Source organism: Xanthomonas prunicola (assembly GCF_025266575.1).
Classification (GTDB): Bacteria; Pseudomonadota; Gammaproteobacteria; order Xanthomonadales; family Xanthomonadaceae; genus Xanthomonas; species Xanthomonas prunicola.
Map to the genome: position 1 here is coordinate 518211 of NZ_CP096142.1, position 115343 is coordinate 633553.

The following is a 115343-nucleotide window of genomic DNA, read 5'->3' on the forward strand; positions in this document are numbered from 1 at the left end:
GAACGACCTCTCCTGCCCGTTCATGGGGTCGGTCTTGACGGTGGATCAGATGCCGGCAATGGGCAGCGACCCGAAACGCGTGCAAGTGCGCGAATATCCGGGCGGCCACATGTTCTACAACCGTGCAGACAGCCAGAGCGCGTTCCGCACCGACGTCAAGGCGATGTACGAAACACGCTGAGCGCATCCAGCGCCGGGCGTATCAACGTCCGGCGCTGGATTAGCGAGATACCGTTGCGCTCACACTGCGCCAGGCACGGTCGCTTTGACGTTCCAGCCCATCCATTGGTAGAGCTGATAGCGCGCAATGCCCAGGTATTCGTGCAGGGCGACATCGGCCAGGGTGAAGTTGTAGCTCTGCGGCAGGATCGACCAGCTAGCGGTCAACCAATCCGCGCGCACCGGCGTGGCGTCGATGCCGAAATGGCGGAAATACAATTCGGCGCGGCGCAGATGCGTTGCCGATGACACCAGCACGATGCGATCAGGCCGGTATGCGCGCAGCAGGGGCTGGCTGAATTGCGCGTTCTGCCACGTGTTCATGCTCGAAGGCTCCATGATCAAGTCCGCCCCCGGAATACCCACGCCAACCAACACGCGCTGATACACCACCGCTTCGGACAGACCCAGGCCGCGCGCGTCGCCGCCACTGATCTCGATCTTGCAGTCGCCACCACTGTGCCGGCATTGCTGATACAGCCGCGCCGACTCGACGATGCGGCCGTAGGCAAACAGATTGGCTTCGGCTACCGCGTCACGGCCTTCCGGGCGCACGGTGCCGGCGCCCAGCAACACGATGACGTTGCGCGCGCCCCAGGCGTTGAAATCGTTGACCCCGGTGTGCTGCAGGTGTTGCAGCATCCACGAAGGCAACGGGCCGCAGCCGACAGCAAACACCAGCAACACGCTGGCGAGACCCAACACGCGGGAAAAGCGCCGCAATCCGCGGCGATCGATCAACCAGGCGAACCCGAACAACACGCACACCAAGGCCAGCATCATCGCGGAAGGGTCTCACTCATCACATGCGGGCAGACCCACCGGGAGCGGATCTACGCGGTAACGGCATCGTAGCGTGCCCACGGTGCGTGACCGCACCGCGACACGGCTCAGGTCCAGCCGAACAGTTCGAACAGCATCAGGATCAGGTACGCCACGCCGCCAGCCGCCGGGATGGTCAGAATCCAGGCCCAGACGATGCGCTCGATCACGCCCAAGCGCAGCGAACGCGGGTTCTTGGCAAAACCCACGCCCATGATGGCGGTGGAAATGCTGTGCGTCGTGGACACCGGCATGCCGAAATGCGCCGCCACGGTGAGCACCGTCGCCGAGCTGGTTTCTGCGGCAAAGCCATGGATGGGATGCAGCTTGACCATCTTGTGGCCGAGCGTCTTGATGATCTTCCAACCGCCCGAGGCGGTACCAGCGGCCATCACCACTGCGCAGGTCAGCACGATCCACATGGGGATGCCGGCGCCAGCGGCCAGGCCGGTGCCCGGATGCAGGAACGACAGCCAGCTCGGCAGATCGTCCAACGCACCGGCCGACTGTGCGCCGATCAAGGTCATCGCAATGATGCCCATGGTCTTCTGCGCGTCGTTGTGACCGTGCGCGTAGCCCATGTAGGCGGCCGAGGCGATCTGCGCCTTGCCGAAGAACGCATTGACCCAGCGCGGCCGCGCCAGCCGCCCGATCCGGCCGCCGAGCTTGGCCATGCCGGCGATGATCGCCCACAGCAGCACCATCACCACGATACCGAGCAGAAAACCGGCGATCGGCGAGGTAATCATCGGCACGAACACCTTCCACAACAGGCCCTTGTTCTTGGCCCAGCTGCCGACGCTTTCCGACCAGATCAACGCGTCCCAGTTATTGTGCGCCGCGGCCAGGCCAGCGCCGCACAGGCCACCGATCAGGGCATGCGAAGACGACGACGGCAGACCCTTCCACCAGGTGATCAGGTTCCAGATGATGCCGCCCAGCAGCGCGCACAGAATCACCTGCGGTGTGACTTCGACCACGTTGGTGTTGAGCAGGCCCGAGGCGATCGTCAGCGCCACGGCAGTGCCGGTCAGCGCGCCGATGAGGTTCATGCCGGCCGCCAGCATCACCGCCCAACCGGGCGAAAGCACCTTGGTGGCGACCACGGTGGCGATGGAATTGGCGGTGTCGTGGAAGCCGTTGATGAATTCGAACACCAACGCAGCCAGGATCACCACCAGAACTAAGGTAAGCACGCGGCGACCTCAGCTGTTCTTCAGCACGATCTGGTAGACCACCACCCCTGCCTCGCGGCAACGGTCGATGGCTTTTTCCAGGATCTCGAAGAACTCCTTGAGCAGGAACATCTGCAGCGTGTCCAGGCGACCGGAATAGATGTCGCGGTACAGCTCCAGCATCAGCCGGTCGGCTTCGTTTTCGAGCATGCGCAGCTTGTCGTTGAGCGCGGTCATGCGGTCGATGTTCATGTGCGGCAGGTCGGTCACCATCTCCACCACCACCCCGGCAGCCTGCTCCAGCATCGCTGCGCGCGGAGCGAAGTCGATGTGTTCCAGGTGCTTGGTCGCCAGCGAATAGCGGTCGGCGAATTTTTCGACTTGCTTGGGGATCTTGTACAGCGCAGAGCCCAGCGCTTCGATGTCTTCGCGCTCGATTGGGGTCATGAAGCTGTCCACCAGCGCCTGGCCGATCTTGTCGGAGGCAGCGCGTTCGCGCAGGCGGGCCAGCTTGAAGGCGTCCAGCGCGGGTTGGCGGTCGGACTCGCGCATCATGGCGTGCAACGCCTTGGTGCTGTCGTAGGCGGCCTGCGCCGCTTCGTTCAGAAGCGCATAGAACTGCTTGCCGGAACCGAAGATGGTCTGCAACGAGAACATGGGTGGACAACTTCCTGCCGTCGAGGGAGAGACGGCGCCAGGCGCGAATTATGACCGTTCCATGACCTTCCTGGGTATCTCGGGACGGGAACCGGCCTTCACATCGGCATTTCCCAACTCGAACCACTCTGGGGTTTGGTAACATGCCCCCGCGCCTTCGGGTGCACCCTATGGAAGACGACCCTATCCCCCCGTGTTGCCGCCCGGCCCATGCGCCCGCCGGCAGACCCAGTGCTCCCCCGCCCTCCCCTTCACTGACCGGGGAAGACGCCCGTGGTTGAGTTTTTAATCGTCATCGCCCTGATTGTGTTGAACGGCTTCTTCGCCATGTCGGAGATGTCGTTGATGACCTCGCGCAAGAGCCGCCTGAAGCAGATGGCCGGCTCCAGCAAGCGTGCCGCGCGGGCGCTGGCATTGGCGGAAAGTCCGGAAAACTTCCTGTCCACGGTCCAGATCGGTATCACCCTGATCGGCATCCTGACCGGCGTGTTCGGCGGCGAAGCGATCGGTGAGGCCATCGCCAGCTGGCTGCAGGGTGTGTTCCCGGCCTTGGCCGCCTCGTTCGAACTGGTCGGCAAGCCGCGTCCTTACTCGGTTGTCATCGGCAGCACCCTGGCGGTGGCGCTGATCACCTTCCTGACGCTGATCTTCGGCGAGCTGGTGCCCAAGCGGCTGGCGCTGCGCAATTCCGAAGACATCGCCGGCTTCGTTGCGGTGCCGATGGCCTGGCTGGCCAAGATTGCCGCGCCCGGGGTGTGGGTGCTGGCGCGCTCCACCCGGCTGGTCCTGCGCATGTTGGGCATGGGCAAGAACGAGTCGGCCTCGGTCACCGAAGAAGAGATCCGCATGCTGGTGGCCGAAAGCCACGAAGCCGGGGTGATCGATACGCACGAGCGCGACATGATGAATCGCGTGATGCGGCTGGGCGACCGCACCGCCGACAGCCTGATGACCCCGCGCAACCGCATCGCCTGGCTGGATGCCAACGCCGAGCCGGAACGCAATCTGCAGGTGATGCGCGAGCACGAATTTTCGCGTTACCCGGTCTACCGCGGCAGCGACCAGGACATTGCCGGCGTGCTGGAAGTCAAATCGCTGGTTACGCGCATGGGCGGGCACGGCGAGAACCTGTTCCAGGCACTGCGCGATACCTTGTTCGTCTCCGAATCCACGCATGCGATGAAGCTGCTGGAAATCTTCCGCGAAGAACAGCAGTCGATGGCGCTGGTAGTGGACGAATACGGCGAAATCCGCGGATTGGTGACCATCAGCGACCTGATGGGCGCGGTGGTCGGCCGTCTGCAGGCGGTGGAAAACACCGACGAAGACGCACTGGTGATCACGCGTGCCGACGGCTCGCTGCTGATCGACGGCTCGCTGCCGGTGGAAGAACTCCGCGAAGTGCTCGGCGCCGACTTGCCGGACGCTGATGAAGGCGACTACCACACGCTTGCGGGCCTGTGCATTTATTACTTCGGACGCATTCCGCAGGCCGGCGAATTCTTCGATTGGGCCGGCTGGCGCATCGAGATCGTGGACCTGGATGGTGCGCGCGTGGATAAGCTGCTGTTGCGCCGGCTAGGCGACGAGGACAGCGATGACATCGTCGGGTGACGGCAGCGCGCCGCGCGACGACACCAGCGAGCAGATGCGTTACCGCAACGAAGGCATCCGCAGCTTGTTGGCGGCCTTCAGCGAAGGCGACCCGGACCAGGTGTTACGTGTCCGCGAGATCTTGGCCGATCTGCAGCAAAGCGCCTTCGGCGTGTTCCTGTTTCTGGCGATCCTGCCCTCGTTCATCCCGATTCCCGGGGTTGCCGGTGGCATCAGCGGGCCGCTGACGATCCTGATCGGCCTGCAAATGATGTGCTGCCTACGCAAGCCGTGGGTACCGCGCTTCATCGGCAAACGTGGGCCGCGCCGTCGCACCAGCCAGCGTTTCGTCTCCAAATTGGGGCCGACGCTGCAACGCCTGGATCGCCTGCTCAAACCGCGTCTGCGCGGCATGCTGGACCGAATGCCGGCGCAAGTATTTACCGGCTTGCTGCTGGTGCTGGTGGGCATTTTGCTGACGCTGCCGATCCCGTTCACCAACTATCTTTTCGGCTTGATCCTGCTGCTATTTGCGCTGGCCCTGCTCGAGCGCGACGGCGCACTGATGCTGGTGGGCTGGGCAGCTGCGCTGATCTCGGTGGCCGTCTTCGGGGTCACCTCCGACCAGTTGGTGGACCTGATCCGCGATTGGTGGCCGGACGCCTGGCGCTGAGCGCAAGGCGTCCGGCGCCTTTCTAACGGCGTTACTTCAGATCGACCACGCGGTTGTCCGACAGGCTGCCGGTATCGTCAGTCACCGCTGTCATCACGAAATACAGTGCCTTGCCGAGCAACCCGCTGGGGCCATCCCAGTATTCGGCCGATTCGGCGCGCACGTGGATCAAACGTAGGTTCGGGTCGTCCTTGCCACCCGGGAAAAACACCTTCATCGCCGGCGACCACAGTTCTTCGATCTTGGCACGGTCATGGACCACACGCGCAGTGCCGGCCACCGAGACATAGGTGTTTTTCGAGGCCGAGGCATAGGCCACGTTGACGCGCGGATCGGCGGCAATTTCCGCTACTTTCGGGCTGTCGGCGGCGGTGGCGAACCACAGGTCGCCGTCGAACTCGACTTCCTGGGTGCCCAGCGGGCGGCTCACCAGTTTGCCGTCGGCCGACACGGTCGTGAACATCGCGATGTCCACGCCGCGGATCAATTCGGCCAACTGCTTGATACTCTCGCTGCGTTCCTGGAATTGCATGCTGGTCTTCCCAATGAATGTGCACGCATCACAGCGGATCGCCGCGCAAAGCGACGTGAATCACGCCAAAGTCACATCCAGCTCGCGGCATGCTGCAGCGGCAATTTCGAAAGAGCGCAAGCGCGCGGCGTGATCGTAGATGTTGGCAGTGAACAACAGTTCGTCCGGCGTGTGGCGCTCAATGAAATCGGCCACGCCTTGTGTGATCTGCTCGCCATCGCCGAGTACCGTGCAGGCCAGTGCACGCTCTACGCCCACGCGCTCATGTGGCTGCCAGAAGCTGTCGATGTCGTCGATGGGCGCGGGGATCTTGCCCGGCTTGCCCCGACGCAGATTGACGAAGCTCTGCTGCTGAGTCGTGAACAGACGCCGTGCCTGCGCTTGGGTGTCGGCCGCCACTACATTCAAGGCCAGCATGACGTGCGGCTTGGCGAGCTGTGCGGATGGGCGGAATTCGCGGCGATAGATCGCCACCGCTTCGTCCATCGCGTCGGGTGCAAAGTGTGAGGCGAACGCAAACGACAAGCCCATCGCTGCCGCCAGGCGTGCACTGAACAGGCTCGATCCCAGCAGCCACACCGGCACCTCCAGCCCGGCGCCGGGAACGGCTTGGACCAGTTGCCCCGGTACTGCCGGCGCGAAATAGCGCAGCAATTCGGCCACGTCCTGCGGAAAGTGATCGGCGCTGTCGAAATAGCGCCGCAGGGCGCGTGCGGTGGGCTGGTCGGTACCGGGCGCGCGGCCCAGGCCCAGGTCGATGCGCTGCGGATACAGCGAGGCCAGCGTGCCGAATTGTTCGGCCACCTGTAGCGGTGCGTGGTTGGGCAACATGATACCGCCGGCACCGACACGGATGGTCTTGGTGCCGCCAGCGACATGACCAATCAACACGGCAGTAGCAGCGCTGGCGATGCCCGGCATGTTGTGGTGCTCTGCCAGCCAATAGCGTTGATAGCCCCAAGCCTCGGCATGCTGGGCCAGATCGAGCATATTGGCGAAGGCCTGGGTGGTCTCGCTGCCTTCGCAAACTGGCGCCAGATCGAGCACGGAAATGGGGGTCATCGGATGACTCCGGAGAGAGTGATGAGCAAGAGATGGGGCTGGCCTGGCGGCTTTGCCAGCGGCTTGGCGGGTGCTGAGGGGGATTACAGCATTCCAGCAGTCGGACAACGGATGGGGTGTGGGCTCTGACAAGAAGTCGCTGCGGTGTTGAGCGTGCTGCTGGCGGAGCGCGTTGTGTCTGCGGGCTGGGGGAGCGCTTCGGTGACGATGCGGTCGCGGTCGCTCCGTTTCCGCGAGCGCCTCATTTCGACACAAGTGTCAGCGCATGCGTGCCTCGCGCCGGCTGCGATCGGAGCGGAGTGGTGCGCGGCCTGCTGAACGATTTGCACCGAACCCTCGACCCCCGCGGCGCGCTCCGGGGACGAGCTTGCAGCACGGTCGCGCCAATGGCGCGCAAGCCGTGCCTCTTCGCCCCGAGGGGCGAGGGGCTCTAGCTGGGCACGCTGGTGGTTAGTGCAGACTGCTCGCCTTCTGCCTTCTGCCTTCTGCTTGATCGCCTGCTGGCTGCTGCTGATGTTGCTGGTGCAGGGTGCGAATTGCTCTCCCCTCGCCGCCTGCTCCGTGCTGAATGCCTGGCGCCCTCTCGCCCGCAGACGAACGCATTGACTGCGCGACGAAGCTAGACCGCAACCGGATCCGGACGCTGGCTATGATGGGCGCGCCCTGCCTGCGGTTGTTCGCCCATGTCTCTGACTGCCTCGCCTGCCCTTGCACAGCCCTCGCTTTCCGCGCAGATCGCGGCGCGGATCGATCGGTTGCCGGTCAGCGCGACGCTGTGGCGGTTGGTGGGGTTGCTGGCGCTGGGCGGGTTTTTCGAGTTGTACGACCTGTTCCAGACCGCCTACATCAGCCCCGGGCTGATGCGTGACGGCATTTTTGCCGGCGGCGCGGACGGAGCGTTCGGCATGTCCGATCAAGCCGCATTTGCGGCCGCCACCTTCCTTGGGCTGTTTGTGGGTGCCGCACTCTTGAGCCCGTTTGCCGACCGGTTCGGGCGTCGGCCGGTGTTCACCTTCGCCCTGATCTGGTACACCGCCGCAACCGTGGCGATGGGCCTGCAGAGCACCGCCACCGGTGTGATCGTGCTGCGCTTTGTGGTCGGCATCGGGTTGGGGATCGAGCTGGTGACCATCGACACCTATCTGTCCGAATTGGTGCCGCGGCACATGCGAAGTGCGGCGTTCGCATTCGCATTTTTCGTGCAATTTCTGGCGGTGCCCACGGTCGCGCTGACCGCGTGGATGTTGGTGCCGTATGCGCCATTGGGTGTGAGCGGCTGGCGCTGGGTGGTGTTGCTCAGCGGCGTGTTTGCGCTGGCGATCTGGTGGCTGCGCAGCCGCTTACCTGAATCGGCGCGCTGGCTGGCCGCGCATGGCCGACATGCGGAAGCGGATGCAGTGGTGACCGAGCTGGAGGCGCGCTGCATGCGCGATGTGGGGGCGCCATTACCCGAGCCGCAGTGGGTCGTGCCCTCGCCTGCCGGCGTCATGCCGACATCGCTGCTATGGCAGGCGCCGTATCGCGGGCGCATCGGAATGTTGGTGGTGTTCCATGTGTTTCAGGCAATCGGCTTTTTCGGTTTCGGTAACTGGCTGCCGGCGCTGATCTCGGCGCAGGGCACTGGAGCCGGGGTGACCAAGACCCTGGCGTATTCGTTTGCGATCTCGCTGGCCTACCCGCTAGCGCCGTTGCTGTTGCTGCGGTTTGCGCAGCGCTGGGAAAACAAATGGCAGATCACCGCATCGGCGTTGGGCGCGGTGCTGTTCGGTGGGCTGTTCGCGTTACAGCATCAGGCAGTGGGCATGGTGATGTGCGGGGCCATGGTCGCGTTCTGCAATGCCTGGATGAGCTTTGCCTATCATGGCTATCAGGCCGAGCTGTTCCCCACCGGTTTGCGTGCGCGTGCGGTGGGCTTGTGCTATTCGTTCAGCCGCTTGTCCACGGCAGTGAGCAGCGTGCTGATCGGTTGGCTGCTGGCGCAGGTCGGCAGCCATGGCGTCCTGGCCTTCATCGCGCTCAGCATGTCGATCGTGGCGAGCGTGATTGCAGTGTTCGGGCCGCGCACGCGCAATCGTGCGCTGGAAGAGATTGCGGGTTGATTGCGGCGAATGAACCGCTGCGCGATCGCCTGGCGTCTGCGGCCGATGGGCAGCGCAGCTTACCCACACGGGCCCTGCACACCAAAGACGCAGACCTCACGAGTAAAACACCATGTTTTGTCAGCCACTGGCGGAGCAAGCGACCCGACAGCGTGTGACGCGCCTAGCGCATGTCGTACTGTGTGGCAATTTCCGGGGAGCTGATATGCACCTGTCCAACAGGCGCACCACCCAATGTCACGGTGCGATCGGCCACTGCGGCCAAGCTGGTGCGATGCGAAACGACAATCAGCACGGTGTATGGCAGGCGCGCGCGCAAGGTGCTTAGCACCTGATGTTCGGCATCGGCGTCCAGCGCGCTAGTTGCTTCGTCCAGCACCGCCAGGGTCGGCCGCCGCAGTAGGACCTGCGCCAGCAGCAGGCGTTGCGATTCGCCGCCAGACAGTCGCCCGTCCTTTGCATGAATCGGCGCATCCAGGCCTTGCGCATCGAGCTGCAGCCGCGCACCCAGGCCGACATCATCCAGCACCTCCCACATGCGTGCATCGGAAACACCGGGCAGCGCCCACTGCAGGCACTCGCGTACCGTGCGCTGCCACGGCCGTACGCCTTGGCCGATATACGCGCTATGTCGCACAAGATGTCGATACGTGGAAAACGTCAGCCGGCGCCCGCCCGTGTGCGCCACGAATTGCGCCGGGGGCGTCTGGCCGGAAAGCACATCCATCAGGCTACTCTTGCCCACGCCGGAGATGCCCACCACCAGCGTCATCTGACCTGGCACCAACACCATCGATTCGAGCGCGAGCCGGGGCAGCGGTGGCGCCAGCCCGATGTGTTCGATATGCAGCGCGGCCGCCAGCGGCTCGGCCGTTTCTTCCGGTGCATGTGCACGCGCAGCGCCCAGGTCCACGTAGCGGCGCCACAACTGCAGCGCCGGCCATGCCGAACGCAACTGCTGCACGCTCTGCCGCGTGGTGACCAGGTACGGCAGCAAACGGCCAAGCAACAGACTGACGGTGATCAGCGCAGCGCGATCGCCCCCCTGCCATCGATTGGCCAACACCAGAATGCCGGCGATGGCGATCACCGCAGTGAGCTCGAGCAGCAGTCGGCTGCCGGCAACCAGCTCTTGCTGTTGCGCATAGCCATATCCCAATCGCGCCGAAATGCGCTCGTAATGACTGGTTTCGAGGTCTTCGCGCTGAAACGAACGCACGTGGCGCAAACGACGCGGAAAATCTTCGCTCAGCCAGAATAACCGGGTCATATCCGCCACATAGATACGGCTGATGCGCGCCTGTGCATCGCTGCTGGAGATACGCAAGCCCAACCAAGCCAGCACCGCCAGCAACGGTGTGGCGATCAACAGCGCAGGTGCGATCAGTACCGCGATGCACACGCTCACCAGGGCAGTGATCGCCGCGACCAAGAGCTGCAGTACGGCGCTGAAGCCTTGCGTTGCGATCTCGATGTTGTAGGTGAGCACATTGGCGATTTCTGCCGAGCTGGCACCGGACAAAGCGTTCAATGGCGCGTCGATTAATGCCGCATGCACGCGTGTGCGCAGGCCGATGGCATAGCGGCTGGTCAAGCGCGCGGCCAGCCGAGCGCTCTGCCAGCGCAATGCGGCAAACAGCAGGCTCACCGCCACGAACAAGCCCGCCTGCATCGTCAATCCACCCGGCAATGCCAGGCGATAGCCAACCAGTTGCACGCTGTGGCCGGGCTGCACCAGCGGCAGCAGGCATACGGCCACGATGCTGCCAGCCAGCGCGGCGGCCAGTGATAACGCGACGTACAGCGCAATCGTCGGCATGTCCGCCGGCAACAAGGTATTGGCGAACTGGTGCAGCATGGTGCGCATGCGTTGCTGCGCAGTCATTGCCTGCAGCTCAGCCGCGCGCAACATGCAGTCCGCCGATACGCCACGACGGTCTGTGGGCCATTCGCGCCGCGGCACGCTTGCAGGCGAGCGCTCATTGCAACAGCTGCAGCAGCGCATCCACCGACGCCTGCGGATGCGTGCCACGGTACAATGTAAACATGCCGATGCGCTGCACCTGTTCGACAAACCGCTGCCAGCCGGGCTGACCGGCAGCATAGGGTTGATCGTGGGTCAGGCAGGCAGCGACTTGCTTGGCCGGTACCGCGACCAGGCGCTGCGCCGAGACGCTGGCCGGTGCCCTGGACACCATGACCACCGCATGCAACTGCATGGGATTGGGCGCGAGATGCCCATGACCATGGCGGATATCAACCTCGAATTTCTCCACGCCGCTGCGGCGCCGGATCACCGGCGATGCGCTGATCCATGCGCACGTCTGCGCATCGACCAGCGCTAGCGCTTCGGCACGCAGATGCAGGAAATTGGCGACGCCGGTGGTCAGCAAGCTCTCCGGCGCCACGAACACGCCGTCTTCGGCGATGAACTCCAGGCCATGCAACAGGCTGTGCAAGGCCAATGTCGACTTTCCCGCACCACTTGCACCGAGCAGCAACACGCTACGGCCGCGTCGACCGACGCAGGCGCCATGTAACGGCACCAGCCCGATGCCACGCGCGGCCAGCAGGAACACGGCAAATTCGATCAACTCGTAACGCACGTGATACGCATGGGCGAGCATGTCCTCCGATACCACCAGCATTGCGCGGCGCTGTGGCACCGACAGCATCAGGTAATTGCAGGCATCCATGACGCCGCACAACAGGCCACCACTGGCGTGCGTGCGTACCGCCGCCGGTTCTGCACCGATGCTGCCCGGCGCACGCGGCAGCAGGTCCAATGTGACATGAAATTCTGGCGCGCCCGGCAAGCGATGCGCGGGCAAGCCGGCATAGGCGGCATCGACCAGTGCCAGCAGCGCTTGGCTATCGCTTTGGAAATGGAACAGCGCGCCGAGAATCTGCCGGCGCACGGTTAAGCGCCGCGGACGATGTTCGCCGAACGGATCTGCCGCCACTGCAGCCCCTGTTGCACTAGCGGTGGTGACATCACTCAGCGGCGTGTGTTGCGCCCATGCAGCCGATTGCGGCATGCGTTTATCCAATGCTCGGAAATCAGCCGGTGTGTGCTGATTTTCTACAGAAAGGTTGCATCGCCCAAGGCCATGCCTGCGCACAACGCTACGCAACCAAAGGCGCCTGCATGCGCACCTACTGCTGAGCCGAATGCCGGTGTCTGCGCACGCCGCCGCTGCGCCCACCTAGCGACAGAACGAGAGCCTTGTGCAGATGCTAAAGATTCAGGTCAGTCATTCGTATTTCCTGCGTTACGACCCCAAGCAATGGGAGCGCGGCAAGCCCTACCCCCCACTGGCGACGTTGCAGATCGCTGCGCTGCTGCGCGAGCGCGGGCATGCGTTGAGTCTGTTCGATGCGATGCTGGCCGACGATGTAGAGGACTACACCCCTGCACTGCATGCGGCGCAGCCGGATCTGGTGGTGTTCTACGAAGACAACTTCAACTTCCTCACCAAGATGTGCCTGAGCCGGATGCGCGAGGCTGCCTGCAGCATGATCGGGCAAGCCCGCGCCGCCGGCTGCCGCGTGCTGGTGGCAGGCTCGGATGCGTCCGATAACCCGGATGCATTCCTGGCTGCAGGCGCGCACGCCGTGTTGATCGGCGAAGGCATCGCCCCGCTGATCACCCTGCTTGAGCGCGTCGAAGCACAGCCGGACATCGCCATCGACCAATGGCTGACAGGCGTAGCGCAGATTGCCACCAGCCCACCTGCAGGTGCGCACGTGCATCCCGGCGCGCAACCGCCGGACGCACGCCTGAGTGGCCTTCCGGCATGGGATCTGGTCGACATGCCGCGCTACCAGCGTTTCTGGCGCCAGCGGCATGGCTATTTCAGCTTGAACATGGCGGCTTCGCGTGGCTGCCCGTTCCGTTGCAACTGGTGCGCCAAGCCGATCTGGGGCAATCACTACAAGCGACGCGGCGCCGAAGAGGTGGCCGCAGAAATGATTCACCTCAAACGGAGCTTTGCGCCCGACCACATCTGGATGGCCGATGACATCTTCGGCTTCCACATCGATTGGGTGGAGACCTTTGCGCAGCAGTTGAGCGATGCCGATGGTGTGATCCCCTTCACCATCCAGACCCGGGCCGACCTTGCCAGCGAGCGCATGGCCGCAGCGCTGGCGCGCGCCGGTTGCGCAGAAGCCTGGATCGGTGCCGAAAGCGGCAGCCAACGCATTCTCGACAAGATGACCAAGGGCACGCAGGTTGGCGAAGTGATCGCCGCGCGTGAGCGCCTGGGTGCGCAGGGTATCCGCGTGGGCTTCTTTATCCAGCTCGGCTATCTGGGCGAAGAGCTCGACGACATTCTGGCCACGCGCGCGCTGGTGACGCAGGCCAACCCGGACATCATCGGGGTCAGTGTGTCGTACCCCCTGCCCGGCACAAAATTCTACGAAGAAGTGAAAAATCAGCTCGGCAGCAAAACCCATTGGCAGGACAGCGACGACCTGGCGATGATGTTCCGTGGCGCGTATGACTCGGAGTTTTATCGCAGCGTGCGCGATCTGTTACACACGCAGGTTGACCTGCAACAGGCGCGCGCCACGATGACGGATGATGCGTTTGCACAGGCATCGGACCAGCTGGAAGCGCGCTGGTCGGCCTTGATCGCCTGCGAAGGCCAGCACCGCACCGCACCGCTGACCCACAGTGCTGCGCGTGAGCCACGGCAGTTGGCCACCGTGCTGGTGAGCTAACACTGGCCCGCTCTCACTCTGTCTCCTCCATCGTTTCGCCTGACCCGGACCACGCGCATGCAGCCATCCCTTCGCACCATCAAGCACCGCCTGCACACGGCGACCGAGCGACTGGCTCAGGAGCTGGCCCAGCCGAGCGACGCCTTGCCGCAGTGGGACCGGCTGCAATGGCAGTTGGCGGCGGCAGCAGCGGCAGCACATGGCGTGTCGCCACTGCTGCAGCGCCGCTCGTTGTGGCAGAACGCCGAATGGAACGCCTTCCTGAGCGAACAGCGTGGCCATGTCGAAGACCGCCATCGGCGTATCGCGCTGCTGTTGACCCGCATCGACGCCGCTGCGCGCAGTGCCGGCATTGCGCTGGTGGGCCTGAAAGGCACCGCCTTGCATCGGCTGGGCGTGTATCTGCCCGGCGATCGCCCAATGGCCGATATCGACCTGCTGGTGGAACCGGAAGATGCGCCTGCAACGGCCGCGTTGTTGTGCGAACTCGGCTATGTCGCCTCTTTCGAACAGTGGAAGCACCAGGTCTTCAAGCCGGTGCAGGGCGAGGCCGTGGTTGGGTTGGGCGAACACCGCGATGCGCCGATCAATATCGAATTGCATACGCGCATCCAGGAACGTTTGCCGGTGAGCCGCGTGGAGATCACTGCGCTGATCCGGCCGGAGCACCCGCAACCGGGTTTGAACCCCTACCCGTCCATCGGTGCATTGATGTGTCACTTGCTGCTACACGCGGCAGGCGGCATCTGCCATCGCAATCTTCGCCTGATGCATTTGCATGATCTTGCCATGCTGGCAACGCGCATGGGGACGCGCGATTGGGAAGCATTGTGGGAAGACAGCTCCATGCCGCCATGGTGGGCGCTGCCGCCATTGCTGTTGCTGCAGCGCTATTACCGCGCAGTGGTACCGGCTGCGGTGATGGCACGCCTGCGTGGGGTCTGTCCTGCACTGCTACGGCTGCGCGCGGCACGACAAACGCTCACCGCCGCATCGTGCTCCAACCTGTGGCTGTCGGCGTTGCCGGGGATTGAATGGTCGCGCTCGCTTGGCGAGACGCGGCAGTATCTGCGCAACCGTGTGGTGCCTTCGGCAGAAAGCCGCAAGGAACGCGCGGACATGCTGCAGACGCAGTTATGGCTGCAGGATCAGCCGTGGGTGCGGCAGACCCAGGCGCGTCGCTTGATGACACGCCTGACTCGGCCGGTACCCCGCACCGACATGTTGTACGTGGTGCGTGCCGCGCTGGATGGGTATCTGCAGCCGGCGTGAAGCTGCACTAAGAGGTTTTGTGTCCAGCACGCTCCTCACTCAAGACACGAGCACACAAGATCGCCGAAGACAGTTCCCTGCGTTGCCGCGCGCATCTGTGCACTCAACGCAGTGGCCGCTGCCCACACAACTGGCGATACAGCTGCTCGAACAACCGCGTCGTCAATGCAGCATCTTCGCGGATGGCGCGGCACTGCGCCGCCCAGGCCAGACGCAAGCGCAGTTCGTCGTCGCCGAGCACCTGGCGAATGGCCTCTGCCATGCCGGCCCAGTCGCCGGGCGGCACTGCCAGTGCCGAGATCGGCGCCCATTCGACCAGGTGTCCCACGGCAGTGCCCACGGTCGGTACACCGGCAACTGCGGCTTCCAGCAGCACCAACGGTCCGGCTTCGTGCAGCGAGGACAGCACCAGCAGATCGGCCGACAGCATGATCGGGCGCAACTCGCGTTGGGTCTTGAAGCCGAGAAAACGTATCTGTTGCTGCAAGCCGAGTTGCTGCACCAGGCCTTGCATGGCGCCGTCCAATGTGTCGACGCCCACCATGTCCAGGGTGAAGGCGACGCCGGCACGCGTGAGTGCGGCCATCGCCCGCAACAAGGTGGTCTGATCCTTGACCGGGTTGAGGCTTGCCACATGCAGCAGGCGTGCGGTTGCTCTCGTTCGGGCGCGCGGCGCCGCAGGTGGCCAGGCGCGCAGATCCACGCCCAGCGGCACACGTTGCGCAGCGATGCCCAGCGCCTGCAACGCATCGATGATGGGCGTGCTGGCAGCCGTCACCTGATCGGCAAGCCGCAGGATCACCGCCTCGCGCAGACGCCCGCGCCATTTGCGGCGGCCGCCGTAGCCGATGCGATGCAAGGCGACCAGCTCGCCGCCAGCGATATGCACCACGCTGGGACGGCGTAATAACTTGGCAGCGATCACCGCGATCAAACTGCAATAGCCTGAAAAAATGGCCTGGATCACATCGAACGGCGCGCGCCGGTGTTCGTCGGCAATGGCCGCGATCGCGCGCAGCCTTGTGCGGCGCGCGCCAATGTTATGCACGGTCGCGCCGCGCAGGCTCCAGGTGCCTGGCTGCGGTTCTTGATGCAGCACGAACACGTGCACCTCATGGCTGCGTGCCAGCCAATCGATCAAGCTCAGGAACACCGGGATCACGCGGACTTCCCCGCTGCGATCCACACCACCCGGGACCACCAGTGCCAGTTTCATGTGGTGTGCTCTGGTGTGGTCGTGAGTAATTGGGTGTATGCCTGCATCCAGCGCTGGCCCACTGCAGCAAATGACAGGCGTGCATCGAAATGTGCGCGCACCTGAGCGCGTGAGGGACGCTGCCGGGACACGCGTAACAACAGGTCCGACAATGCCGATGCATCGCCCACCGGCCACAACTCGCCCACTGCCCCGTCATCGCTAAGCGCACGGAACGAGGGGATTGCGGTGAGCAGCGGCAGGCAGCCGCAGGCGTAGGCTTCCAGCGCGGCATAACCGCAGCTTTCCGTATGGCTGGCAGAGACGAACAGGTCGGCCGCGCGCAACAGCTCTTGCACGCGTGCATGCTCGACCTTGCCCAGCAACTGCACGCATCTCGCCAACTGCGGGTCGTCGCGCAGACGCTGTTGCACCTGCTCCAACAGCGGAGCCTTGTCGAAGACGCACCACAATCGCAACCCGGGCACCATGCGCGCAACCATGGCAACCGCATCGAGCATGCAGAGCGGGTCCTTGGCCGGGCTTAAATGCCCGATCCACAGCACACACGGATCGCCGTGCAAGCGTGTCTGCTCGCGTGCCTGCAATCGATCACCTGGGGTAAAGCGGCTGCTCGATTCGGGGATCGCAAACAACTGCGCGCTGCGGCGGAACAAGCGCGCACGCGTGAACGGCTGCGCCAGCGCCAGCGAGGTGAACGCGATGCCGTTCGCGGCGGCATAACGTGCGCGCCACAGGCTTCGATTCCACCAGCGCGGCGGTCGGTTGGCGTGATCCTGCAGCAGGATCGGCAGCTGCGGCAGCAGGCGCGCCAGACGCCGCGCATCACCGGCGAATTCCAGACCGTGCACATGCAGTACATCTGCATCGATCTCGCGCACCAAAGCGGCAAGCGTGCGCGCACGGCCTGCGCTGCCACGCTGTTGCAGATCGGCAAAGCGGTAGTGGACACCCTGGCGGCACAGCTGGATGTTCAAGGCAGATGCCTGGATCACCGACACGCGCACGCCCGCGCTGGCAACAGCCTCGGCGATGTCGGCCAGCGATGGCCAGTGTGCGAACACCTGCTCCGCGCTCAGGCCATCGGGCGTGGGAACCAGGTTCAGCTGTGCGACGTGCAGGCTCATGGAGTCGATAGCGCTTGCACGTCGACCAACGTGACGATGACGCCGTGCGCTGCGCTCGTCGCGTGCCACTGATGGGCAGCCCCTACCTCACAGGCAGCCACTGCCGCGTGCAACTTCTTGCTCACGCGACGCGTCGCAGCCGCAGCACCAGCGCTACCGGCACCTGCAAGGCCGCCTGATCGAAACGCGCGCCGGCCGGAATATCCGCAGGGTCCAGCATCGGCTCGGCAACGGCTTCGATTGCAAAGCCGAGTGCGGTGCACGCCGAATGCCAGTGGCTGTAGAGATGCTGGGTATGCCGCACCGCGTAATGCTGCCCGTTCGCCTTGAAATCGCGGCGCCAACCCAGCGCGTGGCCGATCGGATGCACGTCGCTGCATAGCACGATGCCACCGACGCGGGTAACGCGATGAAGTTCTTCCAACGCCGGCCACAGCCATTGCAGATGCCCCACGACCAGGCCGCATACGCTGAGATCGGCCACAGCATCGGGCATCGGCAATTGATCCACACTGCCTTGTTGCAAGCCAATCCGTCCGACCGGCCACGCCTGTGCCAGTTCGGCGCCGGCGCGTTGCAGCATCTGCGGCGACAGATCGACACCGGTCACGTGCCGCGCGCCGCGGCGCAATGCGTGCAGCATGTAGCGGCCGCTGCCGCAGCCAGCGTCCAGTACGTGCTGGCCCTGCAGGTTGGCCGGCATCAATGCGAGCATGGCGCGTTCTTCAGCCAACATCACCGGGTTGTGCGCGTGCGGCGGATAGGCATGGGCCCACAGTGCGTACGCGGCGGCGGGTTCGAGCACCGGCACTACGCTCACGAACGCGCTCCGTTGGCAGCCAGCGCATGCGCCACCTGCGCGGCGGCCTGCGCCGGTTGCTCCAGCGACACGCGCTGCAGGCCAGGCTCGAGCGCTAGCACCGCCGGGTCGGCCAGTGTGGCGTCGAGTAATTTGGGCCGCCCATCCAGCAGCACCGGCACCGTCTGGATACCTGCCGCGTCGAACCACGGCGCAACATCTGGATCGGCAATGCGTGGTTTGCCATCGCGGATCACTGCACGCAAGTCGCTACGGTCGCACCCGATGATGCTGCTGGCCGGCTCGCCACCACGGTCGCGCACGATCAGCAAATCTGCAGCGGCACCGGGTGCGATACGCCCACGGTTTGCCATGCGCAGGATGCGTGCGGAATCACTGGTGACCATGCCAAACAGAAGATCCGGCGCCAATCCGGTCTCGCTGGCGATGCGCAGTTCTTCCAGCAGGTCGCGTGCGCCGCTGATGCGCGAATCGCTGCCCAGCGCCAGCCGGCCCGCCGTGCACAAGCGCCACGGATCCAGCGTGCGACCGAGCAGCGCTTTATTGCTGGACGGACACCACACCACGGCGGCGCCACGCGCGATCACTCGCTCGATATCCTGCTCACCCATGCCCACGCCGTGGATCAACACCGTGTTGGCGGCCAGGCAGCCGAGCCGGTCGAGTTCGTCGAGCTCGGCACGCGCCACCGCGTCGGTGCCTTCGGCCAGATGGATCATCCAGGGATACGCGGCTGGAGTTGCGGCGAAGCTGCCTTGGACTGGCGGACCGTAGCCGGTCCAACCCAACGCGTAGCTCCAGCCGAATTCACGCAGCACGCTCACCGGGAAATTCGCTTCGTCCAGCGTGGCGTGCCATGGGTCGTGCTGGGCCACGCAGGTGACACCCGCCAACAGGTTCTTCAAGCCACCATGGCGCAGCCGCACCGCCTTGGGCACGCGCAATGCGGCGGCGACATCTGGGTGCTGAAAATGCGCCTGAAATGCCTCGATCCATGCATAGCTATTGACGAACGGCGCGGTCTGCGGCAGCGGCGGCACGCCGTTGACCTGCAGATGCTCGTGCGCATTGATCAGGCCCGGTGCGAGCACATGCCCTTGCAGATCCAGGCGCAAGGTGCCGGTGCCGAGCGTGCCGCCGAAGCGGCCAGCGTGGATTGTCACTGCGGTGCGCGACGGACCCGCTGGTGTCATCGCGCGCGCGCCTTGCAGGCAGACATCAGCCATGGCCATCGGCATCTCCACTCAGCGCTTGCGCATCACGATCAGAAAGTGATCGCCCATGTCGCGCAGCAGCGGCAACCCGCCCAGCCGATCGTCACAGCGCCCCAGGCGCGCGGCCAGGCGCGGGTTGCGCTCGCAGAAATCGACCAGATATGGCGGCGGCAGGAACAGGCTCAAGGCGCGGTAACTCTCCAGCACGAAATGCGTTTCGAATGCGCGGTAGAACTCGCGCGGCAGGTGGTACCAGGTCCAGATGGTGTGGCCGTTCATGCCCACCGCAATTGCCCCCTTGGCTGCACGCACCGCGGCGCGCTTGAAGCGCCCGCGCAAGGCGTAATGGCCGATTTCCCATGGGCAGATCCGCCCGATCACCGAAAACACCAGGCAGCCATCGGCGCGCAGCAGACGCGCGCATTCGGCGGCGACGGCTGGCAGATCCGGCGCGCAATTGAGCGGGCCGAAATTGGAGTACATGCCATCGAAGCTGCCTTCCAGCCGATCGAGTTGCTGGATGCCGACATGTGCAGCGCTGAGGCGTTCTTCCAAACCTTGCGTTGCCGCGCGGTGGCGGGTGCGCTCGACCATTGCCGGTGACCAGTCGGTGGCCAGCACGGAATACCCGCGGCGTGCGAATTCGCCGGCATCCAGGCCGGTACCGCAGCCCAGATCGATCAGCCGCGAACCCACCGGCAGCTCCGCAGCCACCGTGTCCCACAGCGTGGTGCGCATGCGCTGGATCAGCGCGTTGTTGCCGCGTGGGCCATCGTAGTCGGGAGCCACGCTGTCGAACGCACGTTGCGTCTCCAGCAGCTGCTCCGGCGCAACCTTGCCGCCCCGCGCCGCATGCTCATTGATTGACGACATGCGCAGCCTCCCACACCAGTCCCGCTATTCTCACGACGCTCTCCGGACGCAACGCCGCCAACGTGGCATCGCTTGATAGACCCGTGAGTGCCAGGTGCTGTCGGTTTGGTTGCAGCGTGGTGGCTGATGGTCAAGCCGGCTCAGGCGATCACGCTCGACACGAGTGGGCTGGCTCGACGCGCCGTCATGCGAGGTGCGGTCTACCTGCCGCGCGCATCGCACTTTGCACTTGCGTAAAGCGCGAATTTCAACCCATCGCCATTGTGCCGATGGTCAACTGCAACGATTAAGCGCCAGCGTGTGCACGGCGACGTACCGCATTGCGCAGCACCGCAACCAGCACGCCCAGCCCTGCCCCGGCCAGCAGGCCGGCTGCCCAGGCGGTGATCGCATTCGGATACGCCTGGCGGTCGGGGACGTATAACGGCCACGCCAGCGAGGTCTGGTAGGTGTAGCGCGCGGTTAGACGTGCGACCAGATCATCGCGTTCAGTCTTCAAAGCGCGGATGGTGGTGTTGCTATCGGTCAACAACACACCGGCGAGTACTTGCGCAGGAGTGGCAGTGGAACTGCCCTGCGCGACTTGCAACTGCTTCTGCAGCTGCTCGCGGTTAGTGGTTGCCGCGCGCAGATCGTCGCTCAAGCCTTGCAGCCGGGTGCGCGCGAGCGCGAGCGCGGCCGCATTGGTGTCGCCATGCAATGTCTGCAGTTGCGTCACGGTGGCCATGGCCAGCATGCGCGCCTGCTGGGGCGACTCGGCCCGGACGGTCACACCGATCAGGTTGGCGTAGGGGTCCGGGTCCGGCTTCAGGCTGCCGCGATAGAGCTGCGCAGCGCGGCTAGTCAGCGGCACCTTCGCCTGGCGCAACACCGCATCCTGAAACTGCCGCGTTTTCATCCGATCGATCACGCGCTGGAACGGTTCGACCTTGGGGTCACGGCCAGCAGGTGTTGGACCAATCTCGCCGACCTGGATCCACGCGTTGGCTTCCCATTGCGGTTTGGCCAGGCGGGTAAAGGCGAAGGTCAGGCCCAGCACCACGACCAGCGCTGCCGCTGCCCAGCGCCATTCGCGGCGCAGGATGCGCCACAGGTCGATCAGATAGATTTCGTCGTGTTGATTCATGGGATGCGGCTCGGCAACGGGGCGATGGATGGCGTGCTGCGCGCTTACGCGGCAACCGGATGAACAGACAGGCGGCTCGGCAACAGCAGCGTGCAGGCATGCAGCACCAGGCACAGCGCGATGAAACCGAAGTTGGTCCAGGTGAACGCCTGTGGTGCGAAGGGCGACATCAGGCAGGCATAGGCGATGCGCAGGAAGATCAGCACATGGAAGATCGACAGCGAGCCGTTGAGCCGACGCACGCTCCATACCAGCCCGGCATATAAGGCCAGCAATGCCAGCAATGCGCCCGGAGCGCCCCACGCCATCAAAAAAGGAAAGAACTCGGTGCCCACATTGATGTTGGGCGCATCCAGCGGAATGCTGGTGCCAGCGGTTGCAATCGAGCCGCTGAACGGCACCAATTGATTCACCAGGAAACTTGCGTTGACGTAGCCCTTGGCCAACATCGCGCCGAAGTTGTACGGCCCGGCACTGATGTAGAGCAGCAGCCATTGCACGCCCTGCGGCATGGCGCGATAGAACGCACTGAATGGCAATGCCACCGTCGCCAGGGAACCGGACCGCAACGTACCAAGGACGGAAAACACCCCGCCACCCGCAGACACCAGCAGACCGATGGTCTTCCACGGCAGGCGGCGCGCCGGGTCGCGGCGCAACAACATCACCAGCACGAACGAGAACAGGCCGGCGAAGATGCGGTTGCGGTCGATCACCACAATCGGAAAAACAAAGCCCAACGTCACCATCGCCGCGCGCAGCCCGCGATGGCGCACACACAGCAGTGCGATCGGTGGCAGGATCCAGCACATATTGGAGATGTGCCGCACGTGCGAATGCAATGGGCTCAAGGTGGCATACGACGATGGATCGCTGAACAACGGAATCGGAAACAACACCACGTCGGCGATGCAGAACAGCGTCACCGCCGCGGCCAGTGCCATCGCCAGAAACGCGTCGCGGGTACCGGCGTAACGGTAGGTGCGAAAGCGCTCGACCGATGGCAGCTGCGTGCGCAACACCACATCGAGCCCGCAGGTAGCCGCTGCAGCAAGCGCCAGCAGCACGATGCCTTGCAGGTAGCCGTCGGGTAGCGCGTAGGTCAGCCACGTCAAGGTGCAGCTGAGCAGCATCGGCAATGCCAGATAAGTCGCCGGACGGCGCAGCAGCGTACTCATGCAAGCTTCGCCGCACGTGCGGCGCGCTTAGGCCGCCATCTCGCAGGTAACGACAACCAGGCATAGGCCAATAGAGACATGACCACCTGATGCGGCCGGCGCCGCAGAAACGCCACCTTGGCTGCGATGTACTGCGCCTGCGCACGCAGCAGCCTGCGATCAGGTTCGCCGAACAATGGCGCGCAACGCAGCGCCACCTGCCGCGACTCGCGCAGGTTGGCGATGCGTGCCGGCACATTCACGGTCTTGCTGAGGTTGGCGCCATGCAGGCGGTAAGCGCACACCGGCAGATCGACAAAACCCAGCGCATTGCGCGCGGCCAGACGCAAGAAGAAATCCCAGTCTTCAATGCGCAGCGATTCATCCCAGCCGGTGCGCGCATCGAACGCACTGTGCCGCAACAGCGCAACCGCGCCGCTGACCGCCCATTGCCGTATTACCGCACGCCGGATGCCGGACTCGGAGCGATATAAGTCTGTATCCACCCCGTGTAGATCGCGCATGGCGCTGCCATGCAGCAGTTGTCCGTGCTGGTCGACCACACAGGCATCGCCAATCACGGCGCATTTTTGCGGATGCGCGCGTAGGTAACGCACCTGCGCGTCCAGCCCGCCCGGCAGCAGGTAATCATCGCTTGCGCCAAGCCGCAAATACTCTCCCCGCGCACGCACTGCCAGTTCGTTAAGCGTGGCGGCCACACCACGATTCTCGCGTTGCACGAACTGCACCGGTAGCCGATGCCCATGGTCGCTGATCCACTGGCTGATCTTTTCGCCGGTGGCATCGCTGGAGCCGTCGTCGATGATGACGATCTCCTTGCATGGATACGGGTCCTCCAAGACGCTGTCCAGGCAGCGCTGCACGAAACGCTCATGGTTGAACGCCGGAATCAGCACCGACACCAACGGCCAGCGTGCACGTGCCGATGCGGGCGTCTGATCGATCATGCCGTCCGTTCCAGATAGCGCCGCACCACCACGATGTTGAACACCAGATACAGCACGTAATTGGCGGCGAAGGCGTACATCGCACCGATCAGCCCGAACTGCGCCGTAAACACGTACACCAGTGCCAGATAGCTGGCTGCAAAAGCACATTCGGAGATCACGAACAGCCGGGTCATTGCCTTGGCCAGCATCACGTACGACAGCACGAAGGCGGCGATCTTGATCACGTCGCCCAGCAACTGCGGGCCGTACAGCGGCGCTGCAGCGGCAAATTGCGTATCGAACAGCAGCCAGGTCACCCAGTCACGGCACACGTAAACGCCGAGTGCCATCACGATCACCGCCGGCATGACGTAGCGGTATGCGCCACGCAGCTCCTGCCCCAAGGCGGCAGAACCGCGCAGCGAGGCCAACTTGGGCAAGTAGTACACATTGATGGCGGTGGTGAAGAACAGCAGATAGGCATCCGAGACCCGGCTCACCGCCTGCCAGTAACCGACTTGCTCCCAGCCGAATTGCAGCGCCAGATGATCGCGCACCAGGATGGTCACCAACTGCGGCACCAGCGTAGAAGTGAGCGTCATCACCGAAAATGCAGCCAGCTGACGGGTCATTTGTGCATCGAAGCGCATCCGCCACATCGCAGGCTGAAAATAGGGACTACGCCGCAGCGCCGGGACCGCCGCAAGCAGCCACAGCACTTGGCCCAGGACAAGCGCCAGCAACGCCCCATGTAACTGCGCCCGGCTGGAGAGCCACGCTACAAGTGCAACGCTCAGCACGGCGCCGGACACTTGTACGAAGGCGAGCCGCCGCACATCCATGAAGCCGTTGATCAGCGCCAGCATGTAATTGAGCAGTGCGATTCCCAGCTGCGCGATCGCCAACACACAGATCAGCGGGCGGTAGCTCGCATCGCCCAGCAGGCGCTCGGCAATGGCTCCACTGAGCATCATCGCCAGCAGTGCCATCACGCAGGCTGCGCAGAACACATACCAGAGCGCCGCACTCAGCAAGCGCGCCAGCGCGGGCGCGTCGTCGCGGTACTGCGCCACATACTTGACGATGCCGGCACTGATGCCGCCACCGGCCAGTACCGCCAGCACCGACATCAGGTTGAGGAACTGGCCAAGCCGGCCCACACCCTGCGGCCCGGCATAGACGGCGACCAGCTTGACCACGACCAATGCCGCCAGCAGCTTTGCCAGCGTTGCAACGCCGGTGTAGGCGCTGCTGCGCACGACATTCATGTGCCGCAGCCGAACGACTGGCAGGCGGCGATCACCTGCGCAACCGCTGCATCATCCAGCGCCGGCCCCATCGGCAGGCTCAGTATCTCCTGATGCAAGCGCTCGCTCAGTGGCAGACAGGCTTCGCCCAACGTGGCGTATGCGGGCTGCCGGTGAGGCGGCACGGGATAGTGAATCTGCGTCTGGATGCCCTGCCGCAGCAGATGCGCCTGCAAGGCGTCACGCTGCGGGCTGCGCACCACGAACAGATGCCAGACGTGCTGCTGCTCGGCCACCAGCGTGGGCAACACGATCAAGGGGTTGTCGATACCTTGCAGGTACCGCTGCGCCACCGCGCGCCGCAGCGCGATCTCTTTTTCGAGATAGCCCAACTTGACACGCAAAAATGCAGCCTGCATTTCATCCAACCGCGAATTCACGCCCTGGCAGAGGTGGTGATACTTCACTTCCGAGCCGTAGTTACGCAGCGTGCGAATCCGCTCGGCCAGGCGCGCGTCTGAGGTCGTCACTGCGCCACCATCGCCCAGCGCGCCAAGGTTCTTGGTCGGGAAGAAACTGAACGCCGCTGCATCGCCGAAAGCACCGGCGCGTCGCCCCTGTGCGCTTGCACCGTGCGCTTGCGCGGCATCTTCGATCAGCAGCAGGCCGTAGCGGTGGGCCAGTGTTTGCATGGCCTGCATATCGGCCAGCTGCCCATACAGGTGCACCGCCATGATGGCGCGCGTGCGTGGCCCGATGGCCTTCTCCACCCTGGCCGGGTCGAGGTTGAAGGTGATCGGGTCCGGCTCCACCGGCACCAGCACCAGATGGTTCTGGCTGATCGCCAGAAACGTCGCGATGAAGGTGTTGGCCGGTACGATGATCTCGTCGCCTTCGCGCAGAACGCCCAACTCGCGGTAGCCGCGCAGGATCAATGCCAACGCGTCCAGCCCATTACCCACGCCCACTGCATGGTTGGTGCCGCAATAACTGGCGAATTCCTCTTCGAACGCGGCCAGCTCCTTGCCGAGCACATACCAGCCGGAATCGATCACGCGCGTCGCAGCGGCTTTGAGTTCATCCGCATAGCGCGCATTGACTACGCGCAAATCCAGGAAAGGCACATCCATTACAACGTCCATCGATAGAAATCCTGCACCACGGCGCGCGCACCGAAGCGTTCCTTTTGTTCCACCAGACCTGCGTTGAGCACCTGTCCGCCCTGCTCGGTCGAGATGCCAAAGCTGAAGTAGTCGCGCTGCGCATACACATCGGTGATCAAGTCGGCCAGCAGCAGACTCAGCGCATCCAACCGGCGGCCCTGCTCGGACACCGCCAGATACTGGGTATGCACACTGCGACCGAAATCGAACACCAACGCCCCTGCCACCAACTGCCCGTCAGCGCGCGCTTCATGCAACACAATCTGCTGCTCAAACCGGCCTTGCAACAGTTGTAGTTCATCCAGCCGATGCGTCGGCGCTACGCCATGCCGCTGCAACACCTGGGTCAGCAGGGCATGAAACCCATCGAGTTGGTTCCCGCGCTGGATTCGCACGCCGGCCTTGCGTGCCTTGGCGATGGAACGCCGCCGCTCGCCACTGAAGGCAGGCGGCTCGCGCAGTGCAATCGCCGACGACAGATCGCGTCGATAAAGCTGCGCGCCAACCCGATGCAGCGCGTACAACTCCTCTTCAGCCGGATACGCATGAAAGATATGCGGCACCGGCTTATAGACAATCTCGCGCACACCAAGCGCACGGTAGTGCGCGGCAATGTGTTCGAACACCTGCAAGGTCCCGCCTGCACGCAGCGCCATCGACGACAACAGCCCGGCATAGGTCAGCCCGGCATGGCTGCTGACGGAATCGCCCTGGAGATTCGCCGGGAACACCGCGACCACCTCGCCCCCACGTTCGACGAGCAAGGACGCATCCATAAAACGCGCGGCGTGATAGTCCATGTAGCCGCGCCGATGCAGCAGGGTGCCATTGCGCGAGGACGCCACCAGCGCGTCCCACGCAGGCGCATCGCCTGGCGCGTACGACCTAACCGAAAACATGGCAGCCCTGTGACTCCACGGGCAACGCCGCATCGGCCAGGCCGAAGCCGGCCTGCCCCATCGCATTGCCGTTGTAGAACATCAACACGCGCTCCCCGTGTTGAATCAAGGCCGGGTAGCACAGCGTCTGCGCATCCCAGCCGTCATCCGATAGCGCAAGCCCCAGCTGGCTATCGTCGCGCTCCCAGTGCACGCCATCTTCGCTGAAAGCGATGCCGGGAAAGTAGCCTCCGTGGATATCGCCACGGGTGAAATACATCAGATAGCGCCCGCCAAGCCGGTACACGCGCGGGCGCCCGATGCGATATTCATCGCCGTGGGGACGCAGGCACACCGCATCATCGGTGGGAATGCAACGCAGGTCATCGGTCTCTGCGTAACGGATGTGGTACCGCGGATACGGCTGGCCACCGATCGTTTCCCAGTCGTCGCCCACCGCGTACCACAACCGCCAGCGACCCTCTTCGTAGCGCGCCGAATGCACCGCGGCAATCGTGCTGCGTCCAGGTGCGCGATCCAGCAAGGGCGTTTGCTGCCGACGCTGAAAGCTCTCGCCACCATCGCTGGACACTGCCAGACCGGTAAAGGCGAGAAACTTGGCCTTGGCCACGCGCTGGAAACCGACATAGAACAGGTACAGCCCGTCCGGCCCGGCCACCACATCGCCCAGGATCATACCGTTATCGTCGAAGCATCCATCGCGGCCGATGTCGAGCACCGGCTGCTTGCTGATGCCAAGGATCTGCGTCGGTGCATCGGCGCGTACATCCACATAGCCAATCCGGCTCACGCCTTGGGCATCACGGAAGCCGGCGTACACCCGCAGTACCTGCGCACAGAGACGGTGCGGGGTGGGCGTCAGTGCGGCATGGTGCATCCAGCCGCCTATGCCATCACGTGCGACATCGAACACCAACCCGCGTTTGCTCCATGCAAACACGCTTCAGAGCTCCACGTCGAAGCTGGATCTGCCCGCCACCGCGCGCGCCGGCGCGCCCACGTAGACGCGTGCGGCTTCGGTATTGCGGGTCACCAGCGCGCCGGCACCGATGATGTTGTCTTCGGCAATGCGCACCTTGTCGCTGAGCGTGGCGTTGACGCCGATAAAGCTGCCCTGGCCGATCTCGCAATAGCCGGAAATCACCGCATGCGAGGCGATGAACACATGATTCTGGACCACCGTGCGGTGACCGATATGGTTGCCGCTCCACACCACGCAGTTGTCGCCGATGCAGGTGAATGGCTGGACGACGTTACCCTCGAAGATGAAACAGTTGGCACCGATCTGCGCGTTATGCCAGACGAACGCGCGCGAACTCACATAACTGGCGCAGCGATAGCCGCGTTGCACCACGTCCTGAAAAAAGCGCGTGCGCAGACGGTTGAGTTGGGTGGCCGGAATCGCAACGAATACGTCGTAGTGCTGCGGCGGGTAGTGTTGCTCCAGTTCTTCGTAAGCCACCACTGGCAGCTCGGCCAACGTGGGCTGCAACAAAAAGGCGCGTTCCACGCTGAAGGCCACCACGGTGTAGTCGCTGTCATGCTGGAAGTATTCGCAGGCGATCTGTGCGAATTCGCCAGCACCGATGATCACCAAGTGTTTAGGGGCGCTCATGCTTCCAGCCTGCAGGCGTGCGCCTGCGTGCCATTGCGCACTTCGCTCACGAATTGGTCGTAATCCAGGATGTAATCGCCCGGGTCGTAGAACTGGTCGGCGAGCACCATCAACACGCAGTCGGCACTGAAGCGGTACAGATCGCGCCACACCATGCGGCCGAGCAGCAGGCCTTGCGAGGGATCGTCCAGCACCACTTCGCTGGGACCATGGCCGTTGCCTTCGTCGAGCAGGATCGTCACCGAGCCGTGCAAGGCCACTGCAAATTGATTGAGCTGGCGGTGCGCGTGCTGGCCGCGATGCACGCCGTGGCGCGTACCGAACAGGTAATACACGCGGCGAATCTCGAACGGGACATTGCGCTGCTGCTCCAACGAAATGAGCAAGCCGCGATCGTCACCATGGGTGTGCAACTGGATGCGTTCGATGACCATGATCGGAGAGGCGTAACCGCTGACTGCACGTAGTGCGACATGCCTGAGTGCGCCGGGTTGCGCGAAAGGTTGCGCGGTCGCGGCCCCTGCGAAGCGATGTACGCGCAAGCGCAATCGAACGCTTCGTACCAACGCGGTATGCAGCGCGTGCGAGCGATGTGCACAGGCGATGCAACCTTTTTCCGACATCGCCGCACCCATCGGTGCACGTTCACCTGGCCGCCGTTCGGCCGGCGTGGGGAGCCAGGCCTGGCAGCACAGCACGCCGCCGGAACCAACGACCACCACCGGAAGAAAGATCAGATGAGTTCATCCCCACAGGCGCCCGTCAGCCCTTCCGCCTCCGGCGCAGGCACAGCGCCAAGGGCAGAACAGACGCCCGCAGCCGCGCGCGTGCAGCCGTTGCCTAAAGCGATGCGCGTGCTGCATTGGCTCACCGTGCTGTGCCTGATCATGGCGGCCACGCTGATCCTGCTGCGTGCCGAACTGGATGGCCGCGCATTGCGTCAGTGGCTGCTGGAAGGCCATCGTCACTTTGGCCTGCTGGTCCTGGTGCTGTTCGTGTTGCGTATCGGGTTGCGCCTGCGTCTGCGCACGCTGCCGCCCGGCCCACCCGCTTCGCTGCCGATGCGCCTGGCCGCTGGTGCCACGCATGTGGCGATGTACGGACTCATGCTCGCGCTGCCGTTGCTGGGCTGGTCGCTGAGCAGCGCCTACGGCAAGCAGGTGTATTTCTTCGGCATCCCCTTGCCCGCGCTGGTCGCACCCGATGGCGACCTCGGCGACACCCTGGGCACATGGCATTTGAATGCCGCCTGGGCGTTGCTGGCGCTGGTGCTGCTGCATATCGGCGCCGCGCTCTGGCATCACCTGGTGTTGCGCGACGGCCTGCTGCGCCGCGTGTTGCCGGGCAAGCGCGCATGAACCGCCGCAACCCGCCTTCTGTCATTGGTTTCCTCGCCCGTTCCCGCATCGCTGCATCCCGCACCGTCGAACAAGGACTTTCCATGCCCACTTCCCAGCCCGCTCCGCGTCGCACTGCCACACGTACCGCCTCCCTGACGTCCTTGTTGTGCGTGTCCGGCCCGTTGCTGCTGCTGGCCAGTACGCAGGCGCAGGCGATTCCTTCATTCGCGCGCCAGACCGGCTCGTCCTGCGCGGATTGCCACGTCGGCTCCTACGGCCCGTCGCTCACGCCCTACGGCATGCGCTTCAAACTCGGCGGTTTTACCGATACCGATGGCGACGGCACCAAGATTCCGGTCTCCGGCCAGCTCACCTGGTCGCGCAACAACCCTAACCGCGGCGACAGTACCTCACGACTGCGCGAAGCGGACCTGTACCTGGGCGGCCGCCTCAGCGACAACATCGGCGGCTATTCCAAGATCCGCTCCAACAACAGCGGCAACGCCACCTTCGATACGCGCCTGGACGATGTCGATCTGCGCTTCGTCAGCAAGCCGTTCCAGATGGCCGGCAAGGACACCATGATCGGCGTCAGCGTCAACAACAACCCGGGCATTTCCGACCCGGTGCACGTGTTGCCGAACGCCTCCACGCTGACCCCGGCCTCCAACGGTGGCGCGTCCACCATGCTCAGTTCCTCGGCGCTGTCCAACCGCGTCATCGGCGCCAGCGTCTATGGTCTGTACGACCGCAATTGGTACGGTGAAGTGGGTAGCTACAGCGCACTGTCGCCGTCGGCGCAGGATCGTCTCGGCTGGCCGGTCAACGGCGACCCGGGCAAGCTCAGCGACACCAGCTATGCGCGTGTTGCCTATATGAAGGACATGAAGCGCCAGTTCTTCTCGGTGGGCCTGACCGCGCTCACTACGCGCCGCCAGCCCCTGCGTGTCGGGCCCAGCGACGACCTCACCGACCTCGGCTACGACCTGACCTACCAGTTCCTCGGCACCCGCGAACACGTGCTGTCGCTGGCCTACGTCAACATCTACGAGCGCCGCAAATACGGCAGCCCGCTGATGTCGACCGATCCCACCATGCCGGCGCTCGACCGCGGCAGCGTGCGCGATCAGACCATCAGCATGAACTACGCCTTCAAACAGACCTACGGCGTACTGGCCGCGCACATGATCAACACCGGCTCGTTCGATGCGGCGCGCTATTCGCCGGTGGGCATCCCCGACACCACCAGCAATTTGATCCTGCTGTACTGGACCCCGTTCGGCAAGGAAGGAACCTACACCTCGATCGCCAACCTGCGCGTGTCGGCTGGCTGGTTCCGTTTCGACAAGTTCAACGGCAGCACCTCCAATGTGTTCCGCGGCCCGCCGATCACCAATCCGCGCGACCTCGACAGCTTCACCTTGTCGGTCAACCTGGCCTTCTAATCCCCCCGCACCTGTACGGATCTACATGAACTCACCCCGCACGCTCTGCCTGTTGTACGCCCCGCTGGCCTGCCTGTTGCTAGCAGGCGCACTGCCCGTGCCCTCGGCACACGCTGCCGATGGCGCCGGCACCTTCCTTACCGAATGCGGCGAATGCCATAGCGCCAAACAGGGCAAGAACAAGAAAGGCCCGTCCCTGTTCGGCGTGGCCGGCCGCCCTGCCGGCACCGTTGCGGACTTCAGCGGTTACTCCGACGCGCTCAAGAACAGCAAGTGGACCTGGACCCCCGCCCAGCTCAAGTCCTATCTGTCGCAATCCTCGACCAAAGCCCTGCCGGGCACCAAGATGAAGTACGACGGCCTGGACGATCCGAAGGAGCTTGATGCGTTGATCGCCTACCTCAACACCTTGAAGTAGGGTCGATCAGCGCGCGTGGCGCGTCAGCATCGGCCGGGCGGACGGAGGCTGCACGGAACCGCAACGCACACTGCCTGCCTGCGGTTGCGGTCTTCGGCATTCCGGGCATGACGCCTGCAGGCGACCTTCGCTGCCGCCGTGGCTGTGGCGGGCGAGCTTTTCCAGCTGCGGCGGCCTGTCCGTCGGCCGCCTGTCCAGTCCGATCTGGAAACATCCTGCACAGGCCGACAGGACGGATGTGCGTTTTCTGACACTATGGCTTCGCGTATACGCACGGAATCGCCGCAGCCGCGGCGGTCTCGCCCACCGTCATAGGTCACCATCGCGTCCCCGTTTCACGCCCAGCTCTCACGCCATTGCCGACCGTTCCAACTTCCAAGCCGCTCCCCCTGCGACCGCGACGCCACCGCGCCCGTGGCGCTTCTGCGTGGGCGCACTGATGGGCGCTACCGCATATCACGAATGCTTCAAGGCGCTGCCAGCTGCGCCCGCTGCGCAGCCCGGATGCCTGCATGCGCCGCGCAGGCAACCCCGGCTACTCCAATGGCTGCTGCTCACGCTGGCATCTGGCTGCTGCGGCAGCGCCCTGGCCAATGACCTCGGCGGTGCGGTGGCGGTGACCTCCAGCCTGATCGACCGCGGCATCTCCATCGCGCCCAACAAGGTCACCGTGCAGGCGGCCGGTTACTGGCTGCCCTCCCCCGGCTGGTCGGTCTCTACGTCGGTGGCATTGCAGTCGCCCGCCTGGAGCGACCCGGTGGCAGTCGCCGCCCAGGTCGGGCGCGCCTGGATGCTGGGCGACCGCTGGCAGATGCAGGCCAGCCTGCTCTACTACGCTTACCCGACCGACCGCTCCACCCGCACCTTCAACCGCCAGGAAGCCAGCCTGGCCTGGTCCTACCGTGATGTCGTGACGTTTGCGATATCCACTTTCAACTTCCCGCGCGCCGACCAGTCGCCATGGAATGTGGCCTTCGATATCACCGGCAATGTTCCGCTGAGCAACGATTTCAGCCTGTCGCTCGGCGCCGGCTCGTCGCGTTTTCCGGCCATGGCCTACGGTGCGCCCCACTCCGGCCGCTATCAATACGGTCAACTGGGCCTGAAGTGGAGCCGCGCCGGATGGACGCTGAAAGCCGAGCGCATCCTGACCAGCGGCAATACCCCACGCATGCAGGGCGGCCCCGGCGAAACGCCGTGGTTGGGCACGGTCTCCAGAACCTTCTGATCCATACGCAACCTTTTGCCTGCCTGCGCGCACTGACGTGGGTTACCAGCGATGCCTACCTTGATGAATGACACCGATACCTTGGGCGATGCAACCGACCGCATGCTGTTGCGCCGCATGGCCGCGGGCGATCGCGACGCGCTGGCCAGCATGTACCACAGCTACCACGGCCGACTGTGCCGGTTCCTGTCGCGGTTGACCCGACGCCCGGACATCATCGAAGAAGCCATCAACGATTGTTTCTGGATCGCCTGGCAGAAGGCCGGCGACTTCCGCGGCGATTCGCAGGTGTCCACCTGGATCATGGGCATCGCCTACCGCTGCGGGCTCAAGTGCCTGCGCCAGCATGACGGCGAGGCCATCGACGACACAGCCGTGGTGGAAGACCATGCCCCCAGCGCCGACGACAACGACGACCGCGAACTGCGCGACTGGTTGGACAAGGGCATGGAACGGTTGTCGCCGGACCAGCGCCTAGTGATCGAGTTGGTCTACGGCGTCGGCCACAAGCTCGAAGAAGTGGCCGACATCATGCAGTGCCCTGTTGGCACCATCAAAGCCCGGTTGTTCCATGCCCGGGTCAAATTACGCAATGTGCTCCCCGGCCTGGCCGGCGGTGCCCCTTACACGGAGATCATGCAATGAAGACGTTTTTCATCGCGCCTGGCAAGGAATGCTCGCACGCCTGGGAATTGATGCCGGCGGTGCTGCTGGACAGTGCCACCGAGGAAGAAAACACCTGGCTGATTGCGCACGTGGCCAAGTGCGCCTCGTGTAGCGCCGAATTCGCCCAGCAGAACCGCCTGCGCCAGGCTTTGGCGCTGCCGTCTGCAGTGAAGCTGGACCCGAACGCCGGGCTGCAGCGCCTACTCGGCCGCCTGGATGCACCCGAGCAGCACACCGAACCTACGCGTGTGCCGACAGCGCGCCGCTCCGGCAGCTGGACGGTGCGCGCCCTGGCCGCAGCGGCGCTGGTGCAGGCCATCGGCCTGGGCGTGATGGGTGTCAAGCTGGCCTCGCCCGCCACGTCGCACGACTACCGCACGCTCAGCAGCGCCACGGCGTTGCCGGTGCCGCAAGGCGCCATCCGTGTAGTGCCGGACGCAAAGATGACCTTGGCCGACTGGGACCAGCTGCTGCATGCACAGCAGCTGCAGGTGGTCGGCGGTCCCAACGACATGGGCGCTTACACCGTGGTGCCTGCTGCACCGCAGCCGCCGGCGCAGCCGCAGCCGCAGCAGACCGTGCAGCAACTACGCGCCACTCCGGGCATCCGGCTGGCGGAGATCGTCTCGGCCCCATGAATCGTCTGTTCGCCATCGGCCTGGTCGCCGCGCTCGTTGGACTGGGCGCGCACACCAGCGCGCACGCTGCCGCAGTCCAACAGGAGCCGGCGACGGATGTTGCCGGCCCCACCACGGCACCTGCCGATGCGCAGATGCCCGACAGCAGCCGCGACATCCTGCTGGCGGTGGCCAACCCGCTCGCGGCACCGCCAGCCCGCGCCGGCTCCAGCCTGATCGGCTACGCGTCCAGCTATTACGGCGCCGGCCAGAAGGCTGCCGCGCGCATGGACAGCATCAAGCAACGCTACAAATTGCGCGAAGTCTCTGCCTGGCCGATCACCTCGCTGGGTCTGTATTGCGCTGTGCTGCAACCACCGCCCGGCGTGTCGCGCGATGAACTGGTCAGTGCACTGGCCGACGACGAAGGCGTGGAGCTGGTGCAGCCGGTGCAGGATTTCTCGGTGTTCTCCGCCGACGCGTCGGAAAAGACCACCCCGCTGTCCAGCTACAACGACCCGTACGTGGACATGCAACGCGGCTTCATCGACACCGATGCCGCCAGCGCGCAGACCGTCACGCAGGGGCGCGGCGTGGTGATCGCAGTGGTCGATACCGGCGTGGACACCAACCACCCGGATCTAAAAGCGCGCATCCGCGACGTGCACGATCTGGTCGATGACAAACCGGTCATGACCAGCACCGATTCGCACGGTACCGAAGTGGCGGGCATCATTGCCGCCGGCAGCAACAATCACCAAGGCATCGTCGGCATGGCCCCCAAGGCCATGTTGAGCGTCTACAAGGCGTGCTGGTACGCGCCCACGGTCGGCGCAACCGCACGTTGCAACACTTTCACCCTGGCCAAGGCGCTGGCGGCAATCAACAACAGCTCCGCGCGCGTGATCAATCTGAGCCTGGGCGGCCCGGCCGATCCGCTGCTGAGCAAGATGCTGCAGCAGCTGGTGCAACAGGGCCGCATCGTGGTGGCGGCCATGCCACCGAACGGGCGTCTGGACGGGTTTCCCAATGACGTGCCCGGCGTCCTGGTGGTACGCAGCAGCAGCGCAACGCCGGCCATGCCCGGCGTACTCAGCGCGCCCGGCAGGGACATCCTGACCACGCAGCCGAACGGCCGTTACGATTTCACCTCCGGCTCGTCGATGGCCACCGCGCATGTCAGCGGCATGGCCGCGCTGTTGTTGTCGCTGCAACCGTCGATGGATGCCGCGGCCTTGCGTGAGCTCATGCAGCGCACCAGCAAGGTCTCCGACGGGCAGTTGCAGGTCAACGCCGGCGCCGCAGTGCAGGCGTTGGCGTCTCACGCAAAACATTCCAACTGACGGCACCGGCATGGCCAAGTGGATTCCCTTGTGGCTGCACAGACTCAGCTCGCCGCCGACCTTCTATCGCGTGGCCGGACGCGTGCGTCCCTGGGCATTGGGCCTGGCGCTGTTGCTTGGTGCGGTGGCCGCCTACGGTGGGCTGGTGCTGGCGCCGCCGGACTATCAGCAACACGATGCCTACCGCATCATCTTCATCCACGTGCCCAGTGCGTGGATGAGTCTTTTCGTCTACGCGGCGATGGGCGTTTCGGCGTTCATTGCGCTGGTGTGGCGTATCAAGCTGGCCGAAGTGGTCACCATGGCTTCGGCGCCGATCGGCGCGGCATTTACCTTCATCACCCTGTGCACCGGCTCCCTGTGGGGCAAGCCGATGTGGGGCACCTGGTGGACCTGGGATGCGCGGCTCACCTCCGAGTTGCTGCTGCTGTTTTTGTACCTGGGCGTGCTTGGCCTGTATTACGCCGTGGAAGACCGTCGTCAGGCGATGCGTGCAGCCGGGCTGCTGGCGCTGGTCGGCCTGGTCAATCTGCCGATCGTGCATTACTCGGTGGTGTGGTGGAACACGCTGCACCAGGGCTCAACTGTCCGCCTGCTCGGCCCCTCCAAAATGGGCGCAGACATGCTGTGGCCGCTGCTGACCATGATGCTGGCAACCAAATGCTATTACGTCGCCAGCCTGTTCGGCCGCGTGCGTGTGGAACTGCTGGCGCTGGAAAGCGGCAAGGACTGGGTCCGCCGGATCGTGTTGACGGAGCGCACCGCATGAGCACCTTTTGGGCGATGGGCGGCTACGGCCAGTACGTGTGGACCGCCTACGCAGTGTTTATGCTGGTGCTGCTGGCCGATCTGGCAGCGCCGTGGCTACGGCGTCGCCGCCTGCCGCGCGAACTGCGCGGCCAGCTGCAGCGGCAGGCACCGCGACGTGCACGCGATCAACCCGCCGCTGTGCTGGAGCGGGACGCGCCATGAATGCCACGCGCAAACAACGTCTGTGGTTGGTGATCGGCATACTCGCCGCCGCCGCGCTGGCCGTCACGCTCATCGTGTTCGCGTTGCAGCGGAACATGAGCTACCTGTTCACTCCCAGCCAGGTACGCGCAGGTGAAGCCACCGGCTATCAGCAGTTCCGCCTCGGCGGCATGGTCAAGGCCGGCTCGATCCAGCGCGCCAGCGATTCGCTGAAAGTCAGCTTCACCGTCATCGACAAACACGCTGCGACCCAGGTGGAGTACACCGGCATTCTTCCGGACCTGTTTCGCGACAACCAGTCGGTCATCGCCAACGGACGCATGCAGGGCGAGCGCTTTGTCGCTAACGAAGTGCTGGCAAAGCACGACGAAACCTATATGCCGAAAGAGTTGAAGGATGCGATGGCCGAAGGCCATCTTGGCAAGCCGATTCCCGCCACCGCCGCACCGCTGACCGCGCCGCGTTGATGCGCTGCCGGTGGGTGCCACGCACGTCGATGCTTTCTTTCCGTTCCACCTTGCGATTCGACCATGACGCCTGAACTCGGCCAGATCGCATTGATCCTGGCGCTCCTGCTATCGCTTGCCCAGGGCGTGTTGCCGTTGGTCGGTGCGTGGCGCGGCAACACCGCATTGATGTGCATTGCGCGGCCTGCGGCGGTTGGCCAGGCGGTGTTCGTGTGGATGGCGTTCGGCTTGCTCGCCTGGTCGCTGTTATCGCTGGATTTCTCGGTGGGCTACGTCGCCGCCAACGCCAACATCGCCCTGCCCTGGTACTACCGCTTGGCCGCGGTGTGGGGCGCGCACGAAGGCTCGTTGCTGTTGTGGATCGCGATCCTCGCCACCTGGACGGTGTTGCTGGCTGCTTTCAGCCGGCATCTTCCGCAACATTTTGCCGCGCGCGTGCTGGCGGTGCTGGGGCTGATCTCGGTGGGCTTTCTGGCTTTCATCCTGCTGACCTCCAATCCATTCGGACGGCTGTCGCCGATTCCGCTGGATGGCAACGAACTCAATCCGGTGCTGCAGGATCCGGGCATGACCTTCCACCCACCGGTGCTCTATACCGGCTATGTCGGTTTCTCGGTGGCGTTCGCGTTTGCGGTGGCGGCATTGCTTGGCGGCGAGCTGGAACAGGCCTGGGTGCGCTGGGCGCGGCCGTGGACCAATGTGGCCTGGGCTTGCCTCACCGCCGGCATCGTCGCCGGCAGCTGGTGGGCGTATGCCGAACTGGGCTGGGGGGGCTGGTGGTTCTGGGACCCGGTGGAAAACGCCAGTTTCATGCCGTGGCTGGTCGGCACTGCGTTGATCCACACCCAGGCAGTGACCGAAAAACGCGGCAGCCTGCGCACGTGGACCATCCTGCTGTCGATCCTGGCGTTCTCGCTGTCGCTGCTGGGCACTTTCCTGGTGCGCTCGGGTGTGCTGACCTCGGTGCATGCCTTCGCTGCCGATCCCCGTCGCGGTTTGTACATCCTCATTTTTCTGGTGGCGGTGGTCGGCGGCTCGCTGCTGTTGTATGCACTGCGCGCGCCCAAGATTGCCAGCGGCAAACCATTCGCCGCAGCCTCGCGCGAAACCGGCATTCTCATCGGCAACCTGCTGCTCACCGTGGCCGCGGCAATGGTGTTGCTGGGCACGTTATTCCCGCTGATCGCGGATGCGTTCGGCCTGGGCAAGGTGTCGGTCGGCCCGCCCTACTTCGGCTTGCTGTTTCCGTTGTTGATGTTGCCGGTGGTGCTGTTGCTGCCGTTCGGTCCTTACCTGCGCTGGGGCAAGGCCGAGGCTGCACCGTTGAAGGCACTCGGCACCCGCGCCGGTATCGCCGCGATCGCCTGCGCGCTGATCGGCAGTGTGTTTGCCGATGGTCAGGCCAAGGCGATCGCCGGCATGGGCGTCGCCGCATGGGTGGCCGCTGGCACCGCGCTGTACGTCCACAAACGTTGGCGCGACATGCCGCGCGGGCGGCGCTTCCCTGCTGAAATGGCCGGCATGCTGATCGCGCATGCGGGCGTGGCGGTGTTCGTTGCCGGTGTGCTGGTATCCGACAGCCTGTCGGTGGAACGCGATGTACGGTTGTCGCCCGGCCAGAGCGCGCAGATCGCTGGCTACAGCTTCCGTTTCGATGGTGTGCAACTGGTGGATGGGCCCAACTGGAAGGCCGAACAAGGCAGCGTGCAGGTCAGCCGCGACGGCCAGGTCGTGGCGCAACTGCATCCGCAAAAACGCCTGTACAGCAGCGAGCGGATCCAGACCGAATCGGCGATCGATCCCGGCCTCACGCGCGACCTGTATGTGGCACTCGGCGAGCCCTTGGACGACCAGCACATCGAATACGACTGGACGCTGCGGCTGTACTACAAACCTTTTATTCGCTGGATCTGGGCCGGCGGCCTGCTGATGATGCTGGGCGGTTTCGTCAGCGCCTGCGCACGCCGCTTTCGTGCGCCGGCGACTGTCAATACATCGGCCGCATCTGTGGCGCATCCGGCTGTGGCCATCGCACAGGAATCGCTTCCGTGAATCGTCTACTGCCCTTGTTGGGCTTCCTGTTGCTGGCAACGCTGTTCGGCTTCGGCATCTTGTGGACGATGCAGCACAACCCGCGCGATGTGCCCTCGCCGTTGATCGGAAAACCGGCACCGGCGTTCTCGTTGCCACGGCTTGATCGGCCCGAACAACGCGTGAGCCGTGATCAATTGCTGGGCAAGCCGTACGTACTCAATGTGTTCGGCAGCTGGTGCGCCGAATGCGTGCACGAGCACCCGGTGTTGATGGCACAGGCTAGCCGGCTGGGCGTGCCGCTGATCGGCTACAACTACAAAGATGTGCCCACCGATGCCACCGCCTGGCTCGCACGACTTGGCAACCCGTATGCGGTGGTGGTCGCCGATGAAGCCGGCCAGACCGCCATCGATTTCGGCGTCTACGGCGCACCGGAGACCTTCCTGATCGATGCGCAAGGCGTGATCCGCTACAAGCACATCGGCGTGCTGACCCCGGATGCCATCAACGACGAGTTGCTGCCGGCCATCGCCGCGCTGCCGAAGGGCACGTCGTAATGGCGTCGGCGCGTCACACACTGCTGTTGCATTGGCGCTGGCATTGGCGCACGCAGGGCCGGCGTGTGCGCCTGTTGCTGGTGTTGCTGCTTGGCGTGCTGCTGGCGCCCTCGCTGGCGGCACAGGCGGTGGACCCGCTACCGTTCAAGAACCGCAATGACGAAGCGCGCTATCAGCGTTTGACTGCGCAGTTGCGCTGCCTGGTGTGCCAAAACGAAAACTTGGCCGACTCCAACGCCAGCCTTGCGCGCGATCTGCGTCATCAGGTGTTCGCGCAACTGCAGGCCGGCAAGAGTGATGCGCAGATCAAGCAATACATGGTCGAGCGCTATTCGGATTTCGTGCTGTACGACCCACCGGTCAAGCGCGGCACCTGGCTGCTGTGGTTCGGGCCGGCGCTGATGTTGGCTGCCGGTGCGGGTGTGGTGATTCACACCGTGCGCAAACGTGCGCGCGCCGGGACACCCGTGGCGCCGAAGACTGAGGACGAGTGGTGATGATGGGTTTTTATTGTGCAAGCGCGGCGCTGGTGGGACTGGCGTTGCTGCTGTTGTTGGTGCCACTGCTGCGCCGCCCCATCGGTACTGGCAACGCGCGCTACAGCTTGCCGATTTTGCTGGTGCTCGGTCTGCCCTTAGCCACGGCCGGTTTATATCGGCTGGTGGGTGCGCCGGAGGCGATGGCCACGCATGTGTATGCAACGCAGCCACCGCACGTGGCGTCGGTGACGCCTTCTGCAGTTGCCACACTGCCGCAAGCGGCAAGCACCGCTGCGGACATGCGGGAACAGGCGCTGGAACGCTGGATGCAGCAAGCCAAAACGGACGAGCAGAACAATCGCCCCGCCGACGCGCGTGAGGCGTATGCGCAGGCGCTCAAGATCGCACCCGACATCAGCGCCGCCATTGTCGGCTGGGTAGCCGCAGATATGGCCACGCACAGCGACTTCGCCATCGACGACGCGTCGCGCACACGGCTGCAGCAAGTGATCGCACGCGAGCCGGACAACCAGCGTGGCTTGTGGCTACTGGGCATCAGCGATTTTCAGCAGCAGGACTTTGCCGCTGCCACCGCACATTGGCGGCATCTGCATGGCTTGCTGGAGACCGGCTCGCCCATGCAGAAGGCAGTCGCGGACAAGATCGCGGCGGCCGAATCGATGGCCAGTGCGCGACAGTCCGAGCGTGGAGCGCGCTGAGGGACGCGGCTCCGGTGGCTGGGCCTAATGGGCGATGGCTGCCACGCTATGCGATTAAACAGCGCATGCATCGGGCAAGTCGCAGGTTCCCATGCGTCGTCCACGCCCAGCTGACGACGCGCGAGGTTGCGCTACTCGCTCTCAAGCCGACGGCCCCAGCACTTCGTGCAGCTTTCCGCTGAACTCGCCCAGGGTAAATGGCTTGGCGATCATGCTCATGCCTTCGCCGAGAAACTCGCCACGGTCGCGTGCTGTTTCCGCGTAGCCGGTCATGAAGATCACCGGCAGATCGCGCCGCGACTGCCGCGCGATCTCGGCCAACTGGCGCCCGTTGAGGCCCGGCAAGCCGACATCGGTGACCAGCAGGTCGATCCGACGCGGCGAGGCCAGAATCGGCAGCGCCGCGTCCGCATCGGCCACCACGTCAGCCTGGTAGCCCAGCTCGCTGAGCAGTTCGGTGACCAGCAAACGCACCTGTTCGTCGTCTTCCACCACCAGCACCTGCTGGCCCTGCCCGGCCAGCACCGCATCGCTCTGCGTGGGCGGCAACGCGATTTGCCCGGCAATCCCGGCGGGCAGATACAGGCTGACCGTGGTGCCCGCGCCTTGCTGCGATTCCACCCACACCTGGCCGTTGGACTGCTGCATGAAGCCGTAGATCATCGACATGCCCAGGCCGGTGCCCTGGCCGATCGGCTTGGTGGTGTAGAACGGCTCGAACACGCGCTCCAGCACATCCGCCGGCATGCCGGTTCCGGTATCGGCGACCGACACCACCACATAGTTGCCCGGCGCCAGGGTGACGCCACGGCCGAGTTCCAGCGATTGATCTTCCACCTGCAGATACCGCGTGGCGATAAGCAGCTGACCACCGTCGGGCATGGCATCGCGCGCATTGATGGCCAGATTGAGCAGTGCGCTTTCCAGCTGATTTTCATCGACATACGCCTGCGGTAGATCCGCTTGCAGATCGGTCTCCAGGCGCACCGACTCGCCCAGCGTACGCGCCAGCAACTCCTGCAACGACACCACCAGCTCGTTCAATTGCAGATGCCGCGCCTGCAACGATTGCCGGCGCGAAAACGCCAGCAGGCGCTGGGTGAGCGCGGCTGCGCGCAAGGCCGACGCCGAGGCAACATCCAGAAAGCGGCCCAACCCTTCGGTGCGGCCTTGATCGATGCGCAGCCGCGCCAGATCCAGCGCAGACAAAATGCCGGTCAGCATGTTGTTGAAATCGTGCGCGATGCCGCCGGTCAGCTGACCCACCGCTTCCATCTTTTGCGCCTGGCGCAGCGCCGCTTCGCTGGATTCGCGCGCCAGCATCTGCCGCTGCAGCTCGGCGGTGCGCTCGACCACCTTGGCTTCCAGCACGTTGGCCTGTTGCTGGATCGATTCCAGCGCCAGCGCGCGCGTGGTCACATCGGTGGCGAACACATGGAAGCCGTCCACCTGGCCATCCGCATCGAAACGCGGCATGTAACGGATCTCTGCCTCGCGGCGCCGCCCATCGGCATGCGGCCAGCTGGTTTCGATGGTCAAGGTCTGCCCCGCCAGTGCAGCCTCGATCCAGGCGCGGCGCTCTTTGACTACCGCAGGCCCCACCACATCCACCAGCGGCCGCCCGATCACCTCGGCAGGCGGCACGCCGATCCAGTCTTCGTAAGAACGATTGGCGAAGCGGTACACCAAGTTCTTATCGACGAAGGCGATCAGCACCGGCAACGCATCGGTCACCCGGCGCAGTTCGGCCTCGCTCTGTGCCAATGCGGCGCGGCCTTCGGCAAGCTGCGCAATCTGGTCGCGGATGACGAACTGCTTTTGCCGCGATCGCAACGCAGTGGAGATGGCGCTCAGCAACGAGGCCGAGCTCAGCGGCCGCTCCAGCTCGATGACATTGGTCATCTCGGCCGGCAAGGCCGCATGGCGCCCGCCATGCGCACCACGGGGGGCGCGCAACAGGACGAACGGAATATCCGACCAGGCCTTCTGCCCCTGCAGGATCTGCGACAGCGCGTGCAAATCGCCGCCGATCGCTTCTTCGGTCAGCACCACCACACCGGAGGTATCGTGCAGATCGCCCGCGAGGGCGTCCAGCGTGGCATAGACCCGGCGCGTCAGCCCACGCTCGCCGACGATGCTGGCAATGCTCTCCGCATCGCGGCCGAATGGCGCGATGATGTGGACGATGGAGCCGTCCGGGTCACAGCTAGTCAAGGGAACGATCCAACAACGGTTCGTCGTCTCCAACGAACTGCGGCGTACCGGTCAGCACGCCGTGGAATTTCTCCAGCGGCTCGCTTATCTGCAGACCACCGCTCCCGATGCGCAATTCGCGAATCGCGTCTTCGTGTGCGCCGCTGCGATTCTTGATCACCGACAACGCCTTGCGAATACGTCCCTTGGCCTCGAAAAAGCGCAGCAGGATGACCGTGTCGGCCATGTAGGAGACATTGAGGGTGCTGCTGGTCGCCATGCTGCCGACCAGCCCCTGTTGCGGGTTGATCAGAAACGTGGTCACGCCGCTCTGGTTGAGATACGACAACAACTCATGCATCTGCAGCATCAACTGTTTTTCTTGCGGCATCGACGCCAGATAACCGTTGAGGCTGTCGATCACCAGGATGCGGCAGTCGCGCTCTTCCACGCTGGCACGCACCGCCCAGGCGAACTCGCCGGGCGTGATATCGGCTGGGTCGATCTGGTGGAGTTCCAGCAATCCGGCATCCAGATATTTGCGCAGATCCATGCCCAGCCCTTCGGCACGCTTCAACAAGGTGCCGGTGCGCTCGTCGAACTCCAGCACGCAGCAATGCTCGCCACGCTCGCACGCAGCAACCACAAACTGCAACGCCAGATTGGTCTTGCCCGAGCCGGCCGGCCCGGTGAGCAGCGTGCTGGTGCCACGCAAGGGGCCGCCATGCAACAAGGCATCAATGCGTTCCACACCGCTCGGCACCGGGTCGCCGACGAACGGGGCATGGTGATGGGCGGCGATCAAACGTGGATAAATACGCATGCCACCGGTAACAATGGTCAGATCGTGGTAACCGGCGATGAAATCCACCCCACGCAACTTCTGCACCTGCATACGCCGGCGCGCCGCGCCGAAATCCAGTGTCATGCGCTCCAGCGATATTACCCCGTGGCACAAGCTGTGCAGGTGCGCATCGCGCTCGCCGTTTTCGCCGGTGAGATCGTCCACCAAAAACACCGTGATGTTGCGCGGCGCGAAATACTGCTTGAGCGCCAGCACCTGGCGCCGGTAGCGCAGCGAATCCTGCGCCAGCAGGCGCAACTCGGACAGCGAATCGAACACCACTCGCGTCGGCTTGACCCGGTCCACTTCGGCCTGGATGAGCTTGATGGTGCCGTCCAGCTCCATTTCCCACGGATGCAGAATGGATTGCTGCCGCCCATCGCCAAGAAATGCCTCGGCCGATGCAAGCTCGAAGATGCTCAGCGCTTCCAGCGACCAGTTGTGCGAGGCAGCCACCTCGGTGAGCTCGTCAATCGTTTCCGACAAGGTCACATACAGGCAGCTCTCGCCCTTGGCAGCGCCATCCAGCAGGAACTGCAGTGCGACAGTTGTCTTGCCGGAGCCAGGTTGGCCCTCGAGCAGGTACAAACGGTTGGGCGGCAGACCACCACGCAAGATGGTGTCGAGCCCAGTGCTGCCAGTGGTGATGCGGTTTGCGCTCATCGGCTTCACGTTCTTCATAGACCTGAATCTATCATGCGGGCGTCATAAGTCAGTGCGCGCGACTGAATTGATCAGCTTGCTCTGCTTGACGCTACGCTGCAATCGCATCTGCGACCGTGGTTGCAAGACCGGTCCGATTTACCCGCCCGCATCTGATGGCAGCCACTAGACAAACGCCAAACCGGTTGCACAACGGCGACTTCGCCATCGCACATCTCCCTCACGCAACAGCGCCTAACGTGGCTGCAGAAGCACATCGCAACGCTATTGCGAGTGATCGAGGACCGTAGTGACTTACGCATCACCCAACGCACGCATCCTGCTGGTCGAAGACGACGACGCAATCCGCGAAATGGCTGCAGACATTCTCGGCGAGGAGGGCTACCACGTGGTGGCGTCCGCCGATGCCGAACAAGCGCTGTCGCAACTCAGCAGAGCCTGTCCATTCGATCTGCTGCTGTCAGATATCTGCCTGCCTGGCATGAACGGGCGCGACCTTGCCGACAAGGCACGCCTCATTTGCCCCGCACTGCCCATCGTGTTCATGACCGGCTACGCGGGCGAAATCGCCAAACGCGCCGACTTCCTGGGTACCGGCATGCGTCTTTTGACCAAGCCATTTTCGTTGCGTGATCTGCTCGGCATCGTCCGAAAGGCGCTGTAAGCAGACGCAACCGCTCACGCAAGCCGGTATCTGTAGCGCCAGCTTCCAGGTGGCACGTCTGCCTCACGCGATCGGGCTGCGTGTCGTTACTCGCAGCTAGCACTGCGCGCAACGCTTATGGCGCGCGCCGCTCCAGCAACTGCGCCACCCGCCGCTCCAGCTCGACCGCCTGGAACGGTTTGGTCAACACTTCCATCCCATCGTCCAGTTGTCCCGCGCCCACCGCAGCGCTGGCGGCATAGCCGGTGACAAACAACACCGGAAGTGCCGGCCGCGATTGCCGCCCGGCATCGGCAACCTGGCGCCCGTTGAGGCCGCCGGTCAGGCCGACGTCGGTCACCAGCACATCGATATGCTCATGCGAGCGCAAACGCTCCACCGCCGCGCTGCCCTCGGCAGTGTCGATCACGCGGTAGCCGGCTTCGGTGAGCACCTCGGAGATCAAGACGCGGATCGCGGTGTCGTCTTCCACCAGCAAAACAGTGCAACTCTGCGAAGCGTTACGCTGCAGCGGCCGGTTGGCAGGCGCTACGTCGTCCTGCGCCAGCGCGCCAGTGAAACGCGGTAGGTACAAGGCCATGGTGGTGCCTACGCCTACTTCCGAATCGATGCGCACATGCCCGCCGGATTGGCGGGTGAACCCATAGATCATCGACAAGCCCAACCCGGTGCCCTGGCCGATGGGTTTGGTGGTGAAAAACGGTTCGAACACCTTGGCCATCACCTCGGCGGTCATGCCGGTACCGGTGTCCTGCACGCTGAGGCACACGTAATCGCCAGCCGGCAACTCCAGCTGCTGAGCGGCAGCCGCGTCCAGCGCAAGGTTGTGCAGGCTGATGGTGAGCTCGCCGCCATCGGGCATGGCATCGCGCGCGTTGATACATAGGTTGAGCAGCGCATTTTCCAACTGCGGCGCGTCCACCAATACCTTCCACGCTTCGGCAGCCGGACGTAGCTGCAATGCAATCGACGGCCCCAGCGTACGCGCGATGATGTCGTGCATGCCGCGCACCAGCGCTTCCACATCCAGTGCGGTGGGAGCCAACGTTTGCCGCCGCGAAAATGCCAGCAACCGCTGAGTCAATGCGGTGGCGCGCGCCGCGCTGGATTGCGCCATCTCCACATAGCGTTCCAACCGGTCGTACTTGCCCTGTTCGATGCGCGTCTGCACCAGTTCCAGGCCAACGCTGATGGCGGTAAGCAAATTATTGAAATCGTGCGCCAGCCCGCCGGTCAGCTGCCCCACCGCTTCCATCTTCTGGCTCTGACGCAGTTTTTCTTCGGCCAGCAACAACGCTGCGCTACGCTCGCGCACGCGCTCTTCCAGCGTTTCGGTGAGCTGACGCAACTGTTCTTCGGCGACGCGCTTGTCGGTGATATCGGCAGAGGTACCGAACCACTCGGCGATCTGCTCGCGCTCATCGAGCAGCGGAATGGCGCGCATCAAGGTCCAGCCCACGCGTCCATCTGCGCCGAGCACGCGGTATTCCACATCCACGCCAGACCGATTGGCAGTCGCCTGCGTCAGCGCTTGCGCCAACCGCTCGCGGTCGTCCGGGTGCACCATCGCCTGCCATTCGGGTGTGGTCGAGACCGCTTCGCTCAACACGCCGTCGCCCACCAGTTGGCGCAGCTGGCGCCAATCTGCGCTGGCGGAAAAAATCGATTGCGAGGATGCGCGCACCAACGCATCCAGCCGCCGCTCGCTCTTGCGCAAGGCTTCGCTCGCCAACCGCTCGGCGGTGCGGTCGCGCAACACCTTGACGAAACCGATGGCCTCGCCCGTTTCTTCGCGCAACACCATCAACGAGCCATTGGCCCAGAACCGCTCGCCGGATTTGCGCACGTGCCAGCGCTCATCCATGCCGCTGCCGCATTCCAGCGCCGCCGCTGCTTCGATCAGGATCTGGCGTCGCTCGACGTCTTCCGGAGTGAACGTGCGCTCCAGCGATTGACCGAGCATTTCGGCCTCGCTCCAACCCAGAGTGCGCCGCGCGCCTTCATTCCAGGACGTCACCCGCCCATGCATGTCGGTGGCGATGATGGCGTAATCCATCACGCTGTCCAGGATCTGCCGGTTACGCACCTCGGCCTCGCGCACCGCGCGTTCCAGGCTGATGCGATCGGTGATGTCCAGGCCCTGCACGAAGATGCCGGAGATGGTGCCATCGGCGCCGGCGATCGGCTGATAGACCAGATCCAGCAAGCGCCGCTCGCTGGGCCCGCCCGGCACTGCTTGCACGTTGTACGGCAGCGCATTGGCCGAAAACGCTCGCCCAGACCGATAGACCTCATCCAGGCGGCGCAGATGCCCCTGCTCCACCGCATCGGGCAGCGCGTCGGCCAGTGGCCGCCCGATCACATCGCGATGGCCGATCAGACGCGAGTAGCACGGGTTGGCGAACTCCACCCGATGCTGCGGCCCGCTCAGGAATGCCATGAACATCGGCGCCTGCTCGAACAGGCGGATCAAGCGCTCGTGTTCGTCGGCCAACCGCGCCTGCGCCAGCTTGCGCGCGGTGACCTCGCTGGTGACGCAGAACACGCCGCCCACCCGGCCATCGTCCAGATAGATGGGCGAGAACGAGAACGTCCACCAGGTCTGCTCCGGCACGCCGTAGCGATTCATGCCGATCGGCAGTTCCTCGAAGCGCGAGGCCTGGCCTGCGAACGCTGCCTCGATCGGCTCGCGCACGGCGTCCCACGCATCGGCCCACAATTCACGCAGTGGCGCGCCGAGCGCCTGCGCCTGGCGCGGCCCCAGGATCGGCGCATAGGCATCGTTGTAGAAAAAGGTCAGCGCATCGCCCCACACCACATACATGCTCTCGGGCGAACCCAGCATCAGGTCGACGGCATTGCGCAGCGGCGACGGCCATTGCGTGGTGGGTCCCAGTGGGCTCACCGCCCAGTCGTGGTCGCGCACCGCCTGCGCCATGACGCTGTCACCATGCGGAAACCCCGCATTCATCGGGTGTGTGCCTGCACTGCGCCGAAGCACAGGCAACCGCTCCAGCACGCGCCGTGCACGACCGCAGTGTCGCCTGCTGTGAGCTTATCCATCACCCATCCGTACATCGCGTCCAACCGTTGAAGACCAGGTAGCCAGCTTACGCATCTCTTCTCGGCGAAGCGGAGTGTGCGCGCGCTCGCCCATCATCTGGCCTATGACAGTTGGCGTCCAGTCACCACGGGCGCAGTGACTGAACCAGGCAACTTCCACTGCCGCGTTTGGGCCACTGTGTAGCGTGCGCAAAGGCCAATGCAGTCGTCGGCCTGCACGCATTCGAGCCCGCCGAGCAGCCACGCCGCAAGGCAGTGGCGCTTGGCCAAGGTGCACCTACCGCCATGCGCGCTGCAGGACACGTAAAATCGCTGGAGGGCTTCAGGACAACCACGGTCGTACAGATGCTGGATCAAAATGAACTCATCCATCCGCAAGCTGCGGTCGCGCCAGGTTACCTGGCCAACCACGCAGCGCGGGTCTTCAATCGCCTGGTCGACGCCGAACTACGGCCGCACGGCGTTTCGCTGGCCCTGATTGGCCCGATCATGCTGCTGTCCTGGAAAGGCCCGATGTTGCAGCGCGACCTGGTCATCGCCTCGGCCGTGAAGCAGCCGGCCATGGTGGCGCTGCTCGACAAGCTGGAAGGCCTGAAGCTCATCAAGCGCACACCCACCCCGCAGGATCGCCGCGCCGCGCTGGTGGCGCTCACCGCGCGCGGGCGCGCGATCGCCGACGTCGGCAGCCGTGCCTTGCTGGGCATGAATGCGGTGGCGTTGGAGGGCTTTTCTGAAGATGAAGTGCAGCAGACCGTCGCGCTCATGCATCGGCTGATCGCGAACATGGAGCGTTGCAGTCAGGACGTGTAACATCACCCGTGATATTTCATCTCACGGGTGACAACAATGCCGCGTCGCATCCTGATCACCGGCGCCAGCATTGCCGGCAACACCGCCGCGTGGGCGCTCGCCCATCGCGGCTTCGATGTCACCGTGGTGGAGCGCGCCGCACAGTTTCGCGATGGCGGCCAAAATATCGATATCCGTGGCGTCGGCCGCGAGATCCTGCAGCGTATGGGCCTGGAGCAGGCAGCGCTTGCCCAGGGAACCGGCGAAGAAGGCACCGCCTGGATTGACGCGCACGGCCAGGCCGTTGCCACCTTCAACACCAAGGACATCAATGGTGATGGCCCTACTGCCGAGCTAGAGATTCTGCGCGGCGATCTGGCTCGCCTGCTCTACGACGCCGCACGCAATCAAGTCACCTATCGCTTCGGCGACCGCATCGCCAACATCGAAGACGCTGCCGCCGCCGATGCCGCCGCCGTCAGCTTCGAGAGCGGATGCAGCGAACGCTTCGATGCGGTGATCGTCGCTGAAGGCGTGGGCTCATCGACACGCGAAAAAGTTTTTCCTGGCGAAAACGATCCGCGCTGGATGGACCTGACCATCGCCTATTTCACCATCCCGCGCACTGCCGACGACGACCGGCTGTGGCGCTGGTACCACACCACCGGCGGGCGCAGCATCTCGTTGCGGCCAGACCGGCACGGCACCACGCGCGCCATGCTCTCGCTGCAAAAACCGGCCGAAGGCGAACAGGATTGGAGCATCGATGTCCAAAAGACCTACCTGCGCGAGCGCTTTGCCGACGCCGGCTGGCAAGCGGCGCGCGTGCTGGAGGGCATGCACGCCACCAACGACTTCTACTTCGATGCCTTGCGCCAGGTACGCATGCAGCGCTGGCACAGCGGACGCACCGTGCTCACCGGCGATGCCGCGTGGTGCGCCACGCCACTGGCCGGGATCGGCGCTACCCTGGCGGTGACCGGCGGCTATGTGCTAGCCAACGAAATTGCCCGCGCCGACACGCTGGACGCGGCCTTCGCCGCCTACGATGACGCGATGCGCCCGATGGTCGAGCAGGCCCAAGGCGTGCCAAAGATTGGCCCGCGCCTGATGAACCCACACAGCCGCCTCGGCATCCACCTGTTGCATGGGGCACTCAAACTCGCAAGCCAGCCAAGCGTGCAGAACATCGCAACCAAGTGGATGACGCCCTCGATCAAGGCACCGGATCTCTCGCGCTATCGGTAAGCGCTGCGACAGGTCCTGGTGAGCAACGCGTGGCAGCGCAATGGGTTACCCCGCGACGCGTTAGCCAGTCCCACCAGCACCTGAACCATCACGCGCAATGGCTTCAGTTCCAATGGAAGAGGTCGCTAACGAACACGTCGAGACACCACCGACGCGGCGGCAATTGTGCTGGCGCCTGCGGTGTCGCGTCTGCATTCGTCCCCCTGCAGTTGCTGGGCCTGCCCGCTCTTCCGTTAGTCGGATCCCGATCGAACCCCTATGCATTTCTTCCCAAATTTGCGCATTGGACAGCGCCTGGCCCTTGGCTTCCTCGCCATCATCGTGTTGATGGTGATCCTGACCGTGGTCGGCATCCAACGCGTTCGCAGCATCGACCAGCAGCTCACCGCCATCAACGAAGTCAACAGCGTCAAGCAGCGCTACGCGATTAACTTCCGCGGCAGCGTCCACGACCGCGCCATCGCCCTGCGCGACGTCGTACTGATGGACGACCTCACCAACCGCCACGCTGCCGAACAATTGATCGACAAGCTCGCTGCCGATTACGCGCGCTCCGCGCAACCGCTCGACGACATGCTCGCCAGTTCGACCGATGCCAAGGAGAAACACATCCTCCAGCAGATCAAGGCCATCGAGCAGCGCACCCTGCCGCTGATCACCCAGGTGCGAGGCTTCCGCGATGCCGGTGATAAGCTGCATGCAGAGCAGCACCTGCTGCAGGAAGCACGCCCGGCCTTCATCGCCTGGCTGGCCAGCATCAATGCCTTCATCGACCTACAGGAAACCAAGAACCGCGCTGCCGCCAAGCAAGCCGTCGCAACTGCTGGTGGCTTCGCGACACTGATGGTCGCCTCCACCATCGTTGCCCTGCTGCTGGGCGCCGCCATCGCCTTCCTGCTCACGCGCAGCGTGGTGTTGCCGCTGCGCCAGTCGCTGCGCCTGGCAGAGCGCATCAACGACGGCGACCTGCGCAGCCAGGACGCACCCACCAGTAACGACGAATCCGGACAATTGCTGCGCGCGATGCAGCAGATGCAGCGGCGCCTGCAGGAAGTGATCTCCGCGCAACGCAGCATGGCCGTACGCCACGATGCCGGCGAGATCAGCTACCGCACCGACGCGCAGCGTTTTCCCGGCGAGTACGGCACCATGGTGCGAGATACCAACGCGCTGGTGCACGCCCACGTGCAGACCCAGCTGCGCATGACCCAGGTCATGGGCAGTTACGCGGTTGGCGATCTCACTCAGGACATCGAACAGTATCCCGGTGAAAAAGCTGCCATTACCGCGACCATGCAGCAGGTCAAACGCAACCTGCAGGCCATCAACGCGCAGATCCAGGAACTCACACAGGCCGCATGCGCAGGTAACTTCGCGCTACGCGGCCAGCCGGAAAAGTTCGAGCACGACTTCCGCCTGATGGTGGAAAACCTCAACACCATGATGGCCACCTCCGACACCAACCTGGCCAGGTTCTCCGACCTGCTGCGCTCGATCGCCGACGGCGACCTGACCGTGCGCATGTCCGGCAACTTCCACGGCGTGTTCGCCTCCATGCGCGACGATGCCAACAGCACCGTGCACCGTCTCACCGACATCGTCACCCGCATCCAGACAACCTCCAACAGCATCAGCTTCGCTGCAGAAGACATTGCCAGCGGAAATCAGGAACTGGCGCGCCGTAGCGAACAACAAGCCGCCGACCTGGAAGAGACGGCCGCCTCGATGGAAGAGCTCACCTCCACCGTCAAGCAGAATGCCGAACACGCAAACCGCGCCAACCAGCTCGCACGCGGCGCCGCCACCATCGCCACAGCGGGACGCGACGTCGTCGGCCAGGTGATCGAACAGATGTCCGGCATTGAAGCCTCGTCCAGGCGCATCGCCGACATCATTTCAGTCATTGACGGCATCGCCTTCCAGACAAATATTCTCGCGTTGAATGCCGCGGTCGAGGCCGCACGCGCCGGCGAACAAGGCCGCGGCTTCGCCGTGGTCGCATCGGAAGTGCGCACCCTCTCACACCGCTCCTCGGATGCAGCAAAAGAAATCAAACGGCTCATCGACGACTCCGTACAACGCGTCGCCGACGGCTCCACACTCGTCCACCAGGCCGGCACCACCATGGGCGAGGTCGTGACCAGCGTCCAGCACGTCACCGACATCATGGGCCACATCTCCGCCGCCTCGCAGGAACAAGCCGGCGGCATCGAACAGGTCAACCACACCATCGCGCAGATGGACGAAACGACTCAACACAATGTCCGCCTGGTGGAAGCCGCAACCAACGCCGCAAGTGCGTTGGAACAGCACTCCACGCAACTCACCCGTGCAGTGGAAGTCTTCAAGGTCAACACACCGGTGCTGTAAGTCCGCACGATAACGTTCGACGCGCAAGCAATGGTCGCGGCCATCGTCTCGGCTTCGATCTAACACAAGCGCCTACTCGGCAGAAAACAGACCAACCTGTCGCGGCGGGTAGATCAGATCGCGCCCTGCCGGGCGCGCATCTGCATTTAACTGATGCTGCGCCGCCGCGGTCTCGCCAAGGATGTGCAGCACTTGCCACCCGCGGTGCAGCAACAGATCCGCAATCAAGCGGCGATGGCACTGCCACCATAGCGCCTCGGCACACATCAGGGCCGTACGCCGCTCCCGCGCCATGGCCGTCACCTGCTCCATTCCGGCGGCGAAGTCGGCATTGGTCATGTGGTCGGCATAGCCCTGAAACGCCTCGTTGCGCCATCCGCCATTTGGCGATCCCGACCGCGCCCTGCGACGTCCACCCAGCTCGGGCAGCCATAAATAGCGCACCGACGCCGCGTCCAATGCCTGCGCCATCGTGTCGCTGGCAAACCATGGGTAGCGACGCGAGCCCGGAAAGCGCCGCACATCCACCAGTGCCTCAATCCCGTGGGTGCGCAATAGCGCAATGAACGTCTCCCATTTCCTGGTGGAATGACCGATCGTCCAGAGCATCTCGGCCGCATAGCCAGCGGCCTGCTGCGCAGGCGCCTCGGTGTTGATTAAGGGGAAGCTGTCATGCATCGCAGCAGTAGCTAAACGGAGTGGCAATACAGCACTATCATCGCAAGCGCCCATAGCAAGTGATGGACACGCCACCTATGCCCGCAAGCGGATCGGGCACATCTGCTTTTAAGCGCGCGCGATTCCCGTATCAAGGTGAGCGCTGCTTGCTCCAGATCGTGCTGAAAGCGGCAGCAGCGATGCAAGCGCCAGTCGCTTAACCACCTGCGCTGCACGGTTGACCGGGTTGCCGATCAATCAGCCCGATGACAAATGGATCATCAGAGGGACCATTGCCTTGAGTGTGGGACAGGAAATAGGACAAGAGGCGGGCCTTGGGAGAAAGTCCCGGTGCCTTCAGCAATTTGCAACGAGCTATGGCGGAGAGAGTGGGATTCGAACCCACGGAAGGTTTGACCCTTCGCCGGTTTTCAAGACCGGTGCCTTAAACCGCTCGGCCATCTCTCCGATGCTGTTGCGCGTGACCCCCGAAGGCATCGGGTGTCACGCTGGCGCCCGCATTGCGCGGGTGACGCCTTGTCGTTAGCCGCACGGACATCTTGCGCCGAACGACCACTCCCAGGATCGCTCCCGGGCACGCATTCTCGCATGCCCGGATGCGTTTTGCTTGGTTACGCCGCGCTACTTTTCGCTGGCGCAGCGTGCTGCTGCCGTCACTTGTGGCAGACCACCACCTGTTGCGGGCCGAATGGATGCATCCAAGAACGCATGCAACGCGCCAAACGTTTGCAGCGAGCTGGCTGCAGAGAAGCAAGGCAATGCCGATGATGCATCGCCTGCCTCAACGGCTCCCGGTAGCGCTCAGCCAGCTTCGGCCACAACCAAGCGCGGTGTAGTGCCGGCGGCACGCTTGAGCTTTTCCGCCAGTTCGGCGCAGTTGCCGCCGCAATCCAGACGTGAGCGTTCAATTTCCTGCGGCAGGTGTTCGGCCAGGAAGTCGATGAACACCCGCACCGCAGGCAACAGGCCGCGGCGCGAGGCGAACACGGCGTGGCAGATACCTTGCGGCAGCGACCAATGCGGCAGCACCACTTCCAGCTCGCCGCTGCGCACTGCTTCGGCACACACGGTTTCCGGCAGCATGGTAATGCCGAAGCCGTCGCGCGCCATCGATTGCAGCAGCGGGAAGTCGAAGCCGGCCAGGCGCGGCTGCAGGTCCACGCGGCGCATTTCGCCGTTCGGGCCGTGCAATTCCCAGCGCTGATGCGCTTCGTCTTCGCTGGTGCTCATGGTGGTGTGGTTGGCGAGCTCGCTCGGGTCCTTGGGGCGCCCGGCGCGGTCCAGATATTTGGGGCTGGCGACCAGCAATTCCTGCACCTGGCCGAAGCTGCGCATCACCAGGCTGCCGTCGTCGTCCAGGCGCGAACGCACGCGCAGGGCGATGTCGTAGCCCTCGTTGATGACGTCGACGCGGCGATTGCTGATGTTGAGCTGCAGCCGCACCTTGGGATATTTGGCCAGGAATTCCGGCAATAACTTGGGCAACTGGATCTGCGCGAGAGAGACAGGAACGCTCACACGTACAAGACCGCGCGGCTCGGCGCTGAGACGATCCACCACCTCGCGCGCGGCCTGCGCCTCGGCAAGCATGGTCTGGGCGTGCCGGTGCACGCTGGTGCCGACGTCGGTGACCGCGAAGCGGCGCGTGGAGCGCTGCAACAGGCGCACGCCCAGGTCGGTTTCGAGCTGGCTGATGCGTCGGCTCAGGCGCGATTTGGGAATCCCCAGTGCACGCTCGGCAGCGGCAAAGCCGCCGTGGTCCACCACCATCGCAAAGTAGTACAGGTCATTCAGGTCGTGCATGGCACATGCATCCATGGATAGAACGATAAGTGATATTTAAGCACCTTTATCCCAACAGAGCAACGACCTAGGCTACACACCTCCGCGGCGCTGCCGCTTGCCACAGGTTACTGCCATGAAACTGCTCCACCTCGATTCCAGCGCGCTCGGCGTCAACTCCATCAGCCGCGAGCTCAGCGCCGCCATCGTGGAGCAGCAGCGCCGGCTTCACCCGGAGGCGGAGGTGACCTATCGCGACCTCGACCGCGATCCGATTCCGCACCTGACCTCGCAAACGCTGGCGCAGACCGATCCGGCAGCCGAAGCGGTGATGCAGCAGTTTTTGCAGGCCGATGTCATCGTGATTGGCGCGCCGATGTACAACTTCGCCATTCCGTCCACGCTCAAGGCATGGATCGACCGCATCGCAGTGGCCGGGCGCACCTTCCAATACACCGCCAATGGGCCGGAAGGCCTAGCCGGCGGCAAGCGCATCATCATTGCCAGCGCGCGTGGTGGCATTTATGCCGAGCCGACCAATGACTTTCAGGAGCCGTATCTGCGCCAGGTGTTCGGCTTCCTGGGCATCCACGACATCAGCTTTGTGCGCGCAGAAGGCGTGGCGTATTCGCCGCAGCATCGCGCCGATGCACTGGCATCGGCGCTGGCCGGTCTACACGCGGAAGAAGAGGCTGCCGTTAGCGCGTAAGCATGCGGCGTGATGCATTGCTGCATCGAAAGATCGGCACGGATAGGACATGCCATAAACGACAAACGGGACCATCGCTGGTCCCGTTTGTTTTGCGTCAACATCTAGTCGTGCGGTGGCTCGCGATCAAACCCACTCAAACGATGTACGGCAGATGATGCCAGCTGCGCCTGGCCCTCCCCTCGTAAAGCGGCCACCAACAACTTCGCGATTACTTGTTTGATGGGCATGTCCTGTGCAGAGCATCCGAGCGTCCGAATGGCACAAGACGCACGGAACGCCGTCCGCACCCGCCCGGCGGGGAGCGCAGGCGTTGCGTTCGTCGCGCTCAGCCGATCCGCTCGATGCCACCCATGTACGGACGCAGCACCTGCGGCACATCGATCGATCCATCGGCGTTCTGGTAGTTCTCCATCACTGCAATCATCGCGCGGCCCACGGCAGTGCCGGAGCCGTTGAGTGTGTGCAGCAACTCCGGCTTGCCGCTGACCGGGTTGCGCCAGCGCGCCTGCATGCGCCGCGCCTGGAAATCGCCGCAATTGGAGCAGGACGAAATTTCGCGGTAGGTGTTCTGCGACGGCAGCCAGACCTCCAGATCGTAGGTCTTGATCGCGGAAAAACCCATGTCGCCGGTACACAGCAACACCTTGCGATACGGCAGGCCGAGTTGTTCCAGCACCACTTCGGCGCAACGCGTCATGCGCTGATGTTCGGCATCGCTGTCTTCCGGCGCGCAAGCGGTGACCAACTCCACTTTCTCGAATTGATGCTGGCGGATCATGCCGCGCGTATCGCGGCCGCCGCTGCCGGCTTCGGCGCGGAAACACATCGAATGTGCGGTCATGCGCAGCGGCAGACGTTCGGCATCGACGATCTCGTCGCGCACGATGTTGGTCAGCGGCACTTCGGAGGTGGGGATCAGGTAACGCCGCGATTCGCCCACTTCGGTCTGGAACAAATCGTCTTCGAATTTCGGCAGCTGACCGGTGCCACGCATCGAGTCGGCATTGACCAGCAGCGGCACATTGGTTTCTTCGTAGCCATGCGCGCCCACATGCAGGTCCAGCATGAACTGCGCCAGCGCACGATGCAGACGCGCGACCGGGCCGCGCAGCACGGTAAAACGCGCGCCCGACAATTTGGCTGCCGTTTCGCCATCCAGCCAGCCGTGCGGGGCGCCGAGTTCCACATGGTCCTTGACCTGGAAATCGAACTGGCGCGGCGTGCCCCAACGCGATTGCTCGACATTTTCGCCCTCATCGTTACCAAGCGGCACATCGTCGGCCGGCAGATTGGGCAGGCCCAGCGCGATGACCTCGAGCTTGGTGCGAATCGCCTCCAGGGCGTCTTCGGATGCCTTGAGCTCATCGCCGAACCCAGCCACTTCGGCCATCAGCGCGGCGACATCTTCGCCCTTGGCCTTGGCCTGCCCAATCGCCTTGGATTTGGAATTGCGCTGGCTCTGCAGTTCCTGCGTGCGCACCTGGATGCGCTTGCGCTCGCTCTCCAGCGACTCCAGTTCCGCGGTGTCCAGGGAGAAGCTGCGCGTGCTGCGCAGGCGCTCGGCAAGGTCGGCGGGGTGTTGGCGAAGCAGGGCCGGATCTAGCATCGGAATATGTGCGTCAGTGGGATAGCGCGAGATTATCGCCTGTTCCGCCACCTGCTGCGATCGATTCACTGCGGCTATGCCAGAATTACGCCGATTCTTCAGGTGAGCCCTATGCCCACGCCCCGCCCTGCGTCCGATCGCCATCTCGTTCTGCGTCTGCCCCGCCACACGCTGAAAATTGCCGGCATCGCCTTCGCTGCCGGCCTGCTGTTGTTCCTGCTGGTCTGGGCGACCGGCCGCAAGGACGACTTCTACAAGGCCTCGCCAGCGCAGCCGACCGCAGGCGCGCAGCCCGACGACACCATTGCGCCGCTGCCGGCACCGTTGCCGGCCCAGGACGGTGCCAGCGACATGGCGCAGGCCAAACCGCCGGCCGAAACCCCGACGCTGGTGGATACCGCGCCCCCCGCCCCGCCCGCGCCGACGCCGCTGCCGGAAGATGCAGCGCCCGGTGCTCCTGCTGGAAGCGCGGCACCGTCGAAAGCGCCGGTCGCCGGCGGCGATCGTCCGGTACCGATCCAGGGCCAGATGCCGCCGCCCCGCTACCCGTCGGCCGCATTGCGTCGCGGCGATGCCGGCGATGTGGTGGTGCGGGTGGACGTGGATGCTGCCGGCAATCCCGGCGGCGTGACCCTGGTGCAGCGCAGCGGCTCGCGCGATCTGGACCGCGCGGCCATGGAAGCAGTGCGGCATTGGCGCTTTCATCCTGCGCAACGCAATGGACAGCCGGTGGCCGGCAGCACGGACATCCCCTTCGAGTTCAAGCCTGCACAGTAAGCGCGGCCAACCCCTCTGGCGCCTTCGCCCGCGCTACTGCGCGGGTGCCGGAGTCAGGTGGTACAGGCCTCAGCTAACGCTGCGTCGCCACAAAGACCATGCGAATTTAACCGTGCCGCAATGTCAGCTTGACTAAGCTGAACATCCAAGAAGCTCCAGCGCTTCATTCGCCCGCCGCCTTAGCTCTCCCTCAGGTACCGCAGACCAGACTGGCCCCGTCATCCCGCAGATGCGCCAGGAGGCCGGCCATGTCCTTCATTTCGAATCCGTCATCCGCCCATCCGTCGTCGCTGCCTCAACAGGGCAAGCGCACTGTGGAGCGGCAGCAGAATGAGCACAGCGACGGCGCGTCGCCCTGGATGTGGGCGACGCTGATTGCGCTGTTGATCGTGGTCCCGAGTGGGTGGTGGGCACGCCATAGCGACGAATCCTTCGCCAAGGACACCCAGCCACTGCCGGCGGCGAGCCGCCAGATCCTGCCGACCACCGATGCCCCGCGCGCGATGACGATGGTGGCGCACCAGCCTGCGCGTCCGGCGATCAGCAGCGTGGAGGCCAAACCACTGCCGGGCAACGCAATGCCGAGCTACCCGGCAGACGTGGCGCGTGCGGACATCCAGGGTAGCCGCACCGCGCGTTTGCAGCTGGATGTACAGGGCCGGGTGAGCGATGTGACCATCGTCGACCGCAGCGGCAGCGCTGATCCCCGTCTGGATGCAGCCGTGGTGGAGAGCCTGCGTCAATGGCGCTTCGAGCCGGCAACGCGCGATGGCCACGCCGTGGTGAGCAGCGTGCAAGTGCCGGTGGAGTTCACGGCGCAGCACTGAGGGCTGCTTCAGCGCTGAAGTTTCTGAAATCAGCGCAAAGGCGCCCCGCGGCGCTTGGCCTAAGGCGCGCTGAAACAGACCCTATTTGACCGCGTAGCTGATTGGCACGCTGCGTCAGGCAAGTCTTCTGCGAGCTTTCGTCCGACTCATGAAGCTGCTCCGGAGAAGACCGTCGCTGATATGTGATGCCGGAGAGCTGCACACTTTCCGCGGAGTGGAGGCTAAAGCATGTTGCGGTATCTGCGTCGCGGACGGCAGCCGCCGTTCGCGGCAGCCGCCCGGTTCGCCTGAAGCGCACGCCGCTGATCGGCGAAAGCGCGTTACATCTGCTAAGCCGTTTCCAGCCCAAATCCCGCGCCCTGCGCCAGGGTGTCGAAGCCGGGGAACGACGTCGCCACGTTCGCCACATCATTCACCTGCACGCTGCCGGTAGACAGCTGGCCGGCGATAGCGAACGCCATCGCAATGCGATGGTCGCCATGACTTTCGATCACGCCGCTACCGATGCTGCCGCCGTGGATGGTGGCACCATCCGGCGTTTCGTCGACCCGCACGCCGAGCGTACGCAGGCCTGTGGCCATGGCCGCCAAACGATCGGATTCTTTGACCCGCAATTCGGCAGCGCCGGTCACCACGGTCTGTCCACTCGCCGCAGCCGCAGCCACGAACAAGGCCGGGAACTCGTCGATCATGTCGGGCACCAGCGCTTCGGGAATCTGCGCGCCGCGCAATGGCGCGTAACGCACACGTAGATCGGCGACCGGCTCACCGCCATGTTCGGCATGATTCTCTTCGCTGATATCTGCACCCATCAGGCGCAATGCGGCCAGCAGCCCGGTGCGACGGGGATTCAAGCCGACCGCGCGTAGCACCACTTCCGAGCCGGGGACACTACTGGCTGCAACGATGAAGAACGCTGCCGACGAAAAATCCGCAGGTACCGCGATATCGGTCGCGCGCAGACGCTGCCCGCCGCGCAAACGTGCTTTACCGGGCGAAAAATCGATGTCCACGCCGAACGCCGACAGCATGCGCTCAGTGTAGTCGCGGGTGGAATGCGGCTCGGTCACCGACGTCTCACCTTGCGCATAAAGACCCGCAAGCAGCACCGCAGACTTGACCTGCGCACTGGCAACCGGCGACACGAAATCGATGCCATGCAGCGCTTGCCCACCGTGTACGCGCAATGGCGGAGTGCCGTCGTCCTGCGTGTCGATCCGCGCGCCCATCTGCGCCAGCGGGCCGGTCACGCGCCGCATTGGCCGCTTGGACAACGACTCGTCACCTACCAGCACACTGTCGAAGCGCTGCGCGGCCAGCAAGCCGGCCAACAGGCGCATGCCGGTGCCGGCATTACCGCAATCCAGCGCCTCGGTCGGTGCCTGCAGGCCATCCACACCCACACCGTGTACGATGCGCTGCGACGCCGACGGCGTCTCGATGCGGACGCCTAGCTTGGCGAAAATGTCGGCGGTAGAGCGTGTGTCTTCGCCTTCGAGAAAGCCGTCGATCTGCGAAACACCATCAGCGAGCGCGGCGAACATCACCGCGCGATGCGAGACCGATTTATCTCCAGGAATGGCCAGACTGCCCTGCAATACGGTGCCGCGACGGGCAATCCAATGATGCGTGCTGCTGCTCATGCGTGTGATCCGATGGCTGCGACATCGCCAACGCTGACGATGCGCTTTGAAGAAAGTTGCGGCGCTTCCACCGCAAAGATAGCGGCGCGCCAGCGGTGACTGTCGTATCGCGCTTCGATGCTCAGGGAATGGCCACCGGATACGACCCCAGCACCTTGATCTGTGCCGAGTGCGCTTTCAGTTCGGCCAGTGCCTGCTTCATCGCCTCGTCTTCCACGTGGCCGGCCAAGTCGATGAAGAAACCGTATTCCCACTTGGCCTGATGCGAGGGACGCGACTCGATGCGGTTCATGCTGATGCCATGCCGCGCGAACGGGCTGAGCACGTCGAACAACGCGCCCGGCTTGTCGTGGATGAACACCAGCACCGAGGTGCGGTCATGCCCGGAGGTGGGAAAGATCTGCCGGCCGATCACCAGGAAACGCGTAGTGTTGTCGTCGTCGTCTTCGATCGACTTCATGATGACTTTCTTCAGGCCATACACGTGCGCTGCGCTCTCGCCGCCGATCGCTGCAGCATCTTCGGCATTGCGCGCGCGCCGCGCGCCCTCGGCATTGCTGGAGACAGCGATCTTCTCCACCTTGGGCAGGTGCGAACGCAGCCAACCGGCGGTCTGTGCGAACGATTGCGCATGCGCATAGATGCGCTCGATGTCCTCCAGCCGGCCGTTACGCGAGAGCAGGTACTGATGTACGCGCAGCTCGACTTCGCCGCAGATTTTGAGATTGGAGGTCAGGAACATATCCAGGGTGACCTGGATGGTGCCATGCCCGGAATTTTCCACCGGCACCACACCGAAATCGGCGTTGCCGGCTTCCACTTCCTGGAATACTTCTTCGATGGTGGCCATCGGCAGTCCCACCGCCGAGCGGCCGAAATGCTTGAGCACCGCCTGCTGGCTGAAGGTGCCTTCCGGGCCGAGGTAGCCGATCTTCAGCGGCTCCTGCTGTGCAAGGCACGCCGACATGATTTCGCGGTAAACGTGCACCAGCACTTCGTCGCTGAGTGGGCCTTCGTTGCGGTCCACTACCATGCGCAGCACTTGCGCCTCGCGCTCAGGGCGGTAGTAATCCACCGCCGCCGCGAGCTTGCCCTTGGCCTTGCCGACCTGATGCGCAAAGTTGGCGCGCTCGGCGATCAGCGCCTGGATATTGCGGTCGATCTCGTCGATCTTGGCGCGCACATCGGCCAGCACCGGCGCGGCGGTCTTGATCGCAGATTTGTCAGCCGGCGTGTTTGCATCCTTAGTGACTGACGCGCCCGCGGATGTCTTCGCCGGCTTGTTTTTGCCGCCAGTGGCGGCCGTGGGCTTGTTGGACTTTGGAGCCATCGCTGGGCATTCCTAAAATGACGGCGCATGTCCGCTGGCAGCGCATGCGCCTACGCGGCAGACGCCGCAGGTAAATGAAGACTCAGCCGTGACGCTGCTGGAAGTCGCGCATAAAAGTAGCCAGCGCTTGCGCGCCCGCGACCGGCATCGCGTTGTACAGCGACGCACGGATGCCGCCGACTGCCTTGTGACCCTTCAACGCGAGCAACCCGGCCGCCTTGGATTCGCTGACGAACAACGTATCCAGTCGCTCGTCCGGGAGAAAGAACGGGATGTTCATGCGCGAACGCACTGCCGGATTGATCAGATTGCGATAGAAGCCGCCGGATCCGTCGATGGCCCCATACACCAGCACGGCCTTTTCGGCATTGCGGCGCGCAAACTCCTGCACACCGCCCTGCTGCAGCATCCACTTCACAGTGAGCCCGAGCAGATACCAGTTCCAGGTCGGCGGCGTGTTGAGCATCGAATCGCGCGCGACATGCGAGGCGTAATTGAAGATGTCCGCACGCGGCTGCCCGGCGCGCTCGAGCAGATCGCGCCGCACGATCACCACCGAAATGCCGACCGGGCCGAGGTTCTTCTGTGCGCCCGCATAGATCAGGCCGTAGCGCGAAATATCCAGCGGCTCGGAGGCGATCGACGAACTGAAGTCGGCGAACAGCGGCAGCGTGCCCACGTCCGGCGTGTCGCGAAATTCGACGCCATGGATGGTTTCGTTGGCGGTGATGTGGACGTAGGCCGAGTGGGGCGACAAGGTCCAGCTGGCCGCCGGCGGGATGTCGATGAAGCCATCGGCCTGCGCGTCGGCGGCGATGCGCGCATCCACATAGGTGGCCGCCTGTTTGATCGCGGTCTTGCCCCAATGCCCGGTGATCACGTAGTCGGCCGCCTGGCCGGGCGCCGCGAAGTTGAGCGGCAGCAGCGCCTGGATGGTGGTGGCGCCACCGGCGGTGAACATCACTGCATAGTCGTCGGGAATCGACAACAAGCTGCGCAGATCGGCTTCGGCAGCGGCCGCCACCGCCATGAACTCCGCGCTGCGGTGGCTGATTTCCACGATCGAGGCGCCAACGCCGTTCCACTCGACCATCTCCGCCTGCGCCTGCCGCAGGACCGATTCCGGCAATGTCGCAGGGCCGGCACTGAAATTGAACGCGCGTGTCATGGCACACCTTGTCGAGCTAGCCTTCTAGTATGCCGCAGCGCATCGGGCTTGGCAGCGGGCAAAAAAGTTGCAGCTGCATCCTTTTGACTGAGCCTGACGTAACGTAGGCATGCATCAAAGCGAACTTTGTCCCGGTTCGTTACTCTCACGCTGCAGCCACTGCCGGAGCCTGCCATGTCGTTTCGCGATGCTTTCAAATTGCCGTCCAGCGAGATCACCGATGAGGCCGTCTATCGCGACCGTCGCCGGCTGCTGCAGTTCTTTGCGTTGACCCCGGCGCTGGGGGTGACCGGATGTGCCGAGGCCGATCCGCCGCCTCCGCCCAAGACCGTGGTGACGCCGGCGCAGGCGCGCAGCGGGTTTCGCACAGCCGAGGAACTGACACGGCTGGAAGACGTCACCAGCTACAACAATTTTTACGAGTTCGGTACCGACAAGACCGATCCGTCCAAAGCGGCCAAGACCTTGAAGCTCTCGCCGTGGACGGTGAAGGTCAGCGGCGAGTGCGAGAAGCCGGGCAGCCTGTCGCTGGACGAATTGCTCAAGGGCATCACGCCGGAGGAACGCATTTACCGGCTGCGCTGCGTGGAAGGCTGGTCGATGGTGATCCCGTGGACGGGCGTGCCGTTGGGCGAGGCGCTCAAGCGCTTCGCGCCGACCTCCAAGGCCAAGTACGTGGCATTCACCACGCTGGCCGATCCGCAACAGATGCCGGGCGTGCGCTACCGCTCGATCAACTGGCCGTATCGGGAAGGCCTGCGTATCGATGAGGCGATGCACCCGCTGACCCTGTTGGCCACCGGCCTGTACGGTAAGCCGCTGCCACAGCAGAACGGTGCGCCGTTGCGGCTGGTGGTGCCGTGGAAATATGGCTTCAAGAGCATCAAGTCGATTGTGGAAATCCGCTTCGTCGAAAACATGCCCGAGACCGCGTGGCACGATCTGCAACCTTCGGAATACGGCTTTTTCTCCAACGTCAATCCGGCGGTGGACCACCCGCGCTGGAGCCAAAAGACCGAGCGCCGCATTGCCGGTACCGCCAGCAAGCTCTTCGCCGAGCGCATCGCGACGAAACCCTTTAACGGGTATGCCGATCAGGTCGCTTCGTTGTATGCGGGCATGGATCTGAAGAAGTGGTTCTAGAGTGATCGCTCAAGTCACCTGAGACCGGCTCACTGTCCAAGCGCGATCCCACGATGCATCCCTCGTACGGTAGTCCGGCGTCTTGGGGCGAGTGAGTGGCGGAGCACGACCGGGCAGGACAAGAGGTTGTCCGCAACGTATCGCCGCGCAATGCCGCACACTTATTCGCACTGCGGCTGACGTGCATGACACGCAGCTGCGGACCGTCTCCTCCGCAAACCGCTTCATGAATGAGATCGCATGGCCAAGACCTCCACGTCCGTGATCGCTGCCAAGGCGCTGGTACATATCGCCGCGCTGGCGCCGATCGCCCTGCTCGGCTGGCAATTCTGGCAGGTATGGCAGAGCGGTAGCGACGCATTGGGCGCCGACCCGGTAGCGGAAATCGAGCACCGCACCGGGCTGTGGGCGCTGCGCTTCCTGCTGATCACGTTGGCAATCACCCCATTGCGCCAACTCACCGGGCAAGCGGTATTGATCCGCTTCCGCCGCATGCTGGGCCTGTACGCGTTCTTCTACGCCACCGTGCACCTGGCGGCTTATCTCACACTGGACCTGCGCGGCTTCTGGACGCAGATTTTCGAAGAGATCCTTAAACGCCCCTACATCACGGTGGGATTTGCCGCGTGGCTGCTGCTGATGCCGCTGGCGATCACCTCTACCCAGGGCTGGATGCGTCGGCTCAAGCGCAACTGGGGCCGCCTGCACATGCTGATCTACCCGATCGGGCTGCTTGCAGTGCTGCATTTCTGGTGGCTCGTGAAGTCCGATATCCGCGAGCCGGCGCTGTATGCCGGCATTCTTGCGGTGTTGCTGGGCTGGCGTGTCTGGAAAAAACTCAGCGCGCGCCGAACCACAGCAAGGCGCTCAACGCTGCCGCCAACAACACCGCGCTGAGCAGCAGCCAGGGCCAACGGGCCACCTTCACTGGCGCGCGCGGCGGCTCTGCAACGGCACGCGGCTGCGGCAGCGGTTCGGTGTCGGGCAGGTCCCAGGTGGTGCTGTGATGGGTACGCGGCACTTCCACCACAAACCGGTGGCGCGCGTCGAAAACGACCTGATCGCCGGCCTGCAGCCAGCCATCGCGCACCTGTACGCCATTGATCCAGCTGCCTTCTTCCGACCCCAGATCGCGGATCAGGACGCGGTCGCCATGGCGCTCCAACCGCGCGTGCTGTGCAGCGAACGCAGGGTCGTCGATGACGATGTCGGCGGCGGCGGCGCTGCCGACAAGACGCGAGCGATCCAGGGTGAAACTCCGCCCGTGATGACGACCGCCCACCCCACGCAGCAACAGGCAGACCTCGCTCAAGCCGGCCGTGTCTTCCTCACTATCGTTGGACGGCGCAGTTGAGGGCGCACTGCGTAGCAGCATCTCCACGCCATCGGCATAGATCGCATCGCCTGGGCGTAGCAGCGCCATGCGACGAACCGGACGCCCATTGACGTGGATGCCGCGGATGCCGTTGGCCACCTGCAGCCACAGACCGCGCTGGTCCAGGCAGAACTGCGCCAACAACAACGCTCCCTGCGCATCGCTGACCACCCGCACGCTGCCGGAGGCATGGCGGACGATCCGGTGGACGCCGGGCTTGAGGGGATGATCCGGCTGCTGCCGGTGGGTGAAATGAACTTGCAGGTCGCGCACCGGCCGCAGCCTAGCAGGTTTGCTCCCGCGCGCGGCCATCTGGCGTGATCGGAGCTTGCCGGGGTGCAGTCAGGCGCGCATCGGGAACGCGATGCAGCCTGGTGGAGCGTGCGCAGTGACGGCGCACGGCGCGCGTTGCAGACCCGCCTTCCTGACATGGCCAGCAATGTCGCGCACGGTCGCACTTGGAGCCGGGGCCGCGCATGCGCACAATGCGCCCTCACTTTTCGCATGACCCATCGCACCCATGTCCAGCATCGATATCCGCCACGACCATTCCTTGACGCCGGCCCGGGCCCGCGCGGCCATCGACGAGGCGGCGCGCAAGCTGACCGATCGCTACGGCATCGCCTCCCATTGGGAAGGCGATACCTTGCGCATCGCACGTGCCGGCGTGGATGGGGCGATCGCACTGCTGCCGCAGCAAGTGCACGTCACCGCCGAGCTGGGCTTCTTGCTGTCGGCCATGCAGCCGATGGTGGAATCGGAAATCCGCCGCTTGCTGGCCGAGAAACTGGCCTGAACGCACGCGTGGCGCGGCGCTGCTTCAGCGCCAAGTCACCTGCCCTGGCGCTTGCGGGTAGATGCTGGCAACCCACCTGATCGGACAACGCTTCACCTGCCCGATGCAGGGCCGGTACTAGGGTGAAGGCAACGTCACTTTGGCAACCTACAGGAGCATCGCATGACGACCGGATACGATCAGAACGGTAACCGCGACAACGCGGCCCACGGCTTCCAGGCGCAAGCCGAACAGATCTCGCGCCGGCTCGGCGAATCGGCGCAGACCGTGTGGCTGGCAGGGTTGGGCGCGCTTGGCCGCGTGCAGAGCGAAGGCGGCAAGTTGTTCGACTCGCTGGTGCGCGAAGGCGCTGCCTACGAACGCACCGGGCAGCGCAAGGCGGCCGAAAGCGTTGACGAATTGCGCGAAGAAGTGGAAACCCAGTTCGAACAGGCGCGCGACACTGCCGTGCGCGGGTGGGACAAGCTGGGCAAGGCCTTCGACGAGCGCGTGAAGGGTGTGCTACGCACGCTCAACATCCCCGAGCAGGAAGAGCTGGAAAACCTGCGCCGCGAGGTCGAATCGCTCAAGGCTCAGGTGCGTGCCAACACGGCGGCCACCAAGCGTGCCAACCGCACCGCCAACCAGGCGGCACAAGCGGCCAGCAGCGAGACGCCGGGTACCAGCGGCGCAGGTGCGGGGACGACGGCGTCATCCAGCAACCCAGGTGCGTTCGACTCTGAATAAGCAACGGTAAAAGCAACCGCGCCATCGTAAGGTGGGGCGGTTGTTTGCCAGCCTGTAAAGACAGGACGGCCGACACGTGAAAGGTGTTTTGCGCCGGGCAAGGGCGCTGAGCGCGGGCCTGCTTTGAAAACTGGCCTACCCGCCGCGACGCTTTGTCACCAACCGGCGGCACTGGCCAATGTGAACATTTTCCGGCCTTAGCCGATCCCTCGAGCGATGCAGGCAGCGAGGCAGCAATCGGCGCGTTGGCGCTGGATTGGCGTCGAGCTGTCGCACTGTCCGTGTGCGACTGAGATCTACACAGGCTTTTGGAATCAGTGACTTAGCTCTCCAACGCCACTCCGATGCCCAATGTTGCAAAGCAACATGTTTTTTTGGACAATCGGGAACGACCCGCCAGTCCTGCGTTACGAAGTCCGTTTGCTCCCCTCCCCTCACGGCTTCGGACTGGCGGGTCTTTCGCTATCTGGATCACGGCTAGCGATATCGCGGCCAGCGATCCATTGACGAATCTTTCGCGAAGGATTCTTCTAGACACACGATTCGTTATACGCGCCATCGCTTGATGCTTATGCCTTCCTGGATTTTGGCGCCCTTGGCTGCACTGCTGCTTTGGCTGGCGGTGTGTGCTTATCTCTGGCTGGTGCGGCGACGCGCCAGTGAAATGCACGGAGGCGTACGTGCGTTGTCCACCATGCATTGGCGCGATTTTTCCGCCGTGGTGCTGCGCGTTCTGCAGGATCAACGCGGATGGCAGCCGACCCAGTTGCCGCAGGACGGCCTGCCCACTGCCGATTTCATGATGCAAACCGAGCATGGCACCCGCCTGGTGGCCTGCAAGCACGGGCGCGGTTATCGCATCGGCGTGGCGGCAGTGAACGAGCTGGGCGCGATGGCGCGGCTGGCTGGCGCTAACGGCGGCGTGATGGTCACCGAAGGCCGCATGGAGCGCGAAGGTATCGCCGCCGCAGAAAAACAATCGATCGAAGTGCTGGACGGGACGCGCCTGTGGCCGCTGCTTAAACCGTATCTGCCTGGCGATGTGGAAGCCGGCGTGGTCGGTGCGGCGCGCCGCCGCGCGATCCAGCACAGCATGATCGCCGGTGCCGCGCTGGCAACGCTGGCGGTCATGGCAGTGCTGGCACTGCGCCCGCCAGCTGCGGCGCCCGCCGCACCGCGCACTGCGGTGTCCTCGCCTGTTCCTGCACCAACACGCGTGGTGGCTTCAAGTACGCCCACCGCGACCACAGCGCAGCCGACGCCACCACCTGCGTCATCGACGCCGGCAACGCCGGCAGCCGGCGCAGAACCGGATGCTGCCACCATGCAGGGCTATCAGCGCGAGGTGTCCAAAGCGTTGGCGCAGACGCCGGGCCTGGTACGCGGCATCTGGCTGACCCAGGCGACGCTGATGGTGGATCGCACGGTGGAAGCCAGCGCGGCATGGCCGCTGATCTGCCGCGAGCTGGAACGCTACCCGTACCTGCGCACGGTGCGCGTGCAGCTCAACCCACGCCCGGGAGTCGCCGAGCCGGTGCGCTGGCGTCAGTGCACTACGATTTGATCGTGGTGCGTTGCTTGCTGCGTTCGTGCTGTGGCGCGCAGGCTTGCGAGCAGTCGCACGGAATGCATTGGCATGCAGCGAGCCCCACCTCGCCGATAACCGTTGGTAGCGGCAGGCGCGCTACGACGGCGCGCCCATCACCTGCCGAGACCACCTCAGCGCATTCCAGGCGCAAACCGCGCCACCAGATCGTACAAGCCGCCTAGAAACATCTGGCGCACGTAGGTCACCGGTTGGTCGCCGCGCCAGGTGTGGCGGTCGATGACCAGACAGGCCGCGCCATCGTCCGCCTGCAACTGCTTGGCCTGCGCCGCGTCGGCGCTGATCGCACTGATGCGGTGCTCGGCGCGCGTCCATGGCACGTTGCGCAATAACCAGCTGCCCGGCGCCACCTCGGTGAACGGTTGCGCCAACGCTTCAGGCACCGTGGTGATATCGATCACGCGCTGTTCGAGCGCAAACGGGCGACCGTCGGCCAGATGCACGCTGCGCAAAGCCAGCAGCTTGCCAGTGCTGCCCAATGCACGTTCCTGTGGCACGCGCTGGCGGACGTTGCGCAGCTGCCGCGACAACAACGCGAAGCGATAGGCGTGCCCGCGCGTGGTCATTTCCACTTCGATGTCCGGGATCGAGAGCGCCACCTGTTCCAGATGCGGATGCTGCCGCGCCACGAACGAGCCGGTACGACGGCGGCGTTCGATCATGCCGGCATCGGCCAGCAAGCCGAGCACCTTGTTCACGGTCATGCGCGAGCAGCCGTATTGCGCCATCAACTCGTGCTCGGGCGGCACGCGATGCCCGGGCGGCCAGTCGCCGCTATGGATGCGTTGCTCCAGATCCTGGCGGATGCGCTGATGCAAGGTGCCAGGCGCAATGGGGGTGGTGGCGGTCAAAGCTCGGGTCTCCGGAAAGAGCGGCTATCCAATCGGCATGCCACATTGTCGGGCGGGTGCGCCAGGTGCACAGTGCGGCATGCACCCTGCACACGCTGCATTGATGAGGGCACTGCGTGATCTGCCCGGCCAACGCAGCAGCGATTTCAGCGGCTCCAGCAACAGCATTGTGTGCGCATCCGCTAATAGCGGCTAAGAACGTTAAGGCGCGGGTCTGCCCGGTGCGGCCGCTGCTCGGAATCGGCAGCTACAACGCGTATACCTCGATTCCTGCGCGCAATTTGTATCCATCTGACGGCTGCTCGCTACATTTGGCTAGCCGATGTCATTTGCCCAGCAGGCTGCGCAGCACCGCAGCAAACCGCGTGGCAATACGCGCGCGGTCGACATGCTGCCCGTCGCGCACCACCCAGCGCCCGCCACGCCAGACATTGCGTACCGCCGATCCACGCGCGGCGAACAGCCAACTGTCCAGCAAAGCGTCGTCGCTGCGCGCCAGCAGGGCCGGATGCGCCGTGTCCAATTCGATCAGATCGGCCGCGGCGCCGGCACGGATGCCGGTGTGCGCGACGCCCAACGCCTGCCCAGCACCAATGCCGGCCTGACCGTAGAGCCAGCGCCCGCTGGAGACTGGCCCTTGTGCCAATACATTGCGCGCCTGCAGCGTCAGGCGCTGCCCGTATTCGAGCAGGCGCAGTTCTTCGGCTGCATCGATCAGCACATTCGAATCCGAGCCCACGCCGAAGCGTCCGCCCGCAGCGGCAAATGCCTGCATCGGGAAGACGCCGTCGCCCAGGTTCGCTTCGGTGATCGGGCACAGACCGACGACCGCGCCGCTGGCGACAATCGCCTGCAGTTCGCGTGCTTCCACGTGCGTGGCATGCACCAGGCACCAGCGTGCATCCACCGGCGCGTTGGCCAGCAGCCACTGCACCGGGCGTTGATGAGACCAGGCAAGACATGCGTCCACCTCGCGCTGTTGTTCGGCGATATGGATGTGGATGGGTCCATCGGTGAGCGGCACCAACGCCGCCAATTGCTGCGGGGTCACTGCACGCAAACTGTGCGGCGCCAGCCCGAGCACCGCGTCCGGCAGCGCTTTCAGGCTGTGGCTGCAGTCGTCCAGCAGGCGCGCGAACCCGTCGATGTCGTGAATCAGGCGACGCTGCGCCGGGTTGGGAGCAGCACCACCGAAATCCGAATGCGCGTAGAACACCGGCAACAAGCTGAGCCCGATACCGGTGGTGTCGGCCGCAGCGGCAATGCGCCCGGACATTTCGCCAGCATGCGCATACGGCGCGCCGCTTACCGTGTGGTGCAGGTAGTGGAATTCGCCGACGCGGGTGAAGCCGCTTTCGAGCATTTCCACATACGCCTGTTCGGCGATCGCCTGCAGGCTATCCGGGTCCAGCCGGTCGACGAAGCGGTACATCAGCTCGCGCCAGCTCCAGAAGCTGTCGCCGCTGCGCCCGCCGACCTCGGTCAATCCCGCCATGCCGCGCTGAAAGGCGTGGCTATGCACGTTGCCCAGACCGGGCAGTAGCACCTCGCAGCGCGTGTCGCTAACGGCAGCAGGCACATCGACCTGCACCGAGGCAATGCGGCCCTGCGCTACCGCGATCTGCACTCCGCTGGCCCAGCCGTCGGGCAACAACGCCCGGGCAGCCCAGAACACCTGCATCTGTTGGTCTGCCACTGGACACCCTCGATCGCCAAATCTATTGTATATACATATCAGACACCACGAGCCTGCGCCATGCATTGCGACGTTCTCTGGCACAACGCGCAACTGATGACCCTGGATGCGGCCGATGGCGGCCTGGGCATCGTGGACGACGGCATCGTCGCCTGCCAGCAGGGCCGCATCGTCTACGCCGGCCCAGCTGCTCTAGCGCCAGCGCTGCAGCCCGACAGCAGGCACGACTGCCAGCGCCGCTGGATCAGCCCAGGCTTGATTGATTGCCATACCCACCTGGTGTACGCCGGCAACCGCGCCAATGAATTCGAACAACGCCTGCGCGGTGCCAGCTATGCCGAGATCGCCGCAGCTGGCGGGGGCATCGTGGCGACCGTGCGCGCCACCCGCGCAGCCGACGATGCGCAACTGCTGGCGGCCAGCTTGCCGCGCCTGGACGCGATGCTCGCCGAAGGCATCACCACGCTGGAAATCAAATCCGGCTACGGACTCACGCTGGACGATGAAATCAAGCAACTGCGCGTAGCACGCCAACTCGGTGCGTTGCGCAAGGTTGACGTGGTGCCGACGTTCCTGGGCGCGCATGCCGTGCCGCCTGGCGGCGATGCCCGGCACTACATCGACCAGGTCTGCACGCAGATGATTCCGGCGATTGCCACCCAAGGGCTTGCCGAGGCCGTGGATGTGTTCTGCGAGCATCTGGCGTTCTCGCACGCGCAGGCCGAACAGGTCTTCATCGCGGCGCAAGCGCATGGCTTGCACATCAAGATCCACGCCGAACAACTGAGCAATCAGCACGGCGCGGAACTCGCCGCACGCTATGGTGCGCTGTCGGCCGATCACATCGAATACCTGGACCAGGCAGGCATCGCGGCGATGGCCGGCGCCGGCACGGTGGCAGTGCTGCTGCCGGGCGCGTTCTATTTCACCCGCGACACCCAGGTGCCGCCGATTGCCGCGTTGCGCGCGGCCGGCGTGCCGCTGGCGCTGGCTACCGACTGCAACCCAGGCACCTGCCCGCTGACCAGCCCGCTGCTGGCGATGAACATGGCGGCGACCTTGTTCCGCATGACCGTGGACGAATGCATCGCCGGTTTCACCCGCGAAGCTGCGCGTGCGCTCGGGCGCAGCGAGCGCCTGGGCCGGTTGCGCGTCGGCATGGACTGCGATCTGGCGATCTGGGACATCGATGCGCCGGCCGATCTGGTCTACCGCATGGGCTTCAACCCTCTTCATGCCCGCGTCTGGCGCGGACATCTTTGCTGAATCCGGAGTCGTCATGAGTATTTCTGTTGTCTTGCAGCCCGGCCAGGTCACGCTGGCGCAATGGCGTGCGCTGTATTGCGGTGCCGAGGTCGCATTGGACGACACGTGCGCTGCTGCCGTGCTGCGCAGCGCGCAAACGGTGGAAGCCATCGTTGCGCGCGGCGAGCCGGTGTATGGGGTCAACACCGGCTTCGGCAAGCTGGCCAGCGTGCGCATCGAGCGCGAGGATCTGCAGACCCTGCAGCGCAATATCGTGCTCTCGCACGCCGCCGGTGTGGGCGAGCCCACACCGGTGCCGGTGGTGCGGCTGATGATGGCGCTCAAGCTCACCAGCCTGGCCCAGGGGGCTTCCGGCGTGCAGCCGGGCACGCTGGCGTTGCTGGAAGCGATGCTGCGCCTTGGCATCACCCCGGTGGTGCCGTGTCAGGGGTCGGTCGGGGCGTCCGGCGATCTGGCGCCGCTGTCGCATCTGGCCGCGGTGATGATCGGCGTCGGCGAAGCCTTCGTCGGCACGCAACGTCTGTCTGCTGCCGACGCACTCGCACAGGCGCAGCTGCAGCCACGCGTGCTGGGTGCGAAAGAAGGGTTGGCGTTGCTCAACGGCACCCAGTTTTCCACCGCCTGCGCCCTGGCCGGTCTGTTCGATATCGAAACCGTATTGCAGGCCGCGCTGGTCACCGGTGCGTTGTCGGTAGAAGCGGCCAAGGGCTCGGATACGCCCTTCGATGCGCGCATCCACGCACTGCGCGGGCAACCGGGACAGATCGCCACCGCGGCAGCGTTGCGCGCCTTGATGGCCGACTCGGCCATTCGTGAATCGCATCGACTCGGTGATGTGCGCGTGCAGGACCCGTACTGCCTGCGCTGCCAGCCGCAGGTGATGGGCGCGGCACTGGATGTGATGCGTCAGGCCGCACGTACATTGGAGATTGAAGCAAATGGCGTGTCCGACAACCCGCTGGTTTTCAGCGATACCGGCGAAGCCTTGTCCGGTGGCAACTTCCATGCCGAGCCAGTGGCCTTCGCTGCCGACATGCTGGCGATGGCGGTGTGCGAAATCGGCTCGATCAGCGAGCGACGCACCGCGATGCTGGTCGACCCGACCCTGTCCGGCCTACCCGCCTTTCTCACCCCTCGCCCGGGATTGAACTCCGGTTTCATGATTCCGCAGGTCACCGCCGCCGCGCTGGTGTCGGAAAACAAACAACGCGCGTATCCGGCCAGCGTCGATTCGATTCCGACCTCGGCCAATCAGGAAGATCACGTGTCGATGGCCGCGCATGGCGCGCGCCGCCTGCTGGCAATGGCCGAGAACGCCGCGCATGTCATCGGCATCGAACTGCTGGCGGCAGTACAAGGCTGCGATTTTCATGCGCCGCTGCGCTCCAGCACCGCGCTGGAAGCCGCACGTGCGCTACTGCGCGCCAAGGTGCCTACATTGCAGGACGATCGCTATTTCCATCCCGACATGTTGGCTGCCAGCGCATTGGTGCGCTCGGGCGCGCTCGCGCAGGCAGTGGCGATCGCCTTGCCGGGTGTGGAGCAGCACGCATGAGTTGGCAGCGCTTATGCAGCGGGTCTATCCCTGCATCCTCGCAGTCGCCACTGCAGTGGTTCGCGATATCTCCAAGCATGCGCATATGCGATGACGTGGCACGGCGCACGCGACGCATCCGCAACGTACAGCCGCGCAACGCTTGCCGCACGCTCGCAGCACTCACGCATGGAGCGCAGCGATGAAGGCCCTGCCCGATTGGCTGGAACTCCACCGCGGCGATGCGCCGCTGATCATCAGTTTTCCGCATACCGGCACCGAGTTGCCGGAGGACGTAGCCGACCAGTTCGTATCGCCGTGGCTGGCGCGCCGCGATACCGATTGGTGGGTACACCAGCTTTACGACTTCGCACAGTCGCTGGGCGCCACCACGCTGCGTACCGCGATCTCGCGCTCGGTCATCGACGTCAATCGCGACCCCAGTGGCGCATCGCTGTATCTGGGCCAGAACACCACCGGTCTGTGTCCGCTCATCACCTTCGACAATCAGCCGTTGTATGCCGACGGCGCGGCGCCGGATCAGGCGCAGATCGCCCTGCGCCGCACGCGCTGGTTCGACCCGTACCACGCGGCGCTCGCCGACGAAATTGCACGCCTGCGCACGCAGCACGCAAACATCGTGGTCTACGACGCGCATTCGATCCGCTCGTTTATCCCGCACCTGTTCGATGGCGAGTTGCCGCAGTTCAATATCGGCAGCAACGACGACCGCAGCTGCGACCGGCGCTTGGTGGATGCGGTGGAGGACCTGTGCCGTAGCAGCGGCTCCAGCACGGTACGCAACGGGCGCTTCAAGGGTGGGTGGATCACTCGCCACTACGCGCAACCCGAGCGCGGCGTGCACACACTGCAAATGGAACTGGCCTGCCGCGGCTACATGCGCGAACCGGACATCCTCACTCCCGAGAACTGGCCCATGCCGTGGCAGCCGATGCATGCCGTCGCAATGCGGGCGGTGCTGCGCCACGTGCTACTGGCGTGCCTGCAATTCGCCAACGCCCCCTCTTCCCACGCCGCGCCGCCTGCGGCCAACCGCTGATCGCAAGGACTCCGGCATGACCCGTCACGATGCAACCCGCGTCATCCGCGCAGCTACCGGCACCACGCTCACCGCCAAGAGCTGGCTCACCGAAGCGCCGCTACGCATGTTGATGAACAACCTTGACCCGGACGTGGCCGAGCGCCCGCAGGAACTGGTGGTGTACGGCGGTATTGGCCGCGCAGCGCGCGATTGGGAATCCTTCGATGCGATCATCGCTGCGCTCACGCGTCTGGACGACGACCAGACCTTGTTGGTGCAGTCCGGCAAACCAGTGGGCGTGTTCCGCACCCACGCCGATGCACCGCGCGTGCTGATCGCCAATTCCAATCTGGTACCGCGCTGGGCCACCTGGGACCACTTCAACGAGCTCGATAAGAAGGGCTTGGCCATGTACGGCCAGATGACCGCCGGCAGCTGGATCTACATCGGCGCGCAAGGCATCGTCCAGGGCACTTACGAAACCTTTGTCGAGATGGGCCGCCAGCACTACGCCGGTACCCTGGCCGGCAAGTGGTTGTTCACCGGCGGGCTTGGCGGCATGGGCGGCGCGCAACCGCTGGCTGCGGTGATGGCGGGTGCTTCGTGCCTGGCGGTGGAGTGCCGCAAGAGCAGCATCGACATGCGCCTGCGTACCGGATACCTCGACACCTGGACCGATTCGCTGGATGAAGCACTGCACTTGATCGAAGAGTCGTGCACAGCGAAAAAGCCGCTGTCGGTCGGCCTGCTTGGCAATGTCGCCGACGTGCTGGACGAACTGCTGCTGCGCGGGATCAAGCCGGACCTGTTGACCGACCAGACCTCTGCGCACGACCCGGTCAACGGCTACTTGCCGCAGGGCTGGAGCGTCGAAGAATGGGACGCAAAGCGCGTGAGCGCGCCGAAAGAAGTGGAAGCCGCCGCACGCGATTCGATGGCCAACCACATCCGCGCCATGCTCACTTTCCACGCGCTGGGTGTGCCCACCGTGGACTACGGCAACAACCTGCGCCAGATGGCGCTGGAGGCCGGCATCGATAACGCATTCGATTTCCCCGGTTTCGTGCCCGCCTACATCCGCCCGCTGTTCTGCCGCGGCATCGGCCCGTTCCGCTGGGTTGCGCTCAGTGGCGACCCGGACGACATCGCCAAGACCGACGCCAAGGTCAAGGAACTCATTCCCGACGATGCGCACCTGCATCGCTGGCTCGACATGGCGGCAGAAAAGATCGCCTTCCAGGGCCTGCCCGCGCGCATCTGCTGGGTCGGCCTGGGCGACCGCCACCGCCTGGGTCTGGCCTTCAATGCAATGGTGCGTAGCGGTGAGCTCAAGGCGCCGGTCGTGATCGGCCGCGACCATCTGGATTCCGGCAGCGTGGCCTCGCCCAATCGCGAAACCGAAGCGATGGCCGACGGCTCGGACGCGGTCTCCGACTGGCCGCTGCTCAACGCATTGCTCAACACCGCCAGCGGCGCCACCTGGGTGTCGCTGCACCACGGCGGCGGCGTCGGCATGGGCTTCTCGCAACACGCCGGCATGGTCATCGTCTGCGATGGCAGCCAAGCCGCCGACAAGCGCCTGGGACGTGTGCTCTGGAACGACCCAGCCACCGGCGTGATGCGCCACGCCGATGCCGGTTACGCCATCGCCGCCGATTGCGCGAAGCAAAAAGGGCTGGATTTGCCGGGGATTCTGGGCTGAAACCTTTCAGCCGACAGCATGCTGCTCGTCACAGGCGGTCGGCATGCCAACTACGCGCACCGGCAACCCCGTCCGGCGATGAGCGCAGTCGCCTGCTAGTTGCTCTCAGTTGGATGTGATTTGCGCATCGGTCGACTCGCAGGCCGATGCCGCAGCCGCCAGCAATGCGCTGTCATCGAGCACAGGCGCCGCACTGTCTGCTGGATAGGCGGTTGCAATGGCCTTGGCTGCGCGATCGGCATCTGCCTGGATGTACCACTGCGACGATGGCGGCAACGGACGTCCACGCACGATGTACTCGAATCGGTACTGTCCCCAGTAGATCGCTAACGGCTCCTCCAGCGCGTTGAGCGGGTTACGCAAGGTGGCCGCACCCGGACACAGCCGCAAGAAGTTGGCAGCGAGCATGCGTTTACGCTCGGGTGGTTGTCCTGCAGATAAGTAATGACTCAACTCATGCAATACGATCGGCGCCCAGTCCATTGATGACGCGCCGATGGACGCATCATGCTGGGAATACAGCAGCATCGTGCGTCCGCGTACTTTGGCCTGGGTGGTGTCCGATTCCGGCCACCATACGAATCTTGCCTCGAATACCCCGGACTCCGGCACCGCAAAAAAATCGCGCATCTGTGCTGCCAAGCGCGACACCGCAGGGGCGGAGAGTGCGTCCTTCAGCACGCGCGTTTGGCGCTCGAAACGCGGCGCAGTCTCGATCAAGCGGCGGGCGCGCGGAACGAACCGGGCAAAATACGCGCGCAATAAAACCTGGTCATCCGCCGACCGCTCTGCAATCGCGGCAGCCGCCGACGCCTCGAATCCCGCCTCTCCCAGGAAATGCCGGGAGAATGGATCAGCATCGCGAGTGGCATCTGGCGCAAACAGGCGGTCGAGCATGTCCAGATCGGCGTCTTTTGCCAGTCCCGAGGTACGCCGGCGAAAGTCCGCATAGGCGGCAAGCGCGGCCCGGTCCGCCGGATCCAGGCCGCCATGGGCCTCCATGTAGCTGCGGTAGACCGGCGCGGTGTATCCGGGCAACCAATCGGAGAGGTTGTCCAACAGGTTGAACAGATCTGTGGCTTCGCTGTATTCCACACGCACTGATGTCGACGGCGTCGATGGCGATGTGGATGGCGCGGCGTGCGCAGTGGCGCACAGCACTATCCAGATCAACCCGACTGAGCAAATGCTTTTTCGCTTGGTCAACCAGCGATCACTCCATCTGCGCATGCGGAACTCTGGGCCAGCGGGTGACCTCATTCGAGCATGCAGGCAGCCTACCCACAACGTGTCATTCGTCAGGGGTGTGCGAGACCTGGCAACTGCGGCCTGTAGGGCCGACTAAAACCCTCGCTGCTCGTCACAGTCCTCACGATCGCCCTCAAGTCCGACGATTACAGGCCGACAAGGTATGCAACGTTTCGAGGAATCTCCCATGGGCATCTTGATCTACCTGGTGCCTGCATTCGCACTCTGGGCGCTGATCGCCACCGGACTGGCATTCGTGCGCGGTCGCCAGTTGCGTGCCGAATCCGGCGAGCTTGCCAGCACGCAGGACAGCCTCGGCCGCTATCAGGCGGCGCTGTCGCAACAGAAGGCGCGTGCGGCGGCCACCACGCTGGAGCTGGAATCGTTGCAGCGCAGCTATGCCGTGCTCAAGCAATCGCTGGAGGAGCAGGAGCAGAACGCCTCGGAGCAGCTGGCGACCACTACCGGCCAGGTGATTCCGATGGTGCTGGTGCAGCGGTTGGATATCGCCAACGAGATCGGCACGCTGTTCGGGCATGTCGCGCGCGTGGCGCGCAGCCTGCGTCGCTACAGCGCCTACAGCCGCGGCCACACTGCAGCCGAGCCGGCTACAGCGCGCTACGACCTGCACTGGCTTGCCGATTGCCTGCACAGCTTCGATCAGCTGGGTCACGCACTGTTGCGCGGCAATGTCGCTGCACTGATCACGGCTTGCCAGGATCTGCTGTCGATGTACGAGCATTACTTGAAGGATGGCTCCGGCTACAACAGCCGCGATACCTTCCAGCGCTTGAGTAACGATGTGCCGCTCTCGGAAGCCATCGATGCGATCCGCTCGATCATCGTCAAGGCGACGCTGGCGCAGGATGTGCAAGATGCGGTGCAGGACGATGAGGTGGCAGCAAACGTTGGGTGAGTTGGGAATCGGGAATCGGGAATCGGGAATCGGGAAAGCTTGCGGCCTGAACATATATGCGGACGGCGCGCCTGACACCCGAATGCATACATCGGCACGCTCCGCGTTCGAGCACGACCGCGCAGCTGGGCACGCTGCGCGGCCGTATCGCAGGCTGATCAGCCGCCGATCGCCATCACTCCCAAGATCATGGCGTCTTCTGCGGTAGCGCGTAGGCGATCAACGCATCTCCGACTGGGGTTTCCATGAAGTGATGCCCGCCGGCCATGATGACCAGATACTCGCGGCCACCGTACGCGTACACCATCGGGTTGGCTTGGCCGCCGGCCGGCAACTTGGCGTGCCACAGCTCCTTGCCGGTGGCCAGGTCGATGGCGCGGATCAGGTCGTCGGTCGCTGCTGCGATGAAGATCAATCCGCCTGCCGTCACCACTGCGCCACCAGCGCAATCACCTGATTGCGCGCAGTGCACAGATACAGGCTGTCGCCCACCTTCGGCGGCGTGGTTTCTGCCCCCCAGCGCTTGCTCGGCAGATCGCCGGTGTGGAAGAGCCAGGCCTGCTGCAAGTGCGCGACGTTGTCGCGATTGATCTGCTGCAACGGCGAGTAGCGCTGACCGGCCTGGCTACGTCCGTACGCGGCCCAGTCGCCATCGGCAGGCGCGTTCGCCGGCTGCGCGCCAGACGCTGCAACCGAGGAAGATGCATTGCGATTGACCATGCCACCGACCACACCGGCCGCATGCGCCAGCGCGCTATCGGCTTCGGTGACGCCGTGCGGCATGAAGGCCAATGCGAACGCCACCACAAACACCACCGACAGCGCACCGGCCAGGCTGCGCGATACCGTGCGCGACACCGGGCGATGCAGTTTCGGTAGCAACAGCGCGAGCACAAATGCCAGGCCGACAATCAGGCCCAGACGCGGCACCCAGCGCCAGTAATCGCTGCCCGATTCCCACCATGTCCACAGCAGCGAGACCACCACCATACCGGCAAACCACCAGGCGCCTGCATTGCGGCCGCGAAACAGCAACACACCGGCAATCAGCATGGCCGCACCGGCCGGTGCGTAGTACCAGAAGCCGCCCAGCGCAGCCAGCCACACGCCACCGGCAAGCAGCACCGCTGCCCAGTAATGCAATCAGACCTCCCAAGGTCGCCAGCGCCCAATGGCCGCGACCGGAAGGACGATCCAGAATCGTCATCAGTTGTCCTCTTCGACTAAGCGGGGACGCAGCGCCGCCGCACCGTCAACAACCTTCGATCCGCCGCGGTGAAAGAGCAGCGATCTTTGCATTGAACACACGAAGACACTGCGTTGCAGATGTCAGCGGCCGTCATAAAACAGCGTGTATAAAACGATGCGCAATAAAAAACGCCGGCTTTCACCGGCGTTTTTCGTCTACTGCGTTCGCTGATTTGCTGTGCTTACGCGTCCGTCGATGGTGCCTCGGTCACGCTTGCGCTTGCTTCGTCCACCACCTCTTCCACTTCATCCAGCGATGCATCCAGGCGTTCGACCGCCTGCAGCTTCTCGCCCTTGGACAGACGGATCAACGTCACGCCCTGAGTATTGCGGCCCACGCGCGAAATTTCCGAACCGCGCGTGCGCACCAGGGTGCCGCCATCGGAGATCAGCAACACTTCGTCGGTAGCGCCCAGCAGCACTGCACGCACCAACTTGCCGTTGCGCTCGGTGGTCTGGATGCCGATCACGCCCTGCGTGCCGCGCCCCTTGCGCGGATATTCGGCCAGCGGCGTGCGTTTGCCGTAGCCGTTCTCGGTGGCGGTAAGGATGTAAGCCACATTGCCATCGTCGGCGAGGTCGATCACTGCCGCTTCGGCGCCGTCGGCGGCGTCGACGATTTCTTCGGCAGTGTCTTCGTCGGACTCGATCTCGATTCCACCGGCCGGATCGGACACGATCAGGCTGACCACTTCCTCGCCCTTGGGCATGCGGATACCACGCACGCCAGTGGCGGTACGGCCCATCGAACGCACGGTGGACTCGCCGAAACGCACGGTCTTGCCGTTGGAGGCGAACAACAACACGTCGCGATCGCCATCGGTCAGGGCCACGCCGACCAGCGCATCGCCTTCATCGAGATTGATGGCGATCTTGCCGCGCGCCAGACGGAAGGCGAATTCGCTCAACGGCGTCTTCTTGACCGTGCCGTTACGCGTTGCGAAGAACACATAACGGTTGTCGGCGTATTCGCGCACCGGCAACACCGCCTGCACCCGCTCGCCGGATTCCAGCGGAATCCAGTTGATGATCGGGCGGCCGCGCGCATTGGAGCCGGCTTCCGGCAATTGATGCACAGGCAGCCAGAACACTTTACCGCTGCTGGTGAAGGTCAGCAGCGTGTCGTGCGTGTTGACCAGCCACAGCTGGTCGATGAAATCCTCTTCCTTGGTCGCTGCGGCAGAACGACCACGGCCGCCACGCCGCTGGGCGCGATACGCGCTCACCGGCTGACGCTTGGCGTACCCGGCGTGCGATAGCGTCACCACCACGTCTTCCGGCGCGATCAGATCGAGAATATCCAGATCTTCTTCGCTGTGACGGATCTCGGTGCGGCGCTCGTCGCCGTACTCTTCGCGGATGTTGATCAACTCGTCGCGGATCACCTGCAGCAGCACGTCCGGGTTTTCCAGGATGCGGATCAGGCCCTGGATGACCTCGAGCAACTGCTTGTACTCGTCGGTCAGCTTTTCCTGTTCCAACCCGGTCAGGCGATGCAGGCGCATTTCCAGGATCTGCGCGGCCTGCACTTCGCTGAGCTGATAGAACCCATTGGCCAGGCCCACGCCCGGCGCCAGGTCTTCCGGCTTGGAGGCCTCGGCACCAGCCGCACCCAGCAGCGCACCAACCAGACCCGGTTCCCAGGTCTTGGCCAGCATGCGCTCGCGCGCTTCCTGCGGGTTGGCCGAGGTCTTGATCAACTCGATCATTTCATCGATGTTAGCCAACGCAACGGTCAGGCCTTCCAGCACATGCGCACGCGCACGCGCCTTGCGCAGTTCGTAGATGGTGCGGCGGGTGACCACCTCGCGCCGGTGGCGGATGAACGCCTCCAGCATCTGCTTGAGGTTCATCAACTGCGGGCGGCCGTCGATCAGCGCCACCATGTTGATGCCGAACACCGACTCCATCTGGGTCTGCTGATAGAGGTTGTTGAGCACAACCTCGGCCGACTCCCCGCGCTTGATTTCGATGTAGATGCGCATGCCGTCCTTGTCGGACTCATCGCGCAACTCGCTGATGCCTTCGAGCTTCTTTTCCTTGACCAGCTCGGCGATCTTTTCGATCAACCGCGCCTTGTTGACCTGGTACGGGATCTCGGTGACGACGATCGCCTCGCGGCCGTTGTCGGCCACTTCCACATCGGCCTTGGCGCGGATTCGCACGCGGCCACGGCCGGTGCGATAGCCGGCGGCAATGCCGGCGGTGCCGTTGATGATGCCGGCGGTGGGGAAATCCGGGCCCGGGATGTATTCCATCAGCCCTTCGACGTCCAGCTCGGGCGTGTCGATCAGCGCGATGCAGGCGTTGATCGCCTCGGTCAGGTTGTGCGGCGGGATATTGGTGGCCATGCCCACCGCGATACCGGCCGAACCGTTGACCAGCAGGCTCGGGAACCGCGTCGGCATGACCGTCGGCTCCAGTTCCTTCTCATCGTAATTGGGCTGGAAATCGACGGTTTCCTTGTCGATATCGGCCATCAGTTCATGCGCCAGCCGCGACATGCGCGACTCGGTGTAACGCATCGCCGCGGCCGAATCCCCATCGACCGAACCGAAGTTACCCTGGCCGTCCACCATCATGTAGCGCAACGAGAACGGCTGCGCCATGCGCACCAACGTGTCGTACACCGACTGGTCGCCGTGCGGATGGTACTTACCGATGACGTCGCCGACGATACGCGCCGACTTGAAGTAGGCCTTGTTGCTGTGGGCGCCCAACTCATGCATCGCGAACAACACGCGGCGGTGCACAGGCTTGAGGCCATCACGGGCATCGGGGAGTGCGCGGCCCACGATCACGCTCATCGCGTAATCGAGATAGCTCTTGCGCATCTCGTCTTCCAGGTTGACCTGGATGATTTCCTTGGCGGTTTCTGCCATTCGGGTTCCGTATGTGAGGTGGCGGGCGAGCCGGAAAGCCGCGTTGGGGGCGCCCTTGCATCAGGCTGCCTCCCCTACGCTCCCGCCGATCGATTCAAGCGCCAGATTGTACCACGGCAGGCCACCCCGATGCCTCGGGTTTACCAGCCAGAAACAAGCACTTGCAGGGAGTTTGAGCGGCGTTGGCAGCCTGCCGGCGGCGCACGGGGCTCAGCTGCCGAAGGCCGCCTGCATCCGCGCCAGGTCCGGCCGCGCGATCACGCCGCGTTCGGTGACGATCGCATCGATCAGGTCGCCGGGGGTCACGTCGAACACCGGGTTCCAGGCATGGATGCCGTCGGCCACCGTCCTGACACCGCCGACGCCGAACAATTCGCCTGGATCGCGCTGCTCGATCTCGATCTGTTCACCGCTGGCGGTGGCCAGATCCACCGTGGACGACGGCGCCACCACCATGAATCTGACGCCGTGGTGGCGTGCGGCGATCGCCAGCTGGTAAGTGCCGATCTTGTTGGCGGTATCACCATTGGCGCAGATGCGATCGGCGCCGACAATCACCCATTGGACCAGTCCGGATTTCATCAAATGCGAGGCGGCCGAATCGGCAATCAGGGTAGCGTCGATGCCATCCTGCTGCAGCTCCCACACGGTCAGGCGTGCGCCCTGCAGCCACGGCCGCGTCTCGCCGGCGAACACCTTGGCGATGCGCTGCTGCGCCATGCCGGCGCGGATCACGCCGAGCGCGGTGCCGAACCCGGCGGTGGCCAGCGAGCCGGTGTTGCAATGGGTCAGTACGCCGCTACCCGGCGCGATCAGCGCGGCGCCAAGCGCGCCCATATGGCGGTTGGCAGCCAGATCTTCATCGGCGATGGCCTGCGCCTCGCGCGCGATCACCGCGCGCCAGTCGGCGCCGGCCGCACCCAGCACCCGGCGCATGCGCATCAATGCCCAGGCCAGGTTGACGGCAGTCGGACGCGCCACATTGAGCCGTAGCAGAGCCGGCTCAAGCTTTTGCAGCGCAGCGTCACCATCGTCGGCGTCTATCGCGCGCGCGGCCAGCACCACGCCCCATCCGGCCGCGATGCCGATCGCCGGCGCACCACGCACGGCCAGCGAATGAATCGCTTCGGCCACCGCGTCGCTGGTGTCGCAACGCACATGCTCCACCACGAAGGGCAACTTGCGTTGGTCGAGCAATTCCAGGGCATCACCGGTCCACAACAGTGGGCGGATGTGGTCGTAGCGGGCGTAATCGATATGGGCGCTGTCGTTCATGCGTCCATTGTAAGGCGCACACACATTGCCTGCGCCGTTGCGTGGCCGCGCGACCTGAGTAGTGGCCAGCAAGACGCCTGCGCTCACCGCCAGGCGGGCGCGGCCGCTGTTCGGGATCGGCATGTCCCACGCGTACACCGCAGTTCCTTGGCGCCGTTCGCATCCACCTGAGCACTGCTCGCGCCGTTTTTCAGCTGCCCTTAGTCGACGATGAACTCGGCGCGGCAGCCGTCGTTCACCCATACCCCGTCGCGACTCCAGCCCCAGGTCTGGCCTTCCACGCAGGGCGTTTTGGACATCTGCCGGCCCAGGCGCACTGCGCGCTCGACCGACACGCCACAGGTGCGGCGCGCGCTTTTCTTCGATTCGCAGGTGACGATGCGCGGCACCGCGACGAAGCCGGAACCATCTTCGGCGCCCACCTCGAATTCGCCATCGCATCCACGCGACACCCAGATCTCGTTGCGGCGAACGCCCCAGGTGCGCCCTTCCTTGCACGGCCACATCGAGCGTTGCCGCAGCAGCCGCACGGGCGCACCACGCAGCACCACCGGACACGCCACCGTGCCGCCATTGGAATCGCAACGCACCACGCGGCGCATCACCGTGACGGCCTGCACACGGGATGCTGCGAATTCTGCGCGACAGCCCTGTTCGACCCACACGCCATCGGGTTCGACATCCCATTCGCTGCCGCGGATGCAGCTGGTTTCGGAGAGCTGACGCACCAGTTGCACGCCTTGGGAGGCGTCCATCGCGCAGTGCACGCGCGCCAGGTCCTTGGACTCGCAGCGCACCACGCCGGCTGCGCGGTCGGAAGCACGCGCATCGGCGAGCATCAGCAGCGGCAAGCACCACAAACCGCATAAGCTGATCAGCCACTTCATGCCGACAATCCTCACCCCGAAACGATCTTCGTCGCGCCCCCGTGGACGTGAAGATGAGAGCACCATCGATGTGAAGAAAGCAATACGGCGCCGATGACAGCGCGATGACTCAGGCGCGGGCGAAGTCGAACGCCAGCACGTCGGCAATGTGCGCGGTGCCGCGCAAGGCCATCAATAAACGGTCCACGCCCACCGCCACACCGGCGCAGTCAGGCAACTGCGGCAACACCGCAAGCAGGCGTTCATCCAGCGGTAGCGGCGGCAATCCACGCGCCGCACGCACGGCGTTGTCGCGCACGAAACGCGCACGCTGTTCCTGCGCGTCGTTCAGCTCGTGATAGCCGTTAGCCACCTCAACGCTCCCCAGATACAGCTCGAAGCGCTCGGCCACCGGCGGGTCGTCATGGCGCACACGCGCAAGTGCGCATTGGCTGGCCGGCCAATCGTGCACCACCGTCAACGTGTCGCTGGCAAAGCCCGGCTGGATGCGATGGGTCATCAACAGGTCCAGCCAATCGTCGCGGGTCAGGCCAACCGGATCGATGGCCACGTCATGCAACGCGGCGCGTAGCGTTTCGATCGGATCGCGCAGCGGGTCGATGCCCAAGGTCTGCACGAACATCGCGCGATACGTCAGCACGTGCATTGCAGCGTCGCGGCCGACCAGCGCAAGTGCGCGGCGCACCAGGGCGATGGTTTCCTGCGCGAGGCTGCGCTCGTTCCAGCCCACCCGATACCACTCGAGCATGCTGAACTCGGGATTGTGGCGGCCACCCGCCTCGCCATTGCGAAACACCCGCCCCAGTTCGTAGCAATCTCCCACGCCGGCAGCAAGCAGCCGTTTGAGCGGATATTCCGGCGAGGTGCGTAACCAGCGCAGCGGCGCGCCAGCATCGACATGGCCGGTGAAGCGCGTACTGAAACTTTCGATATTCGGCTCGGTGTTGCCGGCCTCGGAGAGCACCGGCGTTTCCACTTCCAGCACGCTGCGTTCGGCGAAGAAGGCGCGGATCGCGGCATTGAGCCGCGCGCGCAACTGCAGCGCAGCCAGATCGACCTGCGCCATGCTCATGGCTGTTGGCCGTGTTCGCTCAGGAAGGCCAGCAAACGCGCTTCGTCCCAGATGTCCACGCCCAGCGATTGCGCCTTGTCGAGCTTGGAACCGGCTTGTTCGCCGGCCACCAGAAACGCCGTTTTCTTGGAGACGCTACCGGCGACCTTGGCACCCAGTGCTTCGAGGCGTTGCTTGGCCGCGTCGCGCGTGAGCGCAGCCAAGGTCCCGGTGATGACCACGGTCTGGCCATCGAGCGGGCCGGTCTTTTCTTCGCCAGCCTCCGGCATCATAGCCAGCAGCTCGGAAAGCTTTTTCTGGGCATTAACCGCGAGCGTGTCGTTGGCCGGTACCAACAGCCAAGTCGCGAGCGACTCGGCCACTGACTGCGGTACACCCGCTTCGACGAGAGGCTCGGGACCGCCATTGCGCAGGGCATCGATGGAACCAAACGCAGTCGCGATCTGGGCGGCACGAATCGGCGTCACCTTGGGAATCTCCAGGTCCTCCAGCAAATTGGCCAAGCTCAACTCGCCGCGCAGCTTCGGCGAAGGCGGATGGGTGTCGCCGATGCGCACCTTGCGCGCCAGCAGATGATCGATGGCCTTCTGATTCCCGGGCTGATCGAAGAAATGCCCAAGCGAACGCGCCACTTCGCCACCGATGTCGGGCACGCGCTTGAACAGCGGCCACGGCAGATGACGAATCAATTCCAGATCGCCGAACCACGCCGACAACGCCTTCGCCGTGCTTTCACCTACGTGTTCGATGCCCAGCGCAAACAGAAAACGCTCCAGCGTGGTGTCGCGCGATGTTTCGATCGCCTCGATCAGGTTCTCGGCCCATTTGGTGGCGATCTTGCGGCGGTTCCAATCGAAGCTCGGCAGCCCCGCACGCAGCAGGTCGGCCTGCCAGCTCTGCGGCGTCTCGCGCTCGCCGGCCAGATCCACGCCGATGCTCGCCACGGTGGTTTCCAGCTGCGCATACGCACCGGTTGCCAGATGCTCGCGCGCCTCACGCAAGAACGCATGCGGGCTCTCGGCGGTGCTGATCATGCGCAGTTGCAGCAGCTGATCCACAGTCAGCAGATACAGATCGGCCACACCTTGCACCAAGCCGCTGTCGACCAGTACCTCGATGAATTTTTCGCCCAGTCCGTCCACATCCATCGCGCGCCGCGAAACGAAATGCCGGAAGGCTTCCTTGCGCTGCGCCGGGCAGGTCAATTCGCCGGAGCAGCGCCACACCGCCTGGCCTTCTTCGCGCACGATCTCCGACCCGCAGACCGGGCATTGCGTGGGCATCTGCCACGCCTGGGTCCCGGACGGGCGCTGGTCGGCCACCACGGCGGCCACTTCGGGGATCACATCACCGGCGCGGCGCACGATCACCGTATCGCCCACGCGCACATCCAGCCGCGCGATCTGGTCGGCGTTGTGCAGCGTGGCATTGGTGACGATCACCCCGGCCACATGCACCGGCTTCAGTCGCGCCACCGGCGTGGCCGCACCGGTGCGGCCGATCTGGATCTCGATGGCTTCGACCGTGGTGGACTGTTCCTGCGCCGGGAACTTGTGCGCGATCGCCCAACGCGGCGCGCGCGAGACGAATCCCATCTCGCGCTGCCCGACCAGATCGTCGAGCTTGTAGACCACGCCATCGATATCGAAGGGCAAGCCGTCGCGCGCTTCACCGATGCGCTGGTAATACGCCAACAGGCCGTCGCTGCCCTGCACCACCTCGACCAGCGCACTGACCGGGAAGCCCCACGCACGCAGCTGCGCCAGGATCGCCGAATGGGTCTGCGGCAACGTGCCTTCGCTCACCTCGCCGACGCCGTACGCAAAGAAACTCAGCGGGCGCTGCGCGGTGATGCGCGCGTCCAGCTGCCGCAGCGAGCCGGCCGCGCCATTGCGCGGGTTGGCCAGCACCTTGCCGCCCTGAGCGCGCATCTGCGCGTTGTAGGTTTCGAACGCGGCGCGTGGCATATAGACCTCACCGCGCACTTCCAACACCTGCGGCCAACCCTCGCCGCGCAGGCGCAGCGGAATCGCCTTGACGGTGCGCAGGTTGGCACTGACATCCTCGCCGGTGGCACCATCGCCGCGCGTGGCACCTTGCACGAACTCGCCGTTTTCGTAGCGCAGGCTGATCGCCAGGCCATCGAGTTTGGGTTCGGCCGAGAACACCGGTTGTTTGCGCTCCAGCCGCTCACTGATGCGACGAACGAACTCGCTCACTTCCTCGTCGCTGAAGGCATTGCCCAGCGACAACATCGGCAAGGCATGCCGCACTTCGGCAAACCGCGATGCGGCCAGATGGCCCACCCGTTGCGTTGGCGAATCGGCACTGGCCAGTGCCGGGTGCGCCGCTTCCAGCGCTTCCAGCTCGCGCATCAGGCGGTCGTAGTCGACGTCGGCCATCTGCGGCTCGTCGAGCACGTGATACCGGTAATTGGCGTCTTCGATTCGCCGGCGCAGGGCATCAATGCGCTGAGCGGGGTCCGGGCTGACAGTCATACGATCGCTGGGCTGGCATTGGGCCGCCCATTCTAACGGGCCGTGCCGATACCAAGGGTCAGCGGCGAGTGCTTCGATCGTGATGGTTGATCGCCGACTGATGTCGTTTGGATTTGCGCTAGCGCCCTGGTGCCGGAGTGAACCGGGCATTTCAGTACCGCCCGGATCCCGGCGAGATAGCGAACGCGGCAGGAATTACGCGATCCTACACAACCACCAGCAGAACGACTGTCTTTGCCCCCCTCCCCCCTGCAAGCACGCCCGCGAACCAGCCTCATGAGAATTCCCCGATAGGCAGACAGGCACAAACCGGCTAGCGTGGCGCCCTCTTTGCCCGCCGCTTCTGGAGTTCACCCGTGTCGTTGCCCGTCTCGCGCCGTTCGTTTCTCAGCCTGGCCACCACCGGCATGGCGGTTTCCGCACTGGGGTTGGCACCCGCGGCCGAGGCAGCCCGCAAGCGCGCTGCGGCACCGGCAACGCCTGGCGTCGCCGCCGCGGCCGGCACGGTGTACCTCAACCTCAATGAGCACCCGCTCGGGCCCGCCCCGGCAGCGATTGAAGCTGCCACGCGTTCGCTGCCCCGCTCGGGCCGCTACCTGCTCGAAATGGAGCAGGATCTGCGTAACCTGATGACCGGCGAGCTGCAGCTGCCCAACGATCATCTGGCGTTGTTCCCCGGGTCGCGAGACGCGCTGAACCGGGCCGCCAGCCTGTTGACCTCCGCACGCGCCGGGCTGGTGGTGGCCGACCCGAGCTTCGACCCATTGGTCGAAAGCGCCACTGCCCGCGGCGTGGCCGTGCGCAAGGTGCCGCTGCGTGCAGATGGCGCGCACGACGTCAAGGCGATGGCCAAGGCCGACCCGACCGCCGGCATGCTCTATCTGTGCAACCCCGGCAACGCCAGCGGCTCGATCACTCCGCGTGCCGACATCGAATGGCTGCTGGCCAACAAGCCGGCCAGCGCCGTGCTGGTGGTCGATGAGGCGTATATCCAGTACAGCAACGAGCCGTCAGTGGCCGATCTGGTGCGTCAGCGCCAGGACCTGATCGTACTGCGTAGCTTCTCCAAGCTCTACGGCATGGCAGGCCTGCGTCTGGGCGCTGCCCTGGCCCCGCCCGGCTTGCAGACCAAACTTGCCGCATTCGGCAGCAACCCGTTGTCGGTTCCGGCGATGGCCGCTGGCATCGCCAGCCTGCGCGACCCGCTGCTGGTGCAGACCCGCCGCGCCGACAACGCCCGCGTGCGTGAGGAGACCGTCGCCTGGCTCAAGGGCAAGGGCTACACCTGCCTGCCCTCGCAAGCCAACTGCTTCCTGCTGGACGTCAAACGCGATGCAAGCGTGTTCGCCGCCTCGATGCAGAAGCAAGGCGTCATCGTCGGCCGCAGCTGGCCGATCTGGCCCAAGCGCGTGCGCGTCAGCGTGGGCACCGAAGCGGAAATGCTGCGCTTCCGCGAAGCGTTTGGGAAAGCCAAGCGCTAATTGGCGACGCATTCGATAAAGCCAAACGTGAACCCTTTTCCCCTCGGGACGTTGTCCCACTTATGGGGAAAAGGTGCCCCGCAAGCGGCGCATGAGGGTGCGCCCCGGAGATCGGCCAACAGAGGTGATGACAAACGCCTCGCCACGCGCCGTCAGCGATGAAGCACCGACTGCCCCACTGCTTCGCACTTACCCTTACCCTTACCATTAGCCAACCCGCGCTCGCGGCGCGGGTGCTCCAAGGCACGCGCGCCAGTGGCGCGCAATGCGTGTCTTCGTCTGTCTCCGACGGGAGAGGGGCTTCTATTGATCCAACGCCTCGCTCTGCGGTGCGCGCAGCGTGCGGCGGATCCACAGATAACTGATCACGAAGGTCAGCGCCATCGAACCGGCGCTCCACAGCAGCAACTCGTGCAGTAGCGGCGGGCCCTGCAGGATGTGCATGTAATAGCGGCGATCCAACAGCGCGACGGCGTGCGGCATGAACACGCTGACGAAGGGCGTTGGCACTGGCGCGACCAGCAACGTGATCGCGGCAGCAAAGCCCACGACCAGCCACGGCGAATGCCGCGGGCGTTTACGCAGGCGCGTGGCGATCCTGGTAAAGATCCACAGCAACGGCATCGCCAAGATGGCCCACAAGACCAGCAACAACGCCACCGCCAACACGCCCTGCAAACTCAACATGTCAACTCACCAGCGCGGCGACTTGGTCAGCGGCGGTGCCTGATGCTGGCGGTCATACGCGCGCAGTTCGTCGCGGATATGCGCAACGCGCTGCCGGCCCAAGGCGTTGCGGCTGTCGTCCAGCACCACGCCATCCAGCAGTTCGGCCATGCGCTGCACGGTGGGCAGCATCTTTTCCCAGGCGTCCAGCGCGGTCATCGGCGCCGGCAGGGTGAGGAAAAACGCGATCGCCGGCGTCTGCATCTCGCGGATGTTGGCCATGTCGAAACTGCCCGGCTTGAGGATGCTGGCCATGCTGAAGATCGGCCCGCGCTCGGGGTGCCCTTCCACCAAGCGGTGGAACACATTCATGTGCCCGAACACCAGCCCGGTCTTTTCGGCAGCGACCACCACATCTTCGCCGCGCAGCACCTGGCCCGCCTTGGCGGCCACGAACAACGACACGATCTTGTCGAAATCCTGGTTCGGGCGTTTGCCGACCTCGTTACCGCCGGCGGCGTCGTGCTCTTCCAGGTTGAGTTCGCTCTGCTCGACGCCTTCTCCGCGTTCCGCAGTTTCACCATCCACGCCGGGCTCGCTGGAAATCACCGGTTCGCGACGTTCGCGCGGCTGGCCCTCTTCCTTGTCGACCCGGCGCCCTTGCGGCGATTTCTTCGGGCGACCAAACAGGAAGATGGCCGCGACCAGCAACAGTCCAGCGATCAGGATCCCGATCCGGATCATGGCCATGTCGGACATTCAGCGTGCCTCCGCATAAGAGTGACAGGTGTCGATATTCCAACAAGCATGGCACGTCATGCCGCACCCGCCAAACGCGCGGCTTCTTCCAGGTCCACGCTGACCAGGCGACTGACGCCCGGCTCGCGCATGGTCACCCCGGACAACTGGCGCGCGGCTTCCATGGTGGCCTTGTTGTGGCTGACGAACAGGAACTGCACCTTCTCGCTCATCTCGCGCACCATATTGGCCAGGCGGCCGACGTTCGCTTCGTCCAGCGGCGCGTCCACCTCGTCCAGCAGGCAGAACGGCGCAGGGTTGAGCTGGAAGATCGCAAACACCAGCGCCACCGCGGTCATCGCCTTCTCCCCCCCGGACAGCAGCGAAATGCTCGACACGCGCTTGCCCGGCGGGCGCGCCATGATGGTCACGCCGGTGTCGAGCAGGTCTTCGCCGGTGAGCTCCAGATACGCATGCCCGCCACCAAACAGGCGCGGATACAGCGCCTGCACGCCGGAATTGACCCGGTCGAAGGTGTCCTTGAAACGGCCACGAGTTTCGCGGTCGATCTTGCGAATGGCTTCTTCCAGCGTTTCCAGCGCGGTATTGAGATCCAGGTTCTGCGCATCCAGATATTCGGAGCGCTGCGCGGCCTCGCCGTACTCCTGGATGGCGGCCAGGTTCACCGGCTCCAGGCGCCGCATGCGGCCGTCGATCTGGCCGACGGTCGCTTCCCATTCGGCCACGTTGGCCGACTCTGGCAACCCGTTGACCACGTCCTCCAGCACGAAGCCTGCCTTGACTACCGCTGCCGCCAACTGCTCGGCGTTGAGCACCAGCGCCTGCTGATCGAGCTTGCGCTGCGAGATGCGCTCGCGCTGCGCCAATGCCTGTTCGTCGCGCTGCTGGCGGGTCTGCTCGTAGCTGCGTAGCTCGCCATCGATGCTGTCGAGCATGGTGCGCGCTTCGCCCAGCGCGCGCTCGGTGCGTACGCGCTCGCTCAACGCGGCCTGGTGCTCGTGTTCCAGCGTTTCCACCGGCGAATCGCCTTCGCTGAGCTGGGCAACCAGATCTTCCAGGCGCGTGTCGAGCTGGCCGCGCTGGCTGTCCATGCGCTCCAGGGTCTGGCTGAGCGAGGTGATCTGGGTGCGCTGCGATTCCAGCGTGAGCGCCAGCGCATGCATCGCATCGCGCACGCCGCGTGCGGCATCGCGCGCTTGATCGCGTGCATCGGTGAGCTGACGGCGCTCGCTTTCCAGCGCTTCGCGCGTGCCCTGCAGATCGCCCATCAAGGTGACGGCGTCTTCAAGCTTGGCGCGCGCCTCACGTGCCTGTTCGCGGCTGGTGTCCAACGTTTCCAGCAGCTGTGACAGCTCGATTTCGATGCGCTCGATGCGCGTGCGCGCCGCATCCACCTTGCCCTGCTGACTCTGCAATTGCCCGGCCAGCTCGGAGACGCTGCGATGCGCCATGTACAGCTGGCGCTGTGCGTCCTCGCGCTGCTGCTCGGCCGCTAGCAGTTGTTCGCGGAAGCTGGCGAGCTGATGTTCAAGCTCGGCTTCGCGTTCCTGCAAGGTTTCGATCTGGGTGCGTAGCTCCTGAATCTCGCGCTCGCGCAGCAGCGCGCCCTGCTTGGCCGCGCCCGAGCGCGAGACGCGCACCCAGCCCTCGCCCAGGCGCTCGCCGTTGCGGGTAATGACCGAGTCGCCTTCCGGCAACGAGGCCTGCAACCTGCGTGCGGTCTGCAGATCGTCGGCGGCGTGCAAACGCGCCAGCAGGCGACGAATCGCGATCGGCCCCTGCACCTTGGCGGCCAACGAGGTCGGTGCGAAGGTAGCGGCATCGGTGGCACTGGACACCAGCGCGATGCGGCCTTCGCCCAACTCGCCCAGCGCGTCGACCAGTTGCTCGGGCGCATCCACCAGCACGCCTTCGATCAACTGTCCCAGCGCGCTTTCGACGGTATTTTCCCAGCCGCTTTCCACGCTAATGCGCTCGCCCACACGCGCCGCCGAATCCAGCCCGCACGCCTTCAGCCACGCCACCGCCGCGCCCTGCTCCTGGCCCAGGGCAGCCTGCTGCAGGGTTTCCAGCGACGACAGCCGGCCACGCGCGGCCTGCGCCTGTTTGCGCACTTCGGCCAGCTCGCCCTGGCTGGCGCGCTGCTGTTCCTGCAGCCCGCCGAGCACGTGCTTGCGCGCTTCGACCTGCTCGGTCAATCCGTCCAGCGAGGTCTTCTGGGTTTCGTGGCGTAGCTCGATCTGTTCGAACGCCTCGGCCAACGCGTCCAGATCCAGACCGGCACGTTCGTTGACCAGCGCTTCGCGGCGGCGGTCGGCTTCCAGCGACTGGCGGTCCAGATAATCGACGCGCGTGCGCTCCACCTCGCCAGCGCGCGAGGCTTCGCCGGTGTCGCGGTTATGGGTTTCCCAGCGTTGCTGCCAGTCGGCCAGCCGCGCTTCGGCTTCGCGCAGCGCTTCCTGGCGGAACTCATGGTCCTCGCGCAGCTGTTCCAGCTGCGGTTCGGCCGCATCCACGGCTTCGCGCAGCACCGCCAGTTTTGCCGAGTCGCCGCTGATGTGCTGGGTCAGTTCCTGCAACTGGCTTTGCGCCTCATCGCGCGCCTTGTGCAAGCGATGCGAGAGTTCGCGCTGATGCTGGATCTGCTGCTCGATGCGCGCCAGCGCGCTGCCCACCTGGTACACATCGGCTTGTGCCTTGGCCACCGCTTCGGCGGCTTCTTCGCGGCGCACGCGCCCGGTTTCGATCCGCGCCTCGGCATCGCGCTGGTCGGCGATCAGCTGCTGCAGGCGGGTTTCTTCCTGATTCAATTTTTCGCGCAGGCCCTGCAATTGCCCGTCCAGGCCGCGGTACTCCAGCGCCTTCCACTCGGCATCCTTGATCCGCCGTTCCTCCTGCAAGGCCTGGTACTGTTCGGCCTGGCGCGCCTGGCGCTGCAGATGCGCCAGTTGCTTGGTGATTTCCTCGCGCAGGTCGCCCAGGCGGTCGAGGTTTTCGCGGGTATGCCGAATGCGTGTTTCGGTTTCCTTGCGGCGTTCCTTGTACTTGGAAATGCCGGCGGCCTCTTCCAGATACACGCGCAGGTCTTCCGGGCGCGCCTCGATGATCTGGCTGATCATGCCCTGCTCGATGATCGAGTAGCTGCGCGGACCCAGGCCGGTCCCCAGGAACAGGTCGGTGATGTCGCGACGCCGGCACTTGGTGCCGTTGAGGTAATAGGCGCTGTTGCCGTCGCGGCTGACCAGGCGCTTGACCGAGATCTCGTTGAACGAGGCGAACTCGCCGGTGATGGTGTGATCGGAGTTGTCGAAGATCAGTTCCACCGTCGCCTGCGACACCGGCTTGCGCGCCGAGGAGCCGGAAAAGATCACGTCGGTCAGCGAGTCGCCGCGCAGCCGGCTGGCCGAGCTTTCGCCCATCACCCAGCGCACCGCATCGATGATGTTGGACTTGCCGCAGCCATTGGGGCCGACGATGCCGGTCATGTTGGTGGGCAGGTGCAACGTGGTCGGGTCGACGAACGACTTGAAACCGGACAGCTTGATCGTAGACAGGCGCATGGGGGCTGGAGATTCCGGGCACCGCGCGGACGAAGCCGGCAGGCGCTTTTCCTGTGAAGCCGTCACCCAAGCCCTTGATCCATAAGATCTGCAGGCCGTGGAACCGGCAATGGGGCATGAGTATAACGGGCATGCCAGCACTGGCGGCGGCGCCCCAAAAACGAAGGGCGCCTAACAAGGCGCCCTTCGGATGACACATACGGCTTGGATCAGGCGTCGGATTCGACGATGACCTTGACCGTGGTTTCCACGTCTGCGTGCAGGTGCAGCACAACGTCGTACTCGCCGACATTGCGGAATGCGCCTTCACCCAGGATCACTTCGCTCTTTTCCAGCGGCAGGCCGGCGGCGGTGAACGCCTCGGCGATGTCGCGCGGGCCAACCGAGCCGTACAGCTTGCCTTCGGTCGCTGCGTGCGCGCCGATGGTGACGCTGGCGCCTTCGAACTTGGTAGCGCGGCTCTGTGCGTCGGCCAGGATGCTGTTGGCCTTGGCTTCGTACTCGGCACGCTTGGTTTCGAACGCTTCGACGTTCGCAGCAGTGGCCGGCACGGCCTTGCCCTGCGGCACGAGGAAGTTACGGCCGTAGCCCGGCTTGACACTGACCTTGTCGCCCAGGTTGCCCAGGTTGGTCACTTTTTGCAGAAGAATCAGATCCATGGTGGTGCTCCGTTATTCGTTAGCGCCGGCGCTTTGGCCGACGCAACGTTTGCTGTCCGAAAAGACGGGATTCGGGAATCGGGATTTGGGAATCGCAAGAGCACGATCAACACCGCATCTCGAATGACCGGCCTCTATATTTATTACCCGCACATGGATGTGCGGGCCTTTGTGAGGGACTCACATACAACCGTGCGGGCTTTTGTGAGGGACTCACATACAACCGTGCGGGCTCTTCCGAGGGACTCGGATTAGACGTCGTGGTTGTCCGTGTACGGAATCAGCGCCAGGAAACGCGAGCGCTTGACGGCCGTGGCCAGCTGACGCTGGTACTTGGACTTGGTACCGGTCACGCGGCTCGGCACGATCTTGCCGTTCTCGGTGAGGTACTGACGCAGGGTGTTGAGATCCTTGTAATCGATCTCTTTCACGCCCTCGGCGGTGAACTTGCAGAACTTGCGACGACGGAAGAACTTGGACATGACAGCGCTCCTTAAGCGGCTTCGGCGTTGTCGCCGTCGGTATCGGTGGCGGCAGGAGCATCGCCCTCATCGTCATCGCGACGACGACGCTCGCTACGCTCGGGCTTGTCGCCCTTCTCGTCCTTGCTCTTCATGATCAGCGACTGCTCGGTGTCCGGGCCATCGCGCTTGACGACCAGGTGACGCAGCACCGCATCGTTGAAGCGGAAGCTTTCCACCAGCTCGCTCAGCACGGCCTGGTCGACTTCGATATTGAGCAGCACGTAGTGCGCCTTCACCAGGTTCTGGATCGGATAGGCCAGCTGACGACGGCCCCAGTCTTCCAGACGATGGATGGTGCCGTTACCGCCCTCGATCAGCGACTTGTAGCGCTCGATCATGGCCGGGACCTGCTCGCTCTGGTCCGGATGGACCAGGAACACGACTTCGTAATGACGACTCATGTTGTTTTACCTTTCGGATGTGGCCACGTGGGCCGGACAGCTCCCCGGTGGTCCGCGCAAGCGGCCGGTGGAGCAAGGGTTCCCACCCGGAATCGGGCAGGAAGCAGGAAAGTATGGCAGTTCAGGCGTTTAGCCGCAACCAGCCGTCCAACAAGAACGTCCTAAAGCCCCTCTCCCGCCGGGAGAGGGGTTGGGTGCGGGTCCGGGGGCAAAGCCCGCGCAGAAATCCACGGCTCATGGCTTGGCCCCCGTACCCTCATCCGCCGCCCTTCGGGCACCTTCTCCCGCAGGGAGAAGGAACAGCGCGCGCCGGCGAGCTCAGCGATGCTCGGCTTCGGTCGTAAAGCTCTCCCCGCAGCCGCACTCGGCGGTGGCATTGGGATTGCTGAAGGTAAAGGTCTCGCTCAGCCCGTGCTTGCCGAAGTCGATGCAGGTCCCGTCTACCAGCGGCAGACTGATCGGATCGACGAAAATGCGGACCCCGCCCTGCTCGAACACTGCATCGTCGTCGCGCTTCTCGCGCGCCAGGTCGGTGACATGGCCCCAGCCCGAACAACCGGTCTTGGTCACACCAAAGCGCAGACCCAGCGTCCCCGGGGTCTGCTGCACGAAACGCTGCACGCGCTCCAGCGCGGCGGGGGTGAGGCTGATGGCCATGGGAGTGCTCCAGGAACGATGGTGAAACAATGGCGGCAAGTATAGCGAGGCTGCAAGAGCCAAGGACTGCACCCGCCGATACGAGGTGTTTCCCAGATGGGGCCATGCCGAGCCTTCGACAAGCGTGACCACCCAAGCGGTTCAGGCGCTCGCGCCGGCGCGCCCGCAGCCAGTAAACTCGCAGACCATTCAAAGTCGCTACGGCGAGGACAAGTCATGACGGTGGTCAGCGTTGAACATGCGCTTGCGGGAAAACTCCCGGAAGGCGGCGAAGTCACGGTACGGGGGTGGGTGCGCACATTGCGCGGATCTGCCGGACTGGCCTTCATCAACGTGACCGACGGTTCGTGCTTCGCTCCCATCCAGGTGGTGGCCAACGACACGCTGCCCAATTTCGACGAGATCAAGCGCCTGACCAGCGGCTGCTCGCTGATCGCCAAGGGCGTGCTGGTGAAGTCGCAGGGCAAGGGCCAGTCGTTCGAGATCCAGGCCAGCGGCGTGGACATTGTCGGTTGGGTCGAAGACCCGCTGACTTATCCGATCCAGCCCAAGCCGATGACGCCCGAGTTCCTGCGCGAAGTGGCGCACCTGCGTCCGCGCACCAACCTGTTCGGCGCGGTCACCCGCATCCGCAACTGCCTGGCGCAGGCGGTGCACCGCTTCTTCCACCAGAACGGCTTCAACTGGATCAGCACCCCGATCATCACCACCTCCGATGCCGAAGGCGCCGGGCAGATGTTCCGCGTCTCCACGCTGGACATGGTCAACCTGCCGCGCGATGCCAAGGGCAACGTGGATTTCAGCCGCGATTTCTTCGGCAAGGAAACCTTCCTGACCGTGTCCGGCCAGCTCAACGTGGAGGCCTACTGCCTGGCGCTGAGCAAGGTCTACACCTTCGGCCCGACCTTCCGCGCCGAGAACAGCCACACCACGCGCCATCTGGCCGAGTTCTGGATGATCGAGCCGGAAATCGCCTTCGCCGACCTGGCCGAAGATGCACGCCTGGCCGAGCAATTTCTGAAGTACCTGTTCCGTGCCGTGCTGGACGAGCGCAGCGACGATTTGGCGTTCCTGGCCGAGCGCGTGGACAAGAACGCGATCAGCAAGCTGGAAGCCTTCATCAATGCCCCGTTCGAGCAGATCGACTACACCGAGGCGGTGACGCTGCTGCAGAACTCCGGCAAGAAGTTCGACTTTCCGGTCGAATGGGGCCTGGACCTGCAGACCGAGCACGAACGCTGGCTCACCGAAGAGCACATCGGCCGCCCGGTGGTGGTGACCAACTATCCCGAGCACATCAAGGCGTTCTACATGCGCCTGAACGACGACGGCAAGACCGTCGCGGCGATGGACGTGCTGGCGCCGGGCATTGGCGAAATCATCGGCGGCAGTCAGCGCGAAGAGCGTCTGGACGTGCTCGACGCGCGCATGGCGCAGTTCGGCCTGGATCAGGAGCACTACAGCTGGTACCGCGACTTCCGTCGCTACGGCTCGGTGCCGCATGCCGGCTTCGGCCTGGGCTTCGAGCGCCTGGTGGTCTACGTGTGCGGGCTGAGCAATATCCGCGACGCCATCCCCTACCCGCGCGCGCCGGGCAGCGCGGAGTTCTGAGTGAGCTTGCCGGCCGCCATCCCCATACTTCAATCGCTGGCTTTCGGGCTGGCGGCGATCACGGGCGGGCTGACAGCGATACGTAGCGTGTTGCTGGCGCGGCTGGCGTCGCGTCAGCTCGACCCGCAGCGCTGGTGGCAGACCAACACCGCGCGCGCCGCTACCCGGCATGCCACGGCTCCGATGCGCTGGGCCATTGCAGCACTGATCATTGGCGCGGCACTCCCGAAACTTTTCCTGATGCTGGCCGCCGCATGATTCTGTTCTTCGCCCTGTGCTTCGTTGGCCTGGCCGTCGCAGGTCTGACCGCGCTGCTGATCTTCTGGCCGCTGACCCTGGTGCACCTGCGCGACCGCCATCCGGATGCGTTGGCCAGTTTTGGCGATCCGGCCTTCATCAGTCCCGTGGCGCTGCGCTGGTTGCTGGCGCGGCGCTACCGCAGCTACCGCGACAGTGCACTGTCCGGTCTGGCCACACCCGCCTGGCTCTCGCTGCTCACCATCTTTTTCGGCCTGGGCATGGCGGCGCTGCTCGGCCTGCTTTCCAAGGTAATGCCATGACGACTTACGAAGACACCCTGCAGGGCGCGCACGACTCCTGGTGGCTGGCCACGATCGGCCGCACCCTGATCTGGGCGCGCCTGCGCGTCAATGAAGCCGGTACCGCCGAGGTGTTGGACAGCGATGGCAAGACGCTGCCCTACGATAGCGAAGACAGCGCGCGTGCGGCCTTGTTCGACGCCGAATTCGTGGCGCTGGACGGGCTGGATGAAGAGGACGCGCTCATGCGCGGCTTTTCGCTGCATGAAGTCTCGCCGCCCCAAGGTGACGATGATGCCGACCTGCGTGCGCGCATGGTCGTGAGCATGGGCGGCCGCGCCTGACATGTACGCCCCGCGTGCGTTTGCGCAGACCGATCTGGCCTTGCTGGACTGGCTGTTCGCACGCGATGCATTTGTCACCCTGATCAGCCAGGGCGACGACGGCCAACCGGCAATCTCGCATCTGCCGGTGCTGTATCAACGCGATGGGCAGGACGTCGTGATCGAAGGCCATTGGGCACGCCCCAATCCGCAGGCGCGCGCTCCTGGCGATGCAGTGATCGTGCTGCGCGGGCCGCATGCTTACGTGTCGCCCAGCTGGTATCTGGACAAGGAAGCGGCCGCACGCGTGCCCACCTGGAACTACGCTGTTGCGCATCTGCATGGCCGCTGCAGCCAGATCAGCGATGAAGACGCGCTGGGCGGGTTGATCGCACGCATGAGCGCGCATTTCGAGCAGCGCGTGGGTAGCGATTGGCAGTTCGAAATGGAGCGCGACAGCCATCGCCGGCAATTGCGCGGCCTGGTCGGCTTCCGCTTCGTCCCAAACAGCATCGAATTGACCTTCAAACTGAGTCAGAACCACCCGGCCGGCAATATCGCCGCAGTGAGCGATGCACTGGCGCGGCAGGCATCGGCCGATTCGCGCGAGGTCGCCACGTTGATGCGCGATGCATTGCGCGCACGCGATGGCGCATCCTGAGCGCGGTGCGCCCATCGTTTTCTCCGCATCACGGTTTTAGGGCTTCTGTGCCCTCTCCTCTCCCCCCTCGTCTCTGGAACACTGCGCGCATGAACGAACTCAACCATTTACTCGAAAACAACCGCGCCTGGTCCGAGCGTATCCGCCGCGAAGACCCCGAGTTCTTTTCCAAACTGTCGACCCAACAGACGCCGGAATATCTGTGGATCGGCTGCTCCGATTCGCGCGTGCCGGCCAACCAGATCATCGACATGGCGCCAGGCGAAGTGTTCGTCCATCGCAATATCGCCAACGTGGTGGTGCATACCGATCTGAATTGCCTGTCGGTGATCCAGTTCGCGGTGGACGTGCTCAAGGTCAAGCATGTGCTGGTGGTCGGCCATTACGGCTGCGGCGGCGTATTCGCCAGCCTGACCCAGAAGCGCATGGGTCTGGTCGACAACTGGATCCGCCACGTCACCGACGTGGCCGACAAGCACGAAGCCTGCCTGCACGACGCGGGCGAGCTGTCGGTGCAGCACGCACGGCTGTGCGAGCTCAATGTGCTCGAACAGGTGGTCAACGTGTGCCGCACCACCATCGTGCACGATGCCTGGGAGCGCGGCCAGGAATTGAGCGTGCACGGCTGGGTCTACAGCCTGCGCGACGGCCGCGCGCACGACCTGGGCATGTCGATTGATCGCCACGAGCTGCTGCAGGAGCGCTACGATGCGGCGTTGGCGAAGATCCAGCTTGATCGCGCCGAACGCTGAGCAGCACGCAAATGCATGGCCAACCGCCGCATCCATGTGAGGCTGCCGGTTGGCTATGCTGGCCCCTTCCCCGCTGAGGAAACCTCGATGCTGATCCCGCCGATCAACCTGCATGCCTGGATCGAGGAACACCGCCACCTGCTCAAGCCGCCGGTGGGCAACAAGTGCATCCAGCAGGATGGTTTCATCATCATGATTGTCGGTGGGCCGAACGCGCGCACCGACTATCACTACGACGAAGGCCCGGAGTGGTTCTTCCAGCTCGAAGGTGAGATGGTGCTGAAAGTGCAGGACGATGGCGTGGCGCGCGACATCCCGGTCCGTGCCGGCGAAATCTTTCTGCTGCCGCCCAAGGTGCCGCATTCGCCACAACGCGCCGCCGGCTCGATCGGCATCGTGATCGAGCGCGTGCGTTTGCCGCATGAGCAAGATGGCCTGCAATGGTATTGCCCGCAGTGCAATCACAAGTTGTACGAGGCGATGTTTCCGCTGAAAAACATCGAAACCGACTTCCCGCCGGTGTTCGATCATTTCTACCGTTCGCTCGCGCTGCGTACCTGCTCGCAGTGCGGGCATCTGCATCCTGCACCCGAGCGCTATGCCACTGCCGAAGAATGAGTTGGCGTGGGCATGGCAGGCACGCGTAGCGCGATGCGATCGATCGCCGGTACCCACGTGAGTGCGCGCCCCATGCGGGTTGGCGCTGAGCGTGCTTTTCCGCCGCACCGCGCAGCCGCTGGACGTCGACGAAGATTGAGTGGGATGGGCGTGCATCATGTGTTTGCCACTGCCTTCCCGCATGCGTGCACGTTGCATCACGGCTGGGGGTGTGCGGATTCCAGCAACGCGCGCCGGCGCGCGGCCAATGCCCTGCGCGTCAGCGATGGTTTCCCGCTCACGGGGCCACCGCTCGCAAGAAACCGCAATCCAAACGCATGCTGCGCAGCCAAGCGCCCGATGCCCGAAACTGGCAAGAGCGTCCACCACGGAGTGAAACCTGCCACCTGCATGGAACCACCGCAGCGATCATCCCCGCCGACACCTTCGCCATCGGCACCATGCTGCGCGCACTGATCGACCTCAAACCGCGCGACGTGCCTTTGCGCGTAGCACTGCGCAACACCGCTGCCGTGGTCTTGCCGCTGGCGATTGGGATGGCCACCGGGCATGTCGCCGCCGGCCTGGCGGTGTGCAGCGGCGCGCTCAACACCATGTTCTCCGACCAGCCCGGGCCGTATCGTGCGCGCCTGCAGCGCATGCTGATGGCAGCGCTGGCGGCCGGCCTGGCCGCATTGCTCGGCATCTGGGTCGGCCATAACACGCCAGCACTCGTGCTGGCCGGTCTGTTGCTCGGCTTGGCCGGCGGCTTGCTGGTGGCGCTCGGCCCGGTGGCAGCGCGGGTCGGCCTGACCAGCATGATCCTGCTGGTGGTCAGCGCAGACATGGAACTGCCGGTGCAACAGGCACCCGGTGTGGCGGCCCTGATCTTCGCCGGCGGCCTGCTGCAGGTATTGCTGGCGTTGGCGGCGTGGCCGTTGCAGCGCTATCGCCCGGAGCGTTTCGCATTGGCGGAGTTGATGCGCCAGCTGGCCGGTATCGCACGGCAGCGCCCGGAAGCCAGCGCGGCGCCGCCGGCAACGCAGGAAGTGCTCGACGCGATGGTGATGCTGCATGGCGAACATCGCTCACGTGCGATTGCGGTACAGAGCTTTCGCATCATCGCCGAGCTGTGCGATCGCGTGCGGCTGGAGTTGCTCTCGCTGGCCGATGCCGAGACGCGCCTGACCGAGTCGCAGGCGCGCCCGGCAATCGAACGCGTGCTCGAACGCAGCGCAATCGTGCTGGAGCAACTTGCGCATGCGATGACTGTGGGCGAAGACCCGGCGGCCGCCCATGCGTCGATGACCGGCTTCGACGATCTGGTCGGCGCATTGGCGCAGTTTCAGCACGACAACGCCGACACCCGCGAGCGCCGCTTGGTCCGCGTCGCCGTTGCACGTGCGCAAGGTTTGGGCGGCCAGCTGCGTGCAGTGGTACGTAATGCGCACTGGGCCAGCAGCCGTGGCGAAATCCAGGCACAGCTGGCCGAAGCACGCCTGCCGGCAGCGCTGCGCCCCGCCGCGACCTGGGCCACCTTGCGGGCGAATCTGGATCTATCGTCGGTGGCCTTCCGGCACGCCTTGCGTTGTGGCGTGTGCCTGGCATTGGCCATTGCCTTTCAGCGCTGGCAACAGATTCCGCACGGCTTCTGGATTCCGATGACCACCGCCATCGTGCTCAAGCCGGATTTCGGAGGCACCTTCAGCTTTGGCGCGTTACGCGTCGCCGGCACCTTCGTCGGACTGTTGCTGGCCACCCTGCTCGCGCACCTGGCCATGGACGGCGCCAGCATCCGCATGGTCTTGCTCGCGCTGTTTTGCATCGGGTTTCGTTTACTGACGCAGGTGAATTACGGCATCGGCGTGGCATTTCTGACTGGCATGCTGGTGCTGCTGCTCTCGTTCGAAGGCGTGTCGCCGGGCGAAGCGGTCGGCGCGCGGTTGCAAGCCACCGTGGCCGGCAGCGCGCTGGCGCTGATTGCCTACGCGCTATGGCCCACGCGCGAACGGCGGCAGATTCGCGCCTCACTGGCGCAATTGCTCAGCGCGTACCGCGACCATCTGCGCCATCTATTACTCGGCCGGATGGACGACTTGAGCGATACACGCGCCGCTGCGCGCGTGGCACGCACCAATGCGCAGGCGTCGATCGAGCGTTTGCGCGGAGAACCCCGCAGCCGGCGCAATCTGCAGGAACTCAAACTGGCCGAATCGCTGCTGGCCAATGGCAATCGCCTGATCCGCGCCACCTTGTTGCTGGAAGCGGTGCTAAGCGATGGCCACCCGCTGCCCACGCTGGAGGCGTTGCCTGCCTTTGCGCAGCAGGCCGACGAGGCACTATCCGAGCTGATCGGCTGCCTGCGCAACGGCGGCGCCCCCACCGCGGCCACCTTGCGCAAGACCGAGCGTCAGCTTTCCGATGCGCTGGCCGCCTTGCCCGACAGTTCGCCAACCACGGCCGCGCTGGCCGACACCATCGACCGCGTCACCGACAGCATCGGCACGCTCACCCACTTGCTGCGCCCTGCCCGACCGGCCTCGGCCGAGACGCCAACCATGCAGGACGGCGCGCACGGTGCCGGCGGGTAAACTGCCGCCCTGATCCGTGTTGCGAGCCCGACGATGACCGACCTGCTGCCCCGCGCCCATGCTGCTGCACTGGATGCCGCCGACCCGCTGCGCCACCTGCGCGATGCCTTCGTGTTCCCGCAGCACGGCGATCAGGATCAGACGTATTTCGTCGGCAATTCGCTCGGCCTGCAGCCACGCGCGGCACGCGCGATGGTGGACCAGGTGCTGGATCAGTGGGGCGCGTTGGCGGTGGAAGGTCACTTCACCGGCCCCACCCAATGGCTGACCTATCACCAGCTGGTGCGCGATGCGCTGGCCCGCGTGGTCGGCGCGCAACCGGGCGAAGTGGTGGCGATGAACACCCTCAGCGTCAATCTGCATTTGATGATGGCGAGCTTTTATCGTCCCACGCCGGAACGCGGTGCAATTCTGATCGAAGCCGGCGCGTTTCCGTCCGACCGCCACGCGGTGGAATCGCAGTTGCGCCTGCACGGGCTGGATCCGGCCACCCATCTGATCGAAGTGGAAGCTGACGAACCCAACGGCACGTTATCGATGGCGGCCATCGCCGATGCCATCGCGCAGCATGGTCCGCGCCTGGCGTTGGTGCTGTGGCCGGGCATCCAGTACCGCACCGGGCAGGCCTTTGACCTGGCCGACATCGTGCGGCTCGCGCGGGCACAGGGCGCGGCGGTGGGCTTCGACCTGGCGCATGCGGTGGGCAACATCCCGCTGACCCTGCACGACGATGGCGTGGATTTTGCGGTGTGGTGTCACTACAAATATCTCAACGCCGGCCCCGGCGCGGTGGGTGGGTGCTTCGTGCATGCGCGGCATGCCAACAGCGATCTGCCGCGTATGGCCGGCTGGTGGGGACATGAGCAGCAGACCCGCTTCCGCATGGACCCGCAGTTCGTGCCCTCGCCCGGCGCCGAAGGCTGGCAGCTGAGCAACCCACCGGTACTGGCGCTGGCACCGCTGCGCGCATCGCTGGCGCTGTTCGACCAGGCTGGCATGGCCGCGTTGCGCGCAAAGTCCGAACAACTCACCGGGCATTTGGAGCAGCTGATCCACGCACGTGTGCCGCAGGTGCTGCAGATCGTCACCCCGGCCGAACCGCCGCGACGCGGCTGCCAGCTGTCGTTGCGAGTGGCCGGCGGACGCGCGCAGGGGCGCGCGCTGTTCGAGCATCTGCATGCGGCCGGTGTGCTCGGCGACTGGCGCGAACCGGATGTGATCCGCATTGCTCCAGTGCCGCTGTACAACCGCTTCAGCGATCTGCACACCTTCGTGGAACAGGTGGAAGCCTGGGCGGCCGCCTGAGTGGGGCAGACTGACTGCATTGCCACCAAACCACATCTGCGGTACGCGCAATCGCCGCCTGCCCACGTACACTTCGAGCCCGCCCAGGGCTGATGCGAGGGCGGCTGTCACTGTCAGTCGCTGTCTTCCCCCTTTCGCCGGCACTGCGTCCGGCTGCTGCCGGACATTGCATTGAGCCCAGTTTCTCCGCGTTCCCTGACCTTGATCGGCGCCGGTCTGGCCGGTTGTCTGTTGGCCATCCTGCTGTCGCGTCGCGGCTGGCAGGTCACCGTCTACGAACGGCGTGGCGATCCACGCATCAAGGGCTACGAGTCTGGCCGCTCGATCAATCTGGCGCTGGCCGAACGCGGCCGACATGCGCTGCGCCAGGCCGGCGCCGAAGATGCGGTGATGGCCAAGGCGGTGATGATGCGTGGGCGCATGGTGCACCCGCTGGTCGGCGAACCGCAGCTGCAACGCTACGGGCGCGACGACAGCGAGGTGATCTGGTCGATCCACCGCGCCGCGTTGAATGTTGCGCTGCTCGATCTGGCCGAACAGGCCGGCGCACAGGTGCATTTCTACCGCCGCCTGCATACGGTGGACTTCGACGCCGGCTACGCACGCTTCATCGACGACCGCGATGACCAGCCACACGAAATCCACTTTCAAAGTGTGATCGGCAGCGACGGCGCCGGCTCGGCGCTGCGCGCGGCCATGCAGCGCAAATCGCCGCTGGGCGAACGCACCGAATTCTTGGATCACTCTTACAAGGAACTGGAAATTCCGCCAATGGCCGGCGGCGGGTTCCGTATCGAAGGCAACGCACTGCACATCTGGCCGCGCGGGCGCTACATGTGCATCGCGCTACCCAACGATGGCGGCACGTTCACCGTCACCCTGTTTTTGCCCAATGCCGGCGATCCGAGCTTTGCCAACACGCGTACCGGCGATGAAGCATTCGCCTTGTTCGCGCGCGATTTCCCGGATGCATTGCCGCTGATTCCGCAGCTAAAAGAACATTGGGAAGAGCATCCGCCCGGGCTGCTCGGCACCCTGACCCTGGATCGCTGGCACCTGGATGGCCGCGCCTTGCTGATCGGCGATGCCGCGCACGCGATGGTGCCGTTCCACGGCCAAGGCATGAATTGCGCGTTCGAAGATTGCGTGGCGCTGGCAGATCAGCTGGATGCCCACGACGACCTCGCCAGCGCGTTCGCTGCCTTCGAAGCTGCACGCCGCGACGATGCGGCGGCCATCCAGCAGATGGCGCTGGAGAATTACCTGGAAATGCGCGACCGCGTCGACGATCCCGACTTCCTGCTGCAGCGCGAACTCGAACAGCAGTTGCAGGCGCGTTGGCCCACCCGCTTCGTGCCGCACTACACCATGGTGACGTTCCTGCGCACGCGCTATTCGATTGCACTGGCGCGCAGCGAGATCCAGCGCGAGATCCTGGTCGCGGCCACGCGCGGACACAGCGATCTGTCGCGTATCGACTGGGCTGCGTTGGAGGCGATCGTGCATGCGCGCCTGGAGCCACTGGAAGGCGCGCATTGACGTCTGAGGCAGGTGTGGCCGACGGCGTCGCTGGCGGCAACGGTAACGTGCCGCCTCGTCATTGGCGTCCTTGCGGATGTCTCACCGGCTCGGCATCGGCTGCCGTCAGACACCGCAACCGCTTATGCGTCTGAGCTGTATCCAAACAGATCAGCCACTGGCCAACTGCACGAGCGCTCCGCTGACGGGCCAGCCACCCGCACAGCCACGTCTGAGCGTGCCAGTGCCGCGATGAGGGATACTAGGCGGCACCGGCAGCGCATACGCCGTGCGCTGCGCATCTGGATGTCGCACCCGCATGCCTGACAGCTTTCTCTTCTACGACCTGGAAACCTTCGGCCAGGACCCGCGCCGCACCCGCATCGCACAGTTCGCCACGGTGCGTACCGACGCGCAACTGCGCGTGATCGAAGAGCCAATCAGCTTCTTCGTGCAACCGGCCGACGATCTGCTGCCCTCGCCCTACGCCACCATGGTCACCGGCATCACGCCGCAACATGCGTTGCGCGAAGGCGTCACCGAGGCCGAGGCGTTCGCGCGCATCGCCGAACAGATGAGCCGCCCGCAGACCTGTACGCTGGGCTACAACTCGATCCGCTTCGACGACGAGTTCGTCCGCTGCGGCCTGTTCCGCAATTTTTACGACCCTTACGAGCGGGAGTGGCGCGGCGGAAACTCGCGCTGGGATCTGCTGGATGTGCTGCGGATGGTGCATGCGCTGCGTCCGGACGGCATCGTCTGGCCGCAGCGCGAAGACGGCGCCACCTCGTTCAAACTGGAACACCTGGCCAACGCCAACGAGGTACGCGAAGGCGATGCGCACGAAGCGCTGTCGGACGTCTACGCCACCATCGGCATGGCGCGCAAATTCCAGCAACATCAGCCAAAACTGTGGGACTACGCGCTGCGCTTGCGCGACAAGCGCTTTGCCGCCACGTTGCTGGACGTCATCGCCATGCAGCCGGTGCTGCATATCTCGCAGCGTTACCCCGCCTCGCGCCTGTGCGCCGCGGCGGTGCTGCCGCTGACGCGCCATCCGCGCATCGATAGCCGCGTGATCGTGTTCGATCTGGAAGGCGACCCGGACGTCCTGTTGCGGCTAAGCCCCGACGAGATCGCCGACCGTCTGTATATCCGCGCTGCAGATCTGCCGGAAGGCGAGCAGCGTATTCCACTGAAAGAAGTACATCTGAACAAGTCGCCTGCGTTGGTGGCCTGGCAGCATCTGCGCGCTGCGGATTTTGAGCGTCTGGGTGTGGATCACGACGCGGTACTGGCCAAGGCGGCACGGTTGCGCGAATTGGGCCCTGCGCTTGCAGAAAAGGTGCGCCAGGTTTATGGCAGCGAGCGCGCACCTGCGGCAGCGACCAACGATGCCGACGCCTCGCTCTACGATGGCTTCCTGGCCGAAGGCGACAAGCGTCTGCTGGCACACGTCCGTGCCAGCGCACCGGCCGAACTGGGCGCACTGGAGGCGCGCTTTCGCGACCCGCGCCTGATCGAACTGCTGTTCCGCTACCGCGCGCGCAACTGGCCGCAGACACTGTCGTTCGAGGAACAGGAGCGCTGGAACGTCTATCGCCGCCAGCGCCTGCTCGAAGACCGCGGCCTGGGCGAGGTCACCTTGGAGCAGTACCACGCGCAGATCGCGGATTTACGGCTTGCTCACCCCGACGATGCTACCAAGCAAGCCCTACTCGACCAGCTCGCCGCCTGGGGTTTGGACCTCCAACGCACGCTATGACCACCTACTTTTCCGACGCCAGTTTCAAGTTCCTGCACGCTTTGGCCCGCCACAATGACAAGACCTGGTTCAACGACCATCGGCATCAGTACGAGGCGCATGTGCGCCAGCCATTTCTGCAGCTGATTACCGATCTGCAACCGGCACTGGCGCAGGTCAGCGAACACTATCGCGCCGATCCCAAGACCCAGGGCGGCTCGCTGTTTCGCATCTATCGCGATGCGCGGTTTTCCAACGACAAATCGCCGTACAAAAACTGGCAGGGCGCGCGTTTGTTTCACGAGCGCCGCCGGCAGATGCCGGCGCCGTCGTTCTATCTCCACCTGCAGCCAGGCGAAAGTTTTGTCGGCGCAGGTTTGTGGCATCCGGAGCCAGACACGCAGCGCAAGCTGCGCCAGTTCATTTTCGACAACCCCGGCAGTTGGAAAGCGGCCGCGCACAATCCGAAATTGCTGCGCAAATTCACCATGGACGACAGCGAAAAGCTGGTGCGTGCGCCGCGTGGATTCCCCAACGATTTCGAGTTCATCGACGATCTCAAGCACCGCAACTGGGCATACTTGCGTCACCTGGACAACAGCATCATGACCGGACCGCGACTGCGCCAGACCATCGAAGCGGACCTGGTGATTCTGGCGCCGTTCGTCGATTACCTGTGCGCGGCCTTGGATCTGGAATTTTGAGGACGCCGGATCTACCGCTGGGTCAGCAGCGTCGGACGCTGGGCCGCACCAAGCTTTTGGTCTCGCCGATCGGTCTGGGGTGTTCCGGCTTTTGGGGCCACCGCCGCTTCGACGAAGGCGCCGCCGCACGGGTGCTCGAGTACGCGCTGGCGCAGGGCGTGAACCTGCTCGACACCGGCCACAACTACTCCGGCTTCCATGCGGAACCGCGTCTGGGACGGATCCTGCGTCCCCTGCTGGCGCAATATCCGCGAGAGTCGCTAGTGGTGTCCAGCAAGGGCGGTACCTTGACTGGCCAGGCAGGTATCAGTGGTGCCGAACAGCGTGACTTCTCTGCCGCAGCGATCACTGCCAGTTGCGAAGCATCGCTGCGCAATCTTGGCTTGGACTATCTCGACATCTACCAGCTGCATGGCGCCAGCGAGCACGACATCAACGACGAACTGCTGCTGGCTCTGCAGCGTCTGCGCGAGCGTGGCCTGATCCGCCACACCGGCATCAATACGCATTCGGCGTCGACCCTGCGCTGGATGATCACCCACCCCGACGTCTTCGATGTGGTGCTGCTGGACTACAACGCGCTGCAGCAGGACCGCGAACCGCTGATCGACCAGCTGCAGAACGTGGGCATCGGTGTACTGGCCGGCACCGTGCTTGCGCAGGGGCACCTGTTGCCCGCGCGCGCGCGCCTGCCGCGTCTGTCCGACGCCTGGTATCTGGCACGCGCGTGGCTGAAGCCCAGCAGCCGTGCCTTGATGCAGTGCGCACGCGACATGCGCCGCGCGGTGGCTTCGATCGACAGCCAGCGACCTGCGCAAACGGCGTTCGCTTATGTCCTGCAGCACCCGGGCGTGGCCAGCGGCATCCTGGGCACCACCCGCATCGGCAATCTGGATGACGTGCTGCAGACTCGCGTCCAGGCGCTAAACACCACCCAACGGCAACGGCTGGTTGCCGCCTTCGGCGATGGCCGCGGCTCACCCAGTCACTGATCTTCACCTGCGGCGGACGCGATTGCGGCAGTCTGGGCGCCATGAAAAAAACCATCGGCATTCTCCTTGCAGTACTGCTGGCCGTCACTGCGTGGTGGTTCGGCGGGCCTTACATGACCATGCATGGCCTGTCCAAGGCCATCGAGCAACGCGACACCGCTGCACTGGAACGCTACGTCGACTTCCCGCGTGTGCGCAGCAGTCTGCGCGCCCAGCTCAACGATTATGTGGTGCGGCAAGCCGGACCAGACATCGCCGCCAGTCGGTGGGGCACATTGCTGTACGGCCTGGGGAACCAACTCGGTGGTGCGGCGGTGGATACGCTGGTGACGCCGATCGGCATCGGTGCCCTGTTGCAGGGGCATGTGCTGTGGAAGCGCGGCCGCAATGAACTGCAGGGCGGCGATCCCTTCGGCCCCACCGAGCCAGCGCGACCGCTGAAAGACGCCAAACACCACTTCGAGGCGCTGGACCGCTTCGTGATCGACGTCGGACGCGCCCCCGGCGAACCACCACTGAAGGTGGTGCTGGAAGCACAGGGGTTACGCTGGAAGGTGGTGGACCTGCAGTTGGGGATATCACCGACGCCAGATGCCGATTGAGTGACGCTACCGCCCTCGCCTTAACCTTCGTTGGCCACGCCGTGCGGCACATGACCAGCGGCCACGTGCTGATGTTGACGCGCACTGTCGATGTTGTGCTGGGAATCGTCGAAGAAGATATCGGCACCAAACGCCTCAAGGAACGGGCCCTTGTGCCGCCCGCCGAGGAACAGCGCCTCGTCCAGACGCACGCCCCACTGGCGCAAGGTGCGGATCACCCGCTCGTGCGCCGGTGCCGAGCGCGCAGTGACCAGCGCGGTGCGGATCGGCGAGGCTTCGCCGGGCGGAAACGCCGCCTGCAAGGCGTGCAGTGCCGACAGAAAATTGCGGAACGGCCCCACCGACAACGGCTCGCGTGCGCGCTCGCGCTCGTGACGCCCGAAGGCTTCCACGCCCTGCTCGCGCGAAATGCGTTCGCTCTCGTCGCCGAAGATCACCGCATCGCCGTCGAAGGCGATCCGCAGCTGCGTCGACAAACGGCTTTCGTCGTTGTCCACGATTGCCGCGGCGGCCTCGGCGCGTTCGCCGGGCGCCCGCGGCATGATGGTCGCCGCCGCAATGCCGTGGCTCAGTGCGCGCCGGACCGATTCCGGATTGGCCGACAAAAACAGATCGGTGCCGAATGGTTTGACGTACGGCCAGGTCGGCTGGCCCGAGGTGAACGTGGCACGCACGATGCCCAGGTTGTAATGCTGGATCGAATTGAAGATGCGCAGACCGGTGTCGGCGGAATTACGCGACAGCAGAATCACTTCCACCCGCGGCGCGTCTTCGGGCACATCGTGATTGAGCGCCAGCAGCTTGCGCACGACCGGAAACGCAACGCCAGGCTGCAAGACGTCGTCCTCGTGCTCGCGCTGAAACGTCGAATACGCCTCCACCCCATTGGCCTCGAATAGCGCATGGCCTTCTTCAAGATCGAACAGGGCGCGCGAGGTCACCGCGACGGTCAATAATCTTGGGGAGTTGTCAGGCATTGGAGAGGCCGGGATTGGTGATTGGGGATTCGGGCTTGGTTTGCAGTGGCGATCGGGAATTGAACGATGGAACTGGACGATGCGTGACGCATCGTACCGGTCGGCACACTCTCTCGCAGCCAGCATGGCACGCCTTTGCCGTTGCCAATCCCGAATTCCCAATACCCGCCCTCACACCGCAAACTGCTCGCTGAAGATGCGTTCTTCCAGGTTGTGTTCGGGGTCGAACAACAAGGTGACCTGGCGTTGCGTGGATTCGCGGATGGTCACTTCGACCACGTCGCGAATTTCGTGCGAATCGGCGGTGACGCTGACCGGGCGCTTGTACGGGTCCAACACGCGAAAGCGCACTTCGGTCTCGGCTTTGAGGATGGCGCCGCGCCAGCGCCGCGGGCGATACGGTGCGATCGGCGTCAGCGCCAACGTGTGCGATCCCAGCGGCAGGATTGGCCCGTGCGCCGAATAGTTGTACGCCGTGCTGCCTGCCGGCGTGGCCACCATCACGCCATCGCCGATCAACTCGGCAATGCGGGTCTGGCCGTTGAGATCAATGCTTAGATGCGCCGCCTGCCGGGTTTGCCGCAGCAGCGAGACTTCGTTGTAGGCCAACGAGCCGGCACTGGCCCCGGATTCGGTCTGCACCTGCATTTCCAGCGGCCGCAGATACGCCGGCTCGGCGCGTTGCAGGCGCTCCAGCAGGTCGTCCTCGTCGTCGCGGTACTGGTTCATCAGGAAGCCGACCGAGCCCAGCTTCATGCCGAACACCGGCTTGTCGGAGGCGCCATGTCGATGCAGCGTCTGCAGCATGAATCCATCGCCGCCCAGCGCACAGACGATGTCTGCGCTGTCCAGCGCATGGTCGCCATAGCGCTGCACAAGGCGTGCGCGTGCGGCCACCGCCGGCTCGGCGGGGCTGGCAAGAAAGGCAATGCGAGGTGATGCGGTCATCGTTGACTCCAAAGCATGGGAATCAGCATACCGCAGCCCTGTGCTGGGCTTGTCGTGACTATGCCCTGCCCCTTCCGGGCATGCACGGCAGCGGTCGCGTCTTCGCGATCAAGTGCGCATGAGCCTGCGCACATGCCAGCTTCGCAACCGCGTTTGCTGACGTCAGTGCGGGCCCAGGCAGCACGCCATCGGACGCAACCGGCCTGAACTCAGGCCGTCAGCCGCCAGGCGCGGTGGATGCGCGCATGCCGTTCGAAATCCGGGTCGATGGTACGCGGGCTGATCTCCTCGCACTGCGCGAACTCCGCCACCGCCTCTTCATCCAGCTTGAAGCGACGGAAGTTGTTGGAGAAATACAGCACGCCACCGGGCGCCAACCGTGCCACAGCCGCGCGCAACAGACGCACGTGCTCGCGCTGGATATCGAAATCCTCGGCGCGTGCGGAGTTGGAGAAGGTCGGCGGGTCGCAGAAAATCACGTCGAAATGCGCGCGTTCGGCTTCCAGCCAGGCCAATGCATCGGCTTGCACTAGCTTGTGCTTGCTACCGGCTAGCCCGTTCAACGCAAGATTATCGGCGCACCACTGCAGGTAGGTTGCCGACAGATCCACGCTGGTGGTGGACGCCGCTCCAGCTACGGCCGCTTCCACGCTGGCCACGCCGGTGTAGCAGAACAGGTTGAGGAAGCGGCGTCCCTTGGACTGCTGCGCCATGGTGCCGCGTAGCGGGCGATGGTCCAGAAACAGCCCGGTATCCAGGTAATCGAACAAGTTCACGCGCAGCAACGCGCCGTGTTCGCGCACGTGGACGATTTCGTTGCGCTGCTCGAAACGGCCGTACTTGCTGCCGCCCTTGCCGCGTTCGCGCGACTTCAGCGCGACGCGCTCGGCCGGCACCTCGAACACCTCGCGTGCGGCCGCGAGCAGTTCGTTGAGGCGACGGCGCACATCGGCTTCCGGAATCGTCGCCGGCGCTGCGTATTCCTGCACATGCAGGAAGATGCGCCGGTCGCCGTCGGCTTGCTGATACACATCGATGGCGGCGGAATATTCCGGCAGGTCGGCGTCGTAGGCGCGGAAACATTCGATGCCTTCGCGTGCGCGCCACTTCTTGAATTTCTGCAGATTCTTGCGCAGGCGGTTGGCCACCATCTGCGCGCCTTCGCTGAGCGCAGTCGGTGCCGCCAGCGGGGTGCGTCGCGGCACTGCGATCGGGTCGCAGACGATCAACGCGCATTCGATCGCGCCGTTGAACAGCTGGTATTTCTTGCCTGCGCGCAGGCCGGTGGCATAGGCCAGCTCGGCATTGCCGCACAGCAGGCTGGCGCGCCACTGCGGCACAGCGCGCTGCAAGGTGTCGCCCAGGCGGCGATACAGCGCTGCGTCGGCGGCCAGGCGCTCGTCGTAGGGCGGATTGCACACCACCACGCCGGTGGCCTGCGGTGGCGTCTGCAACTCACCGACCTCGCGCACGCCGAACCAGATCGCCTCGGCCACGCCGGCCACTTGCGCATTCTCTTTCGCAGCGCGGATGGCATGCGGGTCCATGTCGCTGCCATGGATCACCTGCTTGAGCGCGGCGCGGCCGACGCTGTCACGCTCGCGCGCCTCGCTGACCAGCTGCTGCCAACCATCGCGGTCGAAACCGCGCCAGCGGCTCGGCACATCGCTGCCGTAGCGCTGCAGACCGGGCGCGACGTCGGCCGCCATCAGCGCGCCTTCAATCAGCAGCGTACCGCTGCCGCACATCGGGTCCAGCAGGCCACCGCCATCGGCGTAAGCGCGCGGCCAGCCGCCGCGCATCAGCACCGCTGCGGCCAGGTTTTCCTTCAACGGCGCCTCGTTCTGCGCCATGCGCCAACCGCGCCGATGCAGCGGGCCGCCGCCCAAGTCGACCGAGATGGTGGCGCGGCCCTTGCGCAGCGACAGGTTCAAGCGCAGGTCCGGGCTGTCCACATCCACCGACGGGCGCTCCAGTCCCTGCCGGCGCATGGTGTCGACCACCGCGTCCTTGATGCGCTGCGCCGCGTAGCGGGCATGGGTAATGGCGGTGCCGGACACATGTGCGTCCACCGACAGCGTATGCCCCACCGAGAGATGCTCGTCCCACGGCAGTTCGGCCACGCCGGCAT

Annotated in this window: 102 protein-coding genes, 1 tRNA gene, 1 other RNA gene and 1 pseudogene (2 of these 105 cut by a window edge); 53 read left to right on the top strand and 52 right to left on the bottom strand. The window is 64.5% G+C overall.

Annotated elements, in window-relative coordinates; all coding sequences use genetic code 11:
• On the top strand, positions 1-181 hold the final stretch of the coding sequence (locus M0D43_RS01850) for a S10 family peptidase (protein WP_252163296.1). Its footprint begins 1319 nt before the window's first position; 181 of the gene's 1500 nt are visible here — the last part of the coding sequence; the start codon falls outside the window, past its left edge; its stop codon occupies positions 179-181.
• A gap of 59 nt (positions 182-240) precedes the next feature.
• On the opposite strand, the gene M0D43_RS01855 is transcribed toward M0D43_RS01850, so the two are convergent.
• The 3 genes from M0D43_RS01855 to M0D43_RS01865 all read right to left on the bottom strand — a co-directional run bounded on the left by M0D43_RS01855 (position 241) and on the right by M0D43_RS01865 (position 2873).
• The gene (locus tag M0D43_RS01855) at positions 241-1002 is read right to left on the bottom strand and encodes a YdcF family protein (RefSeq protein ID WP_252163297.1); all 762 of its coding nucleotides are present in this window, start codon (positions 1000-1002) and stop codon (positions 241-243) included.
• A 107-nt stretch (positions 1003-1109) separates the two neighbouring features.
• Positions 1110-2237: an inorganic phosphate transporter gene (locus tag M0D43_RS01860; RefSeq protein ID WP_252163298.1), complete on the bottom strand. Its 1128-nt coding sequence runs from the start codon at positions 2235-2237 to the stop codon at positions 1110-1112.
• Positions 2238-2246: 9 nt separating this feature from the next.
• On the bottom strand, positions 2247-2873 hold the full coding sequence (locus M0D43_RS01865) for a DUF47 domain-containing protein (protein ID WP_252163299.1): 627 nt from the start codon (positions 2871-2873) through the stop codon (positions 2247-2249).
• 273 nt (positions 2874-3146) lie between these two features.
• Here M0D43_RS01865 and M0D43_RS01870 point away from each other — a divergent pair, with 273 nt between their 5' ends.
• A complete protein-coding gene (locus M0D43_RS01870; RefSeq protein ID WP_260807779.1) occupies positions 3147-4487 on the top strand; it encodes a hemolysin family protein in 1341 nt (446 codons plus the stop codon).
• Positions 4471-5139: an exopolysaccharide biosynthesis protein gene (locus tag M0D43_RS01875; protein ID WP_252163301.1), complete on the top strand. Its 669-nt coding sequence runs from the start codon at positions 4471-4473 to the stop codon at positions 5137-5139. Before M0D43_RS01870 ends, M0D43_RS01875 begins: the two co-directional genes overlap by 17 nt.
• 31 nt (positions 5140-5170) lie before the next feature.
• Here the strand turns inward: M0D43_RS01875 and M0D43_RS01880 are convergent, their stop codons facing one another.
• Positions 5171-5671 (bottom strand): pyridoxamine 5'-phosphate oxidase family protein, encoded by a 501-nt coding sequence (locus M0D43_RS01880; RefSeq protein WP_101364684.1) that lies wholly within the window; start codon positions 5669-5671, stop codon positions 5171-5173.
• Between the two features lie 60 nt (positions 5672-5731).
• Complete coding sequence (locus M0D43_RS01885; RefSeq protein WP_252163302.1) at positions 5732-6733, bottom strand: LLM class flavin-dependent oxidoreductase; 1002 nt, start codon at positions 6731-6733, stop codon at positions 5732-5734.
• Positions 6734-7416: 683 nt separating this feature from the next.
• Between M0D43_RS01885 and M0D43_RS01890 the strand changes: the two genes are divergently transcribed.
• Positions 7417-8832 carry an MFS transporter gene (locus M0D43_RS01890; RefSeq protein WP_425510630.1) on the top strand — a complete coding sequence of 472 codons (1416 nt, stop codon included), beginning with the start codon at positions 7417-7419 and terminating at the stop codon, positions 8830-8832.
• A gap of 163 nt (positions 8833-8995) precedes the next feature.
• Here the strand turns inward: M0D43_RS01890 and M0D43_RS01895 are convergent, their stop codons facing one another.
• A complete protein-coding gene (locus tag M0D43_RS01895) occupies positions 8996-10717 on the bottom strand; it encodes an ATP-binding cassette domain-containing protein (RefSeq protein WP_252164936.1) in 1722 nt (573 codons plus the stop codon).
• Between the two features lie 94 nt (positions 10718-10811).
• On the bottom strand, positions 10812-11870 hold the full coding sequence (locus tag M0D43_RS01900) for a phosphoenolpyruvate carboxykinase (ATP) (RefSeq protein ID WP_252163303.1): 1059 nt from the start codon (positions 11868-11870) through the stop codon (positions 10812-10814).
• 190 nt (positions 11871-12060) lie between these two features.
• Here M0D43_RS01900 and M0D43_RS01905 point away from each other — a divergent pair, with 190 nt between their 5' ends.
• On the top strand, positions 12061-13557 hold the full coding sequence (locus M0D43_RS01905; protein ID WP_252163304.1) for a B12-binding domain-containing radical SAM protein: 1497 nt from the start codon (positions 12061-12063) through the stop codon (positions 13555-13557).
• Positions 13558-13614: 57 nt separating this feature from the next.
• Positions 13615-14829, top strand: a complete 1215-nt coding sequence (locus M0D43_RS01910; protein ID WP_252163305.1) for a nucleotidyltransferase family protein — start codon at positions 13615-13617, stop codon at positions 14827-14829.
• A gap of 103 nt (positions 14830-14932) precedes the next feature.
• Here the strand turns inward: M0D43_RS01910 and M0D43_RS01915 are convergent, their stop codons facing one another.
• The 14 genes from M0D43_RS01915 to M0D43_RS01980 form a co-directional block, all read right to left on the bottom strand.
• The gene (locus M0D43_RS01915) at positions 14933-16045 is read right to left on the bottom strand and encodes a glycosyltransferase family 4 protein (RefSeq protein ID WP_252163306.1); all 1113 of its coding nucleotides are present in this window, start codon (positions 16043-16045) and stop codon (positions 14933-14935) included.
• Positions 16042-17172 (bottom strand): glycosyltransferase family 4 protein, encoded by a 1131-nt coding sequence (locus M0D43_RS01920; protein ID WP_252163307.1) that lies wholly within the window; start codon positions 17170-17172, stop codon positions 16042-16044. Before M0D43_RS01920 ends, M0D43_RS01915 begins: the two co-directional genes overlap by 4 nt.
• Positions 17173-17293: 121 nt before the next feature.
• On the bottom strand, positions 17294-17992 hold the full coding sequence (locus M0D43_RS01925) for a class I SAM-dependent methyltransferase (RefSeq protein ID WP_252163308.1): 699 nt from the start codon (positions 17990-17992) through the stop codon (positions 17294-17296).
• Positions 17989-19224 carry an amidohydrolase family protein gene (locus M0D43_RS01930; protein WP_260807780.1) on the bottom strand — a complete coding sequence of 412 codons (1236 nt, stop codon included), beginning with the start codon at positions 19222-19224 and terminating at the stop codon, positions 17989-17991. The genes M0D43_RS01925 and M0D43_RS01930 overlap by 4 nt, the downstream gene beginning before the upstream one ends.
• A 12-nt stretch (positions 19225-19236) precedes the next feature.
• On the bottom strand, positions 19237-20079 hold the full coding sequence (locus M0D43_RS01935) for a class I SAM-dependent methyltransferase (RefSeq protein WP_252163309.1): 843 nt from the start codon (positions 20077-20079) through the stop codon (positions 19237-19239).
• A gap of 286 nt (positions 20080-20365) precedes the next feature.
• Positions 20366-21205: a Wzz/FepE/Etk N-terminal domain-containing protein gene (locus M0D43_RS01940; RefSeq protein ID WP_252163310.1), complete on the bottom strand. Its 840-nt coding sequence runs from the start codon at positions 21203-21205 to the stop codon at positions 20366-20368.
• Between the two features lie 44 nt (positions 21206-21249).
• Positions 21250-22383: a hypothetical protein gene (locus tag M0D43_RS01945; protein WP_252163311.1), complete on the bottom strand. Its 1134-nt coding sequence runs from the start codon at positions 22381-22383 to the stop codon at positions 21250-21252.
• Positions 22380-23330: a glycosyltransferase gene (locus M0D43_RS01950; RefSeq protein WP_252163312.1), complete on the bottom strand. Its 951-nt coding sequence runs from the start codon at positions 23328-23330 to the stop codon at positions 22380-22382. Before M0D43_RS01950 ends, M0D43_RS01945 begins: the two co-directional genes overlap by 4 nt.
• The gene (locus M0D43_RS01955) at positions 23327-24580 is read right to left on the bottom strand and encodes an O-antigen translocase (protein ID WP_252163313.1); all 1254 of its coding nucleotides are present in this window, start codon (positions 24578-24580) and stop codon (positions 23327-23329) included. The genes M0D43_RS01950 and M0D43_RS01955 overlap by 4 nt, the downstream gene beginning before the upstream one ends.
• On the bottom strand, positions 24577-25689 hold the full coding sequence (locus M0D43_RS01960) for a DegT/DnrJ/EryC1/StrS family aminotransferase (RefSeq protein ID WP_425510633.1): 1113 nt from the start codon (positions 25687-25689) through the stop codon (positions 24577-24579). The genes M0D43_RS01955 and M0D43_RS01960 overlap by 4 nt, the downstream gene beginning before the upstream one ends.
• Positions 25689-26621: a GNAT family N-acetyltransferase gene (locus M0D43_RS01965; protein ID WP_252163315.1), complete on the bottom strand. Its 933-nt coding sequence runs from the start codon at positions 26619-26621 to the stop codon at positions 25689-25691. Before M0D43_RS01965 ends, M0D43_RS01960 begins: the two co-directional genes overlap by 1 nt.
• A complete protein-coding gene (locus M0D43_RS01970; protein ID WP_252163316.1) occupies positions 26608-27561 on the bottom strand; it encodes a glycoside hydrolase family protein in 954 nt (317 codons plus the stop codon). Before M0D43_RS01970 ends, M0D43_RS01965 begins: the two co-directional genes overlap by 14 nt.
• 3 nt (positions 27562-27564) lie before the next feature.
• Positions 27565-28236 (bottom strand): acetyltransferase, encoded by a 672-nt coding sequence (locus M0D43_RS01975; protein ID WP_252163317.1) that lies wholly within the window; start codon positions 28234-28236, stop codon positions 27565-27567.
• Complete coding sequence (locus M0D43_RS01980; RefSeq protein ID WP_252163318.1) at positions 28233-28670, bottom strand: sugar 3,4-ketoisomerase; 438 nt, start codon at positions 28668-28670, stop codon at positions 28233-28235. The genes M0D43_RS01975 and M0D43_RS01980 overlap by 4 nt, the downstream gene beginning before the upstream one ends.
• Positions 28671-28973: 303 nt before the next feature.
• Here M0D43_RS01980 and M0D43_RS01985 point away from each other — a divergent pair, with 303 nt between their 5' ends.
• The 14 genes from M0D43_RS01985 to M0D43_RS02050 all read left to right on the top strand — a co-directional run bounded on the left by M0D43_RS01985 (position 28974) and on the right by M0D43_RS02050 (position 40521).
• Entirely contained in the window at positions 28974-29594 is a 621-nt protein-coding gene (locus M0D43_RS01985) for a cytochrome b (RefSeq protein ID WP_252163319.1), read from the top strand.
• A gap of 83 nt (positions 29595-29677) precedes the next feature.
• Positions 29678-31021 carry a cytochrome C gene (locus M0D43_RS01990; RefSeq protein ID WP_252163320.1) on the top strand — a complete coding sequence of 448 codons (1344 nt, stop codon included), beginning with the start codon at positions 29678-29680 and terminating at the stop codon, positions 31019-31021.
• 25 nt (positions 31022-31046) lie between these two features.
• The gene (locus tag M0D43_RS01995; protein WP_252163321.1) at positions 31047-31439 is read left to right on the top strand and encodes a c-type cytochrome; all 393 of its coding nucleotides are present in this window, start codon (positions 31047-31049) and stop codon (positions 31437-31439) included.
• 439 nt (positions 31440-31878) lie between these two features.
• Positions 31879-32667, top strand: coding sequence for a TorF family putative porin (locus tag M0D43_RS02000; protein ID WP_252163322.1), 789 nt, complete (start codon positions 31879-31881; stop codon positions 32665-32667).
• Positions 32668-32718: 51 nt separating this feature from the next.
• On the top strand, positions 32719-33312 hold the full coding sequence (locus tag M0D43_RS02005; RefSeq protein WP_252163323.1) for a sigma-70 family RNA polymerase sigma factor: 594 nt from the start codon (positions 32719-32721) through the stop codon (positions 33310-33312).
• Positions 33309-33971, top strand: coding sequence for a zf-HC2 domain-containing protein (locus tag M0D43_RS02010; RefSeq protein ID WP_252163324.1), 663 nt, complete (start codon positions 33309-33311; stop codon positions 33969-33971). The genes M0D43_RS02005 and M0D43_RS02010 overlap by 4 nt, the downstream gene beginning before the upstream one ends.
• Positions 33968-35293, top strand: coding sequence for a S8 family peptidase (locus M0D43_RS02015; protein WP_252163325.1), 1326 nt, complete (start codon positions 33968-33970; stop codon positions 35291-35293). Before M0D43_RS02010 ends, M0D43_RS02015 begins: the two co-directional genes overlap by 4 nt.
• A 10-nt stretch (positions 35294-35303) precedes the next feature.
• Positions 35304-36062 (top strand): heme ABC transporter permease CcmC, encoded by a 759-nt coding sequence (gene ccmC / locus M0D43_RS02020; protein ID WP_252163326.1) that lies wholly within the window; start codon positions 35304-35306, stop codon positions 36060-36062.
• Positions 36059-36265, top strand: coding sequence for a heme exporter protein CcmD (ccmD, locus tag M0D43_RS02025; protein ID WP_101364660.1), 207 nt, complete (start codon positions 36059-36061; stop codon positions 36263-36265). The genes ccmC and ccmD overlap by 4 nt, the downstream gene beginning before the upstream one ends.
• The gene (gene ccmE / locus M0D43_RS02030; protein WP_252163327.1) at positions 36262-36732 is read left to right on the top strand and encodes a cytochrome c maturation protein CcmE; all 471 of its coding nucleotides are present in this window, start codon (positions 36262-36264) and stop codon (positions 36730-36732) included. Before ccmD ends, ccmE begins: the two co-directional genes overlap by 4 nt.
• 63 nt (positions 36733-36795) lie before the next feature.
• On the top strand, positions 36796-38784 hold the full coding sequence (locus M0D43_RS02035) for a heme lyase CcmF/NrfE family subunit (RefSeq protein ID WP_252163328.1): 1989 nt from the start codon (positions 36796-36798) through the stop codon (positions 38782-38784).
• Positions 38781-39323, top strand: a complete 543-nt coding sequence (locus M0D43_RS02040) for a DsbE family thiol:disulfide interchange protein (RefSeq protein ID WP_252163329.1) — start codon at positions 38781-38783, stop codon at positions 39321-39323. The genes M0D43_RS02035 and M0D43_RS02040 overlap by 4 nt, the downstream gene beginning before the upstream one ends.
• The gene (locus M0D43_RS02045) at positions 39323-39820 is read left to right on the top strand and encodes a cytochrome c-type biogenesis protein (protein WP_252163330.1); all 498 of its coding nucleotides are present in this window, start codon (positions 39323-39325) and stop codon (positions 39818-39820) included. The genes M0D43_RS02040 and M0D43_RS02045 overlap by 1 nt, the downstream gene beginning before the upstream one ends.
• Positions 39820-40521 carry a tetratricopeptide repeat protein gene (locus M0D43_RS02050; protein ID WP_425510707.1) on the top strand — a complete coding sequence of 234 codons (702 nt, stop codon included), beginning with the start codon at positions 39820-39822 and terminating at the stop codon, positions 40519-40521. The genes M0D43_RS02045 and M0D43_RS02050 overlap by 1 nt, the downstream gene beginning before the upstream one ends.
• 141 nt (positions 40522-40662) lie before the next feature.
• Here the strand turns inward: M0D43_RS02050 and M0D43_RS02055 are convergent, their stop codons facing one another.
• On the bottom strand, positions 40663-42735 hold the full coding sequence (locus tag M0D43_RS02055; RefSeq protein WP_252163332.1) for a PAS domain-containing protein: 2073 nt from the start codon (positions 42733-42735) through the stop codon (positions 40663-40665).
• On the bottom strand, positions 42728-44239 hold the full coding sequence (locus M0D43_RS02060) for an ATPase domain-containing protein (RefSeq protein ID WP_252163333.1): 1512 nt from the start codon (positions 44237-44239) through the stop codon (positions 42728-42730). The genes M0D43_RS02055 and M0D43_RS02060 overlap by 8 nt, the downstream gene beginning before the upstream one ends.
• 301 nt (positions 44240-44540) lie before the next feature.
• On the opposite strand from M0D43_RS02060, the gene M0D43_RS02065 reads away from it, so the two are divergent.
• Complete coding sequence (locus M0D43_RS02065) at positions 44541-44885, top strand: response regulator (RefSeq protein WP_252164937.1); 345 nt, start codon at positions 44541-44543, stop codon at positions 44883-44885.
• Positions 44886-45000: 115 nt separating this feature from the next.
• Here M0D43_RS02065 and M0D43_RS02070 read toward each other — a convergent pair whose 3' ends face one another.
• Positions 45001-47856 carry a hybrid sensor histidine kinase/response regulator gene (locus M0D43_RS02070; RefSeq protein WP_252163334.1) on the bottom strand — a complete coding sequence of 952 codons (2856 nt, stop codon included), beginning with the start codon at positions 47854-47856 and terminating at the stop codon, positions 45001-45003.
• A 437-nt stretch (positions 47857-48293) separates the two neighbouring features.
• Here M0D43_RS02070 and M0D43_RS02075 point away from each other — a divergent pair, with 437 nt between their 5' ends.
• From M0D43_RS02075 to M0D43_RS02085, 3 genes are all read left to right on the top strand, one after another.
• Complete coding sequence (locus tag M0D43_RS02075; protein WP_252163335.1) at positions 48294-48758, top strand: MarR family winged helix-turn-helix transcriptional regulator; 465 nt, start codon at positions 48294-48296, stop codon at positions 48756-48758.
• 36 nt (positions 48759-48794) lie between these two features.
• Positions 48795-49985: an FAD-dependent monooxygenase gene (locus tag M0D43_RS02080; protein ID WP_252163336.1), complete on the top strand. Its 1191-nt coding sequence runs from the start codon at positions 48795-48797 to the stop codon at positions 49983-49985.
• 258 nt (positions 49986-50243) lie between these two features.
• Positions 50244-52355 (top strand): methyl-accepting chemotaxis protein, encoded by a 2112-nt coding sequence (locus M0D43_RS02085; protein WP_252163337.1) that lies wholly within the window; start codon positions 50244-50246, stop codon positions 52353-52355.
• A gap of 72 nt (positions 52356-52427) precedes the next feature.
• Here the strand turns inward: M0D43_RS02085 and M0D43_RS02090 are convergent, their stop codons facing one another.
• The 3 genes from M0D43_RS02090 to M0D43_RS02100 form a co-directional block, all read right to left on the bottom strand.
• Positions 52428-53033 carry a DUF488 domain-containing protein gene (locus M0D43_RS02090; RefSeq protein ID WP_252164938.1) on the bottom strand — a complete coding sequence of 202 codons (606 nt, stop codon included), beginning with the start codon at positions 53031-53033 and terminating at the stop codon, positions 52428-52430.
• Positions 53034-53390: 357 nt separating this feature from the next.
• Positions 53391-53480 (bottom strand) — tRNA-Ser (locus M0D43_RS02095).
• A 354-nt stretch (positions 53481-53834) separates the two neighbouring features.
• On the bottom strand, positions 53835-54851 hold the full coding sequence (locus tag M0D43_RS02100; RefSeq protein ID WP_252163418.1) for a LysR family transcriptional regulator: 1017 nt from the start codon (positions 54849-54851) through the stop codon (positions 53835-53837).
• Positions 54852-54951: 100 nt separating this feature from the next.
• On the opposite strand from M0D43_RS02100, the gene M0D43_RS02105 reads away from it, so the two are divergent.
• Positions 54952-55524, top strand: a complete 573-nt coding sequence (locus M0D43_RS02105) for an FMN-dependent NADH-azoreductase (RefSeq protein ID WP_252163419.1) — start codon at positions 54952-54954, stop codon at positions 55522-55524.
• A gap of 328 nt (positions 55525-55852) precedes the next feature.
• On the opposite strand, the gene serS is transcribed toward M0D43_RS02105, so the two are convergent.
• The gene (gene serS, locus M0D43_RS02110; protein ID WP_252163420.1) at positions 55853-57133 is read right to left on the bottom strand and encodes a serine--tRNA ligase; all 1281 of its coding nucleotides are present in this window, start codon (positions 57131-57133) and stop codon (positions 55853-55855) included.
• 111 nt (positions 57134-57244) lie between these two features.
• On the opposite strand from serS, the gene M0D43_RS02115 reads away from it, so the two are divergent.
• Both M0D43_RS02115 and M0D43_RS02120 read left to right on the top strand, forming a co-directional pair.
• Positions 57245-57910 (top strand): energy transducer TonB, encoded by a 666-nt coding sequence (locus M0D43_RS02115; protein ID WP_252163421.1) that lies wholly within the window; start codon positions 57245-57247, stop codon positions 57908-57910.
• 359 nt (positions 57911-58269) lie between these two features.
• Positions 58270-58737: an energy transducer TonB gene (locus M0D43_RS02120; protein ID WP_260808234.1), complete on the top strand. Its 468-nt coding sequence runs from the start codon at positions 58270-58272 to the stop codon at positions 58735-58737.
• A gap of 329 nt (positions 58738-59066) precedes the next feature.
• Here M0D43_RS02120 and aroA read toward each other — a convergent pair whose 3' ends face one another.
• The 3 genes from aroA to serC all read right to left on the bottom strand — a co-directional run bounded on the left by aroA (position 59067) and on the right by serC (position 62878).
• On the bottom strand, positions 59067-60380 hold the full coding sequence (gene aroA, locus M0D43_RS02125) for a 3-phosphoshikimate 1-carboxyvinyltransferase (protein WP_260807783.1): 1314 nt from the start codon (positions 60378-60380) through the stop codon (positions 59067-59069).
• Between the two features lie 121 nt (positions 60381-60501).
• Positions 60502-61710 (bottom strand): prephenate dehydratase, encoded by a 1209-nt coding sequence (pheA, locus tag M0D43_RS02130; RefSeq protein ID WP_252163423.1) that lies wholly within the window; start codon positions 61708-61710, stop codon positions 60502-60504.
• 82 nt (positions 61711-61792) lie between these two features.
• A complete protein-coding gene (gene serC / locus M0D43_RS02135; protein WP_252163424.1) occupies positions 61793-62878 on the bottom strand; it encodes a 3-phosphoserine/phosphohydroxythreonine transaminase in 1086 nt (361 codons plus the stop codon).
• A 174-nt stretch (positions 62879-63052) separates the two neighbouring features.
• Here serC and msrP point away from each other — a divergent pair, with 174 nt between their 5' ends.
• Together msrP and msrQ are read left to right on the top strand one after the other, a co-directional pair.
• Positions 63053-64021 (top strand): protein-methionine-sulfoxide reductase catalytic subunit MsrP, encoded by a 969-nt coding sequence (gene msrP, locus M0D43_RS02140; RefSeq protein ID WP_252163425.1) that lies wholly within the window; start codon positions 63053-63055, stop codon positions 64019-64021.
• Between the two features lie 240 nt (positions 64022-64261).
• Positions 64262-64918: a protein-methionine-sulfoxide reductase heme-binding subunit MsrQ gene (msrQ, locus tag M0D43_RS02145; RefSeq protein ID WP_260807785.1), complete on the top strand. Its 657-nt coding sequence runs from the start codon at positions 64262-64264 to the stop codon at positions 64916-64918.
• Here the strand turns inward: msrQ and M0D43_RS02150 are convergent.
• Positions 64860-65669, bottom strand: coding sequence for an FHA domain-containing protein (locus M0D43_RS02150; RefSeq protein ID WP_260807787.1), 810 nt, complete (start codon positions 65667-65669; stop codon positions 64860-64862). The genes msrQ and M0D43_RS02150 overlap by 59 nt on opposite strands.
• A gap of 247 nt (positions 65670-65916) precedes the next feature.
• Here M0D43_RS02150 and M0D43_RS02155 point away from each other — a divergent pair, with 247 nt between their 5' ends.
• The 3 genes from M0D43_RS02155 (at position 65917) to M0D43_RS02165 (ending at position 68482) form a co-directional block, all read left to right on the top strand.
• Positions 65917-66192 carry a polyhydroxyalkanoic acid system family protein gene (locus M0D43_RS02155; protein ID WP_252163428.1) on the top strand — a complete coding sequence of 92 codons (276 nt, stop codon included), beginning with the start codon at positions 65917-65919 and terminating at the stop codon, positions 66190-66192.
• A 162-nt stretch (positions 66193-66354) separates the two neighbouring features.
• Positions 66355-66918, top strand: a complete 564-nt coding sequence (locus M0D43_RS02160; protein ID WP_252163429.1) for a phasin family protein — start codon at positions 66355-66357, stop codon at positions 66916-66918.
• Positions 66919-67483: 565 nt separating this feature from the next.
• A complete protein-coding gene (locus M0D43_RS02165; RefSeq protein ID WP_252163430.1) occupies positions 67484-68482 on the top strand; it encodes a restriction endonuclease in 999 nt (332 codons plus the stop codon).
• Positions 68483-68637: 155 nt separating this feature from the next.
• Here the strand turns inward: M0D43_RS02165 and hutC are convergent, their stop codons facing one another.
• Together hutC and M0D43_RS02175 are read right to left on the bottom strand one after the other, a co-directional pair.
• Complete coding sequence (gene hutC, locus M0D43_RS02170; protein WP_252163431.1) at positions 68638-69375, bottom strand: histidine utilization transcriptional repressor HutC; 738 nt, start codon at positions 69373-69375, stop codon at positions 68638-68640.
• A 325-nt stretch (positions 69376-69700) separates the two neighbouring features.
• Entirely contained in the window at positions 69701-71071 is a 1371-nt protein-coding gene (locus M0D43_RS02175) for a formimidoylglutamate deiminase (protein WP_260807789.1), read from the bottom strand.
• Between the two features lie 60 nt (positions 71072-71131).
• On the opposite strand from M0D43_RS02175, the gene hutI reads away from it, so the two are divergent.
• The 4 genes from hutI (at position 71132) to hutU (ending at position 76615) form a co-directional block, all read left to right on the top strand.
• The gene (gene hutI, locus M0D43_RS02180) at positions 71132-72337 is read left to right on the top strand and encodes an imidazolonepropionase (RefSeq protein WP_260807790.1); all 1206 of its coding nucleotides are present in this window, start codon (positions 71132-71134) and stop codon (positions 72335-72337) included.
• 13 nt (positions 72338-72350) lie between these two features.
• On the top strand, positions 72351-73892 hold the full coding sequence (hutH, locus tag M0D43_RS02185; protein WP_260807791.1) for a histidine ammonia-lyase: 1542 nt from the start codon (positions 72351-72353) through the stop codon (positions 73890-73892).
• 181 nt (positions 73893-74073) lie between these two features.
• A complete protein-coding gene (hutG, locus tag M0D43_RS02190) occupies positions 74074-74931 on the top strand; it encodes an N-formylglutamate deformylase (RefSeq protein ID WP_260807792.1) in 858 nt (285 codons plus the stop codon).
• A 16-nt stretch (positions 74932-74947) separates the two neighbouring features.
• The gene (gene hutU, locus M0D43_RS02195) at positions 74948-76615 is read left to right on the top strand and encodes a urocanate hydratase (RefSeq protein WP_252163436.1); all 1668 of its coding nucleotides are present in this window, start codon (positions 74948-74950) and stop codon (positions 76613-76615) included.
• Between the two features lie 105 nt (positions 76616-76720).
• Here hutU and M0D43_RS02200 read toward each other — a convergent pair whose 3' ends face one another.
• Entirely contained in the window at positions 76721-77716 is a 996-nt protein-coding gene (locus tag M0D43_RS02200; protein ID WP_252163437.1) for a hypothetical protein, read from the bottom strand.
• Positions 77717-78050: 334 nt separating this feature from the next.
• Between M0D43_RS02200 and M0D43_RS02205 the strand changes: the two genes are divergently transcribed.
• Positions 78051-78779 (top strand): hypothetical protein, encoded by a 729-nt coding sequence (locus M0D43_RS02205; protein ID WP_252163438.1) that lies wholly within the window; start codon positions 78051-78053, stop codon positions 78777-78779.
• 187 nt (positions 78780-78966) lie between these two features.
• On the opposite strand, the gene M0D43_RS02210 is transcribed toward M0D43_RS02205, so the two are convergent.
• The 4 genes and pseudogenes from M0D43_RS02210 to mtnA all read right to left on the bottom strand — a co-directional run bounded on the left by M0D43_RS02210 (position 78967) and on the right by mtnA (position 84184).
• Complete coding sequence (locus M0D43_RS02210) at positions 78967-79209, bottom strand: hypothetical protein (RefSeq protein ID WP_252163439.1); 243 nt, start codon at positions 79207-79209, stop codon at positions 78967-78969.
• Between the two features lie 5 nt (positions 79210-79214).
• Positions 79215-79986 (bottom strand): annotated as a pseudogene (locus tag M0D43_RS02215) (membrane-bound PQQ-dependent dehydrogenase, glucose/quinate/shikimate family); the annotation flags it as partial.
• Positions 79987-80209: 223 nt separating this feature from the next.
• Positions 80210-82909 (bottom strand): DNA gyrase subunit A, encoded by a 2700-nt coding sequence (gene gyrA, locus M0D43_RS02220; protein ID WP_260807793.1) that lies wholly within the window; start codon positions 82907-82909, stop codon positions 80210-80212.
• Positions 82910-83119: 210 nt separating this feature from the next.
• On the bottom strand, positions 83120-84184 hold the full coding sequence (mtnA, locus tag M0D43_RS02225) for an S-methyl-5-thioribose-1-phosphate isomerase (protein WP_252163441.1): 1065 nt from the start codon (positions 84182-84184) through the stop codon (positions 83120-83122).
• Positions 84185-84305: 121 nt separating this feature from the next.
• Here mtnA and M0D43_RS02230 point away from each other — a divergent pair.
• A non-coding RNA gene (locus tag M0D43_RS02230) (sX9 sRNA) lies at positions 84306-84380 on the top strand.
• A 4-nt stretch (positions 84381-84384) separates the two neighbouring features.
• Here M0D43_RS02230 and M0D43_RS02235 read toward each other — a convergent pair.
• From M0D43_RS02235 to ligA, 3 genes are all read right to left on the bottom strand, one after another.
• Positions 84385-85071 (bottom strand): DUF3011 domain-containing protein, encoded by a 687-nt coding sequence (locus M0D43_RS02235; RefSeq protein WP_252163442.1) that lies wholly within the window; start codon positions 85069-85071, stop codon positions 84385-84387.
• A gap of 109 nt (positions 85072-85180) precedes the next feature.
• Positions 85181-86143, bottom strand: coding sequence for an EF-P lysine aminoacylase EpmA (gene epmA / locus M0D43_RS02240; protein WP_252163443.1), 963 nt, complete (start codon positions 86141-86143; stop codon positions 85181-85183).
• Complete coding sequence (ligA, locus tag M0D43_RS02245) at positions 86140-88641, bottom strand: NAD-dependent DNA ligase LigA (protein WP_252163444.1); 2502 nt, start codon at positions 88639-88641, stop codon at positions 86140-86142. The genes epmA and ligA overlap by 4 nt, the downstream gene beginning before the upstream one ends.
• Before the next feature lie 356 nt (positions 88642-88997).
• Here ligA and M0D43_RS02250 point away from each other — a divergent pair, with 356 nt between their 5' ends.
• Positions 88998-90122, top strand: coding sequence for a pyridoxal phosphate-dependent aminotransferase (locus M0D43_RS02250; RefSeq protein WP_252163445.1), 1125 nt, complete (start codon positions 88998-89000; stop codon positions 90120-90122).
• A 303-nt stretch (positions 90123-90425) separates the two neighbouring features.
• Here M0D43_RS02250 and M0D43_RS02255 read toward each other — a convergent pair whose 3' ends face one another.
• The 7 genes from M0D43_RS02255 to M0D43_RS02285 all read right to left on the bottom strand — a co-directional run bounded on the left by M0D43_RS02255 (position 90426) and on the right by M0D43_RS02285 (position 97348).
• Positions 90426-90809 carry a hypothetical protein gene (locus tag M0D43_RS02255; protein ID WP_252163446.1) on the bottom strand — a complete coding sequence of 128 codons (384 nt, stop codon included), beginning with the start codon at positions 90807-90809 and terminating at the stop codon, positions 90426-90428.
• Between the two features lie 6 nt (positions 90810-90815).
• Positions 90816-91547, bottom strand: coding sequence for a cell division protein ZipA (gene zipA / locus M0D43_RS02260; protein ID WP_252163447.1), 732 nt, complete (start codon positions 91545-91547; stop codon positions 90816-90818).
• A gap of 56 nt (positions 91548-91603) precedes the next feature.
• Positions 91604-95107: a chromosome segregation protein SMC gene (smc, locus tag M0D43_RS02265; protein ID WP_260807795.1), complete on the bottom strand. Its 3504-nt coding sequence runs from the start codon at positions 95105-95107 to the stop codon at positions 91604-91606.
• A gap of 209 nt (positions 95108-95316) precedes the next feature.
• Entirely contained in the window at positions 95317-95766 is a 450-nt protein-coding gene (gene rplI, locus M0D43_RS02270; protein ID WP_101363147.1) for a 50S ribosomal protein L9, read from the bottom strand.
• Positions 95767-96017: 251 nt separating this feature from the next.
• Positions 96018-96248 carry a 30S ribosomal protein S18 gene (gene rpsR, locus M0D43_RS02275; protein ID WP_005991243.1) on the bottom strand — a complete coding sequence of 77 codons (231 nt, stop codon included), beginning with the start codon at positions 96246-96248 and terminating at the stop codon, positions 96018-96020.
• An 11-nt stretch (positions 96249-96259) separates the two neighbouring features.
• On the bottom strand, positions 96260-96691 hold the full coding sequence (gene rpsF, locus M0D43_RS02280) for a 30S ribosomal protein S6 (protein WP_260807796.1): 432 nt from the start codon (positions 96689-96691) through the stop codon (positions 96260-96262).
• A 318-nt stretch (positions 96692-97009) separates the two neighbouring features.
• Positions 97010-97348: a HesB/IscA family protein gene (locus M0D43_RS02285; protein ID WP_252163448.1), complete on the bottom strand. Its 339-nt coding sequence runs from the start codon at positions 97346-97348 to the stop codon at positions 97010-97012.
• A gap of 216 nt (positions 97349-97564) precedes the next feature.
• On the opposite strand from M0D43_RS02285, the gene asnS reads away from it, so the two are divergent.
• The 14 genes from asnS to M0D43_RS02355 all read left to right on the top strand — a co-directional run bounded on the left by asnS (position 97565) and on the right by M0D43_RS02355 (position 111287).
• Positions 97565-98959, top strand: a complete 1395-nt coding sequence (gene asnS / locus M0D43_RS02290) for an asparagine--tRNA ligase (protein ID WP_252163449.1) — start codon at positions 97565-97567, stop codon at positions 98957-98959.
• Positions 98960-99217, top strand: a complete 258-nt coding sequence (locus M0D43_RS02295; protein ID WP_252163450.1) for a hypothetical protein — start codon at positions 98960-98962, stop codon at positions 99215-99217. It abuts the gene before it with no gap.
• The gene (locus tag M0D43_RS02300) at positions 99214-99519 is read left to right on the top strand and encodes a hypothetical protein (protein WP_252163451.1); all 306 of its coding nucleotides are present in this window, start codon (positions 99214-99216) and stop codon (positions 99517-99519) included. The genes M0D43_RS02295 and M0D43_RS02300 overlap by 4 nt, the downstream gene beginning before the upstream one ends.
• The gene (locus tag M0D43_RS02305; protein WP_252163452.1) at positions 99516-99842 is read left to right on the top strand and encodes a hypothetical protein; all 327 of its coding nucleotides are present in this window, start codon (positions 99516-99518) and stop codon (positions 99840-99842) included. Before M0D43_RS02300 ends, M0D43_RS02305 begins: the two co-directional genes overlap by 4 nt.
• 1 nt (position 99843) lies before the next feature.
• Complete coding sequence (locus M0D43_RS02310; RefSeq protein ID WP_252163453.1) at positions 99844-100482, top strand: FMN-binding negative transcriptional regulator; 639 nt, start codon at positions 99844-99846, stop codon at positions 100480-100482.
• 89 nt (positions 100483-100571) lie between these two features.
• Positions 100572-101234, top strand: a complete 663-nt coding sequence (gene can, locus M0D43_RS02315) for a carbonate dehydratase (RefSeq protein ID WP_252163454.1) — start codon at positions 100572-100574, stop codon at positions 101232-101234.
• A gap of 87 nt (positions 101235-101321) precedes the next feature.
• Positions 101322-101852, top strand: a complete 531-nt coding sequence (locus M0D43_RS02320) for a 3-hydroxyanthranilate 3,4-dioxygenase (protein WP_252163455.1) — start codon at positions 101322-101324, stop codon at positions 101850-101852.
• Between the two features lie 440 nt (positions 101853-102292).
• Entirely contained in the window at positions 102293-104422 is a 2130-nt protein-coding gene (locus M0D43_RS02325; protein WP_260808235.1) for an FUSC family protein, read from the top strand.
• A 33-nt stretch (positions 104423-104455) separates the two neighbouring features.
• On the top strand, positions 104456-105727 hold the full coding sequence (gene kynU / locus M0D43_RS02330) for a kynureninase (protein ID WP_260807797.1): 1272 nt from the start codon (positions 104456-104458) through the stop codon (positions 105725-105727).
• Positions 105728-105898: 171 nt separating this feature from the next.
• The gene (locus M0D43_RS02335) at positions 105899-107266 is read left to right on the top strand and encodes an FAD-dependent oxidoreductase (RefSeq protein WP_260807798.1); all 1368 of its coding nucleotides are present in this window, start codon (positions 105899-105901) and stop codon (positions 107264-107266) included.
• 298 nt (positions 107267-107564) lie between these two features.
• Positions 107565-109010 carry an exodeoxyribonuclease I gene (gene sbcB / locus M0D43_RS02340; protein WP_260807799.1) on the top strand — a complete coding sequence of 482 codons (1446 nt, stop codon included), beginning with the start codon at positions 107565-107567 and terminating at the stop codon, positions 109008-109010.
• On the top strand, positions 109007-109693 hold the full coding sequence (locus M0D43_RS02345; RefSeq protein WP_260807800.1) for a DUF2461 domain-containing protein: 687 nt from the start codon (positions 109007-109009) through the stop codon (positions 109691-109693). Before sbcB ends, M0D43_RS02345 begins: the two co-directional genes overlap by 4 nt.
• The gene (locus M0D43_RS02350; RefSeq protein WP_252163460.1) at positions 109666-110685 is read left to right on the top strand and encodes an aldo/keto reductase; all 1020 of its coding nucleotides are present in this window, start codon (positions 109666-109668) and stop codon (positions 110683-110685) included. The genes M0D43_RS02345 and M0D43_RS02350 overlap by 28 nt, the downstream gene beginning before the upstream one ends.
• Before the next feature lie 41 nt (positions 110686-110726).
• Positions 110727-111287 carry a DUF2939 domain-containing protein gene (locus M0D43_RS02355; RefSeq protein WP_260807802.1) on the top strand — a complete coding sequence of 187 codons (561 nt, stop codon included), beginning with the start codon at positions 110727-110729 and terminating at the stop codon, positions 111285-111287.
• A gap of 20 nt (positions 111288-111307) precedes the next feature.
• Here M0D43_RS02355 and M0D43_RS02360 read toward each other — a convergent pair whose 3' ends face one another.
• The 3 genes from M0D43_RS02360 to rlmKL form a co-directional block, all read right to left on the bottom strand.
• Positions 111308-112264 (bottom strand): 5'-nucleotidase, encoded by a 957-nt coding sequence (locus M0D43_RS02360; RefSeq protein ID WP_252163462.1) that lies wholly within the window; start codon positions 112262-112264, stop codon positions 111308-111310.
• A 171-nt stretch (positions 112265-112435) separates the two neighbouring features.
• On the bottom strand, positions 112436-113212 hold the full coding sequence (locus M0D43_RS02365) for an NAD kinase (protein WP_252163463.1): 777 nt from the start codon (positions 113210-113212) through the stop codon (positions 112436-112438).
• 209 nt (positions 113213-113421) lie between these two features.
• Positions 113422-115343, bottom strand: partial view of a bifunctional 23S rRNA (guanine(2069)-N(7))-methyltransferase RlmK/23S rRNA (guanine(2445)-N(2))-methyltransferase RlmL gene (gene rlmKL / locus M0D43_RS02370; protein WP_252163464.1) — the 3' portion only. 214 nt of this gene lie beyond the right edge of the window; 1922 of the gene's 2136 nt are visible here — the last part of the coding sequence; its start codon lies off the right edge, out of view; the stop codon is at positions 113422-113424.

Excerpts from the sequence above, each read along its gene's own strand:
- M0D43_RS02325 (WP_260808235.1), top strand. The coding sequence starts at position 102,293 with ATGCTGCGCGCACTGATCGACCTCAAACCGCGCGACGTGCCTTTGCGC.
- pheA (WP_252163423.1), bottom strand. The coding sequence starts at position 61,710 with ATGGCTCCAAAGTCCAACAAGCCCACGGCCGCCACTGGCGGCAAAAAC.
- rpsF (WP_260807796.1), bottom strand. The coding sequence starts at position 96,691 with ATGAGTCGTCATTACGAAGTCGTGTTCCTGGTCCATCCGGACCAGAGC.
- M0D43_RS02155 (WP_252163428.1), top strand. The coding sequence starts at position 65,917 with ATGTCCAGCATCGATATCCGCCACGACCATTCCTTGACGCCGGCCCGG.
- M0D43_RS02360 (WP_252163462.1), bottom strand. The coding sequence starts at position 112,264 with ATGCCTGACAACTCCCCAAGATTATTGACCGTCGCGGTGACCTCGCGC.
- M0D43_RS02085 (WP_252163337.1), top strand. The coding sequence starts at position 50,244 with ATGCATTTCTTCCCAAATTTGCGCATTGGACAGCGCCTGGCCCTTGGC.
- msrP (WP_252163425.1), top strand. The coding sequence starts at position 63,053 with ATGTCGTTTCGCGATGCTTTCAAATTGCCGTCCAGCGAGATCACCGAT.
- M0D43_RS02205 (WP_252163438.1), top strand. The coding sequence starts at position 78,051 with ATGGGCATCTTGATCTACCTGGTGCCTGCATTCGCACTCTGGGCGCTG.
- M0D43_RS01865 (WP_252163299.1), bottom strand. The coding sequence starts at position 2,873 with ATGTTCTCGTTGCAGACCATCTTCGGTTCCGGCAAGCAGTTCTATGCG.
- M0D43_RS02255 (WP_252163446.1), bottom strand. The coding sequence starts at position 90,809 with ATGTTGAGTTTGCAGGGCGTGTTGGCGGTGGCGTTGTTGCTGGTCTTG.
- M0D43_RS02050 (WP_425510707.1), top strand. The coding sequence starts at position 39,820 with ATGATGGGTTTTTATTGTGCAAGCGCGGCGCTGGTGGGACTGGCGTTG.
- hutU (WP_252163436.1), top strand. The coding sequence starts at position 74,948 with ATGACCCGTCACGATGCAACCCGCGTCATCCGCGCAGCTACCGGCACC.
- M0D43_RS01935 (WP_252163309.1), bottom strand. The coding sequence starts at position 20,079 with ATGTCGTCAATCAATGAGCATGCGGCGCGGGGCGGCAAGGTTGCGCCG.
- serC (WP_252163424.1), bottom strand. The coding sequence starts at position 62,878 with ATGACACGCGCGTTCAATTTCAGTGCCGGCCCTGCGACATTGCCGGAA.
- M0D43_RS01910 (WP_252163305.1), top strand. The coding sequence starts at position 13,615 with ATGCAGCCATCCCTTCGCACCATCAAGCACCGCCTGCACACGGCGACC.
- gyrA (WP_260807793.1), bottom strand. The coding sequence starts at position 82,909 with ATGGCAGAAACCGCCAAGGAAATCATCCAGGTCAACCTGGAAGACGAG.
- M0D43_RS01920 (WP_252163307.1), bottom strand. The coding sequence starts at position 17,172 with ATGAGCCTGCACGTCGCACAGCTGAACCTGGTTCCCACGCCCGATGGC.
- M0D43_RS02115 (WP_252163421.1), top strand. The coding sequence starts at position 57,245 with ATGCCCACGCCCCGCCCTGCGTCCGATCGCCATCTCGTTCTGCGTCTG.
- sbcB (WP_260807799.1), top strand. The coding sequence starts at position 107,565 with ATGCCTGACAGCTTTCTCTTCTACGACCTGGAAACCTTCGGCCAGGAC.
- M0D43_RS02100 (WP_252163418.1), bottom strand. The coding sequence starts at position 54,851 with ATGGATGCATGTGCCATGCACGACCTGAATGACCTGTACTACTTTGCG.
- M0D43_RS01930 (WP_260807780.1), bottom strand. The coding sequence starts at position 19,224 with ATGGCCATGGCTGATGTCTGCCTGCAAGGCGCGCGCGCGATGACACCA.
- M0D43_RS02285 (WP_252163448.1), bottom strand. The coding sequence starts at position 97,348 with ATGGCCATCAGCCTCACCCCCGCCGCGCTGGAGCGCGTGCAGCGTTTC.
- M0D43_RS01880 (WP_101364684.1), bottom strand. The coding sequence starts at position 5,671 with ATGCAATTCCAGGAACGCAGCGAGAGTATCAAGCAGTTGGCCGAATTG.
- M0D43_RS01895 (WP_252164936.1), bottom strand. The coding sequence starts at position 10,717 with ATGACTGCGCAGCAACGCATGCGCACCATGCTGCACCAGTTCGCCAAT.
- M0D43_RS01960 (WP_425510633.1), bottom strand. The coding sequence starts at position 25,689 with ATGGATGTGCCTTTCCTGGATTTGCGCGTAGTCAATGCGCGCTATGCG.
- ccmD (WP_101364660.1), top strand. The coding sequence starts at position 36,059 with ATGAGCACCTTTTGGGCGATGGGCGGCTACGGCCAGTACGTGTGGACC.
- asnS (WP_252163449.1), top strand. The coding sequence starts at position 97,565 with ATGACGGTGGTCAGCGTTGAACATGCGCTTGCGGGAAAACTCCCGGAA.
- mtnA (WP_252163441.1), bottom strand. The coding sequence starts at position 84,184 with ATGAACGACAGCGCCCATATCGATTACGCCCGCTACGACCACATCCGC.
- M0D43_RS01890 (WP_425510630.1), top strand. The coding sequence starts at position 7,417 with ATGTCTCTGACTGCCTCGCCTGCCCTTGCACAGCCCTCGCTTTCCGCG.
- ccmE (WP_252163327.1), top strand. The coding sequence starts at position 36,262 with ATGAATGCCACGCGCAAACAACGTCTGTGGTTGGTGATCGGCATACTC.
- M0D43_RS02105 (WP_252163419.1), top strand. The coding sequence starts at position 54,952 with ATGAAACTGCTCCACCTCGATTCCAGCGCGCTCGGCGTCAACTCCATC.
- ccmC (WP_252163326.1), top strand. The coding sequence starts at position 35,304 with ATGGCCAAGTGGATTCCCTTGTGGCTGCACAGACTCAGCTCGCCGCCG.
- msrQ (WP_260807785.1), top strand. The coding sequence starts at position 64,262 with ATGGCCAAGACCTCCACGTCCGTGATCGCTGCCAAGGCGCTGGTACAT.
- M0D43_RS02035 (WP_252163328.1), top strand. The coding sequence starts at position 36,796 with ATGACGCCTGAACTCGGCCAGATCGCATTGATCCTGGCGCTCCTGCTA.
- M0D43_RS02070 (WP_252163334.1), bottom strand. The coding sequence starts at position 47,856 with ATGAATGCGGGGTTTCCGCATGGTGACAGCGTCATGGCGCAGGCGGTG.
- M0D43_RS02365 (WP_252163463.1), bottom strand. The coding sequence starts at position 113,212 with ATGACCGCATCACCTCGCATTGCCTTTCTTGCCAGCCCCGCCGAGCCG.
- M0D43_RS02305 (WP_252163452.1), top strand. The coding sequence starts at position 99,516 with ATGACGACTTACGAAGACACCCTGCAGGGCGCGCACGACTCCTGGTGG.
- M0D43_RS02015 (WP_252163325.1), top strand. The coding sequence starts at position 33,968 with ATGAATCGTCTGTTCGCCATCGGCCTGGTCGCCGCGCTCGTTGGACTG.
- M0D43_RS02355 (WP_260807802.1), top strand. The coding sequence starts at position 110,727 with ATGAAAAAAACCATCGGCATTCTCCTTGCAGTACTGCTGGCCGTCACT.
- M0D43_RS02045 (WP_252163330.1), top strand. The coding sequence starts at position 39,323 with ATGGCGTCGGCGCGTCACACACTGCTGTTGCATTGGCGCTGGCATTGG.
- can (WP_252163454.1), top strand. The coding sequence starts at position 100,572 with ATGAACGAACTCAACCATTTACTCGAAAACAACCGCGCCTGGTCCGAG.
- epmA (WP_252163443.1), bottom strand. The coding sequence starts at position 86,143 with ATGAGCATGGCGCAGGTCGATCTGGCTGCGCTGCAGTTGCGCGCGCGG.
- M0D43_RS01900 (WP_252163303.1), bottom strand. The coding sequence starts at position 11,870 with ATGCCGCAATCGGCTGCATGGGCGCAACACACGCCGCTGAGTGATGTC.
- M0D43_RS02000 (WP_252163322.1), top strand. The coding sequence starts at position 31,879 with ATGGGCGCTACCGCATATCACGAATGCTTCAAGGCGCTGCCAGCTGCG.
- M0D43_RS01885 (WP_252163302.1), bottom strand. The coding sequence starts at position 6,733 with ATGACCCCCATTTCCGTGCTCGATCTGGCGCCAGTTTGCGAAGGCAGC.
- hutH (WP_260807791.1), top strand. The coding sequence starts at position 72,351 with ATGAGTATTTCTGTTGTCTTGCAGCCCGGCCAGGTCACGCTGGCGCAA.
- M0D43_RS02075 (WP_252163335.1), top strand. The coding sequence starts at position 48,294 with ATGCTGGATCAAAATGAACTCATCCATCCGCAAGCTGCGGTCGCGCCA.
- M0D43_RS01915 (WP_252163306.1), bottom strand. The coding sequence starts at position 16,045 with ATGAAACTGGCACTGGTGGTCCCGGGTGGTGTGGATCGCAGCGGGGAA.
- serS (WP_252163420.1), bottom strand. The coding sequence starts at position 57,133 with ATGCTAGATCCGGCCCTGCTTCGCCAACACCCCGCCGACCTTGCCGAG.
- M0D43_RS01990 (WP_252163320.1), top strand. The coding sequence starts at position 29,678 with ATGCCCACTTCCCAGCCCGCTCCGCGTCGCACTGCCACACGTACCGCC.
- M0D43_RS01965 (WP_252163315.1), bottom strand. The coding sequence starts at position 26,621 with ATGTTTTCGGTTAGGTCGTACGCGCCAGGCGATGCGCCTGCGTGGGAC.
- ligA (WP_252163444.1), bottom strand. The coding sequence starts at position 88,641 with ATGACTGTCAGCCCGGACCCCGCTCAGCGCATTGATGCCCTGCGCCGG.
- M0D43_RS01955 (WP_252163313.1), bottom strand. The coding sequence starts at position 24,580 with ATGAATGTCGTGCGCAGCAGCGCCTACACCGGCGTTGCAACGCTGGCA.
- M0D43_RS01950 (WP_252163312.1), bottom strand. The coding sequence starts at position 23,330 with ATGATCGATCAGACGCCCGCATCGGCACGTGCACGCTGGCCGTTGGTG.
- M0D43_RS01980 (WP_252163318.1), bottom strand. The coding sequence starts at position 28,670 with ATGGTCATCGAACGCATCCAGTTGCACACCCATGGTGACGATCGCGGC.
- M0D43_RS02080 (WP_252163336.1), top strand. The coding sequence starts at position 48,795 with ATGCCGCGTCGCATCCTGATCACCGGCGCCAGCATTGCCGGCAACACC.
- kynU (WP_260807797.1), top strand. The coding sequence starts at position 104,456 with ATGACCGACCTGCTGCCCCGCGCCCATGCTGCTGCACTGGATGCCGCC.
- M0D43_RS01995 (WP_252163321.1), top strand. The coding sequence starts at position 31,047 with ATGAACTCACCCCGCACGCTCTGCCTGTTGTACGCCCCGCTGGCCTGC.
- zipA (WP_252163447.1), bottom strand. The coding sequence starts at position 91,547 with ATGTCCGACATGGCCATGATCCGGATCGGGATCCTGATCGCTGGACTG.
- hutG (WP_260807792.1), top strand. The coding sequence starts at position 74,074 with ATGAAGGCCCTGCCCGATTGGCTGGAACTCCACCGCGGCGATGCGCCG.
- M0D43_RS01940 (WP_252163310.1), bottom strand. The coding sequence starts at position 21,205 with ATGAATCAACACGACGAAATCTATCTGATCGACCTGTGGCGCATCCTG.
- aroA (WP_260807783.1), bottom strand. The coding sequence starts at position 60,380 with ATGAGCAGCAGCACGCATCATTGGATTGCCCGTCGCGGCACCGTATTG.
- M0D43_RS02300 (WP_252163451.1), top strand. The coding sequence starts at position 99,214 with ATGATTCTGTTCTTCGCCCTGTGCTTCGTTGGCCTGGCCGTCGCAGGT.
- M0D43_RS01945 (WP_252163311.1), bottom strand. The coding sequence starts at position 22,383 with ATGAGTACGCTGCTGCGCCGTCCGGCGACTTATCTGGCATTGCCGATG.
- M0D43_RS01975 (WP_252163317.1), bottom strand. The coding sequence starts at position 28,236 with ATGAGCGCCCCTAAACACTTGGTGATCATCGGTGCTGGCGAATTCGCA.
- rplI (WP_101363147.1), bottom strand. The coding sequence starts at position 95,766 with ATGGATCTGATTCTTCTGCAAAAAGTGACCAACCTGGGCAACCTGGGC.
- M0D43_RS02005 (WP_252163323.1), top strand. The coding sequence starts at position 32,719 with ATGCCTACCTTGATGAATGACACCGATACCTTGGGCGATGCAACCGAC.
- hutI (WP_260807790.1), top strand. The coding sequence starts at position 71,132 with ATGCATTGCGACGTTCTCTGGCACAACGCGCAACTGATGACCCTGGAT.
- M0D43_RS01855 (WP_252163297.1), bottom strand. The coding sequence starts at position 1,002 with ATGATGCTGGCCTTGGTGTGCGTGTTGTTCGGGTTCGCCTGGTTGATC.
- M0D43_RS01985 (WP_252163319.1), top strand. The coding sequence starts at position 28,974 with ATGAGTTCATCCCCACAGGCGCCCGTCAGCCCTTCCGCCTCCGGCGCA.
- rpsR (WP_005991243.1), bottom strand. The coding sequence starts at position 96,248 with ATGTCCAAGTTCTTCCGTCGTCGCAAGTTCTGCAAGTTCACCGCCGAG.
- M0D43_RS02120 (WP_260808234.1), top strand. The coding sequence starts at position 58,270 with ATGTGGGCGACGCTGATTGCGCTGTTGATCGTGGTCCCGAGTGGGTGG.
- M0D43_RS02345 (WP_260807800.1), top strand. The coding sequence starts at position 109,007 with ATGACCACCTACTTTTCCGACGCCAGTTTCAAGTTCCTGCACGCTTTG.
- M0D43_RS02010 (WP_252163324.1), top strand. The coding sequence starts at position 33,309 with ATGAAGACGTTTTTCATCGCGCCTGGCAAGGAATGCTCGCACGCCTGG.
- M0D43_RS02235 (WP_252163442.1), bottom strand. The coding sequence starts at position 85,071 with ATGAAGTGGCTGATCAGCTTATGCGGTTTGTGGTGCTTGCCGCTGCTG.
- M0D43_RS02310 (WP_252163453.1), top strand. The coding sequence starts at position 99,844 with ATGTACGCCCCGCGTGCGTTTGCGCAGACCGATCTGGCCTTGCTGGAC.
- M0D43_RS02320 (WP_252163455.1), top strand. The coding sequence starts at position 101,322 with ATGCTGATCCCGCCGATCAACCTGCATGCCTGGATCGAGGAACACCGC.
- smc (WP_260807795.1), bottom strand. The coding sequence starts at position 95,107 with ATGCGCCTGTCTACGATCAAGCTGTCCGGTTTCAAGTCGTTCGTCGAC.
- M0D43_RS01875 (WP_252163301.1), top strand. The coding sequence starts at position 4,471 with ATGACATCGTCGGGTGACGGCAGCGCGCCGCGCGACGACACCAGCGAG.
- M0D43_RS02165 (WP_252163430.1), top strand. The coding sequence starts at position 67,484 with ATGCTTATGCCTTCCTGGATTTTGGCGCCCTTGGCTGCACTGCTGCTT.
- M0D43_RS02160 (WP_252163429.1), top strand. The coding sequence starts at position 66,355 with ATGACGACCGGATACGATCAGAACGGTAACCGCGACAACGCGGCCCAC.
- M0D43_RS02060 (WP_252163333.1), bottom strand. The coding sequence starts at position 44,239 with ATGAAGAACGTGAAGCCGATGAGCGCAAACCGCATCACCACTGGCAGC.
- M0D43_RS02090 (WP_252164938.1), bottom strand. The coding sequence starts at position 53,033 with ATGCATGACAGCTTCCCCTTAATCAACACCGAGGCGCCTGCGCAGCAG.